The 111,787-nt window shown below is 65.2% G+C and carries 112 protein-coding genes (2 of these 112 cut by a window edge); 58 read left to right on the top strand and 54 right to left on the bottom strand.

Annotation, left to right across the window (positions count from 1 at the left end):
* The 3 genes in view from F8G81_RS01580 to F8G81_RS01570 are tightly spaced (at most 47 nt apart) and all read left to right on the top strand, a layout consistent with a single transcriptional unit that may run on beyond the window.
* On the top strand, positions 1-588 hold the 3' portion of the coding sequence (locus F8G81_RS01580; RefSeq protein WP_267277299.1) for a hypothetical protein. 75 nt of this gene lie to the left of the window's left edge; the window shows 588 of its 663 coding nt (coding positions 76-663); its start codon lies off the left edge, out of view; the stop codon is at positions 586-588.
* A complete protein-coding gene (locus F8G81_RS01575) occupies positions 581-1,297 on the top strand; it encodes a hypothetical protein (RefSeq protein WP_267277298.1) in 717 nt (238 codons plus the stop codon). The genes F8G81_RS01580 and F8G81_RS01575 overlap by 8 nt, the downstream gene beginning before the upstream one ends.
* Positions 1,298-1,344: 47 nt before the next feature.
* On the top strand, positions 1,345-1,944 hold the full coding sequence (locus F8G81_RS01570) for a hypothetical protein (protein ID WP_267277297.1): 600 nt from the start codon (positions 1,345-1,347) through the stop codon (positions 1,942-1,944).
* Positions 1,945-1,965: 21 nt separating this feature from the next.
* Here F8G81_RS01570 and F8G81_RS01565 read toward each other — a convergent pair whose 3' ends face one another.
* Together F8G81_RS01565 and F8G81_RS01560 are read right to left on the bottom strand one after the other, a co-directional pair.
* Positions 1,966-2,358 carry a DUF1761 domain-containing protein gene (locus tag F8G81_RS01565; RefSeq protein WP_267277296.1) on the bottom strand — a complete coding sequence of 131 codons (393 nt, stop codon included), beginning with the start codon at positions 2,356-2,358 and terminating at the stop codon, positions 1,966-1,968.
* A 138-nt stretch (positions 2,359-2,496) separates the two neighbouring features.
* A complete protein-coding gene (locus F8G81_RS01560) occupies positions 2,497-3,327 on the bottom strand; it encodes a helix-turn-helix domain-containing protein (protein ID WP_267277295.1) in 831 nt (276 codons plus the stop codon).
* 243 nt (positions 3,328-3,570) lie between these two features.
* Between F8G81_RS01560 and F8G81_RS01555 the strand changes: the two genes are divergently transcribed.
* Positions 3,571-7,083: a discoidin domain-containing protein gene (locus tag F8G81_RS01555; RefSeq protein WP_267277294.1), complete on the top strand. Its 3,513-nt coding sequence runs from the start codon at positions 3,571-3,573 to the stop codon at positions 7,081-7,083.
* 92 nt (positions 7,084-7,175) lie between these two features.
* Here F8G81_RS01555 and F8G81_RS01550 read toward each other — a convergent pair whose 3' ends face one another.
* The 3 genes from F8G81_RS01550 to F8G81_RS01540 all read right to left on the bottom strand — a co-directional run bounded on the left by F8G81_RS01550 (position 7,176) and on the right by F8G81_RS01540 (position 12,565).
* Positions 7,176-9,176 (bottom strand): DUF2264 domain-containing protein, encoded by a 2,001-nt coding sequence (locus F8G81_RS01550; protein ID WP_267277293.1) that lies wholly within the window; start codon positions 9,174-9,176, stop codon positions 7,176-7,178.
* 81 nt (positions 9,177-9,257) lie between these two features.
* On the bottom strand, positions 9,258-10,409 hold the full coding sequence (locus tag F8G81_RS01545) for a substrate-binding domain-containing protein (protein ID WP_267277292.1): 1,152 nt from the start codon (positions 10,407-10,409) through the stop codon (positions 9,258-9,260).
* The gene (locus F8G81_RS01540; protein ID WP_267277291.1) at positions 10,406-12,565 is read right to left on the bottom strand and encodes a heparinase II/III family protein; all 2,160 of its coding nucleotides are present in this window, start codon (positions 12,563-12,565) and stop codon (positions 10,406-10,408) included. The genes F8G81_RS01545 and F8G81_RS01540 overlap by 4 nt, the downstream gene beginning before the upstream one ends.
* A gap of 173 nt (positions 12,566-12,738) precedes the next feature.
* On the opposite strand from F8G81_RS01540, the gene F8G81_RS01535 reads away from it, so the two are divergent.
* Genes F8G81_RS01535 through F8G81_RS01515 form a run of 5 tightly spaced genes read left to right on the top strand, consistent with a single transcriptional unit; the run spans position 12,739 to position 17,664 of the window.
* The gene (locus F8G81_RS01535) at positions 12,739-13,752 is read left to right on the top strand and encodes a hydroxyacid dehydrogenase (RefSeq protein ID WP_267277290.1); all 1,014 of its coding nucleotides are present in this window, start codon (positions 12,739-12,741) and stop codon (positions 13,750-13,752) included.
* A gap of 56 nt (positions 13,753-13,808) precedes the next feature.
* Positions 13,809-15,092, top strand: coding sequence for an ABC transporter substrate-binding protein (locus F8G81_RS01530; protein ID WP_267277289.1), 1,284 nt, complete (start codon positions 13,809-13,811; stop codon positions 15,090-15,092).
* A gap of 9 nt (positions 15,093-15,101) precedes the next feature.
* Positions 15,102-16,025 carry a carbohydrate ABC transporter permease gene (locus F8G81_RS01525; protein ID WP_267277288.1) on the top strand — a complete coding sequence of 308 codons (924 nt, stop codon included), beginning with the start codon at positions 15,102-15,104 and terminating at the stop codon, positions 16,023-16,025.
* Entirely contained in the window at positions 16,025-16,957 is a 933-nt protein-coding gene (locus F8G81_RS01520) for a carbohydrate ABC transporter permease (protein ID WP_267277287.1), read from the top strand. The genes F8G81_RS01525 and F8G81_RS01520 overlap by 1 nt, the downstream gene beginning before the upstream one ends.
* A gap of 5 nt (positions 16,958-16,962) precedes the next feature.
* Positions 16,963-17,664: a hypothetical protein gene (locus F8G81_RS01515; RefSeq protein ID WP_267277286.1), complete on the top strand. Its 702-nt coding sequence runs from the start codon at positions 16,963-16,965 to the stop codon at positions 17,662-17,664.
* Between the two features lie 48 nt (positions 17,665-17,712).
* Here F8G81_RS01515 and F8G81_RS01510 read toward each other — a convergent pair whose 3' ends face one another.
* Positions 17,713-18,576 (bottom strand): HAD family hydrolase, encoded by an 864-nt coding sequence (locus tag F8G81_RS01510; protein WP_267277285.1) that lies wholly within the window; start codon positions 18,574-18,576, stop codon positions 17,713-17,715.
* Positions 18,577-18,775: 199 nt separating this feature from the next.
* Complete coding sequence (gene serS / locus F8G81_RS01505; protein WP_267277284.1) at positions 18,776-20,056, bottom strand: serine--tRNA ligase; 1,281 nt, start codon at positions 20,054-20,056, stop codon at positions 18,776-18,778.
* Between the two features lie 88 nt (positions 20,057-20,144).
* On the opposite strand from serS, the gene F8G81_RS01500 reads away from it, so the two are divergent.
* Positions 20,145-21,206 carry a diacylglycerol/lipid kinase family protein gene (locus tag F8G81_RS01500; protein WP_267277283.1) on the top strand — a complete coding sequence of 354 codons (1,062 nt, stop codon included), beginning with the start codon at positions 20,145-20,147 and terminating at the stop codon, positions 21,204-21,206.
* 68 nt (positions 21,207-21,274) lie between these two features.
* Here the strand turns inward: F8G81_RS01500 and F8G81_RS01495 are convergent, their stop codons facing one another.
* The 3 genes from F8G81_RS01495 to F8G81_RS01485 form a co-directional block, all read right to left on the bottom strand.
* Positions 21,275-21,484: a hypothetical protein gene (locus F8G81_RS01495; protein WP_267277282.1), complete on the bottom strand. Its 210-nt coding sequence runs from the start codon at positions 21,482-21,484 to the stop codon at positions 21,275-21,277.
* A 95-nt stretch (positions 21,485-21,579) separates the two neighbouring features.
* Positions 21,580-22,560 (bottom strand): prephenate dehydratase, encoded by a 981-nt coding sequence (gene pheA / locus F8G81_RS01490; RefSeq protein WP_267277281.1) that lies wholly within the window; start codon positions 22,558-22,560, stop codon positions 21,580-21,582.
* Positions 22,561-22,599: 39 nt separating this feature from the next.
* Positions 22,600-22,926 carry a rhodanese-like domain-containing protein gene (locus F8G81_RS01485; protein WP_267277280.1) on the bottom strand — a complete coding sequence of 109 codons (327 nt, stop codon included), beginning with the start codon at positions 22,924-22,926 and terminating at the stop codon, positions 22,600-22,602.
* Between the two features lie 110 nt (positions 22,927-23,036).
* Between F8G81_RS01485 and F8G81_RS01480 the strand changes: the two genes are divergently transcribed.
* The 5 genes from F8G81_RS01480 to F8G81_RS01460 all read left to right on the top strand — a co-directional run bounded on the left by F8G81_RS01480 (position 23,037) and on the right by F8G81_RS01460 (position 27,420).
* Positions 23,037-23,780 (top strand): peptidase E, encoded by a 744-nt coding sequence (locus tag F8G81_RS01480; protein WP_267277279.1) that lies wholly within the window; start codon positions 23,037-23,039, stop codon positions 23,778-23,780.
* Complete coding sequence (locus F8G81_RS01475) at positions 23,773-25,227, top strand: amidase (protein WP_267277278.1); 1,455 nt, start codon at positions 23,773-23,775, stop codon at positions 25,225-25,227. Before F8G81_RS01480 ends, F8G81_RS01475 begins: the two co-directional genes overlap by 8 nt.
* 113 nt (positions 25,228-25,340) lie before the next feature.
* A complete protein-coding gene (locus F8G81_RS01470) occupies positions 25,341-25,790 on the top strand; it encodes a hypothetical protein (RefSeq protein ID WP_267277277.1) in 450 nt (149 codons plus the stop codon).
* Positions 25,787-26,539 (top strand): cyclase family protein, encoded by a 753-nt coding sequence (locus tag F8G81_RS01465; protein ID WP_267277276.1) that lies wholly within the window; start codon positions 25,787-25,789, stop codon positions 26,537-26,539. Before F8G81_RS01470 ends, F8G81_RS01465 begins: the two co-directional genes overlap by 4 nt.
* Positions 26,540-26,613: 74 nt before the next feature.
* Positions 26,614-27,420 carry an IclR family transcriptional regulator gene (locus F8G81_RS01460; RefSeq protein ID WP_267277275.1) on the top strand — a complete coding sequence of 269 codons (807 nt, stop codon included), beginning with the start codon at positions 26,614-26,616 and terminating at the stop codon, positions 27,418-27,420.
* A gap of 36 nt (positions 27,421-27,456) precedes the next feature.
* Here F8G81_RS01460 and F8G81_RS01455 read toward each other — a convergent pair whose 3' ends face one another.
* Both F8G81_RS01455 and F8G81_RS01450 read right to left on the bottom strand, forming a co-directional pair.
* Entirely contained in the window at positions 27,457-28,245 is a 789-nt protein-coding gene (locus tag F8G81_RS01455) for an IclR family transcriptional regulator (protein ID WP_267277274.1), read from the bottom strand.
* 490 nt (positions 28,246-28,735) lie between these two features.
* Positions 28,736-30,163: an amino acid permease gene (locus F8G81_RS01450; RefSeq protein ID WP_267277273.1), complete on the bottom strand. Its 1,428-nt coding sequence runs from the start codon at positions 30,161-30,163 to the stop codon at positions 28,736-28,738.
* A gap of 300 nt (positions 30,164-30,463) precedes the next feature.
* On the opposite strand from F8G81_RS01450, the gene F8G81_RS01445 reads away from it, so the two are divergent.
* Together F8G81_RS01445 and F8G81_RS01440 are read left to right on the top strand one after the other, a co-directional pair.
* Entirely contained in the window at positions 30,464-31,555 is a 1,092-nt protein-coding gene (locus F8G81_RS01445) for a homoserine dehydrogenase (RefSeq protein WP_267277272.1), read from the top strand.
* Complete coding sequence (locus F8G81_RS01440) at positions 31,548-32,960, top strand: aldehyde dehydrogenase family protein (RefSeq protein WP_267277271.1); 1,413 nt, start codon at positions 31,548-31,550, stop codon at positions 32,958-32,960. Before F8G81_RS01445 ends, F8G81_RS01440 begins: the two co-directional genes overlap by 8 nt.
* Here F8G81_RS01440 and F8G81_RS01435 read toward each other — a convergent pair.
* Complete coding sequence (locus F8G81_RS01435) at positions 32,950-33,933, bottom strand: family 43 glycosylhydrolase (protein WP_267277270.1); 984 nt, start codon at positions 33,931-33,933, stop codon at positions 32,950-32,952. The two genes, F8G81_RS01440 and F8G81_RS01435, sit on opposite strands and share 11 nt — an antisense overlap.
* Positions 33,934-34,093: 160 nt before the next feature.
* On the opposite strand from F8G81_RS01435, the gene F8G81_RS01430 reads away from it, so the two are divergent.
* From F8G81_RS01430 to F8G81_RS01420, 3 genes are read left to right on the top strand one after another with little or no spacing between them, the layout of a single operon-like run.
* A complete protein-coding gene (locus F8G81_RS01430) occupies positions 34,094-35,362 on the top strand; it encodes a hypothetical protein (RefSeq protein ID WP_267277269.1) in 1,269 nt (422 codons plus the stop codon).
* Positions 35,359-36,072, top strand: a complete 714-nt coding sequence (locus F8G81_RS01425; RefSeq protein WP_267279364.1) for an ABC transporter ATP-binding protein — start codon at positions 35,359-35,361, stop codon at positions 36,070-36,072. Before F8G81_RS01430 ends, F8G81_RS01425 begins: the two co-directional genes overlap by 4 nt.
* Positions 36,069-37,253, top strand: a complete 1,185-nt coding sequence (locus tag F8G81_RS01420; RefSeq protein WP_267277268.1) for an ABC transporter permease — start codon at positions 36,069-36,071, stop codon at positions 37,251-37,253. The genes F8G81_RS01425 and F8G81_RS01420 overlap by 4 nt, the downstream gene beginning before the upstream one ends.
* Here F8G81_RS01420 and F8G81_RS01415 read toward each other — a convergent pair.
* Positions 37,250-37,804, bottom strand: a complete 555-nt coding sequence (locus F8G81_RS01415; RefSeq protein WP_267277267.1) for an Lrp/AsnC family transcriptional regulator — start codon at positions 37,802-37,804, stop codon at positions 37,250-37,252. The genes F8G81_RS01420 and F8G81_RS01415 overlap by 4 nt on opposite strands.
* Before the next feature lie 160 nt (positions 37,805-37,964).
* Here F8G81_RS01415 and F8G81_RS01410 point away from each other — a divergent pair, with 160 nt between their 5' ends.
* From F8G81_RS01410 to F8G81_RS01400, 3 genes are all read left to right on the top strand, one after another.
* Positions 37,965-38,168 (top strand): hypothetical protein, encoded by a 204-nt coding sequence (locus F8G81_RS01410; RefSeq protein ID WP_267277266.1) that lies wholly within the window; start codon positions 37,965-37,967, stop codon positions 38,166-38,168.
* Positions 38,169-38,265: 97 nt separating this feature from the next.
* The gene (locus F8G81_RS01405; RefSeq protein WP_267277265.1) at positions 38,266-38,625 is read left to right on the top strand and encodes a hypothetical protein; all 360 of its coding nucleotides are present in this window, start codon (positions 38,266-38,268) and stop codon (positions 38,623-38,625) included.
* Between the two features lie 167 nt (positions 38,626-38,792).
* Positions 38,793-39,284 (top strand): LapA family protein, encoded by a 492-nt coding sequence (locus tag F8G81_RS01400; protein WP_267277264.1) that lies wholly within the window; start codon positions 38,793-38,795, stop codon positions 39,282-39,284.
* Here the strand turns inward: F8G81_RS01400 and F8G81_RS01395 are convergent.
* The gene (locus F8G81_RS01395; RefSeq protein ID WP_267277263.1) at positions 39,281-42,136 is read right to left on the bottom strand and encodes an aminotransferase class I/II-fold pyridoxal phosphate-dependent enzyme; all 2,856 of its coding nucleotides are present in this window, start codon (positions 42,134-42,136) and stop codon (positions 39,281-39,283) included. The two genes, F8G81_RS01400 and F8G81_RS01395, sit on opposite strands and share 4 nt — an antisense overlap.
* A 4-nt stretch (positions 42,137-42,140) precedes the next feature.
* Positions 42,141-43,592 (bottom strand): amino acid permease, encoded by a 1,452-nt coding sequence (locus F8G81_RS01390; RefSeq protein ID WP_267279363.1) that lies wholly within the window; start codon positions 43,590-43,592, stop codon positions 42,141-42,143.
* Positions 43,593-44,018: 426 nt separating this feature from the next.
* Here F8G81_RS01390 and F8G81_RS01385 point away from each other — a divergent pair, with 426 nt between their 5' ends.
* On the top strand, positions 44,019-45,632 hold the full coding sequence (locus tag F8G81_RS01385; RefSeq protein ID WP_267277262.1) for a PucR family transcriptional regulator: 1,614 nt from the start codon (positions 44,019-44,021) through the stop codon (positions 45,630-45,632).
* 79 nt (positions 45,633-45,711) lie between these two features.
* Entirely contained in the window at positions 45,712-46,623 is a 912-nt protein-coding gene (locus F8G81_RS01380; protein ID WP_267277261.1) for a glutaminase, read from the top strand.
* 35 nt (positions 46,624-46,658) lie between these two features.
* Here the strand turns inward: F8G81_RS01380 and F8G81_RS01375 are convergent, their stop codons facing one another.
* From F8G81_RS01375 to F8G81_RS01350, 6 genes are all read right to left on the bottom strand, one after another.
* Complete coding sequence (locus F8G81_RS01375) at positions 46,659-47,144, bottom strand: universal stress protein (RefSeq protein ID WP_267277260.1); 486 nt, start codon at positions 47,142-47,144, stop codon at positions 46,659-46,661.
* Between the two features lie 32 nt (positions 47,145-47,176).
* The gene (locus tag F8G81_RS01370; protein ID WP_267277259.1) at positions 47,177-47,605 is read right to left on the bottom strand and encodes a low molecular weight phosphatase family protein; all 429 of its coding nucleotides are present in this window, start codon (positions 47,603-47,605) and stop codon (positions 47,177-47,179) included.
* A gap of 46 nt (positions 47,606-47,651) precedes the next feature.
* Positions 47,652-49,034, bottom strand: a complete 1,383-nt coding sequence (locus tag F8G81_RS01365; protein WP_267277258.1) for an FAD-dependent oxidoreductase — start codon at positions 49,032-49,034, stop codon at positions 47,652-47,654.
* Positions 49,035-49,242: 208 nt separating this feature from the next.
* Complete coding sequence (trxB, locus tag F8G81_RS01360; RefSeq protein WP_267277257.1) at positions 49,243-50,220, bottom strand: thioredoxin-disulfide reductase; 978 nt, start codon at positions 50,218-50,220, stop codon at positions 49,243-49,245.
* Between the two features lie 23 nt (positions 50,221-50,243).
* On the bottom strand, positions 50,244-50,666 hold the full coding sequence (locus F8G81_RS01355) for an arsenate reductase ArsC (RefSeq protein WP_267277256.1): 423 nt from the start codon (positions 50,664-50,666) through the stop codon (positions 50,244-50,246).
* 150 nt (positions 50,667-50,816) lie between these two features.
* Positions 50,817-51,491, bottom strand: coding sequence for a helix-turn-helix domain-containing protein (locus F8G81_RS01350; RefSeq protein WP_267277255.1), 675 nt, complete (start codon positions 51,489-51,491; stop codon positions 50,817-50,819).
* Between the two features lie 45 nt (positions 51,492-51,536).
* Between F8G81_RS01350 and F8G81_RS01345 the strand changes: the two genes are divergently transcribed.
* From F8G81_RS01345 to F8G81_RS01335, 3 genes are read left to right on the top strand one after another with little or no spacing between them, the layout of a single operon-like run.
* Entirely contained in the window at positions 51,537-52,277 is a 741-nt protein-coding gene (locus tag F8G81_RS01345) for an aquaporin (protein ID WP_267277254.1), read from the top strand.
* 49 nt (positions 52,278-52,326) lie between these two features.
* Positions 52,327-52,674, top strand: a complete 348-nt coding sequence (locus tag F8G81_RS01340) for an ArsR/SmtB family transcription factor (RefSeq protein WP_267277253.1) — start codon at positions 52,327-52,329, stop codon at positions 52,672-52,674.
* Positions 52,671-53,195 carry a GNAT family N-acetyltransferase gene (locus F8G81_RS01335; protein WP_267277252.1) on the top strand — a complete coding sequence of 175 codons (525 nt, stop codon included), beginning with the start codon at positions 52,671-52,673 and terminating at the stop codon, positions 53,193-53,195. The genes F8G81_RS01340 and F8G81_RS01335 overlap by 4 nt, the downstream gene beginning before the upstream one ends.
* A 75-nt stretch (positions 53,196-53,270) precedes the next feature.
* Here F8G81_RS01335 and F8G81_RS01330 read toward each other — a convergent pair whose 3' ends face one another.
* Positions 53,271-53,495 (bottom strand): hypothetical protein, encoded by a 225-nt coding sequence (locus F8G81_RS01330; protein ID WP_267277251.1) that lies wholly within the window; start codon positions 53,493-53,495, stop codon positions 53,271-53,273.
* A gap of 135 nt (positions 53,496-53,630) precedes the next feature.
* Between F8G81_RS01330 and F8G81_RS01325 the strand changes: the two genes are divergently transcribed.
* Together F8G81_RS01325 and F8G81_RS01320 are read left to right on the top strand one after the other, a co-directional pair.
* Positions 53,631-53,993, top strand: coding sequence for a PadR family transcriptional regulator (locus F8G81_RS01325; protein WP_267277250.1), 363 nt, complete (start codon positions 53,631-53,633; stop codon positions 53,991-53,993).
* Entirely contained in the window at positions 53,993-55,339 is a 1,347-nt protein-coding gene (locus F8G81_RS01320; RefSeq protein WP_267277249.1) for a permease prefix domain 1-containing protein, read from the top strand. The genes F8G81_RS01325 and F8G81_RS01320 overlap by 1 nt, the downstream gene beginning before the upstream one ends.
* Positions 55,340-55,401: 62 nt before the next feature.
* On the opposite strand, the gene F8G81_RS01315 is transcribed toward F8G81_RS01320, so the two are convergent.
* On the bottom strand, positions 55,402-56,034 hold the full coding sequence (locus tag F8G81_RS01315; RefSeq protein ID WP_267277248.1) for a DUF4190 domain-containing protein: 633 nt from the start codon (positions 56,032-56,034) through the stop codon (positions 55,402-55,404).
* Between the two features lie 54 nt (positions 56,035-56,088).
* Positions 56,089-57,006: a nuclease-related domain-containing protein gene (locus tag F8G81_RS01310; RefSeq protein ID WP_267277247.1), complete on the bottom strand. Its 918-nt coding sequence runs from the start codon at positions 57,004-57,006 to the stop codon at positions 56,089-56,091.
* A gap of 236 nt (positions 57,007-57,242) precedes the next feature.
* Between F8G81_RS01310 and pgm the strand changes: the two genes are divergently transcribed.
* Complete coding sequence (gene pgm, locus F8G81_RS01305; protein WP_267277246.1) at positions 57,243-58,907, top strand: phosphoglucomutase (alpha-D-glucose-1,6-bisphosphate-dependent); 1,665 nt, start codon at positions 57,243-57,245, stop codon at positions 58,905-58,907.
* On the opposite strand, the gene F8G81_RS01300 is transcribed toward pgm, so the two are convergent.
* The gene (locus F8G81_RS01300) at positions 58,904-59,509 is read right to left on the bottom strand and encodes a malonic semialdehyde reductase (protein WP_267277245.1); all 606 of its coding nucleotides are present in this window, start codon (positions 59,507-59,509) and stop codon (positions 58,904-58,906) included. The genes pgm and F8G81_RS01300 overlap by 4 nt on opposite strands.
* 188 nt (positions 59,510-59,697) lie before the next feature.
* On the opposite strand from F8G81_RS01300, the gene F8G81_RS01295 reads away from it, so the two are divergent.
* Positions 59,698-61,050 (top strand): uracil-xanthine permease family protein, encoded by a 1,353-nt coding sequence (locus F8G81_RS01295; RefSeq protein WP_267277244.1) that lies wholly within the window; start codon positions 59,698-59,700, stop codon positions 61,048-61,050.
* A gap of 23 nt (positions 61,051-61,073) precedes the next feature.
* Here F8G81_RS01295 and F8G81_RS01290 read toward each other — a convergent pair whose 3' ends face one another.
* From F8G81_RS01290 to F8G81_RS01270, 5 genes are all read right to left on the bottom strand, one after another.
* Entirely contained in the window at positions 61,074-61,988 is a 915-nt protein-coding gene (locus tag F8G81_RS01290; RefSeq protein WP_267277243.1) for an SGNH/GDSL hydrolase family protein, read from the bottom strand.
* Positions 61,985-62,851: a GAF and ANTAR domain-containing protein gene (locus F8G81_RS01285; RefSeq protein WP_267277242.1), complete on the bottom strand. Its 867-nt coding sequence runs from the start codon at positions 62,849-62,851 to the stop codon at positions 61,985-61,987. Before F8G81_RS01285 ends, F8G81_RS01290 begins: the two co-directional genes overlap by 4 nt.
* Before the next feature lie 52 nt (positions 62,852-62,903).
* Complete coding sequence (locus F8G81_RS01280) at positions 62,904-63,821, bottom strand: glycosyltransferase family 2 protein (RefSeq protein ID WP_267277241.1); 918 nt, start codon at positions 63,819-63,821, stop codon at positions 62,904-62,906.
* A gap of 183 nt (positions 63,822-64,004) precedes the next feature.
* Positions 64,005-64,544 (bottom strand): hypothetical protein, encoded by a 540-nt coding sequence (locus F8G81_RS01275; protein ID WP_267277240.1) that lies wholly within the window; start codon positions 64,542-64,544, stop codon positions 64,005-64,007.
* A 53-nt stretch (positions 64,545-64,597) separates the two neighbouring features.
* Positions 64,598-65,497 carry an SDR family oxidoreductase gene (locus tag F8G81_RS01270; protein ID WP_267277239.1) on the bottom strand — a complete coding sequence of 300 codons (900 nt, stop codon included), beginning with the start codon at positions 65,495-65,497 and terminating at the stop codon, positions 64,598-64,600.
* Between the two features lie 219 nt (positions 65,498-65,716).
* Here F8G81_RS01270 and F8G81_RS01265 point away from each other — a divergent pair, with 219 nt between their 5' ends.
* Both F8G81_RS01265 and F8G81_RS01260 read left to right on the top strand, forming a co-directional pair.
* Entirely contained in the window at positions 65,717-66,211 is a 495-nt protein-coding gene (locus F8G81_RS01265; RefSeq protein WP_267277238.1) for a DUF6328 family protein, read from the top strand.
* Positions 66,212-66,241: 30 nt separating this feature from the next.
* Entirely contained in the window at positions 66,242-66,616 is a 375-nt protein-coding gene (locus F8G81_RS01260; RefSeq protein WP_267277237.1) for a LuxR family transcriptional regulator, read from the top strand.
* A 46-nt stretch (positions 66,617-66,662) separates the two neighbouring features.
* Here the strand turns inward: F8G81_RS01260 and F8G81_RS01255 are convergent, their stop codons facing one another.
* The 4 genes from F8G81_RS01255 to F8G81_RS01240 form a co-directional block, all read right to left on the bottom strand.
* On the bottom strand, positions 66,663-67,787 hold the full coding sequence (locus F8G81_RS01255; RefSeq protein ID WP_267277236.1) for a glycerate kinase: 1,125 nt from the start codon (positions 67,785-67,787) through the stop codon (positions 66,663-66,665).
* A gap of 95 nt (positions 67,788-67,882) precedes the next feature.
* Entirely contained in the window at positions 67,883-68,692 is an 810-nt protein-coding gene (locus F8G81_RS01250; RefSeq protein ID WP_267277235.1) for an SDR family oxidoreductase, read from the bottom strand.
* 20 nt (positions 68,693-68,712) lie between these two features.
* Positions 68,713-69,135 (bottom strand): hypothetical protein, encoded by a 423-nt coding sequence (locus tag F8G81_RS01245; RefSeq protein WP_267277234.1) that lies wholly within the window; start codon positions 69,133-69,135, stop codon positions 68,713-68,715.
* A 355-nt stretch (positions 69,136-69,490) separates the two neighbouring features.
* Positions 69,491-70,252, bottom strand: coding sequence for a class I SAM-dependent methyltransferase (locus F8G81_RS01240; RefSeq protein WP_267279362.1), 762 nt, complete (start codon positions 70,250-70,252; stop codon positions 69,491-69,493).
* Positions 70,253-70,414: 162 nt separating this feature from the next.
* Here F8G81_RS01240 and F8G81_RS01235 point away from each other — a divergent pair, with 162 nt between their 5' ends.
* From F8G81_RS01235 to F8G81_RS01225, 3 genes are all read left to right on the top strand, one after another.
* On the top strand, positions 70,415-72,115 hold the full coding sequence (locus F8G81_RS01235; protein ID WP_267277233.1) for an ATP-binding protein: 1,701 nt from the start codon (positions 70,415-70,417) through the stop codon (positions 72,113-72,115).
* A gap of 20 nt (positions 72,116-72,135) precedes the next feature.
* Positions 72,136-73,677: a putative bifunctional diguanylate cyclase/phosphodiesterase gene (locus tag F8G81_RS01230; RefSeq protein WP_267277232.1), complete on the top strand. Its 1,542-nt coding sequence runs from the start codon at positions 72,136-72,138 to the stop codon at positions 73,675-73,677.
* 172 nt (positions 73,678-73,849) lie between these two features.
* Positions 73,850-74,911 carry an EAL domain-containing protein gene (locus F8G81_RS01225; RefSeq protein ID WP_267277231.1) on the top strand — a complete coding sequence of 354 codons (1,062 nt, stop codon included), beginning with the start codon at positions 73,850-73,852 and terminating at the stop codon, positions 74,909-74,911.
* Positions 74,912-74,940: 29 nt separating this feature from the next.
* Here the strand turns inward: F8G81_RS01225 and F8G81_RS01220 are convergent, their stop codons facing one another.
* Both F8G81_RS01220 and F8G81_RS01215 read right to left on the bottom strand, forming a co-directional pair.
* Positions 74,941-75,282, bottom strand: coding sequence for a YciI family protein (locus F8G81_RS01220; protein WP_267277230.1), 342 nt, complete (start codon positions 75,280-75,282; stop codon positions 74,941-74,943).
* A 161-nt stretch (positions 75,283-75,443) separates the two neighbouring features.
* Complete coding sequence (locus F8G81_RS01215; protein WP_267277229.1) at positions 75,444-75,701, bottom strand: DUF6480 family protein; 258 nt, start codon at positions 75,699-75,701, stop codon at positions 75,444-75,446.
* A 143-nt stretch (positions 75,702-75,844) separates the two neighbouring features.
* Between F8G81_RS01215 and F8G81_RS01210 the strand changes: the two genes are divergently transcribed.
* Complete coding sequence (locus F8G81_RS01210) at positions 75,845-76,270, top strand: hypothetical protein (protein ID WP_267277228.1); 426 nt, start codon at positions 75,845-75,847, stop codon at positions 76,268-76,270.
* Positions 76,271-76,304: 34 nt separating this feature from the next.
* Here the strand turns inward: F8G81_RS01210 and F8G81_RS01205 are convergent, their stop codons facing one another.
* The 3 genes from F8G81_RS01205 to F8G81_RS01195 form a co-directional block, all read right to left on the bottom strand.
* Positions 76,305-77,108 (bottom strand): glycerophosphodiester phosphodiesterase, encoded by an 804-nt coding sequence (locus tag F8G81_RS01205; RefSeq protein WP_416377089.1) that lies wholly within the window; start codon positions 77,106-77,108, stop codon positions 76,305-76,307.
* Positions 77,109-77,136: 28 nt separating this feature from the next.
* Entirely contained in the window at positions 77,137-77,385 is a 249-nt protein-coding gene (locus F8G81_RS01200) for a hypothetical protein (protein ID WP_267277227.1), read from the bottom strand.
* 114 nt (positions 77,386-77,499) lie between these two features.
* The gene (locus tag F8G81_RS01195; RefSeq protein ID WP_267277226.1) at positions 77,500-78,318 is read right to left on the bottom strand and encodes an HAD family hydrolase; all 819 of its coding nucleotides are present in this window, start codon (positions 78,316-78,318) and stop codon (positions 77,500-77,502) included.
* Between the two features lie 216 nt (positions 78,319-78,534).
* Here F8G81_RS01195 and F8G81_RS01190 point away from each other — a divergent pair, with 216 nt between their 5' ends.
* Positions 78,535-79,746: an ABC transporter substrate-binding protein gene (locus F8G81_RS01190; RefSeq protein ID WP_267277225.1), complete on the top strand. Its 1,212-nt coding sequence runs from the start codon at positions 78,535-78,537 to the stop codon at positions 79,744-79,746.
* A gap of 7 nt (positions 79,747-79,753) precedes the next feature.
* Here the strand turns inward: F8G81_RS01190 and F8G81_RS01185 are convergent, their stop codons facing one another.
* From F8G81_RS01185 to F8G81_RS01165, 5 genes are all read right to left on the bottom strand, one after another.
* Positions 79,754-80,689, bottom strand: a complete 936-nt coding sequence (locus F8G81_RS01185; protein ID WP_267277224.1) for a glycosyltransferase family 9 protein — start codon at positions 80,687-80,689, stop codon at positions 79,754-79,756.
* A 13-nt stretch (positions 80,690-80,702) separates the two neighbouring features.
* Positions 80,703-81,848 (bottom strand): glycosyltransferase family 9 protein, encoded by a 1,146-nt coding sequence (locus tag F8G81_RS01180; RefSeq protein WP_267277223.1) that lies wholly within the window; start codon positions 81,846-81,848, stop codon positions 80,703-80,705.
* Between the two features lie 140 nt (positions 81,849-81,988).
* Positions 81,989-82,942 (bottom strand): carbohydrate kinase family protein, encoded by a 954-nt coding sequence (locus F8G81_RS01175; protein WP_267277222.1) that lies wholly within the window; start codon positions 82,940-82,942, stop codon positions 81,989-81,991.
* Between the two features lie 57 nt (positions 82,943-82,999).
* Entirely contained in the window at positions 83,000-83,800 is an 801-nt protein-coding gene (locus F8G81_RS01170) for an alpha/beta hydrolase (protein ID WP_267277221.1), read from the bottom strand.
* A 95-nt stretch (positions 83,801-83,895) separates the two neighbouring features.
* Positions 83,896-85,158: an ROK family transcriptional regulator gene (locus tag F8G81_RS01165; RefSeq protein ID WP_267277220.1), complete on the bottom strand. Its 1,263-nt coding sequence runs from the start codon at positions 85,156-85,158 to the stop codon at positions 83,896-83,898.
* 153 nt (positions 85,159-85,311) lie between these two features.
* On the opposite strand from F8G81_RS01165, the gene F8G81_RS01160 reads away from it, so the two are divergent.
* From F8G81_RS01160 to F8G81_RS01130, 7 genes are read left to right on the top strand one after another with little or no spacing between them, the layout of a single operon-like run.
* Positions 85,312-86,667, top strand: coding sequence for an extracellular solute-binding protein (locus F8G81_RS01160; protein WP_267277219.1), 1,356 nt, complete (start codon positions 85,312-85,314; stop codon positions 86,665-86,667).
* A gap of 5 nt (positions 86,668-86,672) precedes the next feature.
* Positions 86,673-87,644, top strand: coding sequence for a carbohydrate ABC transporter permease (locus F8G81_RS01155; protein WP_267277218.1), 972 nt, complete (start codon positions 86,673-86,675; stop codon positions 87,642-87,644).
* Positions 87,641-88,531, top strand: a complete 891-nt coding sequence (locus tag F8G81_RS01150; RefSeq protein WP_267277217.1) for a carbohydrate ABC transporter permease — start codon at positions 87,641-87,643, stop codon at positions 88,529-88,531. The genes F8G81_RS01155 and F8G81_RS01150 overlap by 4 nt, the downstream gene beginning before the upstream one ends.
* Before the next feature lie 12 nt (positions 88,532-88,543).
* Complete coding sequence (locus F8G81_RS01145; protein WP_267277216.1) at positions 88,544-89,674, top strand: mandelate racemase/muconate lactonizing enzyme family protein; 1,131 nt, start codon at positions 88,544-88,546, stop codon at positions 89,672-89,674.
* 11 nt (positions 89,675-89,685) lie between these two features.
* On the top strand, positions 89,686-90,510 hold the full coding sequence (locus F8G81_RS01140; RefSeq protein ID WP_267277215.1) for an NAD-dependent epimerase/dehydratase family protein: 825 nt from the start codon (positions 89,686-89,688) through the stop codon (positions 90,508-90,510).
* A gap of 3 nt (positions 90,511-90,513) precedes the next feature.
* Positions 90,514-91,215 (top strand): bifunctional 4-hydroxy-2-oxoglutarate aldolase/2-dehydro-3-deoxy-phosphogluconate aldolase, encoded by a 702-nt coding sequence (locus F8G81_RS01135; protein ID WP_267277214.1) that lies wholly within the window; start codon positions 90,514-90,516, stop codon positions 91,213-91,215.
* Entirely contained in the window at positions 91,203-92,144 is a 942-nt protein-coding gene (locus F8G81_RS01130) for a sugar kinase (RefSeq protein WP_267277213.1), read from the top strand. Before F8G81_RS01135 ends, F8G81_RS01130 begins: the two co-directional genes overlap by 13 nt.
* Before the next feature lie 382 nt (positions 92,145-92,526).
* Here F8G81_RS01130 and F8G81_RS01125 read toward each other — a convergent pair whose 3' ends face one another.
* Positions 92,527-92,898, bottom strand: a complete 372-nt coding sequence (locus F8G81_RS01125) for a DoxX family protein (RefSeq protein ID WP_267277212.1) — start codon at positions 92,896-92,898, stop codon at positions 92,527-92,529.
* 26 nt (positions 92,899-92,924) lie between these two features.
* On the opposite strand from F8G81_RS01125, the gene F8G81_RS01120 reads away from it, so the two are divergent.
* Positions 92,925-93,491 carry a TetR/AcrR family transcriptional regulator gene (locus F8G81_RS01120; RefSeq protein WP_267277211.1) on the top strand — a complete coding sequence of 189 codons (567 nt, stop codon included), beginning with the start codon at positions 92,925-92,927 and terminating at the stop codon, positions 93,489-93,491.
* Positions 93,492-93,817: 326 nt separating this feature from the next.
* Here the strand turns inward: F8G81_RS01120 and F8G81_RS01115 are convergent, their stop codons facing one another.
* On the bottom strand, positions 93,818-94,810 hold the full coding sequence (locus F8G81_RS01115; protein ID WP_267277210.1) for an AraC family transcriptional regulator: 993 nt from the start codon (positions 94,808-94,810) through the stop codon (positions 93,818-93,820).
* Positions 94,811-95,036: 226 nt separating this feature from the next.
* Here F8G81_RS01115 and F8G81_RS01110 point away from each other — a divergent pair, with 226 nt between their 5' ends.
* From F8G81_RS01110 to F8G81_RS01100, 3 genes are all read left to right on the top strand, one after another.
* Positions 95,037-95,477 (top strand): anthrone oxygenase family protein, encoded by a 441-nt coding sequence (locus F8G81_RS01110; protein ID WP_267277209.1) that lies wholly within the window; start codon positions 95,037-95,039, stop codon positions 95,475-95,477.
* A gap of 175 nt (positions 95,478-95,652) precedes the next feature.
* Positions 95,653-96,237, top strand: coding sequence for an RNA polymerase sigma factor (locus F8G81_RS01105; RefSeq protein WP_267277208.1), 585 nt, complete (start codon positions 95,653-95,655; stop codon positions 96,235-96,237).
* Positions 96,234-97,088 (top strand): peptidase M56 family protein, encoded by an 855-nt coding sequence (locus F8G81_RS01100; protein WP_267277207.1) that lies wholly within the window; start codon positions 96,234-96,236, stop codon positions 97,086-97,088. Before F8G81_RS01105 ends, F8G81_RS01100 begins: the two co-directional genes overlap by 4 nt.
* A 58-nt stretch (positions 97,089-97,146) precedes the next feature.
* Here the strand turns inward: F8G81_RS01100 and F8G81_RS01095 are convergent, their stop codons facing one another.
* Genes F8G81_RS01095 through F8G81_RS01080 form a run of 4 tightly spaced genes read right to left on the bottom strand, consistent with a single transcriptional unit; the run spans position 97,147 to position 101,420 of the window.
* On the bottom strand, positions 97,147-97,824 hold the full coding sequence (locus F8G81_RS01095; protein ID WP_267277206.1) for an alpha/beta fold hydrolase: 678 nt from the start codon (positions 97,822-97,824) through the stop codon (positions 97,147-97,149).
* 60 nt (positions 97,825-97,884) lie between these two features.
* Entirely contained in the window at positions 97,885-98,895 is a 1,011-nt protein-coding gene (locus F8G81_RS01090) for a ribokinase (RefSeq protein WP_267277205.1), read from the bottom strand.
* Positions 98,892-100,319 carry an MFS transporter gene (locus tag F8G81_RS01085; protein ID WP_267277204.1) on the bottom strand — a complete coding sequence of 476 codons (1,428 nt, stop codon included), beginning with the start codon at positions 100,317-100,319 and terminating at the stop codon, positions 98,892-98,894. The genes F8G81_RS01090 and F8G81_RS01085 overlap by 4 nt, the downstream gene beginning before the upstream one ends.
* Entirely contained in the window at positions 100,320-101,420 is a 1,101-nt protein-coding gene (locus tag F8G81_RS01080; RefSeq protein ID WP_267277203.1) for a nucleoside hydrolase, read from the bottom strand. It abuts the gene before it with no gap.
* Positions 101,421-101,578: 158 nt separating this feature from the next.
* On the opposite strand from F8G81_RS01080, the gene F8G81_RS01075 reads away from it, so the two are divergent.
* Both F8G81_RS01075 and F8G81_RS01070 read left to right on the top strand, forming a co-directional pair.
* Entirely contained in the window at positions 101,579-101,863 is a 285-nt protein-coding gene (locus F8G81_RS01075) for an ArsR/SmtB family transcription factor (protein WP_267277202.1), read from the top strand.
* Positions 101,860-102,267, top strand: coding sequence for a VOC family protein (locus F8G81_RS01070; protein ID WP_267277201.1), 408 nt, complete (start codon positions 101,860-101,862; stop codon positions 102,265-102,267). The genes F8G81_RS01075 and F8G81_RS01070 overlap by 4 nt, the downstream gene beginning before the upstream one ends.
* Positions 102,268-102,335: 68 nt before the next feature.
* Here the strand turns inward: F8G81_RS01070 and F8G81_RS01065 are convergent, their stop codons facing one another.
* Positions 102,336-103,181, bottom strand: a complete 846-nt coding sequence (locus tag F8G81_RS01065; protein ID WP_267277200.1) for a hypothetical protein — start codon at positions 103,179-103,181, stop codon at positions 102,336-102,338.
* Between the two features lie 113 nt (positions 103,182-103,294).
* On the opposite strand from F8G81_RS01065, the gene F8G81_RS01060 reads away from it, so the two are divergent.
* The gene (locus tag F8G81_RS01060) at positions 103,295-104,056 is read left to right on the top strand and encodes a phosphotransferase (RefSeq protein WP_267277199.1); all 762 of its coding nucleotides are present in this window, start codon (positions 103,295-103,297) and stop codon (positions 104,054-104,056) included.
* Between the two features lie 32 nt (positions 104,057-104,088).
* Here the strand turns inward: F8G81_RS01060 and F8G81_RS01055 are convergent, their stop codons facing one another.
* A complete protein-coding gene (locus F8G81_RS01055; protein ID WP_267277198.1) occupies positions 104,089-104,676 on the bottom strand; it encodes a polysaccharide deacetylase family protein in 588 nt (195 codons plus the stop codon).
* Positions 104,677-105,167: 491 nt separating this feature from the next.
* Positions 105,168-106,730 carry a polysaccharide deacetylase family protein gene (locus F8G81_RS01050; protein ID WP_267277197.1) on the bottom strand — a complete coding sequence of 521 codons (1,563 nt, stop codon included), beginning with the start codon at positions 106,728-106,730 and terminating at the stop codon, positions 105,168-105,170.
* A gap of 334 nt (positions 106,731-107,064) precedes the next feature.
* Here F8G81_RS01050 and F8G81_RS01045 point away from each other — a divergent pair, with 334 nt between their 5' ends.
* From F8G81_RS01045 to F8G81_RS01025, 5 genes are all read left to right on the top strand, one after another.
* The gene (locus F8G81_RS01045; RefSeq protein ID WP_267277196.1) at positions 107,065-107,754 is read left to right on the top strand and encodes a DNA-binding protein; all 690 of its coding nucleotides are present in this window, start codon (positions 107,065-107,067) and stop codon (positions 107,752-107,754) included.
* Positions 107,747-108,364: a hypothetical protein gene (locus tag F8G81_RS01040; RefSeq protein WP_267277195.1), complete on the top strand. Its 618-nt coding sequence runs from the start codon at positions 107,747-107,749 to the stop codon at positions 108,362-108,364. Before F8G81_RS01045 ends, F8G81_RS01040 begins: the two co-directional genes overlap by 8 nt.
* A gap of 102 nt (positions 108,365-108,466) precedes the next feature.
* Complete coding sequence (locus F8G81_RS01035) at positions 108,467-109,507, top strand: LacI family DNA-binding transcriptional regulator (RefSeq protein ID WP_267277194.1); 1,041 nt, start codon at positions 108,467-108,469, stop codon at positions 109,505-109,507.
* Positions 109,508-109,559: 52 nt separating this feature from the next.
* Positions 109,560-110,666: a GTP pyrophosphokinase gene (locus tag F8G81_RS01030; protein ID WP_267277193.1), complete on the top strand. Its 1,107-nt coding sequence runs from the start codon at positions 109,560-109,562 to the stop codon at positions 110,664-110,666.
* A gap of 5 nt (positions 110,667-110,671) precedes the next feature.
* A protein-coding gene (locus tag F8G81_RS01025; RefSeq protein WP_267277192.1) for a SulP family inorganic anion transporter crosses the window boundary here: on the top strand, positions 110,672-111,787 show its 5' portion. 378 nt of this gene lie beyond the right edge of the window; only the first 1,116 of its 1,494 coding nucleotides appear in the window; the start codon lies at positions 110,672-110,674; the stop codon falls past the right edge of the window.

The following is a 111,787-nucleotide window of genomic DNA, read 5'->3' as shown; positions in this document are numbered from 1 at the left end:
ACAAAATACTTGAGGAACGGCCGGCCGGTGGTGGAAGCGACCGGCTGGCAGGTGTTCGGGGCCTGGGCCGTGGATTTCAGCCTCATCGCCGTCATCGCGGCGGTGGCGTCCGCGGCTGCCGCAACGTCCGTGACGGGAACAGCTGGCAAGACGGCGGCCGCAGCCATCGCCGTCTGGCTGGCGGCGCCGTGGCTGTACGGGTTCAGCTGCGCCCGCGGATTTTCCCTCGGGTCGCTGGCGACAACTACGGTCCTGGTCCGGGTGAATGCCGGTGAACGCCCGGGGTTCTGGCGGGCCGGATGGGTCATGTTTTCCAGGATGGTGCTGTTTCCCATTGTCATCCTGGTCATACTCCTTGCGGCGGCCGGCGGCTCTGGCCCCTCGGGCGACAGTCCCAAAGCCCGCCACCTGACGCTTGACCGGCGGTTTCCCGTACCGCCGCCACCCATCCACCCCGACGTCGCCCGGGCAGCAAACGCAGAAGCCGCGGCCAGGCACTCCCAGCTTCCAGGCCTTTATGAACCCGGCCCATACGAACAAGGCCTAAACCAACCCGGCCCCTACCAACAAGGAGGCCCGCGTGGCTGACACCGGCAGAACCTGGCTGGTCCGCCGGGCCGAGCGGCTCTACGGGGACAGGCTGGGCCGGTTGCGGCACAGCGAACTTTCCTGGCATATCGCCTGGAAGTGGCTGCCTGTCCTCGTGGCGGTCGGATTCATTTACGGCATCATCGCCGAGTTCACCGGTAACCCCTCATCGCAACGGTCCCCTGGCCTCTTCTCCGATGTCCCGCTTTTTGTGACTTCGAGCATCCTCACCGGGCTGGTCCTGTGGTCCCTGACCCTGTTCTGGAGCTTCCGACGCCTGCTGGTCTTCGACCGTGGCCTGGTGTACGGGTACGCCCAGAAGCAAACAGCGCGCGCCATCTTCTGGAACGACATCGACGCAACCTCGCTGCGGACTGTCCAGGCCCCGGCCGGCGTTGAGGCGGATGGCCTGCTCAAAACCCTGGATAAGAAAAGCAAGGTCACGTTGGGCGTCAGCGGACGGTTTGCCGTGGTGTTCCGCGGCAAACCCTCGGCAATTGGGGCAGTAGGAAGTACCGGCCAGGGGCCGGCGGCCGGGGCACCTCAGCCGGGATTCTTCACGTTCAGCATGTCCCGGATTCCGGACAGGCTGGTGGCGGAGATCCAGCAGGCCATGGTGGAATCGGGCCTGCAACCGGCCGGATCGACGGTGCCCAAGGCGTTGCCGCCCGTTCAGATCAGCTCGGCCGTCAGGCTCGACCAGGCCTGAATCCGGGCACTTCCGTGATGGGAATCACCGGGTAGGGTGTACCCAGAATGTTCACGCTGACCATCAATCAAACGGACAGCCGGCGCGATGGTGACCGGGTGCCGCAGTTGCTCAAGGACCTGCGGCACATTCCGGCGCGTCTCGACTTTGACCGGTCCGTGGAGGACGAGGTGCAGGGGATCGTGGACTGCCCGCACCAGGCTGTGGAGGCTGCACTGATCGCCCTGCGCTGCGGCACCTGGTACGTGGGAATCGGTGTGGGACCTGTCAATGAGCCGCTGCCCAACCTGATCAGGGACGCCTCCGGGCACAGCCTGGTCTACGCCCGCCGTGCCGTGGACCGCCTCCGAAACGGCAAGGACCGTATCCCGGTGGCTGTGGAAGGCCCGCTGTCCGATCTGGCCCGCGAGGCCGAGTCCGTGCTCCGGTTGTTGGGCCACATTGTCCGCGGCAGGTCCGGCGCTGAATGGCGCGTCCTGGACCTGATGACCCCCGGGGTCCGGGGCCAGCAGAAGGCCGTCGCCCAGGAATTGGGGATCACCACGCAGGCCGTCAGCAAGGCTGTGGCAAGGTCGCAGTGGAACGAGGAACATGCCGCCCGCCCGGCAGCTGCGAGGCTGCTCGCCCTGATCCTTGAGGTTCGCTGACTCCTGGAGGCAACCAGATTCCTACTGCAAAGCGCCGATAATCGCCCCCATCGCCGTGAACGCCACGATGTTGTAGCTCGCGTTAATGGCAAACAGCGTGAGGCTGCGGCGTTCAAACAGGTAGTTGATGCCCAGGGCGGCCGCCACCCAGCCCACGCCGGCCGCCAGTCCCGCCAGGGTTCCAAAACCTGCCCCGCCCTCGCCTATGAACGCAGCCAGCACCACCGCCATGACCAGGGCGAGCAGGAACGACCCCACAAAAACCCGGACGGTCCCCTGCTTGAGCTGCCCGTCCGTCACGCCGGACTCGCGCTGCCACACCCTGGCAAAAAGCACGGAGTACCAGAGCCCGCCCACCACAAAGGTGGCCAAAGCAGCCAGCAGTACCCCCAACCAGCTGATGTGCAGTTCCATGGCGTTCGCCCCTCCCGCAGACGCACTTGGGCGGCGTCCGTGGCTGGAGCCTACGCCGGCGCCGCTCCAGGGTCTTGTACAAAAGCCGCACCGCGCGGACCGCGGGCAGGCACCTGCCCAGTGTGCCGCCGTCGGGCTTCAGCCCACGCTCCGGAGCGGGATAAACGTGGCGTACTCGGGCCCGTGTTCCCGGACAAGGCGGAGGTATTCCGACGGCGTGAAGCCGCTGAAGCGCCGGAAGGCGCGGATCAGGTGGGGCTGGTCGTAGTAATCGGCCAGTGCCAACAGCTCCCGGCCGCTTGAGCCGTCCTCGGGCAACCGGGCCGCGGCATTGACGAAGCGGTAGAACCGGCACACGTCGGCGTAGCTTTTGGGCGTAATTCCGCAGTCGCGGAGCATGATCCGCTGCAGGGTGGACGGGCTGAGGCCAAGGCGCCGGGCCAGCTCTGCCACGGGGATGTCCTCCTCAGCCAGCAGTGCAACAGCCTCCAGGGTCCGGGGGTCCGCTCCGCCCCCGAACCGGGACGTCAGGAAAGTTTCCAGGGCAGCGAACGCAGGGGCCGGACCGGAGTCCATCAGGCCAGTGCGCAGGGAGGCGAAGCCAGGCAGGAAAACGTCCGTGTCCTGGACTTTTCCCTGCAGTTCCGACGGCGGCACGTCGGTGAGTGCCGCGATGCCGTAGGGCCGCAGTGCGGCGCCGATGTTGAAAAGCTGCGGCGGATTCTCGCTGATGAGGTAGCTGCGCTGGACGCCTGAGTAGAAGCCGACGGCGACTTCCATTGCCCCGCTGCCCGGTGCCGCGGCGAACGGATCGAGGAGGCGGTACGGCGAGGACAGGTTCAGGATCAGGTGGGCCAACGGACCCGGGAGGATCTTTTCGTATCTAGCCGGCGGAGCGCCGCGCACAAACCAGAAGTGACTGACGTAGGGCTGCAGCCGGGCGGGGGCGGGAAACTCCTCGTAGAGCACACGAGCAGTCTACGGGGCGGCAACCAGACGGGAAGCACCAGAACCAGCCAGCCTGAACACCTGTGACCGAGCACGAACGAGCCTGTTCATATCCCTTGTAGGGGTAAGACCCCGAACATAGTCTCGCTGGACCGGCTTTCCCCCGCCCTAATCCCCGGGCCCGAACAACCGCCGGACCAGCTCCGCACCCTGAGACCACGAGGTATAACAATGGCGTTTTATGCACGAAGAATCCGAAGGCCGGTGGCAGCGCTGGCAGCAGCAGCCACTGCCATGGCCGGGCTGGCACTGATGCCCACGGCACCCCCTGCAGCAGCGGACGGAGCCACCCCGGTGACCATCACCCCGAACCCTGCCAGCCGTGGCGAGGCCTTCAAAGGCTGGGGCACCAGCCTTGTCTGGTTTGCCAACGCGACGGCGGGCTACTCCCCCGAACTGCGTGAAGAGCTGTACCAGAAGGTCTTCGGCGAGGACGGACTCAACCTCAACATCGCCCGCTACAACGTGGGCGGCGGGAACGCCTCGGACGTTGCCGGCTACCTCAACGACGGCAGTGCTGTGGAGGGATGGTGGAACCCGGTCGCCGAACCAGCGGCAGGCACCGTCGCGTCAAACCTCTACAACCCCGACGGCTCTGTGGATCCGGCCCAGGCGAACAAACTGGCGTTCCTGAACCAGTGGAACCCGGACGATCCCGCGTCCTACAACCCTGACGCGGACCGGAACCAGCGCTGGTGGGTGGAACGCCTGGCCGCCGACCAGCAGATCAGCCACTGGGAGGCGTTCAGCAATTCCCCGCCCTGGTTCATGACCAAAAGCGGCTACGTGTCCGGACAGGTCAACTCCAACAAGGGTGAAAACCTGCTGCCCCAGGCGGAAGCCAAGTTCGCCGCCTACATGAAGCACGCCGTCGAGCTCCTCGAGGCCGGCAGCGGCATTACCGTGGACACCATCGACCCGTTCAACGAGCCCAACTCCGGCTACTGGGGCACGGCGATCGACCCGGCAACGGGGAAACCGCCCACCAGCTACACCCAGAAGCAGGAGGGCGCGCTGATCTATCCGGCCGCCCAGGACCGCGTCACCAAACTGCTCGCCGCCGAACTGGCCAAGGACAGCACCACCACGGACGCCGTCATCTCCGCGATGGACGAGACCGATCCCACCAAGTTCATGACCAACTGGAACGGCTACAGCCAGGCGGCCAAGGACGCCGCCGCCCAGCTCAATGTCCACACCTACGGCACCAATGACCGCCGCCGTGTCCGCGACCTGGCGAACTCCACGGACAAGCCACTCTGGATGAGCGAGGTGGGCGGCTTTTGGCCGGGCAACCCGGCCCTCGGCGACTCCACCAGCGGCTGGGACCGCTCCAACATCACCAACGGCCTGGGCATCGCCGGCCGCATGGTGAACGACCTCCGCGAACTCGAACCCGATGCCTGGGTGTTCTGGCAGCCTGTGGAGGACACGTACAAGCAGGAGAAGGCCGACAAGGGCTGGGGTTCCATCTACATTGACTTCGACTGCAACTACGAGGGCCGCGAAGGCTTCTCCAACCGCCGGCTCAACGACGGCGCGTCCCAGGACCAGGCCAAATGCAGGGTCCTGACCAACCAGAAGTACAACACCACCCGGAACTTCACGCACTACATCCGGCCCGGCGACTTCCTTATCCAGAACGACAACGCCAAGACAGCGAGCGCACTGGACGCCGACGGCAACGGCGCCACCCTGGTGCACTTCAACGACACCCCGACGGCGGAAAAGGTCACCATCGACCTCAGCCGCTTCGCCGCCATCGCTCCGGGCGCCACCGTCACACCCGTGGTCACCACCAAATCGCCGCTGGATGACATCGAACGGAACGCTCTCGTCAAGGGCGCCCCGGTCGCCGTCGACGCCTCGGCGAAGTCGGCCACCCTTGACGTTCCCGCCGCTTCCGTGGTGACATTCGTCGTCGACGGCGTCAGCGGGGTTGCGGAGGATGCCGCACCGGTTCAGGATGGCCACAGCTACCACCTCGCCGGCGATGCCAGCGGAAAGTACCTCACCGGACGGCAGGACGGATCAGCGTCCATCCAGGAACTGGGCACAACGGCCGCGGAGGTCACCCCGCAGCTGTGGACGTTCCACGCCGTGGACAGCGGCGACCAGTACGCCAACGACCGCCGCTGGGTGGTCACCACCAAGGACGGGCGCGTGCTGACCGGGAACGGCGGCGTGCTCAATGCGAGCCAGTCCGGAACTGCTTCCCTGGCAGCGATCGATCTGGAGCAGGCCAAGGCCACGCCCTCCGCACAGTGGATCGTCACGACTGAAAACGGCAAGCAGTGGTCCCTGATTAATGCCGCCGCGGCCATCGCCCTGCAGGTTGCCGGCAACCAGACCGCGGCCGGAACGGCTGTTGTGCTCGGCTCATCAGCCGGGACCACGGCCACCGCCACCGGCAGCACGCACCAGTCCTGGGGTTTCACTGACCTTGCGGACCTGCTGCTCCTCGGTGCCAAGCCCGTGGAACTGAGCACGCCCATCGGCGTCGTGCCGTCCCTTCCCGCCACCGTCACCCCGCTGTACCCAAAGGGCGAGGGCATGCCGGTGCCGGTCCAGTGGAACGCGGTGGATCCGGCTGTATGGAAGAAGCGCGGTACGGTGACGGTTACCGGTGCCGGGACCGACGTGTACGGCCAGGCCTTCAACGACGCCAAGGTGACAGTGACGGTCGGAAAGTACACGGCCACCGACCCCGTGTCCGTCACGGTGGGCACCGGCACAACACTCGCCGAGGTCCAAGCCTCGGCACCGGCCACCGTGCCAGGGCAGATCGGCACGGGAACCGCACGCAACAGCCTTCCTGTCACCTGGGACTGGAGCGTATTTGATGCAGCCGGCCTGCAGGCGCCCGGAACTGCCACTGTCAGGGGCAAGGCGGTCACCGGCGTCGACGGCGACAAGCCCCTCGACGCCCAGCTGACGGTCCTCGTGGTGGACCGTGTCCCCAGCAGCCACATCTGCCAGGACGATACCACCACCTCCGTAACGGCCAGCTACACCGAAGGCTCCTACCTTGCGAAAAATACCTGCGACGGCAACACCTCAACCCGCTGGTCCAACTGGGTCAGCGGAGGCCGCGGCGGCGACACCTTGAGCTACAGCTTCAGCCGCGACTATACGGTGGACTCCGTGACCGTGACGCTCGCCGAAAAGGCTGCGCAGAGCCTGACGGTCCAGTACCAGGATGCAACCGGCGCCTGGAAGGACACGACGGCGGGAACCGTCACCGGCCTGGGCACGGCCTCCCCGGCCAAGGTGTCCTTCAGTCCCGTCACCACGCGCGGCATCCGGGTTTCGTTTGTCACCACGGGCTCCTACACGAAGGTGGCTGAGGTGGCCATCGCAGGTACCCGCCTGGGTGAAGCCGGAACCGCCGGCCTCGGCCGGCTGCTGGTGGACCAGAAGTCCGTGGCCGGCTTTGCATCCGGCACTACCGGCTACAAGGTTCTGACGGCGTCCACGGCTGTACCAACGGTGGCGGCGTACCCGCTGGATACCAACGCGAAAGTGTCCATCGTCCAGGCAACGGCCGATAAGCCGGCGGCTGTGGCCACCGTGACGGCCCCCAACGGAACCACGAATGAGTACACCGTGGCCTTCGTGACCGGAAAGGAGGCCTGCACCAACGGCGGCTGGGCGACGAACATCGAGCCCGGCTTCGCCTCCGAAGGGGAATGTGTGAGCTTCTTCGCATCTAAATAGCGGGACGTGAGGTAGCCACACCTGGATTCGTTTCAGGCACAGGAACGGCCGTTGCAGCACCGGGCTAGCGGGTGCTGCAACGGCCGTTCCGTCTATCTGGACAAAAACTCCAGGGCGGAGGCGAGGTCAACGCCGGTGCCGTCCGCGAACTCGAACCGTCCGCCGTCCTGGCCTGCTCCATCGGCGACACGAGGTCCGCCGGCGGCACCAGGGCCGCCACCAGAGCCGCCAGCGGCGGCAAACCGGATGGCGGCAGCGGGCTCTGCTGTCCCCTCTGTTGTCCCCTCCCCCGCGAGGACGACGACGGCGGCATAGTCGCCGTCGTCCGCCGCGCCTTGGGTGCCGATCCAGGGAATCGTGAGCCGCTCACCCACCGGGTGCGGTGCATCCCGCTGCCAGGTTCCGGCGTCGTCCAGTGGTGAGCTCCAGCCGGCTAGCGGACGGATGTCACTCACCATCGGGGACGCGGCATCCAGGGGCCAGCCGCCGATCCGCAGGATCGCGGGCTTGCCCTGGGAGGTGCCGCGGACCCGGACCAGTCGCAGCTCCACCGCCCCGCGCGTCAGCGAAACCACGGTGACTTCCGGCCCTGGCGTCGCAGTGCCCTTGGCGCCGCTGCCATGGTCCGGACCGCCCTCGGGATCCGGCTCGATCCAGTTGACGGTGGCCCGGGAGACGCCTATTTGGACGCCGTCGAGGTCTGCCTGGCAAAGGAACTCAAAACCCGTGCGATGCGTCAGCCGGCCCCCGGCATCGACCATCACCACGGCGTTGTCCAGGGATTCGGGAGCAAGGTCCGGGAATGTGTGGGTGGAGTATCCCAGCCGGGCGTAGAGCGGGGAATCGGCAACCGCGGCGCCGGCGTTGGCGTGGTCGGTTCCGTGGTTCCGGATCCGGACGACGCCGTCGGATGCTGTGCCGTCCACCTGCCAGCCGGGAGCAGCGATCAGCCGCCGGGTGTCGCCAGCTTCCACCGGCAGGGGTTCCTCGACGGCGGTCCACACCCGGTGGTCCGCCGGCAGGGCAAGTCCCAAGAAGCCCTTGGCGGCCCAGTATGGCGACCCCGCACCGGAGTAGGACTGCTTCATGCCGGCGAACTCGCCGTGCCAGCCGATGGAAAGCAGCCCGTCATCGGTGATCGATCCATGCCGCGTGAAATAGTCCAGCATGCCGGATGCCGCCCGCCGGCCCACCCCCGGGGACAGCCGGGTGTGGCCGGAAAGTTCGCCCACCCAGAACGGTGCGGCAGCGGCGAAGCGGTAGATGAGGCTTCTTCCCTGGATCAGTGGGGCCCCGTTGCCCCCGACCAAGTGGACGGCATCATCGAGGAAATCGGCGAGCCGTTCGCCGTCGACGGCCTTGCGGGCCTTGACGCGCGGATCCTCAGGGGCCATCAGCGCCCAAAGGTGCGGGTAGACCTGGAATGCCCAGCCCACGTAGTGGTCGTAGGCGCGCTCGGGACCGTCGGCAAACCAGCCGTGGCCGCGGTAGAGCGAGTCGTGAATGGCCAAACCTGCGTCGATGTCCTCGTCGGAGGAGCGGCCGCCGACACTTGCCAGGAAGGTCTCCACCACGATCTGGAACCAGACCCAGTTGATGGGCGGGTACTCCCCGCCGATCACGGTTTCGAACCATGTAATGAGCTGCTCCTGGACCCGCTGCGGGAGTTTGTCCCAGAGCACGTCGCGGGTCAGCGCCAGCCCCACGGCGAGGGAAGCCGCCTCCACTTTGGCCTGGCCAAGCTCGCCGGGCGTCGGCCAGCGGTCCGGGTTCGTCGGATTGGTGCCTGCATCGAGGCCTTGGGCGTACCACTCCGCGATCCAGCCCGTGCCCTGCGGGTCGCCGGCGATCCGGAAGGATGCCAGCAGGAACGTCCTGGCGAAGGCTTCCAGCGAATCGCTGCGCGGTCCGTACGCGCTGCCGGCGCCAGGCAAGTGGATGTTGGCGTGGTCCGCAGTGCCGTAACGGTGGGCCGAGCGGAGCAGGTAGTCCGCGTAGGCGCACCAGTGGGCGCGGGTCAGGCCGGTGTACGGCGACAGCTTGGGGTCCAGGGCTGGAACGGTCAAGGCAGGGGGATTCACTGTGGATGGCATGGGTTCCTCAGGGGGTCAAGGGATTATTCGGCGAGCCAGACGATGGCACGCAGCAGGAGGGAGCCGTCGGTGGTCCCGCCGTCACGGGGATTCCTGGAGCACGCCGGATGCGGGCATCCGCGGCGCGCCGATGGATGATTCGCGGAGGATCAGCTCCGGGTTCAGCTCGATCCGGTGCACCGGCCGCATCCGGCCTTCGGCGAGGCGCGCCGACATGAGCTGGACGGCCACCTTCCCGACGTACTGCTTGGGCGGCCGGACGGCAGAGATGGCGGGCTCAGCAAGGTAGGCCACTTCGTCGTCGTAGCCCACGATCGCCATGTCCCCGGGCACCTGGAGTCCCTTGTCCACGCAGTGCTGGACAAACGCCACCGCCTGCGTATCCGAGTGGACCAGCATCGCCGTGGTCCCCGTCTTTTTGCAGAGTTCAAGGACGTGGTCGAAGTGCGCGGCCCGGTCGCCATTGTCCAGCTTCGCCGAATCCTCGTGGACAGAGCCCTCCACCGGGATCTTCAGTGCCGTGAGGGCCTGCCGCCACCCGCGCGCCACGTGGGGTGTGGTGGGGCTGGAGGAATCGGCGAGGCAGCCGATCCGCCGGTGGCCTTCCTGCCACAGATGCCTGACCGCCATGCCTGCACCGAACGCGTGGTCTGTGGCCACCCATTCGAGGCGGTGGGCAGGGTTTTCCACCGGCGAGCGCCGCTCGGCCAGCACCACCGGAATGGGCAGGGCGTTGAGCCAGCGGATCAGCTCCTGCCCGCGCTCGCCGGTCAGGTCCGGGGCGACGATCAGCCCGTCGATGTTCTGCGTATCCAGCAGGGCCTGGACCTGGCGCCGGTTGTCGGCGGCGTCGTAGGCAGAGCCGCGGACCAGGATCCGCACGTTCCGCTCCTCGGCCTCCGCCCGCGCTCCGCTGATGACCTGAGGCCAGTAGTAGTCCAGCGACGGAACCACCATGCCAATGGAGTAGCTGTGCGGCGCCGGCCGGCCCGCCGAGCCCGACCTGTCCAGCGGACTGGGCAGCGTGGCCCCTCCGTGGACGCGGGACACCAGGCCCTCGTCGGCCAGAAGGTTCACGTCCCGCCGGATGGTCAGTTCGCTGACCCCCAGCTTCACCGCTATGCCGCGCACCGTGATGGCGCCGTGGGCCCTCAGTTCCTCCATCAGCCGCTCACGGCGCTGGAGCGAGAACAGCGATTTCCCGGCGCCTTCGGTTGGTTGTTCGGGGCTCATGGTGTTGCCTCCACTGTGAGGGTAAAGGCGCCTCGGGCGCCTTTAATTTTGGGTACGGGGATCTCAGGCAGGAGTTGTTGGGGCAGGCGGAAGCGCAGCCGGGTCAGCCGCGCGCCCCACACCTCGGACAGCAGGGGGTCATCCAGGGGCCATTCATCCACCAGGACGACGGCGTCGGCGGGCTCCCAGCGCAGCACCGCTCCCCTTCCGTTCCCAGCAGACGGTATGTCCGAAGATGGCACGTTAGCGCACGGTATCCCGATGGGCAGGATGGTGGCGGAACCGTCCCTGCCGACGCTTACGGTGCCTGCCGCGAGGTAGGTGATGCCGACGTCGGACGCTGTTCCCTCCGGCGCATCCGGAAGGTCCCAGTGGTCGGTGACCACCACCTGCCGGGCCTCCCGGTCCAGCGACGATGTCCGGATCCACTGTTCCGCCCGCAGCCCGTAGGCTGCCCCGAGCGCCAGCCGGAGCGTCGGGTCATCGGGGGTTGGCGCCTGCAGCACGTCCGCCGCGAAGTCCTTTCCGGTGCCCTGTTCCAGGCCGAACGGCGCGGGAACGCTGTGCCAGGCGCTTTGCATGGCACGGATGTCATAGCGGTCCGGGCCGAAGGTCTTGGCGGTATAGGTGGGCTGGCCTGCGTCCACCAGCAGCGGAACGCCGTCGACGGCAACCACCACACTGCCGACGTCGCGGTGGTTGTGATGCTCCCCGTTGTGCCCGCCCTTCGCGGCGAGCAACAGGCCTTGGGCAGTCCCGGCGGCTTCCCGGGCCACCATGATCTGCACCGACGGGAGATAGGTGAACGGCACCAGCGGCGCGCGGCCACCCGATTCATCGGCGCCGCCCTTTTCTGTTCCGTGCTTTTCTGTCCTGTCCGCTTCCGTTCCGTGCAGGAGCGAATGCAACACCCGGCCCAGTCCCGCCGTCGCCTCCGGCTGCCCGGAAACGAACGAGGCTGCGTGCCGCGCCGTGTCACTGTCCTCCAGGCGCACCGCCCAGCGGTGCAGCATGTCCCATGGCAGGCCTCTGGCGGCCCGGGCCGGACCGTCGGCGACGTTGAGGAACCAGCTGCCGCCCAGATGCATGCGGTGCGGAAAGGAGACCAGCTGCCGGACCACAGGGAGGTCGACCCCGAGCTCCCCGCGGGTGGCTTCCTCCAGCAGCGCAAGGCCCTCCAGCGCCCTGCCGGCACCGTTCCACCAATAGGCAAAGCCCTCGTCGATGGCCCCGTCCGCAGGGATAGAGGCGAGGAACCGGTCCAGCCCTTCGATGCACCGGGCAACGGTGACTGCCTTGAGCTGGGGGCTGTCTACGAGGAAAAGGGCCGCCGCAATCAGGTTGGTGTGGATCCACGGATTCCAGTTGTGGACGTCCCCGTCCAGCCCGAGCCAGTGCCAGTCGAGACGCTCCAGGAAAGGGGTGATCACGCGTTCGGCTGTTTCCTGCCGGATCCTGCGGCGCAGGCCGGGCGCCCGGACGTCCAGGGAGTCACCGAGGACAAAGTCCGTCCAGGCCAGTTGTGCTGCCACCTCGCCGGCGCCAAGGTCCAGGTAGGGCCGGGACTTGTCCGGCACCACGTCGCCGTTGCGGCTGAACACGTCATCGTGCGCCGCCCAGCTCCAGGAGCTCTGTTCGCAGAGCAGGTAGGCGCCGTCGATCGCCTCGTCAAGCCAGTCATGGGAGCTGGCCCCGGCGGCGCAGGCGCGAGTGTCGCTGGCGGCGCGTCCCCTGTCCCGGCCGGGGCCCGTTCCGGCCTCGCGCCCGGCAGCCATTCCGCCGTCGCGCGTTCCGGCGTCGCGCCCTGACAGGACGGCCATCACTACCGCGCGCGTCAGGCGCTGCTGCCGTGCCCCCACCAGCCCTTCATAAGCAGTGCGGTTGCCGTCCCGAAAGTAGCGGGCATAGTGCGAGACCAGCGGCTGCGGCCAGGCTGTCCCGCACTCCGTCCGCGCCTCGGCCGCCAGACCGGCGTAGGCAGCCTCGCTGACACCGTGCCAGGTGGCGTCATCCACCGGACGGATGCGCAGCCCGGACAGGCCGCCGGTCAGCAGGTCCGCAAGGCTGGAAGGAGAAGTGTGCGTTCCCCAGGCCTGGACGAGAGGCCCTCCGGCCAGGGCCAGAGTCGGCGTGCCTGCGGTAGGCAGTGCATTCATGGAAAACTCTTCTCGCTTGTTCGAGTTCGATCGTTTTAGGTCGAAAGTGAACGATGTGATTGATCCGTCTTGTTTATGAGTATCTACTGATTGTTAGATGTGATGCAAGACATGAAACGCCCAAAGAGCATTGCACCAAGGGCAGCACAAGAAGTGAAAGGAGGATCCCCCTGATGTCAGCCAAACCCAAGGCGCTGCTGGTGATGAATAGCGGAACCTTTGAAGACCAATTCGACTCCGCGCGCCTGCAGCGTCTCGCCGGACTCGTCGACCTGGATGAACGGGCGTGGACGGATTCCCTGGATTCGCCGGGCCTCGCCGAACGGCTGGCCGACGTCGAAATCCTTGTTACCAGCTGGGGGGTCCCGCTGCTCACGTCCGAGCGGCTCGGGCGGATGCCCAAACTGCGCGCAGTCTTCCACTGCGCCGGGACGGTGCGAAGCTTCGCCAGCGAGGAACTGTGGGAACGCGGCATCCTGGTCACCAACGGAGCGGACGCAAACGCCATCCCGGTGGCCGAGTTCACCTTCGCCTCCATCGTCCTGGCCGGGAAGAAGGCCCACGTCCTGGCCAACGACGCCCGGACTCATCGGGAAGACTGGAGCTACATCGCGCAGCGCGGCGAGCTCGGCAACATCGGGCGGGTCATCGGCGTGATCGGTTACTCACGGATCGGACGCCGTGTGGTCCAGCTAGCCCAGCAACTGCAGGATGTCACCGTCCTCGTGAGCGATCCGCACGCCGATCCACTCGCCGTCAAGGCAGCCGGCGGACGGCTGGTCCCGCTGGAAGAGCTCCTGCCGGCGTCGGACATCGTGACCGTCCACGCGCCCGCACTGCCCGAGACCCGGCACATGATCGGCGCACCGGAGCTGCGGGCCATGAAGGACCACGCAACCCTGATTAACACGGCCCGCGGATCACTGGTGGACACCAGGGCACTAGAGGTTGAGTGCGCCACCGGCCGGATCCACGCCCTCCTCGACGTCACCGAACCCGAGCCGCTGCCGGCGGACTCCGTGCTCTATGACCTCCCCAATGTGATCATCACCCCGCACATCGCCGGTTCTCTGGGAACGGAAACCCGCAGGATGTCCGACGCCGCACTGGATGACCTGGAACGGTACCTGACCGGACAGGAACTCCTCGCCCAGGTGGTTCACGAAGACCTTTCCCTCAGCGCCTGACCCACATCAACACGCCGCAGATGCGGCAGACTTAACACTCACCTAAGGAGAACGCAATGAAGCGCACAACCCTCGCCGCGATCGCGCTGGCCGTAACGGCCGGGCTTGGCATGACCGGTTGCGCAGGAGCCGCCGGCCCGGCGGAGCCCCAGGCCCAGGAGGGCAAGACCCGCCTGACTGTGTCCGTCTGGAACTATGAAGGAACCCCGGAATTCAAGGCCCTGTTCGACGGCTATGAGGCCGCCAACCCCAAAGTGGACATCGAGCCTGTGGACATCCTGGCCGATGACTACCCCCAGAAGGTCACCACCATGCTGGCCGGCGGCGACACCACCGACGTCCTGACCATGAAGAACGTCATCGACTACTCGCGGTACGCCAGCAACGGCCAGCTCCAGGAGATCAACAGCGTGGTTGACACGCTGGACAAGGACAACCTCGCGGGACTGGACGCGTTTAACGTGGACGGAAAGTACTTCGCCGCCCCGTACCGCCAGGACTTCTGGCTCCTGTACTACAACAAGGACCTCCTGAAGGCCGCCGGGGTGGAGGATCCCGCAGACCTCACGTGGGACGAATACGCAGCCCTCGCCAAGAAGCTCACCACCACGGGCGCCGACGGCAAGGCCGTCTACGGCACCTACCACCACGTCTGGCGCTCCGTTATCCAGGCCATCGCCGCCGCCCAGAACGACGGTGACCAGATTGGCGGTGACTATGGCTTCTTCGAGGACCAGTACAACACCGCCCTGGACCTGCAGAAGAGCGGCGCCACCCTGGACTTCGGCACTGCCAAGAGCCAGAAGACCAGCTACCGCACCATGTTCGAAACCGGCCAGGCGGCCATGATGCCCATGGGTACCTGGTACATCGCCGGCATCCTCCAGGCGAAGAAGGACGGCAAGACCAACGTCAACTGGGGCCTGGCGCCGATGCCGCAGAAGAAGTCCGGCGGCGATGTCACCACCTTCGGCTCCCCCACGGCCTTCGCCGTCAACAAGAACGCCGCACACTCCGAGGAAGCCAAGAAGTTCATCGAGTGGGCCGCCGGTGAAGAGGGTGCCAAGGTTATCTCCAAGATCGGTGTTGTACCTGCGCTGCAGAACGATGCGGTGACGGACGCCTACTTCACGCTTGATGGCCTCCCCACGGACGATCTGTCGAAGAAGGCCTTCACCCCTGACAAGACCGCGCTGGAAATGCCCGTCAGCGACAAGTCCGCGGCCACCGACAAGATCCTTAACCAGGAGCACGACCTGATCATGGTGGGCGAGCGTTCCGTGGCTGACGGAATCACGGAAATGGGCAAGCGCGTCAAGAGCGAAGTCCTGGGCAAGTAACAGGCCATCATGTCAACCGAAACAATCACTCCGGCCCCGGCTGTCACCAGCCGGGGCAACCGGAAGCAGGCCAGGCGCAACACGTTGATCGGCTGGACGTTCATCCTTCCGAACTTCCTGGGGTTCCTGGCCTTCACCCTCATTCCCGTCATCGCAGCCTTCGCCCTGTCGTTTATGGAGTGGACCTCGTTCAGCGCCCCGCGCTGGGTGGGCCTGGCAAACTTCCAGCGGATGGTCCAGAGCGACACCTTCTGGGTGGCGCTGCGCAACACGGTGGTCTACGCCCTGGGGCACGTCCCGCTGACCATGGCCCTTGCCCTGGTCCTGGCGTTGCTCCTGAACCGCAAGCTCAAAGGCATCGGCTTCTTCCGGGTGGCCATCTTCTTCCCGTACATCACCTCCCTGGTGGCGGTCGCCGTCGTCTGGAACATGCTCTTCAGCCCGGACAGCGGACCCATCAACCAATTCCTGCATGCCGTTGGCATCGCCGAGGCTCCGGGCTGGACTTCCAGCTCCGACTGGGCGATGCCGGCGGTGATTATCACCAGTGTCTGGCGGGACATGGGCTATTACATGATCCTGTACTTAGCCGGGCTCCAGGCCATCCCCACCGAACTGTATGAGGCAGCGGAAGTGGACGGCGCCAGCCCGTGGCAGCGCTTCTGGAACGTCACCTTGCCGTCGCTGCGGCCCACCACGTTCTTTGTGGTGGTCATGCTGACTGTGTCCAGCTTCAAGGTCTTTGACCTGATCGTGGTGATGACCAACGGCGGGCCGGGCCGCTCCACAACGGTGCTGTCCCAGCTCATCTACCAGGAAGGAATCGGCGAAGGGAAGTTCGGCTACTCGTCCGCCATCTCCCTGGTGCTCTTCGTCATCGTCCTGACGGTCACCGTCCTGCAATTCAAGCTCCAACAGCGGAGGGAACGCTGATGACCAACATGGCCGAAGACCTCAAGGCCGAGGCACCCTTCCTGGCCGGCCTCGCCCTCGCGGCGCCGGAAGACCGCCGTCGTATGCAGCGAAGCCGCTCACCGCGGGAACGGAAGGCGCGGACCACCGACGCCATCATCTACGGCGTCCTGGCGGTGCTGGTGGTAGCGCTGATGGTGCCGTTCATCTGGATGGTTTCCTCTTCCCTGAAGGAGAACAACCAGGTCCTCACCGTTCCCATCCAGTGGATCCCGTCAGAGTTCGTGTGGAGCAACTACACCGACATCTGGACCCGCATCCCCATGATGGGGTACCTGCAGAACTCGCTCTACCTCTCCGTGATCATCACCTGCCTGCAGGTGCTCACCGGGTCCCTGGCAGCGTACGGCTTTTCAAAAGTGCGTTTTCCGGGCAGGGACGTGCTGTTTCTGGCCTACATAGGCACCATCGCCGTGCCCTGGCAGGCCTATATGGTGCCGCAGTACATCATGATGCAGCAGCTGGGGCTGACCAACAGCTTCAACGCCCTGATCCTGCTCCAGGCCTTCGGCGCGTTCGGCGTGTTCCTGATGCGCCAGTACTACATGACCATCCCCGATGAACTGTGCGAGGCCGCCCGCATCGATGGCCTGAGCGAGTACGGCATCTGGGCCCGGGTGATCCTGCCTCTGTCCAAGCCGGCCCTTGCCAGCCTGGCCCTGCTGACGTTCGTCAACACGTGGAACGACTACATGGGCCCGTTCATCTACCTCACGTCCAATCGCCTCTGGACTGTCCAGCTGGGCCTGCGGTCCTTTGTGGGCCAGTTCGACGCCGAATTCGCCATGATCATGACCGGCTCCGTCATCTCGGTGGTCCCGATCCTCATCATCTTCCTGGTGGGCCAGCGCTACTTCATCCAGGGCATCGCGACGAGCGGCATGAAGGGATGATTCCTATGGGCCAGCACGCCACACTGCAGAAGCCGCGCCGGTGGGCCGGGCCGGGGTTCGAAACCTTCGGCAGCATCTTCGGTTTCGTCTACACGTTCCTGGCGGGGAATGTGATGCTGGCCCTGGCCAACGCCCCGCTGGTGCTCTGCCTTGCCCTGGTGGCCGACCCCGTGGCTTCATGGCCGTTCTTCCTGGCACTTTCGGTCACGGTGCCGCCGTCGCTGGGCGGCCTGTTCGCCGCGTTCCAGGCACTGAACGACGACGGCGGTGCGGTCAAGCCGTTTGCCTCATTCCTCCGGGGCTATGTGCGCGGCTTCCGGCGCACCGCGCCGTTGGGGCTGGCGGCCATCGCGCTGCTGCTGTTCCTCGGTGTTGACCTCGTTGCAGTGCAGTCGCTGCCGGCGGCAGCGGTGCTAATTCCCATCATCGCGGTGGCCGCAGCGGCCACGGTGAGCGTGGCCGTGCTGGTGATTGCCGGCGTCGTACTTCTTCCCGACGCCCGGCTCAAGAGCCTGGCCAAGGCATCGCTCTACCTGTGCGTCCAGCGCTGGTACCTTAGCGTTGCCATGCTGGTGCTGCTCGGAATCATCGCCTCGGCTGCGCTGCTCCAGCCGGTGCTGGGCGTGGCCCTGGCACCGGCTCCGCTGCTGTTTGTGGTCTGGAGCAACGCAGCGTTCGCGTTCCACGCAGTCCTGCGCGGGGACTGACAGCGCCTCCCGGCCACCCGTCCCAGGCCAAGGCGGGCGGGAGCAGCCCTAGGAGAGGAGGCTGCGGAGGACGTGGGCGGCGCCGTCGTCGTACACGGAGTGCGTCACTTCGTCGGCCGCGGCGATGACTTCCTCGGGCGCCTGGCCCATTGCCACGCCCCGGCCGGCCCAGGCAAGCATCTCGATATCGTTCCGGCCGTCGCCGATGGCCACTGTCCGGTGGGTTTCTATGTTCAGACGGGTCCGCAGGCGCTCCAGGGCGCTGGCTTTTGTCACTCCGGCGGCAGCGATATCAAGCCAGGCTGTCCATCCCACCGAGTAGGTGACTCCCGCCAGGCCCACGTGCTTAATGGCCTGGTTGAATTCTTCGGGGGTGTTCTCCGTGCTGAACACCACCACACGGACGGCCGTGGACTCCAGCATGGTGTGGAAGTCCACGCCGACGGCCTCGACGCCAAAACTTGGGTCCTGGAACCGTTCGGTGGAGAGGAAGTTGCCGTCCTCGTCCTCCAGGGCGTACTTGGCGGATGGAAGCTGTTCGCGCAGCGCCCGCAGGGCCGGGGCGGGATCGAAGGTTGCCTTGTGGATGACCTTGTAGCCGTCAGGCAGGGCCGGATCGAGGCGGAGAGTCACACCCCCGTTGCAGCAGACTGCGTAGCCGCGGTCGATGCCGATCTGCTCAATGATGGGCAGGGCCGCGTTCAGTGAGCGGCCCGTGGCGATCATGACCTCGTGTCCTGCCCCCACCACAGCCTGTGCGGCCTCACGGACGCCTGCGGACATGTGGCCGTCGTGGTCAACGAGTGTCCCGTCAACGTCCAGGGCGATCATGAGCGCGTTGGATGTCTTTGTATTTTTGTTCTCTCGCCGGTCATCGTTGCCGGCGACTGAGGTTTCAGTCAGTGTCGTCATTTATCTAGTAGAGCAGACAGCCGCCGACCTCGCTAGGACGCGCGCCACAGGCCAAATGAACTCGCGGTAAATACTCACAGGGTTATCCCCGGTGTGAGTGTTAACCTTTGGCCGCTGATTCGGCTTGTCCTGGGCTTGTTCGCGGATCCGAGCCATCAAGGTCCGGATCCGCGAACAAGCCCAGGATTCGTGCGGGAAACTACAGGACCGGGAGGACTTCCAGGCCGCCCAAGTACTTCTGCAGGGCTGCGGGGACGTTGACGGAGCCGTCCGGATTCTGGTGGTGCTCCAGGATGGCAACGATCCATCTGGTGGTGGCCAGGGTGCCGTTGAGCGTAGCGACGGCGCGGGTGCCCTTGGTAACGCCTTCGTCATTCACCACACGCTCCCGGATGTTCAGACGGCGGGCCTGGAACGTGGTGCAGTTGGAGGTGGAGGTCAGCTCGCGGTAGGCGCCCTGGGTGGGGACCCAGGCTTCACAGTCGAATTTACGGGCTGCGGACATGCCCAGGTCACCGGCGGCGGTGTCGATCACCCGGTAGGGAATTTCGCACTTGGCAAGCATCTCTTCCTCCCAGGCCAGGAGGCGCTGGTGCTCCGCAGCGGCTTCTTCAACGGTGGTGTAGATGAACATTTCCACTTTGTTGAACTGGTGGACCCGGATGATGCCCCGGGTGTCCTTTCCGTGGGATCCGGCTTCGCGGCGGTAGCAGGAACTCTGCCCGGCGAACCGGATGGGGCCTGCGGACAGATCCAGGATCTCATCCGCGTGGTAGCCGGCCAGGGCCACCTCGGAGGTTCCCACCAGGTAAAGGTCGTCCTCGGCGAGCCGGTAGATCTCGGCGTCGTGCTTAACGTCAAAGCCGGTGCCCTGCATGGTTTCCGGGCGCACCAGAGTGGGCGTGATCATCGGGATAAAGCCTGCCGCGATGGCCTGGTCCATCGCCATCTGCAGCAACGCCATCTCCAGCCTGGCCCCCACTCCGCGGAGGAAATAGAAGCGTGAGCCCGAGACCTTGGCGCCGCGTTCCATGTCGATGGCGCCGATCAGCTCACCGATCTGCAGGTGGTCCTTCGGTTCGAAGTCGGGGAAGTCGCGGGGCGTTCCAACGGTCTTGAGCACAACGTAGTCATCCTCGCCGCCTTCCGGCACGCCCTCCTCGATGAGGTTGGGGATGGCACGCAGCAGTTCGTCCTGCTTAACCTGAGCAGCGTCAGCCTCCGCCGAGGCCGCTTTCACCGTGTTGGCGAGCTCCTTGACCTCGGCCAAGAGGGCCTTCTTCTCGTCTCCCTTGGCCTGGGCCACCTTCTTGCCAAAGACGTTCTGCTCGGCCCGGAGGTTCTCAAACCGGATCAGGGCTGCACGGCGGGCTGAGGCTGCGGAGATGATCGCGTCCACCACTGATTCGTCCGCGCCGCGGGCGCGCTGGCTTGCACGGAACTTGTCCGGGTTTTCGCTGAGGTCTTTTACGTCGATCACCTGACAAGAGTAACCAATCCGGCGGCAGCAAGTCGGCCAGCAGGAGCCGGAAACGCGGGCATCGCCGCCGGGATAGTGTTGAAGGACCATGAGCGACCTGCTGCTGTACCTCCTCAGTGCCGTGGCACTGGCCTTCGCCGTGTCCAGCTGGTGGGGTGTGCGCAAGCTCAAGGCCCTGCACGTCAGGAGTGCCGTCGGCGAGGACGCCCATGAGTCGGGCCTGGGCCAACAGCGCGTGGCCGTGGTCCTGAATCCCATCAAGGCCCGGTCCTCGGAGGCCAAAGCCGCGATTGAGCGAGCCTGCTTCGCGGCAGGCTGGGATCCGCCGCTTTTTTTCGAGACCACCATCCAGGATCCGGGATTCTCGCAGGTCCAGTCAGCGTTGGACTGCAAGCCCGACGTCGTCCTGGTGGGCGGCGGGGACGGCACTGTACGCGTGGTGGCTGAATCCCTCGCGCATACGGATGTGGCTATGGGCCTCATCCCGCTGGGAACCGGAAACCTGCTGGCCAGGAACGTGGACCTGGACGTCAACGACCTCCACGCGAACGTCCAGACTGCCTTGTTTGGCCGGCAGCGCTATATCGATACCGCCAGGATGGGGATTGAGAACTCGCGGACCGGCCACTCCTCCGAGCACGCCTTTCTGGTGATTGCCGGCATCGGGATGGACGCGGAAGTGCTCGCCGACACGAACGATGGCCTCAAGAAGGCGGTGGGGTGGCTCGCCTACACCGAGGCCGGGATGCGGCATTTGCCGGGCCGGCGCAAGAAAGTTTCCATTTCCCTGGATGACAGCGCCGAGCAGGTCAGGAATATCCGCAGTGTCCTGTTTGCCAACTGCGGGCTGGTTCCCGGCGGCATCGATTTCATTCCCCAGGCCATGATCGACGACGGGATGCTGGACGTGGTGGTCATGAGCCCGCGCAGCGCCATCGGCTGGTTGGCCATGTACGGCAAGATCCTTTTCAAACACAAGGGGAACCTGCCGATCATGACCATGTACCGCTCCGGCAAAATCGTCATCAAATGCCCGGAGCCGATGCCCACCCAGCTCGACGGCGATACTTCCGGGGAAGCCACGAAGCTCACCGTTCGGGTGGAACCCAGATCGCTCCTGGTCAGGGTCAAAGGGCACCAGCTGCCGTAAGTGAGCCGGCGCATGGGCATCGGTTGCTTGAAACAACCTGCTATAGAAACAGAACGATTGGCAAAGGGTTAGGCGCTGGCCTTCTTCGCGGCGGCTTCAGCTGCGGCTTTGGCGGCGGCCCGGGCTTCGGACTGCTCGCGGATCATGGCCTGCTCCTCTTCGAAGCGCAGGCGGTCAGCGCGGTCTGCTTCGTCGCCGTCCCAGTCCTGGTTGTCGGCGGTGGGCTTGGGATTAACAATCATTCCCTGGCCGTCGTTGTCAGTGCTGCCGGTAGTCATGACCCGCTCCCTTCGTTAGGGGCCATCCCCCAAGGTGGATCAAGCAAGCATACGCACAGTAGGGGGCTCACGGAAGTACCGGGGAGGGCATTTATCTACGCTGTGGGCGAAGCTCCGGAAACGCTTTCGGGGGCGACCGATTCCCCTTGGAGAATTGCTCCCACCCATTCATGTGCTGCCCGGAATGCATCGTCGGAGGTGTGCGGGGCCACGAACGCGCTCTGGGCATCAGCCCGCCCGTAGGAGCCGAGAAAGCGGGTGGCCGGGCTGATCCGGTGGAGGCCCGCCAGGGCGTCAGCCACCCGGGCATCGCCGATGTGGCCGTCGGCATCGATGCTGAAGAAGTAGTGGCCCAGGTACTGTCCGGTGGGCCGTGATTCGATCCGGCTAAGGTTCACGCCGCGGGTGGCGAACTGGTCGAGGATTTCCATCAGGGCACCCGGACGGTCCTCCGGCAGCGGGACCACCACCGTTGTTTTGTCTGCCCCGGTGCGATCGGGCAGGACCCCGGGCCGGCTGACCAGGACGAAGCGGGTGACGGCGCCCGGGTTGTCTCCGATGTTCTCGGCCAGGACGTTGAGTCCGGGCTGTTCCTGCGCCACGATGGGGGCACAAATGGCGGCCTCGTAGTGTGGATCATTCTCCAGCAGGCCCATTGCAGACGCCGCGGTGGACGAGCCGGGAACGTATTCTGCGCCGGGGATGTTTTGGTCCACCCACAGCCGGCACTGTGCCCAGGCATGCCCATGAGTGGAAATCCGGCGGATCTCGGAGATGGCAACGCCGGGCCTGGCAACCAGCACAAAGCTGATGGGCACCAGCACTTCCCGCATGATGCGGAGTTCCTGCCCGCTGGCGATGGCGTCGAGGGTGGCTGTTACCCCGCCCTCCACTGAATTCTCAATGGGTACCATGGCGGCATCCGCGGATCCTTCACGCACCTTATCCAATGCGGCGTTTACGTTCGATGCCGGAATCCGGGTTGCCTCTGCTGCGCCCGGCACCTGCATGAGTGCCGCCTCGGTGAAGGTGCCTTCCGGCCCAAGGAAGGTGTAGGTGACAGGGGAGGCCTGCATTAAGTATTCCTTTGTAGTAATGGACTAACTGCGAAGGGATTAAAGGACCAGGGGCTTGAGTCCGTTGTCGGACACGAGGGGTTTCCCCGATTCGAGCCACTGATCCATGCCGCCGGACACGTTGATGGCCGTGTAGCCCTGCCCAGTCAGCCACTGGGCTGCCCGGAAGGAGCGCCCGCCGGTACGGCAGATGACGTACAGGTCTTGGTCAGGATCCAGTTCCTCCAGCCGGGCCGGAAGCTGCTCCAGCGGGATGTGGACGGCGCCGTCGGCATGTCCGGCCACCCATTCATAGTCTTCGCGGACATCCAGGATCACGGCGTCGGCGGGCACGTCGTTGACTGGCACAGTATCGAAATCGCTCACGGGAGTCCCTCTTTCGGAAAAATCATGATCTTCTCCCAGCCTAGCGCCAGCCGCTGACGGGCCCGGGAAAAGCAGGACACGTTACGCTTTTCCTGACCCCAGGAGGACCCATGACCGCCGACCAACCGACCATTCTGGCCACGTCCGGGGGCTATCAGCCCGGATCCCGCACGCGGCTTGAGTTCAACGCCCTGGTGCATCACGCCGTCGAGCTTTCGGGAGTCAGCGGCCGGGCGCCGCGGGTGACCCACCTCGGCACAGCATCCGGGGACCAGCGCTGGCTTAGTGCGGAGCTGGATGAGGCGGCACGGCTGGCCGGCTTCGACTTCAGCCACCTGAACCTTTTTTCGATGCCGAATCAGGCGGATCCGGAGGCCCACCTCCTTGAGCAGGACGTGGTGTGGGTTAACGGCGGATCCGTGGTGAACCTGCTGGCTGTGTGGCGTGCCCATGAACTGGACCGGATCCTCCACCGGGCCTGGCAGCAGGGAGTGGTGCTGGCAGGAATCTCGGCGGGATCCATCTGCTGGTTCCAGGGCGGCACCACGGATTCGTTCGGGCCTGAGCTGCGTGCGGTGAACAACGGCCTGGCATTCCTCCCCTATGCCAACGGCGTCCACTACGATTCCGAGGAACGCCGGCGCCCCCTGGTGCACCGGCTCGTGGCCGACGGCACACTGGGGGAAACCCATTGCACGGACGACGGCGTGGGCCTGGTTTACCACGGCACTGAACTGGTGGAAGCGGTAACGGAAGTCCGGGGCAAGGGAGCCTACATCGTCACGGCACAGGACGCGGACGGCCGCGGGCCTGCCGCCTCGGAGCTGCGACTGGAACCGCGCTTCCTTGGCTGAGATCCATGAACTTTCCGCGGTCCGGTTGAGCGTGGCGCTGCGTGGCGGAGACCTTTCCGCCAGGGAAGCCGCAGCCCACTTCCTGGCACGGATTGAGTCCAAGAACAGGCTCCTGGGCGCCTTTGTCACGGTCACGGCCGAACAGGCCATGGCCGAGGCCGCCGCTGCTGACGCCCGCTACGCCCGGCTCCGAAGGCAGCCCGGGAGAGGGACGGAGCCGCTCAGCGGCCGGGACGGCACAGACCTTCCGCTGCTCCACGGAATGCCCTTGGCTTTTAAGGACCTGACGGATGTGGCGGGTGTGGTGACAACCCACGGCAGTGCCGCCCTGGACCACAAACCCGCCCTCACCGATGGCGCCCTGGTGAGCGTCCTGAAATCGGCGGGAGTCATCTCGCTGGGTAAAACCCAGGTTCCCGAGTTCGGGCTCACTGCCTACAGCGAAAACCGGATCGCGCCGCCGTCGCGCAATCCCCACGCCCCGAGCCGGAGTTCCGGCGGTTCGTCAGGCGGCAGTGCTGCGGCGGTCGCAGCCGGCCTCCTCCCGTTTGCGCCCGGGACCGACGGCGGCGGCTCGGTGCGCATCCCGGCGGCCGCCTGCGGGCTGGTAGGACTGAAGCCGGGCCGCGGGGTGGTGGCGTCCGGCGAGAGTTCGGGCGATCCGGCGCGGCTGGTGGTGGCAGGCCCCCTGGCCAGGAGTGCGGAGGATGCCGCGCTCCTGCTGGACGCGCTGGCACCGCAACAGGGGACCAGTTACCTCGAAGAGGTCCGCCAGGAACCCGCCCGGCTGCGGATCGGCGTGACCTTGGACAGTCCGTGGTCCACCACTTTCCCGTTCACGGTGGAGGAGGAAGCGCTCGATGCGTTGCAGGCTGGCACCGATCTCCTGGAAAAGGCCGGCCACAGCGTGATGGAGGCCTCCGTCCGGTACGACAACCGGTATCCGGACGCCTTCACGACGGCTTGGACGGCCGCCGTCGGGACTGCGAGGATCAGCCCGCACCGCGAGGCGCTGCTGGCGCCCCTCACCCGGGCCTTCAGGCGGCGGGCGCAGCAGCGCAGCGCCGCCAAGCTCAACGAATCCCTGGCATTCCTGCGCCAGTTCCAGCGGGACACGGTGGCACAGTACGGGCAATGGGACCTGATGCTGATGCCGGCGCTGGCCCAAACGCCGCGCCCGGTGGGCTGGTTTACCGGCGCTGCCCACGGCGACGATCGGTGGCCGGCAGCGGAGTGGGCAGGGGATGCCGACGGCGACTACAGGAAGCAGTGCGAATTCGCGCCCTGGTCTTCCCTGGTGAACGTGTGCGGGCTGCCCGCGATCACCATCCCGGTGCACTGGACGGATGGCCGCCCCGGGCAGGGCCTGCCGATGGGCATTCAACTGGTGGGACCCATGGGATCCGAAGGCCTGCTGCTTCAGGTGGCTGTGCAGCTCGGATTCTAACTATGTGTGCATAATCAGCATATTGATGTGCTTGTAATGCTCAGTGACCTCTGTCACGATAGGAGGACGAACGACAGTCCCGCCTGCCTGCAGCGGGTCACAGAGGAGCAACAATGGATATTTTTGGCATGAAGCGTGTGCGGAAGCTGCGGGTGCACTGGCCAGTCAACGGGGCCACCCTGGCCCGCCTCACCGCCGGCGACGTCCGGGTCTTTGAAGAGGATCCCAGCCTCGCCATGCTGCTGGCCGCACTGGCGGAAAAGCCGGAGCTTGGCGACTTTGGCATCTACCGCCACGTCTTCGAATCGAGCTTCGGCTTCGAAGGCTTCACCGTTGCTCCCGGCGCGAACCCCACACTCGGTTCCGTCGGGGGCAGCTCCGTATCCCCCACCTTTGTACTCACGAGCTATTTTGATGCCGGAATGCCGGCCGCCGCCGTAGAAAACCTGCTTCAGACCATCATGGACATCCACCCCTGGGAGGTCCCTGTCCTGGAGATTTCGGATCCGGTGAGCATCTCCACCGGACGCACCGCTGACCGGCAGGAAAAGGTGATGGCATGAGCAAGCAGCTCGAACTCAGTCTCTGGAGCGGACTCAGCGGGCTTTTGGCTGACCGCACTTTTGTGGACCTCACGCACGCGTTCCATCCCGGCCAGCCACACTTTCCCGCATTCCCCGACGAGGTCCGGGAACCGCTGTTCGATATGGCACGCGGTGACGGCTTTACGGTCCACCGGTACTCCCTAGTGGGCCAGTGGGGCACCCACGTGGACCCGCCGTCGCACTTCGTTGCCGCTGGCACCACGCTGGACAACATTCCTGTCGAGGAGATGCTGCTCCCCCTCGTGGTGCTGGACATCAGCGCACGCGTCCGCGAGAACCCGGACGCCACCCCCTGCCTGGACGATGTCGCCGCCTGGGAAAGCCGGAACGGCCGGATCCCCGCCAATGCGTTTGTGGCCCTGCGCACCGGGTGGTCGGACCGGTGGCCTGACGTGGATGCCATGGCCAACCGCGACGCCGACGGCGTGAGCCACGCGCCAGGGTGGTCCAGGGAGGTCCTGGAATTTCTGGTGGAGGACCGAGCGGTCCGGGCCATCGGCCACGAGCAGACGGACACCGATCCCGGCCAGTCCACCTCCCGGCAGGACTTCAGCCTCGAAACCTACATCCTGGCGCAGGGCCGGTGGCAGATCGAGCTGATGGCCAGTTTGGCGGGGCTGCCTGAGGCTGGCGCCGTCGTGGTGGCCACCTGGCCCAAGCCCCAGGGCGGCAGCGGCTTTCCTGCCCGGGTCTTCGCCATCTTCTAGGCGGCAGAAGGCGACGGCGGCTGATGCCTGGTCGTGTCAGCGGTTGGCGCCGGCGGTTGACTAGACTCGGGGGCATGCCAAAAAACTCCAGCATGGGCCGCGGAATGAAGGTTGTGTTCGCTGTGGCTGCACGGCAGGAGGCCGGAGAACCGGGCGCAACTGTGGCGGACGTGGCGGCGGACCTGGGCAGGGACCGCAGCCAGGTTTCCCGCGGGCTCAAGGTGGCGGACCAGGAGGGCTTCCTCATCCGCGGCGAGCGCCGGGCCTACGCACTGCATTGGGGACTCTACGCGGACGCCCAGGCCATCACCGAGCAGCGGCTGCGGACGGACGGGTTGACGGCCCTGGAGGGCCTTGTTGCCGCAACCAACGAGGGGTGCTTCCTGGGCGTCCTGCAGGGCGATTCGACTGTCACGATCGGCGAGCGCGTTCCGGCGGCCAGCCGGATGATCGGCTCCTGGATCGGCCGGCCTTATCCGGCGTACTGCAGTGACGCCGGCCAGGCCCTGCTGTGGGACGCCTCAGAGCAGGAGGTCCGCACGGTCTTTGCCAACACCGAGTTTGTCAGGCATGGGCCCAACACCCCTGCAAGTGTTGACGACTTTATCGGACGGCTGGAGCAGGCGCGGTCCCGCGGGTACTCGGTGGTCGACGAGGAAGCCGAGCCGGGACTGTTCTCCATCGCTGTCCCGGTTCGCGATTTCCGCGGCGAGGTGGTGGCCGCACTGCAGGTGGTGGGGCCGAAAACCCGCCTGGCGGGCCGGCGCACCGAGTGCGCGGCAGCCGCCGTCGAGTGGGGGCGTTGGCTGGAAGCCGCCCTGCGCGGCGAATCAAACAACAACGAAGCGGACCAGCCCGTCACGGAAAACACAGGCAGCTAACGCCCGCTGCCGCTCCGGCGCCTGCCGGCCGAGGGTCTAGGTCCCGGAGGACGACGGCGGCCCTTGGGCTGGTGAGGCGGCGGACAATGTCCGGGCAGACTCTTCCAGCTCGGTCCGGATCTCCTCCAGCCGCCCCTCGAACCCGTCGCGGCCGCCGTAGACGCACAGCGACGCAACGATCCGCCCTTCCGGGTTCCGGATGGGGACGGCAATTTCATGGACCCCGTGTTCGAACTCCTCCACGGCGTAGACGCAGCCACGGGTGTGGTCCCGTTCCATCAGGGCTGACACTTCGGCTGCGGAGTGTGCCGCCTGGGGTCCTCCCACACCGATGAACTCGACGTCGTCCAGTACCTCGGTGATGCCCTGGGCAGTGTGGTCCCACAGCAGCGCCCGCCCTGAACCCGTACACCAGACGGGGGTCACCATGCCCGGGTGGATGGACCCGGCCAGTGCCCCGTGCCCGGCGGAGGAACGGACCAGGATGACCCGGGCGCCGTCCAGCACGGAGAGCTTTCCCGGCAGCCCCAGCGACGCCTCGATCCGCTGGAGTTCCGCCCTGGATTCGTGGGCCCATCCGGTGTTAAGGGAAGCCGCCAACGTAAAAAAGGCGGCGCCCGGCCGGAAGGGCCCGCGTTCCACCCTTTCCAGCAGCCGGAGATCGCACAGCTCCTGGGTGAGCCGGGAAACGCGGCTCCGGTCCAGGCCGAGATCTGCAGCTATCTGGGTGACGCCGTACAGCGGCCGGCCCCACTTTTCCCGGTCGGCAACCACCCGTACGATCCGAAGGCCCTGGGCCAGGGATGAGGCTTCGGAGGATTCCATGGGTGCTGCTCCTGACGGCGGGACTGCATCCCGATTCTTTCGAGGCCCCAATTCTTGAGGCGCCACCAATTCTTGCACAACGGTTCCGGCGGAAAGGCAGCCGGAGGCGGCCAGCAAATCCATCAAAGTTTTTAACCCATTCGTAACGAGCGGGGAGCAAAATTAAAGAGCTGTATGTCATGAGAAAAGCATCCATCGAAAGCAAACGCTCAAAGAGGAGCCCCAATGACAGCTGAGCATCCATCCGCATCCCCCTGGTCCCCACAGGGTGAACCCTCGCGCCGGGCAAATACAGGCCCAGGGGTGCTCCGGTCAGATCTGAGCAACACGAATGTCCGTGAAGACGTGGCACGGGCAGGGCGGTGTGCCAACGTCCACCTGGCCACCGGGAGGACCTGCCTCCTCCCCCTGCGGCACCATGGTCCTTGTGAGTTCCACGGGCCGCAGGAAGCGGATGACATAGCCCGGCAGTAGCAGGCACGAAGGCGGCTTAGCGCAGGGCCGTCCGTGAACGCCCGTACTTGAAGTGGAAGAACAGGTAGCATCCGGCCACAAAGGGAACCCCGAAGTAAAGCGCCGCCACCTGGTTGGGATCAAACGCGATGCCCACCAGCGAGACGAGGCACAGGGTGAAGGCAAGGATGGGCACCAGCGGGAAGAACGGCGCCTTGTAGGCCAGGGCGGCAACATCGCCGCCGGCCCTGACGAATGCGCGCCGGTGGAAGAAATGGGATGCCGTAATTGACATCCAGACTCCCACCACGGCGAACCCGGCCACTGACACCAGCGCCAGGTACACGGTTTCGGGTGCCACAACGCTGCAGATCAGCGAGGCAAGCCCGCCCACCATGCTGACGCTGAGCGCCAGCATGGGAATGCCCCGCTTGGTGAGTTTCCGGAACGCCTTGGGCGCATGTCCCTCTTCGGCGAGGGAGAAGAGCATCCTGGCGCAGGAGAACAGTCCACTGTTGCCCGCGGACAGCAGTGCCGTGATGATCACAAAGTTCATGATGTCTGCGGCGAACGGGATGCCAATGGCGGAAAAGACAGTGACAAACGGGCTTTCATCCAGGCCCACCTGGTCGTAGGGAATGGTGGCGGCGATAACGGCGATGGCGCCGACAAAGAAGATCAGCAGCCGGATGACGGTGGTCCGCATGGCCTTGGGGATGTTCTTTTCCGGATCGGCCGTCTCGCCGGCGGCTACACCGATCAGTTCAGACCCGGAGAACGCGTAAAACACGGCGAGGGCGGTGACCAGGACGCCGGTGAAGCCGTTGGGGAAGAGGCCGGCGGACGTGGCGAAGTTGCTGAACAGTACTGGATGGTCACCGCCGGCCAGGGGATGGAAGCCAAACAGGGCAGCGCCGCCCAACACAATCAGGACAAGAATGGCCCCCACCTTGATGATGGAAAACCAGAATTCGGATTCGCCGAAAACCCGCGACGAGATGGCGTTGAGCGAGAAGAGTATCAGCGCGAAAACGACGCACCACACCCAGACATCCACGCCCGGGAACCAGCGCTGCATCAGCAGCCCCGAGGCCGTGAATTCTGATCCGATGGCCACGGCCCAGCACAGCCAGTATAGCCAGGCCGTGGTGAAGCCCGTGGCCGGGCCGATGGATCGGGCTGCATAGATGTGGAAGGCGCCGGACACCGGGTAGGCGATGGCAAGCTCGCCGAGGCAGGCCATCACCAGGTAGACCACAAAGGCGCCCACAAGGTAAGCCAGGACGGCGCCCAGCGGGCCAGCCTGCGAGATGGTGTATCCGGAGCTGAGGAACAGGCCCGAGCCAATGACGCCCCCCATGGCGATCATGACCAGGTGGCGTGAGCCCATGGACCGGCGGAGGCCGGTGGCCGGTTCCGCGGCCGGGGCGCTTGTTCCCAGTTCGGTAGGTGAAGAGAGTGACATGAGGTCTCCCGGGATGGTGAGGATGCAGCAATCTGCTGCACGTGGCCCTTGCGTTTGGTGCGGTGACGAGGCTGCAAGGAGCTGGCCGCCGGCGTCGCAAGAGGTGATGAAAGTAACACAAATGAGGGTCAGTAGTCATCAAGAACATCTAAAAATGCTTATATTGCACGCCTTATGGTCAATTCGCCCGTCACATGGTCACTTTGCGCAGCAGTTAGGGCGGAATCACATGGCTGAACGGACAGGCTGCCGGGACACGATTGAAGTCCCACCACAGCAGCACTCCTGAAAGAGGGATCCATGACCACCTACAACCTCGCGCTCATCGGTTTCGGCGGCGTGAACCGCACCCTGGCTGAACTGATCCAGTCCCGCGGATCACAGCTGCAGGCAGACCTGGGATTCGGCCTGCGCGTCACGGCCATCACGGACCTGCGCCTCGGTTCGCTGGTGGACGCCGGCGGGATCGATCTGGCCGCCGTCCTCGCCCTCGGACCCGGGGCCACCTTTGAACAGTTCGGCGGGTCTGCCGAGACGGACAACGAGGCGGTCATCCGCAACTGCCCGGCGGACATTGTGGTGGAGGCAACCTTCACCAACCCTGACGACGGCGAGCCGGCGGTTTCGCACGTCCGCTGGGCCATCGAAGCAGGCAAGAGCGTTTGCACCACCAATAAGGGCCCGGTGGCCCTGCGCGGACGGGAGCTTGCAGCCCTTGCCGCGGAGCACGGCGTCGCCTTCGAGTTCGAAGGTTCCGTTATGAGCGGCACACCGGTCATCCGGCTGGCGAAGCAGATGTTCGGCGGCTTACGGCTGGGCGGCTTCGAGGGGATCATGAACGGCACCAGCAACTACGTCCTGGGGCGGATGGAATCCGGCCTCAGCCTCCAGGAGGCGGTGCGTGAGGCCCAGGACCTGGGATACGCGGAGGCAAACCCCAGCGCGGACATCGACGGTTACGACGTCCAGCTCAAAGTGCTGATCCTGGCCAACGAACTGCTGGGTGCCAGCCTTGAACTCAGTGACATCAGCCGGGAAGGCATCTCCTCGGTGACTGTGCAGGACGTCAGGCAGGCCTCACTTGAAGGCAAGCGCTGGAAACTGGTGGGATCAGCGCAGCGGAACCCTGACGGATCGGTGACAGCCGGCGTCGCCCCGCAGGCCCTCCCCCTTGAGCATGGACTGGCCGGAGTTTCCGGCGCCACCAACGCCGTGGCCTTCAGTACCGACCTTCTGGGCCAGGTGACGGTGTCCGGCCCCGGGGCCGGAAGGATCGAAACTGCGTACGCGCTGCTGTCGGACATCATCGCCATCCACGCCAGGAACAGTTCATCCGCCCAGGCAGGGGCACCAGCAGTGGCACCGGCACCGATCGAGGCCGCTCGTGCATAAGCTTGCCGATCCCCTGACCGGCGTGGACGCCCCGAAATACGCTGAGGTTTTCAGTCCGTACGACGGCGGATGCGTCGGCCGAGTGCCCATCACCCCCGCAGCCTCCATCGACGCTGTCCTGGCCACGGCCCGTGAAGGCGCCCGGCTGGCAGGTGCCCTGTCCCGCAGCGACCGCGCCGACATCCTGGCGGGCGCCGCCCGGCTCCTGGAACTGCGAAGCGACGAGTTTGCGCGGACCATCACGGCCGAAGCGGGCAAGACCATCCGCCAGGCGCGCAAGGAAGTGGTCCGGGCCATCAACACCCTCTCCCTCTCAGCGGCCGAGGCCAAAAGCAACGCCGGAGAAGTCATCCCGTTTGATGCCTACCGCGGATCGGAGAACCGGACGGGATGGTTCAGCCGGGAACCGCTGGGCATCGTGGCGGCCATTACGCCGTTCAACGATCCCCTCAACCTGGTGGCGCACAAGATCGGCCCCGCCATTGCCGGCGGAAACGCCGTCATCCTGAAGCCCTCAGCCTTGACTCCGCTGTCCGCGCAGCTGCTGGTGGATGCCTTGCGGGAATCAGGGCTGCCGCCTGAGGCCATCACGGTGGTGCACGGCGGGCGCGAACTGGCTGCCGCCGTCGTGCGTTCACGGGACGTCAGGATGGTGTCCTTTACCGGCGGCTTTTCCACTGGAGAATCCATTGCGCGGGAAGCCGGCCTCAAGAAGCTGTCCATGGACCTGGGCGGCAACGCCCCCAACCTGGTGCTGGCCGACGCCGATATTGCGGCAGCAGTGGAAGCCTGCGTTTCCGGTGCCTTCTGGGCCGCAGGCCAGAACTGCGTGGGCGTGCAGCGGATCCTGGTGGACGAGAGCGTTCTTGCCGAATTCAGGAGCCGTTTCCTGGCCGCCACGGCGGCCCTGGTGGCCGGTGACCCGGCCGCAGAAGGCACTGACGTGGGGCCGATGATCACCGCAGCTGCCGTTGGCGAGGCAACGGCGAAGATCAGTGAAGCGCTCGACGCCGGCGCCACCCTTTTGGCGGGCGGTTCCAGTTCCGGAAACGTCCTGGAGCCCACTGTCCTGGAAAACGTGCCGCTCAACGGCAGGCTCTGGCGCGAGGAGGTCTTCGCCCCGGTGGTCATGCTCCAGCCGTTCACCGGCTTCGACGAGGCCATTGAGCTTGCCAACTCCATTGAGTTCAGCCTGCACGCCGGCATCTTCACCGCATCCCTCGCGTCGGCCATGGAAGCTGGCAGGCGGCTGGAGGCGGGCGGGGTGATGATCAATGACTCCTCGGACTACCGTTTTGATGGCATGCCCTTCGGCGGCTCCAAATACGGCAGCATGGGCCGGGAGGGTGTGCGCTTCGCCTATGAGGAGATGACCCAGCCAAAAGTGGTCTGCATCAGCAGCTGACGGAGGGCCGGCCGTCGGCAGACCAGTGGATGCGCCTGATCCGGGTGTGGCGGTTCGGGTCCCGGAGCGGATCTCCCATAACGTCGCGGTAGGAACGGGAATGATAAACGATCAGATCGTTTCCGGCCTCGTCCAGGGTGAAGGAGTTGTGCCCGGGCCCGAACTCCCCGGAGCGGTCCGAGGTTGCCATCCACGGAAGCGGATCCTTGGTCCAGGAGGACGGATCCAGCAGGTCAGCACCGGCGTCCGCCGTCAGCAGGCCCATGCAGTAGTTCGCGTCGGTGGCGCTGGCAGAGAAGGTCAGGAAGATCCGCCCGTTGCGCTGAATGACCGCCGGGCCCTCGTTCACCCGGTGGCCGATTATCTCCCAGCCCAGCGTGGGATCGGCGATGCGCACCGGCGGCCCGGCCAGTGTTGAAGGTGAGGACAGAGGAGCGATGAACAGGCTGGAATCGGGGTCCATCTGTGCCCACACAAGAAACCTGGTGCCGCCGTGCTCAAAGGTGGTGGCGTCAAGCGAGAAGCTCTCTTTGTGGGTGTGGATGCGCACCGGCGGACCCCAGGCTGGCGCTGCAGGGTCCGTCTCCGGGTTGGACATCACATACATCCGGATCCTGAAGGGATCATCGCTGTCGCCGGCGGCGAAATACAGGTGCCATCCGCCGTCGAAGTGGTGCAGTTCCGGCGCCCAGATATGGCCGCCCAGCGGTCCCGATGCAGGCCGCTGCCAGATGGTCGCTTCAGGTGCGGAACCAAGACCTGCAAGGCTGGGCGCCTGCCGGATCACCAGGCGGTCGTACTCCGGGACTGAGGCGGTGAAATAGTAGCGGCCCTGATGCCTGGTCATCCAGGGATCGGCCCGCTGAAGGATGAAGGGATCCGGAAGCCCCGGGTCCGTGTTGTCCGGGGCTGTGATGTCCGGGTCCGGGCTGGCCGGGCTGGCCGGGCCGGCAGCGGTTTCGAGGCGGGGCATGATGACCTTTCAGCGGATTTACATCGTTGTAGATAATCATCGGCCAACCCTCCTTGGGCAGTCAACTGTGAGATATGTCCCGTTCTGGAGCGGGCTGACTATATGCTGAGTATGCATCCCGTGGAGAGGTGCTCCGGGGGAAGTACTGATGGGGGCAGGAATGAGAGTTTTCAGGCGTATTGTGTTGCCGGCAGCGTGGCTGGCAGTGTTCGCGGTCATTGCGGTGACGTTGGTCAAAATCGCTTTTGTGGATGGCATGGAACCGGAACCTGCGGTGGCAGGCCCAGGGGCGCAAGTGGCCGTTCCTGTGGTGCAGGCGGTCCGGGCGACGGTCACCAACAAGGTGGAGATCAAGGCAACTGTCCAGAATGATGCGGCGGTGGGCGTGCGGAACACCGCTGCCGGCGTGGTGACGCACATCTTCCTGGAACCAGGCGTGAAGGTGGTAGCCGGGGATCCCCTGTACCAGGTCCGGAGCGAGGTCCAGCCTGCGCGGACGGGCACTGAAGCCGGCACCGAGGGGGCAACCGGACCGGGAGGGCAGGGGTCCGAAAGCCAGCCGGCAGCCCGCACTGCAGCCCTTCCCACCTATACATATACCGATGTGCTGGCGCCCGCAGGCGGTGCCCTTAAAACCCTGGACGTCCTGATCGACCAGCAGGTCAGCGTGGGACAGGCTGCCGGAACAATCGACCCAGGAACCTACACCGTCAGCGGCTCCGTGAACGCTGCCCAGCAGTACCGGCTCCTGGCCAAGCCGGGATCGGCGCAAATCTCGCTGGTGGGTGGCCCCGCTCCATTCACCTGCCCGTCCGTGGACCTGAAGAGTGTGGCCAGCGGAGCCGCGGAGGCTTCGGTCAGCGGCGGGATGGGCGGAAGTACGGGCGGCGGCGCCAGCCGCTCGGTTCCCATGGCCGTCGCGGGTCCCGGTTCTGCCGGCGGGGCGCCGGAGCAGGGCGGCTCGCCCACCGGGACGCTGAGCTGCGCTGTCCCCACCAACGTTGAAGTTTTTGCGGGACTCGGCGCCACCATGACCGTCACCGCCGGCGAAGCCGTTAACGTCCTCACCGTGCCGCTCACGGCTGTGGAGGGCAGCGTCAAGGAAGGCATCGTCTGGATCGCGGCGGATGGCATGGCGCCCCCCGCCGGCGTCCCCGGAGCCGGCGGGCCTGCCGGCACGGCTGTGGCCGGAGATGCCCCCGCCGGGGGAACTGCTGCTGGAGCTCCGGTGGGCGGACTCCCGCCCGGCGGTCCCGTGGCTGAGCCCGAGCAGCGCAAGGTCCAGCTGGGCCTCAACGATGGTTCCGTGGTGGAGGTGGTCTCGGGCCTGGCTGAGGGCGAAGCGGTCCTTGAGTTCATTCCGGGCGCACTCGCCCAAGCGCCCGCCGGACCGCAGTTCGGCGGACCCGGCATGCCGATGGGCGGCTGACGGTGGAGGAACTTGTAGCCCTCAAAGGGGTCACCCGGACAGTCCTGCTGCCTGATGACCAGGAACTGCATATTCTTCGCGGCGTTGACCTTGCCGTTCACAGCGGCGACCACACAGCAGTGGTGGGACGGTCCGGGTGCGGCAAGTCCACGCTGCTGAACCTGCTCGGTCTCCTTGACCTGCCCAGCAGCGGGGAACTGAGCTTCATGGGAACTCCTGTGCAGCAACTGAAAGGCGGTGCCAGGGCAAAGCTCCGCGGGGAGGCCGTGGGATTTGTGTTCCAGCAGTTCAACCTGCTGCCCGGCCGCACCGCACTGGACAACGTCATCACACCGCTCCTGTATGCCCGCGGTGCCCAGTTTTGGCGGCGGCGGGAGATAGCGATGGACATCCTGGACCGGGTGGGCCTGGCCCACAGGGCCCAGACGCTGCCCAACATGCTCTCCGGCGGTGAACAGCAACGGGTTGCCATTGCGCGGGCGCTGGTCCGCCGCCCCCGCCTGATCCTGGCAGATGAGCCTACGGGCGCCCTCGATGTGGATACCGGACAGGCCGTGATGGCGCTGCTGGACACTGTGGCCACCGAATCCGGCGCCGCACTGGTCACCATCACCCACGACGTCAATGTGGCCTCACTCGCCCGGGCCTGCTACCGGCTGGAAACAGGTGTCCTGTCCGCTGCGGACGTCCCGGCGGGAGTGAGCGCATGACCGGCATCATTTCTGCCCTCCTGGAAGCCTGGCAGGAACTGAGGATCAACAAGACCCGGATTCTGCTGGCGCTCGTGGGGGTGGCACTTTCCGTGGCTGCCCTGACCTCCGTCGTGGGTTTAGGGAACCTGGCACGAGAAGGTTTCAAGGCAAGCTCAGAACAGTACGGCGGGCGTGCGGCCACCCTGGGCATCGGCGTCTTCGGGCCAACCCAGCCGGATCAGCAGAAACTCGAGGACGCCTACCAGGGCGTGATCGACCGCTATGGGATCACCTACTACTCACATTCAGAACAGGCACAGCATTCCTTCCAGTCCCCGTACGGCGTGCAGCAGCTGAACCTCCAGCTCGTGGATCCCGGTTACGGAATGATCCACCGCCTGGACGTCCGCCAGGGCGGATGGTTCGCCGCCGACGACGAAAACCGGCTTGCCCCGGCACTGGTTGTCTCAGAGGGCTTTTACAACGCCGCAGGCCGGCCAAACCTGACCACCAATCCAAAGGTCCAGCTTCTCGGAACGCAGGAAACGACGGCGGTGATCATCGGGGTGGTTCCCGACCAGTTCCCGCAGGCACCGCCGTCGGCCTTTATGCTGACCGGGGCAGCGGACCGCGCGGACATCTCTTCGGGAGGATTCGGGCAGTTCAAACTCTGGGTGGGGGACGATCAGGCCGAAGTACTCAAATTTGCCATTACCTCGGACCTGCAGCGGCAGTTCCCCGGCATGCAGGTGCAGGTGGACCGGACGGACTATGCCAGCAACGGGGATCCGTTCGCGACTGTCCAGCTTGCCGTTGGCGGTATCGCCGGGCTTGTGCTCCTCCTGGGCGCGGTGGGCATGCTGAACATTTCCATGGTGACGGTGCGGTACCGGGTACGGGAAATCGGCATCCGCCGCAGTTTTGGAGCCACGTCGCAGCGGATTTTCCTCGGTGTCATGATGGAATCCGTGGTTGCCACTGCGGTGGCCGGAATCGTTGGCGTCATGCTGTCCGTGGCGGTGGTGAAGCACCCGTGGATCCAGGCCAACATCGCGCCCGGGCTAACGGAGTATCCGGGGTTTCCGGTTGAGGCCGCGATGCTTGGGCTGGGCTCCGCCGTGTTGGTGGGCGCGCTGGCCGGCGCCATCCCCGCCCTGGTGGCCGTGCGAATCAAGGTGATCGACGCCATCCGCTTCTAGCTTCCCTCCGGACGGTCCCCGTGGTCTTGGCTCTTGTCCTGGCTGTTGTTCTGGCTGTTGTCCTGCCCGTTGTCATAGCCCTTGTCTTGCCTGTTGTCATACCCGGGGGTCTCGCGGCGGATAACGGTGGAAAGGGTCAGCGCCGTCACGGTGTCATGCACGCCGGGGAGGCCCGCGATCTGTTCCCAGATGTCCTGGATCCGCTCCAGGGAGCGGGCTTCCAGACGCACCAGAAGATCGAAGTCGCCGCTGAGCACATCGCAGAGGACCACTTCCGGAATGTTCCGAAGCGCCGCCAGCACATCGGAACCGCGCATCCGGTCCTTGCGGTACACCAGCAGCATGGCGGACACCATCCGCTGGCCCGGGCTGCCGGCAATAATGGTGTAGCCCTCGATATGCCCGCGGCGCTCCATCCGGGTGATCCTCTGGCGTACGGCATTCCGGGACAGCATCACGCGCTGGGCGAGCTCGGCATGGGGAATCCTGGCGTTCCTGGTGAGCTCGGCAAGGATCGCCTCGTCAATATGATCGAGACCGCTGGACTCCATACTTGCCTTTCATCGCCGCTGCCGTGACCGCAACGGCTTGCCAGCCGAGGCGAAAAACCCGTGGCCCGCGGCAGTCACGACTTACATGATACGGCCGGGGTGTCGACTCAGAGGCAGTAACGGAGGACGATTAAAGGGCAATCACTATTAGGAGGTTGTGATGTGCTATTCATCGAGTAAGGACTTCGGGTGGGGCATCCGCAAGGAAGCCGAACGCGAACCTGAGAAAAAACAGGACACGCAGCCGGCCCGTTCAGAGCCGGACCTGACGGAGCCTGAATTCAAGTTCTGGGCATTCGTTCCCCGCCGGAAGGCACCAAAGGTCCAGGAGCCTGCTGCTGACCGCAATTTTGAGAAGGTCTGACAAGCCGGCATGACCCACTGTCCGAGGAGGGCCCCGTTCAGGTATGAGCGGGGCCCTTCGGCTGCGCCAAGGCGGTGGGATGCCGGAGAATGGGGCCATGCGCGGACTTTATGCACAGAACGCCACCCTGCTGATGGACGCAGGAGCCGATGTCCGTGCGCCGGGCGCGGCCATCACGCTTGCCCTCTGCGGGAGTTTTGAGCACCCGCCGCCTTGCCCGCTTGCCGCGCACCACACCAGCGCCGAGCGCACTGGCGGGACGGTGCGCCTGAAGATTATCTTCGCCACCGAGCCGGAGCGGCTGGCCAAGGTCCGCCGCCGGATGCAAGAAGCCCTCAGCGCCGGATCCGTCGCCGGTCCGGGCGGCGCGGTGACGGCCTGGGTCCTGCAGGCCAGCGGGGCCGGCGAATTGACGGCGGCAGAACGGGAGCATGCCCGCCGGCTGGCCGACGGCTGACTCTCCTGCTTTTCTCCGCCAACGTCAGCACGGGCCGGGCCTGACCGGAGGACTCGGCGAAACCCTGCAGCTTTACACCGCGGCGCTAAACACGTCTCCAGCTATACACCGCCGCCGGACGGCCACTATGGTGGAACTGTAAGTATGCTTACTAAAGAGGCGGCAAAATGAGTACAGGACAGTCCATGCCTGCGGGCGGCGCGGAGCGTCGGCCGCAACCCGGCGAGGAGTATGTGGGGCAGCCGGTGCCGGAGTCCCGCCCCGTCAGTCCGCCCGCGTCCGCCAGTCCTCCCGCGTCTCAAGATGCAGCAGCCAGCGGGGCCCTGCCCGCCGCAGCGGCCACCCCCGCCGCTCCCCCGGCAGCGCCCTCAGCAGGCCCGCAACGGGTGACCCGCGCCGGAATGGTGTGGGCCGCCGTCGTGGCCGCCCTGGTGCTCCTGATCCTGCTGATTATCTTCATCATGCAGAACCAGGACCAGGTGGCCGTCAGGTATCTGGGAATGGAAGGAGTTGTCCCGCTGGGCATGGCCCTGTTTATAGCCAGCGTCACCGGCGGCGTCCTGGTGGCCATCGCGGGCGCCGCCCGCATCCTGCAGCTCAGGGCCACCGCGCACCGCGCCCGGCTCAAGGAGACCCGGGGCAGCGGTGCCCGGCGCTAGCTGGCCGAGGTGAGCCATTCTTCCGTGAACACCCGGTAACCGAGGGCGGGATCGAACCCGTGGACTTCGCGGGTGTCCAGTGCCGCCATAAAGGCCAGGGCATTGCCCGTGATCACCTGGCCCGGCACCAGAATGGGAAACCCTGGTGGGTACGGTGTCACAAAGCCGGCAGACACCACCTCATGCCCGGCCTCCACCCTCGCGGCCAGCTCGGCAGGTTCCACGTACTCCGTGGCTCCGTCCTTGTACGTCTCAAAGTAGGCGGCCCGGAGATTGCCGTCCGGCGACGTGGCATCAGTGCGGAACCGGCGGGCGAAACTGCTGAAATCCGGAAGCGCCGGCGGGGCGCTGCTCAGCGCCGAAACGCGGGCTTCCAATGCCCTGAGGCCCCGCGGCCCCAGCGTCCGTTTTTCCGTTTCGAAGGACTCGGCCAGCTTCACCAGCACCTCCACCAGGTAGGCCACCGCGCTGCGCGACGTGCCGATGTTTGTCATGAACAGCACGCTGTTCCGAGACGTCTTATTGACCTGGATGCCGTACTTGTCCATAAGGTGGTCGTGCTTAAAGGTGTCGCCGTCAATTCCGGTCAGCCCGATGTCCAGCGTGAGCCTGCTGGGATCCACCACAAACTCGTCCCGCCGCCAGGCTTCGTCAAAGGCGGACAGTCCCTGGCTCAGCGGCATGGAGCAGTCCGTCTCACGGAACTCCTCCGGCACCAGTTCCTTGGCGCCCAGGATGCGGAAGTACTTCTTCAGCAGCGGGTTGCGCGCCACCGCCTGGGCTATGCTCACCGCGAGGTCCGCCTGCTTCTGCACCAGGGCAAAACCTTCCAGCTCCGCCTGCCGCCGGCCGATGTCCAGCGACGCCAGGATCTGGTAGTTGGGCGAGGTGGAGGTATGCGTCATGTAGGCCTCACGAAACGCCTCGCCGTTGAGCTGTTCGAAGTCCTGGTCGAACACGTGGATCATGGACCCCTGGCGCAGGGAGGTCAAGGTTTTGTGCGTGGACTGGGTGGCATAGACCCGCAGCCTGGCCTTTGCCGGATCCGGGATGAGCCGGGTCCGGAGCCAGGCGTCGTCCGCTTCGGGGCCGCCGCTTTCTGCGTCCGGCAGCTCCGCCGCCTGCTTTGCGTGCCGGACGCTGAAACCGGGGTCCCGGAACTGCGCCTCCAGCTTGGCGGCAGCCGCCATGGCCGTCCGACGGCGGTACACCGGATGGAACCCGGCGAAGGCGAACCAGGCCTCATCCCAGAGGAACACCAGGTCCGGCTTGATGGCCAGGCATTCCTCCATGACCCTTTCGGGATCGTACACAATGCCGTCGAAGGTGCAGTTGGTCAGCGTGATCATCTTGACCCGGTCCAGCCGGCCGGCGCGGCGGTAGTCCAGCAGCATCTTCTTGATGCTCTCCAGCGGCACGGCCCCGTAGAACGAGTACTGGTCCAGGGGGTAGGCGTCCAGGTACGCCACCTGGGCGCCGGAGAGCATCAGGGCATAGTGGTGGGACTTGTGGCAGTTGCGGTCCACCAGCACAATGTCCCCCGGCGCCACGATGGCCTGGTGCACCACCTTGTTGGCAGTGGAGGTGCCGTTGGTGACAAAGAACGTCTTCTCCGCCCCGAAAGCCCTCGCCGCCAGGGTTTGTGCCTTCTTGATGGAGCCATGCGGATCCAGCAGCGAATCAAGGCCGCCGGACGTGGCGGAGGTCTCGGCCAGGAGCAGGTTCTGGCCGTAGAAATCAGCCATGTCCCTGATCCACGGGGAGTTCCCCACCGAGCCGCCGCGGGATATCGGCAGGGCATGGAAGACACTGGCAGGCCTGCGGCTGTATTCCTGCAGCGCCGTGAAGAAGGGTGTTTCATAGCGTCCGGCCACCCCGGCGAGCAGCGACAGGTGCAGGTCCAGCCTGTCCTCCCGCCGGAAGATCCGCGCAAACCGGCGCGTCAGCGAACCGGCCAGGCCCTCGATGGCAACACCTGCCACAAGGTAGACGTCCAGCTCCGGGCGGAGTTCAGCGATCCGTTCAGCCAGCCGAAGGATCCGGTCGATGGGACGGAGCCGTTCGAGGTCATCCTCGACGTGGCGGGAGACAACCCTTTTCAGGTCCGATCCGAGGGGCCGGGAAGCCCGGATGCCGAATCCCGGCCGGAGGACACACGCCTGGATGTCAGGGTTGAGCAACAAAGCCACCAGCGCGTCCTCGTAGGAGGAGACCACATTGACGTCGTAACTGAAGGCGTCGGCCGGGCGGCGCTGGGCGAGCATGTCGTTCCTGAGCGCCTCTGCGTCCTGCACCGGGATATCGTCAACCACCAGCACTTCAAACCGCGGACGCTCCGCAGTCAGGTCCGTGTCGTGCGTGGGTTCGGCAGCTTCTGAGTGGCCCGTAGTGGGCTGTTCCGCTGGGGGCCTGGCCCGTCCCATCCTTGCCCTGATCCCGTCCACCAGGTCAACCGCGTCCTGGTACTGCCCGGCAGCGATGATGCTGTTCAGACGGTCCATGCTGGCACGTCCGGGGAACGCCCAGTAGGGCTCCACCGAGTCCAGGAGCGCCAGGGCCCTCCTGATCTGGCCCAGCAGTCCGGACTGGCCGTTGCTGCCTGAACCGTTGGCCAGTTGCCTGAGGGCATAACCCAGGAACTCCCACGAGTCGGCCCGGATCCGCCAGGCACGGCTGGGCGTTCCGATCTCAGGCTGGGCGGATGTTGGCGACGTTGCCACCCGCCCCGTCGAAAGTGGGTGCGAAAGCACCGGCGAATGTGCCGGCTGAACCTGCAGGGCCGGGGACGCGGCGTCGTACGTCATGAAGCTTTTTCCGTTGTTCGTGGGGATGTTCTGTTTTTGATTCGTCACTGGGCTAGTTCGCGTGGTTCGCGGCCGCCAGGGCAGCCTCAGCGCGGCGGCGGCGCGTCGCGTACCAGCCAAGGCTGAGCAGCGGGACCAGTGCCAGCGAGGACAGCAGGACCCAGCGGCCCATCTCGGAAAACGCCATGGTGACCAGCACAAAAGCGAGGAATGCCAGCGTCAGGTAGGACGTATAGGGCGCGCCGAACAGCCTGAATGAGGGGCGCACGGCCTTGCCCTGCCGGACCCACTTCTGGAGTTTGATGTGGCAGAGCATGATGGTGGCCCAGCCGCCGATGATGCCCACTGCGGAGATTTCCAGGACGATTTCAAACACATGCGAAGGCACCAGCGCGTTGAGGCCAACTCCCAGCAGGGTGACGACGGCGGTGAGCAGGATCCCGCCGTAGGGCACCCCGCTGCGGCTCATCCGCGCCGTGAAAGCAGGTGCGGATCCATTGACTGCCATGGACCGCAGGATGCGCCCGGTGGAGTAAAGGCCCGCGTTGAGGCTGGACAGGGCGGCCGTGAGCACCACGAAGTTCATCACGGACGCGGACACCGCCGCCGATTCCGGCGAACCCAGGTGCGAGAAGAACGTGACAAACGGGGACTCCCCCGCCTTGTAGGCAGTGAAGGGAAGGAGCAGGGAGAGCAGCAGCACCGAACCGATGTAGAACACGGCGATGCGGGCCACGACCGTATTCACCGCCTTGGGCATCACCTTCTCGGGGTGGGCCGTCTCACCGGCCGCCGTGCCAACGAGCTCGATCGCGGCATAGGCGAAGACCACGCCGCTGATGGCCAGCAGCGGCGCCACCGCGCCGGTGGGAAAGGCGCCGCCGGTCTCCAGGATGATGCCGATCCCCGGCGTTCCCAGGTCCGTCTTGCCGCCGAAGACGATAAAGCAGACACCCACAATGAGGAACAGGACCAGCGCCGTCACCTTTGTCAGCGCGAACCAGAACTCCATCTCGCCGAACACCTTCACGGAGACGAGGTTCAGGCCGAGGACCACCACAAGGGCCAGCAGTGCAATGGCCCACTGCGGCATGTCACGCACCGGCTCCCAGTAGGGGGCCCAGAACTTCACGTACAGGGCGACGGCGGTGACGTCCACAATGGAGGTCATGGCCCAGTTCAGGAAATAGAGCCAGCCGGCGGTATGTGCCATCCGTTCGCCATAGAACTCACGGGCGTAGGAAACAAAGGAGCCCGACGACGGCCGGTACAGCACCAGCTCGCCCAGCGCGCGCAGGATGAGGAAGGCGAACAGGCCGCAGACGGCGTACACCAGCACCAGGGCAGGGCCGGAGCCGTTCAGCCTGCCGCCGGCGCCCATAAAAAGGCCCGTGCCAATGGCGCCGCCGATGGCGATCATCTGGATCTGGCGGGGTGTCAGGGTCTTGTGGTAGCCGGCCTCTTCACTGGAAAAGTCCTGCGCTGCCGCTGCCCTGTCCCCCATCAGCTCGCGGCTGTTCTCCAGGGCGTCGGCCGGATCCAGTTGGGCGGTGCCTGGAGTACTTGTCTGGCTGTCCGGGGCCGGTTGCGTGTCATGTTGTTTCCCTGCGGATGGGGCTTTCATGGCAGTTCCCGGGCGCTGGTGAGGCAGGTCATTCGAGGGGTCTCCTTTGACTCCTGGGCCGCGGAAGGCGGCGAAAATCAGGTGCGTGCTGAGGCCCGGGCGTCTTTGCCGGGAGGGCCGGTATCCAACTTTAGGGTTCCGGGACTAGCTTTGTTTTGGGATGGCCAACAGTTTCGGTGCGGCTCAATTGTGCCGGGAGCCAATTTTGGCCCGTGCCAACGCGAGTAAGGTACATGGCTGTGGCAGTCGCCGCCGGCTACGGCAGCATCAAACTTGATAAGCACCAGAAAGGGTCTGAACAACGACGTGAGGCCTGAAGAGCAAGCCGGGGACGCCGTCCGGGTCACGCTGAGCGACATCCTGGAGGACATCGGCGTCGACAATGCCAGGCTGTTGATGGCCCCGGAAGCGGACAACGAACAGGTCCGTGAAACGGTGATTGTCGATCCGGAGGACGGGGCGGCCGTCCAGCCCGGTTGCCTCGTGTTCCTGGTGGGGGCCCGCGGAAGGGCTGCCCTGCCCAAAGTGCGGACCCTGCTTGCGGACCGTCCCGTGGCCATCGCCATCAAGGGTTCCGAGGCGGACCTGGCGGCTGTCGGTGAGGTCATGAACGGTACCGGGACGGGGCTCATCGCTGTGGGCGCGGAGGCGCGGTGGGACCAGCTCGAAGGCATCGCCGTCGACCGCATCCGCGAATCGCTCCCCTCCGGCGACACTTCCACCCTCATGCAGCGGGACCTCTTTGGCATCGCGCAGACCACGGCAACCCTCACCCGCGGACACGTGGTCATTGAGGACACGGCCAACCGGGTCCTGGCGTATTCCCCCGCCTCCAACGATGTGGACGAACTCCGGCGGCTGTCCATCTTGGCGCGCCGGGGGCCGGAGCGGTACCAGAAGCTGCTGAAGGAATCCGGTGTGTACAAGCGCCTGCAGGCAGGCGAAGTGCCTATCCATATCCCGGCCAATCCGGAGGAAGGGCTGCGCGAGCGGGTGGCCATTGCCATCTTCGCCGGACGCCGGATCCTGGGTTACATCTGGCTGCAGGAAGGAACCGAACAGCTGGCCTCCAACGCCGACAGGATCATGGTTGGTTCCGCGCGGCACGCCGCCATCGAGCTGGTGCGGCACCGCAATGAACAGTCGCAGTCCATGCGCCGGGACCGGGTTTCCAGCCTGCTCAGCGGCACGGCCCAGATCCACTCCCAGGCGCAGTCCGCCGGGCTGGACCCGTCACGGCCGGCCGCGCTGGTGCTGGTTTCATCGGGCAGCCTGCACCAGTCGGCGCCCGGTCTCCAGCTCCAACGGGGGGAGCTTGCCAACCTGGTCTCCATCCATGCGGCGGCATACCGGCCCGGAGCCGTGGTGGGCTCACTGGGACTGGAGACGGCCATCATCCTGCCGGACCTGGATCCGGTGAAGTCCCCGGCCGCCATCAGCAGGCTGGTGAACGTTATTGTCCGCGACGCCGGAGCGCACCTGGACCTGCAGGTGCAGGCGGCCATCGGGCCGGTGGTGGACCGGCTGGACCGGCTCCATACGTCGCTGGAGCATGTCCGGAATGTGCTGACGGTGCTCAGCACGGACCCGTCGCTGAAGGTGGCCTCCTTCAGCGACGTGGAAACCACGGTGCTGGTCAATGAGCTGCTGGACCTGGTGGAATCCCGCCAGGAGCTCCGGCACAAGGGCATCACAGAACTTTGCGGGCGCTACCCGGAATTCGCCACAACATTGCTCGCCTACCTGGAGTCCTTTGGCGACGTCAACAGCTGCGCCGAAGACCTGGGAATCCACCGCAACACCGTGCACTACCGCCTGCGCCGGTCCTGCGAGGTCTCGGGCATAGACCTCCAGGATCCCGGCCAGCGGCTGCTGGCGCACCTGCAGATCAGGCTCTGGACCCGTTCCGGAAAACACTGATCCGCGCCTGCTTTTGCCAACATCCTCGACTTTTGACAACACTCCCCTAACGAATTCAACAGAACAGAACACCTGATCCATGGACATCCAAAACCTTCTCGACGACATCGTCGGATCCATCAAGCCGCAACTGGGACAAGGCCAGGTGGCGAGCTATATACCGCAGCTGGGCGCCGTGGACGCCGCCCAGTTTGGCATTTCCGTGGCCACCGGGGACGGCCAGGTGTATGCCTCCGGCGATGCTGCAGTCCCGTTCTCGATCCAGAGCATCTCCAAAGTGTTCGCACTGGCCCTGGTCCTGGCGGCGGATGGGGACGGCATCTGGAAACGTGTCTTCCGTGAGCCCTCCGGCAACCCGTTCAACTCGCTGGTGCAGCTGGAGCATGAGGACGGAATTCCGCGGAACCCCTTTATCAACGCGGGCGCCCTGGTGGTGACGGACAGGCTCCTGAGCGTCACAGGCGACGCTTCCGGCGCGGTGTTGGACCTGCTCCGGCAGGAAAGCGGAAACAGCGGGATCGGCGTTGACCCGGTGGTGGCCGAATCCGAAGGCGCCAACAGCAACCGCAATGCCGCGCTGGCCCACTTCCTGGCCAGCTGCGGCAACCTCGAGAACCCTGTGCAGGAGGTGCTGGACAACTACATCCTCCAGTGCTCGCTGGAGATGAGCTGCACGGACCTGGCCCTGGCCAGCCGGTTCCTGGCCAGCAACGGAGTGCGGGTGGACGGCACAGCCCTGCTCTCCTCGCCGCAGACAAAGCGGATCAACGCCGTGATGCTGACCTGCGGAACCTATGACGCGGCCGGGGAATTCGCGTACCGGGTGGGGCTTCCCGGCAAGAGCGGGGTGGGCGGCGGAATCATTGCCGTGGTGCCGAACAACTGCACCGTGTGTGTCTGGAGCCCGGGGCTGGGCAAGTCAGGAAACTCCATGGCGGGGATCGCGGCGCTTGACGAGTTCACCACCAGGACCGGGCTGTCCATCTTCTGATCTTCCGGTGCCCCTGATATCAGGGGCGACTGATATCACGGGCGGCTGCGGCCTTCGGGGACAACCAGGACAGGACGGTGCTGCCGGCGGAGCAGGGCAGCGGATACTGACCCTTCGAGGACCCGGTCCAGCCGCGCCATAGGCCCTGGCCGGCCAGTGCCGACCACAAGCAGCGATGCGCCGGCGTTGTCGGCGAGCCGGCTGAGGGCCTTGGCGACGTCGCCGTTGAGCACCCGGAAAGACCAGGCCTCTCCCGGCTTCCCGAGGATCTCCTCCAGCCTCAGCTGCAGCTGCTCGGAGGGGAATTCGGCTTCTTCGTTGATGGTCGGGTCCAGGGACAGGGCTGTCCGCTGGTTCACGGGCGCCCACTCGGTCAGGTAGCCGGCGGGGTCAACGAATCCGCAGATCAGGTGCTCTTCCAGAGCAACGGCCAGCGCTGCAGCGGTCCGGATCAGGGGCTCTGAGAAGTCCCATTCGACGCCGATCAGGACTGGCCCGGCGGGCCAGTCCTCACTGTGCATGCAGAGTCCTTGTCGGCGCCGAAGCGGGCATGCTACTTCCCGGTGAGCTCCGTGTAGAGCGTCTGCACCCGGGCTTTGATATCGTCCCGGACCAGGCGCATCCGCTCCATGCCTTCGATGCCGCGTTCGGAGGGCTCGTCCGTTTCCCAGACCTCAAAGCGGGTCCCTTCCCGAGCCTGAAGCTTGGCTTCGGTGCCCAGCACGACGACGGCGTCCACGGTGTCCAGGACCTCGTCGGTGACCGGCTTGGGGTATTCCCCGGCGACGTCGATGCCCAGTTCGGTCAGCGACTCCACCGCCTGCGGGTTCAGGTCCTTGGCCGGCTTGGTGCCCGCGGAATAGACGGCAATGGCGTCACCGGCGAGGTCACGCATCAATCCAGCGGCGAGCTGGGACTTGCCGCCGTTTTTGCTGCAGACGAACAGCACGGACGGGGTCTTCGACGTGGGTTCCTGGGTCATGAGTGCGCTGTTTCCTTTGCGATGGAGGCGGTGGCCGTTTGAGCGGTTAGTTGTTGGTGCCGGAGCGGCCGTGAGTCAGACCCGTGGGGAAGCCGACCAGCACGGGTTCGGGTGCGGCGCAGCAACCAGACTCGGCAGCGGCCGGGTCCTGTGCCGTGGCGGGGACGTCGCAGCTCGTGCCGGCATCCGTGGAGCAGACCCCGGTTTCGGGGAGCTCAAGGTGCACGGTGTCGGCCGATTCCTGGTCGCCGGCAAGGGCGGCGGCAACGGACCGGACCTGCTCGTACCCGGTGGCCAGCAGGAAGGTGGGGGCGCGGCCATAGGACTTCATGCCGACGATGTAGAAGTCCATATCCGGGTGGGCCAGGAGCTTGGCGCCGTGCGGAGGAACGGTGCCGCAGGAGTGGAATTCGGGGTCGATCAGAGGGCCCAGCTCCATCGGCGCTTCGATGGCGGGGTCCAGGTTGAGGCGGAGCTCGCGCAGGATTGCCAGGTCCGGGCGGAAGCCGGTGCAGGGAATGACGACGTCGGCGTCGAGGGTGCGGCCGTCAACCGAGCCCACAGTGACAGAAGAGTCCAGGGCTTTGATCGAGGCGATACCGAAGCCCGTGTGCAGTTCGATCTTGCCGGCCTCCACGAGCCGGCGGACCCGTCCGCCGAGCTGGCCGCGTGCGGGCAGCCCGTCGAGGTCGCCCCCGCCGTAGACTTTGTCCGCCGTTGCGCCCCGGACGGCCCACAGGATCCGGGTGTCCGGCTCGTCCTTGGCGAGGTCTGCGAGGTTGATCAGCGTGTTGGCGGCGGAGTGCCCGGCACCGACCACCAGGACCCGGCGGCCCGCAAACGAGGCACGGTCGCGGCCGGTGACGTCGGGCAGCGGTGCAGAAATTCGCTTCTCCGCTGCTTCTTCCCCGACGGCGGGGAGGCCCGAGGTGCCCAGCGGGTTGCGCGTGGACCAGGTGCCTGAGGCGTCGATGACTGCTGCCACGGTGTGGTCCCGGGTTTCGCCGTCGGCGTGTTCGACCCGGAGCACGAAGGGTGTGTTGTCCCGGCCTTTGATGTGAGTCTTGTCCAGGCCCTGCCGGGTGACGGCGGTGACGCGGGCACCCGTCTCCAGGCGCGACGAGATCTGGGGAAGTGCGGCCAGCGGCGCCAGGTAGTTGTCGATCAGCTCCCCGCCGTAGGGCAGGGCGGTGGGCCGGGGCGCTTCCCAGCCGGCGGCCTCCAGGAGGCGGACGGCAGCGGCGTCAGTGTTGAACCGCCAGGGTGAGAACAACCGGATGTGACGCCATTGCCCAACGGCAGCACCCGCCGTCGGGCCCGCCTCAAAGATCAGCGGCTCCAAGCCCCGCTCGAGCAGGTGGGCTGCGGCGGCCAAGCCAACAGGCCCGGCGCCGATCACAGCGACGGGAAGGCTCTGTGCGGAATCCATGGGTCCTCTTTCAGCGGTGCGTGTGGGAACAAGCGTTCGGGGACCCAACTAGGTAGCGCTAAGTGTCGTTTTGAGGCTCCAAAACGACACTTAGTGCGACCTAGTTGGGCCGGGCGGGAGCGGGTCAGCAGCAGTCTTCGTCGTCACAGCAACCCGAGTCGCCGCAGCATCCGTTCGTCATTAAGCTCACCCCCTCCCTGTTCCCGGTTCAGGCGTGGGTAGGTTCTTCCACCAGCGCCGTGGCGATGCTGTCTGCATCGTCCAGGGCAGCGAGGTAGCGTTCGGCATCGAGGGCTGCAGCACAGCCCGTGCCGGCGGCCGTGATGGCCTGCCGGTAGCGGTGGTCCACGGCGTCGCCGCACGCGAACACACCGGTCAGGTTGGTCACGGTGGTGGGCGAGTCCACCTTGATGTAGCCCTCGGCGTCCAGGTCCACCTGCCCGGCCACGAGTTCGGTCCGCGGTAGGTGGCCGATGGCCACGAAAATCCCGGTGGCGGCCTGCTGGCGGGTTTCGCCGGAGCGCGTGTCCGTCAGGGTCACGCCGGTGACCTTGCCGTCGCCCTGGATTGCCGTCACGGCCGAGTTCCAGGCGAAGCTGATCTTCGGATTGTCTTTGGCACGCTGCGCCATGATGCGGGAGGCCCGCAGTTCACCCTTGCGGACGACGACGGTGACGGACTTCGCGAACCGGGTCAGGAACGTCGCTTCCTCCATCGCCGAATCACCGCCGCCGACGACGATGATGTCCTGCTCGCGGAAGAAGAACCCGTCGCAGGTGGCACACCAGGAGACGCCGTGGCCGCTGAGCTTTTTTTCCTCGGGCAGGCCAAGTTCCTTGTAGGCCGAGCCGGTGGCCAGGATGACCGCCGGGGACTGGTGCGTTTCGCCGGCTCCGGTGACCACGGTCTTCAGGTGACCCTTCAGGTCAACTGATGTGACGTCGTCGAACACCACCTTGGCGCCGAAGCGCTCCGCCTGCTGCTGCAGGCCGTCCATCAGCTCCGGGCCCTGGATTCCACCCGGGAAACCGGGAAAGTTTTCCACCTCGGTGGTGTTCATCAACGCACCGCCGGCGGTGACCGAACCGGCCAGTACCAGCGGCTCCAGGCCGGCACGGGCAGCGTAGATCGCCGCCGTGTATCCCGCCGGGCCGGAACCGATAATTATCAGCTGTTTGTTGCTCATGGCGTGCTCCTCAGGGGTCCGGTCTACTTGGCGGCAGGGGTCAGGGACGCGATCAGGCCCTCAATGCGGGTCCTGATTTCATCGCGGATGGGGCGCACGGATTCTACGCCCTTCCCGGCGGGGTCTTCCAGGACCCAGTCCTCGTAGCGCTTGCCCGGGAAGTAAGGGCACTCGTCGCCGCAGCCCATGGTGATCACTACGTCGGACTCCTTGACGGCCTCGGTGGTGAGGACCTTGGGAACCTCAGTGGACATGTCGATGCCCACTTCAGCCATGGCTTCAACGGCTGACGGGTTGATCTTGTCGGCAGGCTGGGATCCGGCGGAGCGGACCTCGATCTGGCCCTTGCCGAGGCTGGTGAGGAATGCGGCGGCCATCTGGGAGCGGCCCGCGTTGTGGACGCAGACGAAGAGGACGGAGGGCTTCCTGGCTGTTTCGGTGGTCACGCTGTTCTCCTGGAATCGGTTGGTGAATGGTCTGGGCTATGCCGGCCAAACGGGGCCTCCAACCGAACATTGATGATGATCGATATAGAGAGTATCTGGCCGTTCATTGATGAATGTCAATATTTGGTTTTTAGAAGTCTGCCCCGCGCATCAGGCAGCGGTAATGCGCGGCGCCAGCTCGGTAATTCGCCGGGCGATGTCCTCAAAAGCCTGGTCGAAGGCGTCCTTGGTGCCCAGGCGCAGCGGATCGGGGATGGACCAGTGGATGCCCCCCAAGCGGGCCAGCTCCTCGTGTGCGGCGTCGCAAACGGTGACGATGAAGTCCGTAGCCCCTGCGACCTCACCGAGGGAGCGGGGCGCAAGATGGGGCAGGTCCAGGCCATGGCGCCGGGCGGCCTCGATGGCGCCGGGGGCAATGTGCTCGGCCGGGTGCGTTCCGGCAGAGGTTGAGGGTATGGCGCTGACCTGGCGCCAGAGGGCTGCGGCCAGTTGGGACCGGGCGCTGTTCCGCGTGCAGACGAACAGGATCCGGTCGGCGCCGTGGACTGCCCCGGGGACCAGTCCGTCCAGGGCCCCCGCGGCGAGCCTTAGGTAGCTGCGCCGCCTGTCCGCTTCGGAGCGGTGCCGGGTTGCCAGCCCGGCGTCTTCGAGTGTCCGCAGGTGGTGTGCAAGCAGGTTCGAGGACATGCCCAGCTCCGCCTGCAGCTCGGTCGGAGAAAAGTCCCCCAGGGTCAGGAGGTCAACGATGCGCAGGCGCGCCGGATCGGCCAGGGCCGCGTGCCGGGCGACCCGGGCCTGAAACGTGTCAGCTGCCTCAATGTTCATTGATTCAATTTTGACTGAGGTACTTCGGTGCGTCAAGCTGGTGGCATGACTTCACCTCAGCCGCCCCTCTGGCGCCGCGCCGTGGCCGAACTGCTGGGCACCGCATTGCTCGTTGCCGTCGTTGTGGGTTCCGGGATCGCCGCGCAGCAGCTTTCACCCAATGATGTGGGCCTGCAGCTGCTCCAGAACAGCACCGCCACCGTCCTGGGCCTGACGGTGCTGATCCTGGTTTTTGGCCCGGTCAGCGGCGCGCATTTCAACCCCATCGTTTCCCTGGCCGACTGGCTCCTGGGCCGGCGCAGCGGATCCGGCCTCACCCTGGCCGATGTTGGCGCCTATGCGGCAGCCCAGACTGCCGGGGCGATCGGTGGCAGCGTGCTCGCCAACGCGATGTTCGACGTCGGAACTTCCATCTCCGTCAAGGAACGGACATCCGCGGGGCACCTGCTGGCTGAGGTGGTGGCCACCGCCGGGCTCGTGCTGCTGATCTTCGCCCTCGCTGCCACCAATCGGGGCGCCCTCGCCGCGCCCGCAGTGGGTGCCTACATCGGGGCGGCGTACTGGTTCACCTCCTCAACCGCTTTCGCCAACCCTGCGGTGACAGTCGGCAGGATCTTCAGCGACACGTTCTCGGGCATCGCACCCGGTTCCGTTCCCCCCTTCGTCATCGCCCAGCTGCTGGGCGCCGCCATCGGCCTGGGCCTGCTGCTCCTGCTGTTCCCGGCGGCTGGACGGGCCGCGGACGATGTGGTGATCCCGCACCACTCCCGGACAACCAAGTCCTAGGCGAAGAGCGCTATATTGATGGACGTCAATATTTTGGCATAATGGGTAGATGACTTCGCTGCCCCTGCTTGAACCAGCCACGGACACTGCCTGCTGCCCGCCGGCCGCGCCCGCCCTGGGCTCTGCCGAAGCGCACAGCACCGCGGCAGTGTTCAAGGCCCTGGCGGACCCCAACCGGCTGCGGCTGCTGTCCATCGTCAAAGCGGCAGAGGGCGGAGAGTCCTGCGTTTGTGATCTCACCGAACCGCTGGACCTTGGCCAGCCCACGGTGTCCCACCATCTGAAGATCCTCGTCGACGCCGGGCTGCTGCACCGTGAAAAACGCGGAACCTGGGCCTACTACTCGCTGGTCCCCGGCGCGCTGGAGCGCACCGCCGGACTGCTGGAAAGCCTGTGACCACTGCAGCGGCGGCAACCATAACCGTCCGCTCCCTGCACCGGGAGGATTGGCCGGCCGTTCGGAGCATCTACCAGGAAGGCATCGAGACCGGCCACGCCACGTTCGAGTCCGAAGCGCCCGACTGGGACAGGTTTGACGCTTCCCGGCTCCCCGGCCATCGGCTTGTCGCCGAAACCCTGGAGGGAAGGATCGTTGGCTGGGCCGCCGTCTCCCCCGTGTCCGCTCGTCCCGTCTACTCCGGAGTGGTGGAACATTCGGTGTACGTCGCGGGAGATACTCGCGGCCTTGGTGTTGGCGCAGCACTCCTGCGGGCCCTTTCCGAATCCACCGAAGCCGCCGGGATTTGGACTATCCAGGCCAGCGTCTTTCCGGAGAACGAAGCAAGCCTCAAACTCCATCTCGCCAACGGCTACGTGGTGGTGGGACGCCGCCAGCGCATAGCCCAAATGGCCCATGGACCGCTGAACGGAACATGGCGCGACACCATCCTGATCGAGCGCCGCTCCCCTGCCTTCTAGGGGTTAACCTCTTCGGTTGACGCCGGCTGCCACGTCGCGAAGCTGTCATCGGTTCAACGTAACAGGGCGATCCCGTCAGTTCTGGTTTCGTTCGCGCAGCCTTTGGACGTGTTCCTTCCTGGCTGCCGCGTTGAGGGGCCCGATCAGCGCCAGGTACAGACCAAGGGCGATGAAGAATGATGTCCAGAACTCAAGGAAAGTCATCAGGATGAGGGCCAGCGCCACCGCCCCGAGGAATCCCAGCGCGGCCCATTTCACCAGCCGCCGGGCCTTCGGCGGCAACGCATCGAGCGCCTTCATCTGTCACTCCCCCCGCTTGAGCGAAACGTCAGGCAATTTTAGGTTCGCCCCTGAAGGGAGGCAAGACAAGCCGCCCTTGCTATACCTAGAACTCCTATGCTTGAATGCCTTGTACATCTAGGTATAGGAGGCGCCGTGCGCATCGATAAGGACCTCGTCGCAGCCTCAGCCACTCCCCTCGTTCTGGGGATCCTGTCCGACGGCGATCTTTACGGCTACGCCATCCTCAAACGGGTGGGCGAATTGTCCGGAGGTTCCATGCAGTGGACGGACGGCATGCTGTACCCGCTGCTGCACAGGCTGGAACGGCTCGGCTATGTGTCGTCGTCGTGGGGTACTTCAGAGGCGGGGCGGCGGCGCAAGCATTACGCCATCACGCCGGCGGGACGGGCTGCCCTGGCAGACAGGCAGGAGCAGTGGACTGTTGTTGCCGATGCGCTGCGGCACGTCTGGCGGACCGGGCAGCGGCCCCCGGCACCGGCTGTGGGGTTGGCGTGATGGAGCAGCACGCTGAGCTGGAGGCCCAGATTGACCGCTGGCGCGGATACGTCCAGCGGCGCCAGGCAATCTCTGCCGCCGACATCGAAGAGCTGGAGGACCACCTGCGTGAGCAGATCGCGGACCGGCAGGCAACCGGCCTTGACGATGAGGAGGCCTTCCTCGTCGCCATCAAGCGCCTGGGCAACCTCGACGCCGTCTCCCGCGAGTACGCCCGGGAGCACTCGGACCGGCTGTGGAAACAGCTTGCGCTGGTCCCTGGGGACTCCGACGGCGGAGCGCCGCCGTACCGTGAGCTGGCCGTGGTGCTCACGCTCGCCGTCGGCGCCGGGGTGGCGGTCAAGGCCGGGCTCACCTGGATGGACGACGGCGGCATCCTGGCCCGCAATCTTGGCCTGCTCGTCTTCCCGTTCCTCGCGGCGTACTTCGCGTGGAAGCGCCGCTTCTCCTGGACAGTGGCAGTTGCGCTGCTTGTGCCATTCGCCGCCCTGGCCGTGCTGCTCAACGCCTACCCGTTTGCTTCCGGCGGCTCCACCGAGGTGCTTGCCGTCCTGCACGCCCCGGTAATTCTGTGGCTGCTTGCGGGAGTGGCGTACTCCGGCGGGAAGTGGCGGTCCGACAAACGGCGCATGGACTTTGTCCGGTTCACCGGCGAGCTGGCGATCTACTACACGCTCCTGGCCTTAGGCGGTGCGGTCCTGATCGCCCTCACGCTCGCCACCCTCCAAGTGGTGGGGGTCGACTTCGAGCCCGTTCTGGAGGACTGGATCCTCCCCTTTGCGGTGCCCGGCGCACTGGTGGTGGCCACGTGGCTGGTCGAAGCCAAGCAGCAGGTGGTCGAAAATATCGCCCCGGTCCTCACCCGGGTCTTTACACCCCTGACTATTGCCATGCTGCTGGTTCTGCTGGCCGTGCTGGCCACGGCTGGCGGCCTGGTGGACGTGGACCGCAACCTGTTGATCCTTTTGGACGCGATCCTGGTTCTTGTCCTCTGCCTGCTGCTCTACTCGATTTCGGCACGGGACCCACTGGCACCCACGGGACTGGCCGACGCGCTGCAGCTCGTCCTGGTACTCGCCGCCCTTGCAGTGGACGCTGTCATGCTGACGGCGATGCTGACCCGGATTGCCGAATTCGGATTCAGTCCCAACAAAATCGCGGCGCTGGGCCTGAACCTCCTGCTGCTGGTGCACTTGGTCCGGGCAGCCTGGCTGACGCTGGGGTTCCTGCGCGGGCGGACCAGCTTCGATGCGCTCGAGCGGTGGCAGACACAGTACTTGCCGGTCTACAGCGCCTGGGCGGCCGTGGTTGTGGTGGTTTTCCCGCTGGTCTTCGGCTTCGCCTGACCAGCGGCGGATTCTGCCGGCTAAACCTGCCTGGTCATTAGACCTTCTAGCCATCAAAGGCGTTAGTAGGAATAGCTTCCGCTTGATGCTGCCAGGACGATGATCAGCAGCCAGAAGCCACCGTAGCCGAGCAGGCACAGGTATCCCAGGACCAGGCCGGTGATGGACATACCCTTCCCTGAGGGTTCGCGCCGAAGCGCGAGGTGCCCGGTGATGATCGCCGCAATCTGCGGAAGCAGGAACCAGCCGAGAATGACTGAGACCAGGCCGCACACCATGCTGGTAATGCTCAAGCCCTTGGGCTCCACGGGCATGCCATAGTAGGCAGGCTGGCCGTAGGGGCTGGGCGGCTGGCCGTAAGCGCCTGGAGCCTGGCCGTAAACGCCGTAGGGGCTGGGCGGCTGGCCATAAGGGTTGCCAGCATGGCCATAGGGGCTGTCCGGCTGGGCAGAGGGTGCACCATATTGCTCAGAGGGCTGACCGTACGTGTTGGAGGCCTGGCCAAACTGGTTCTGGTACTGCTGCTGCCCGTACTCCTGCTGCCCGAACTGGCCCTGATCGTAGGCGGGCGGAGCAGGGGTCCCGGAACCCTGCGGCGGCACAAACTGCGGCGGCTGGTAGCCCGCCGGCGAATTGCCTGGGCCCTGCTCACCGTATCCCTGGGAATCCGGCCGGTGGGTTGGCTGGTCAGTCATGGTTTTCCCCTCGAAGTCTTTGCTTCCCAGCCTACCGTCGCCCGTATCCACGGCCTACCGTCCCCAGTAGGGCAATACGTACACGGCGAACGTGACAAAGGCCGCGAGAATCAGGAGCCCGGCCATGCCTCCCGTTCCGTGGTGGTGGGCGTTCGACTTCGATTTCCTGCCTATCCCCGCCCCACCATCCGGGCTCTTGTTAGGGGCCACTCCAGATGCAACTCCGGGGGCCGCCCCTGGTGCAACGCCACGAACAGCATGTCGTGGTCCGCGGCGTCCTCCCATGCGCCCGCGCCGCAGAGGATCTGCTTCAGCTCGCGCTCCGGACCGTACGCCTGACGGAGCAGCAGCAGGCTCCCCTTTCCGCATGACCACTGCAACTCCAGGAGGCTGCTGCCGTGCCAGCAGCTCACCCAGCTGGGCATACAGCGTCACAATGGCCTGCTGGTCCAGTACAGCGGGGAGAGCCTGGATTGCCTCAACAACCCTGTCTGTTCCAGCAACGGCCACATCTGAGCTGGTAATACCGAAGAAGTCCGGCTGCCGGGACATGCAGATCAGCGGCCGGACATACCGCCTGTGCTGCGGCACCATCACCGAAGCCACTGCGGCGCACTGTGCCAGCGCACCTTCCACCGACTGTGTCCTGGCGTAACGCCCCTGCCAGAGCACTCCTGAGGACATACGGACTTCACCGGTCCAATTCTTGGTATCCACCACCACCACACCCCCCGGCCCCACCAGAACATGGTCCAGGATGGCCTCGGGTCTTCCCGGCCATTGGACATCATGCAACAGGTGCCAGCCGCTGGAGACGAGCCCGCCAAGGCTCTCCGCAACGGCTTTCTCACCCTCGGCGTCCACATTCCGCGCTTTTGTGGCCCGCTCCGCCTGGTCGAGCTGGCGTTTCAGCCGTGCAACCCGCTCGGCAGCAAGCCTGGACTGTTCGGCTGCCCCGTCGCCTGCGCCCATGGCCGGTCCCCCTTCTCCTGCCGATTCGGCGGTGGCTGCAGTGCCGCCGTCGCCCGTTGATTCCGGTTTTTGCCGGAGTTTTTTCGAAAGTAACAGCGGCCGGAGCAGGCGGTATATAGGTACTTTCGGTGCCAAGTACTCAGGTGGGATACCTGCTTGATGACGTTCTTCCGTCACAGGGGCACCATTTTCGACGCTTCGTTTTGCCACCGGCCAGCGTCTGGCATGCTGGTGCCATGGCTAGCCGCGCGGGCACAGTTGCCCAACTCCATGACCTTGTTGACATCACTGCGCTCCTTGACGCGTACTACGACATCACGCCGGATCTCGCTGATCCGGGCCAGCGGGTGGCTTTTGGTACCTCGGGGCACCGCGGTTCCAGCCTGAAGGCATCGTTCAACGAAAAACATATCGTTGCGATCACGCAGGCCATCGTGGAATACCGCGCTGGTCAGGGCATCACCGGCCCGCTGTTCCTGGCGAAGGACACCCACGCGCTCAGCGAACCGGCACAAAACTCTGCCCTTGAGGTGCTGGCTGCCAATGGCGTCCAGGTGCTCATCGATGCCCGCCATGGCTACACGCCCACACCTGCCCTGAGCCACGCCATCCTGACGTACAACAACAACGCCACCGCAGGGGCACCGCAGGCAGACGGCATTGTGGTCACGCCGAGCCACAACCCGCCCGCCGACGGCGGTTTCAAGTACAACCCTCCGCACGGCGGCCCCGCAGACTCCGATGCCACCGGCTGGATCGCCAACCGCGCCAACGAACTGCTGGAGAACGGCCTGCGCGGCGTGAAGCGTATTCCGCTTGCGGATGCCCTCAACGCCGACACCACAGGCAAGTTCGATTTCCTCAGCAGCTACGTTGACGACCTCCCCTCAGTCCTGAACCTGAATGCAATCCGCGACGCCGGTGTCCGCATCGGCGCGGATCCCATGGGCGGCGCCGCGGTTGACTACTGGGGCGAGATCGGCGAGCGCCACCACCTGAACCTGACAGTTGTAAACCCCACCGTGGATCCGCAGTGGGCATTTATGACCCTGGACTGGGACGAAAAGATCCGGATGGACTGCTCGTCGCCGGCGGCAATGGCCTCCCTGATCAAGCGGATGTCCGACGCCGCATCATCGGGCCAGCAGGCCTTCGACGTTGCCACCGGCAATGACGCCGACGCGGACCGGCACGGCATCGTTACCCCAGACGGCGGGCTGATGAACCCGAACCACTACCTCGCCGTCGCCATTGACTACCTGTACCGCAACCGCAGCGGCTGGAACCCCGCCTCCGTGGTGGGAAAAACCCTGGTGTCCTCCTCCATCATTGACCGCGTGGCCGAGAACCTGGGCCGCAAACTCGTTGAAGTTCCCGTAGGTTTCAAATGGTTTGTACCTGGCCTGCTCTCCGGCGAAGGTGCTTTCGGCGGCGAGGAATCAGCCGGCGCCTCCTTCAACAAGCTGGACGGCAGCGTCTGGACCACAGACAAGGACGGCATCCTGCTGGCCCTGCTGGCGTCGGAAATCACTGCGGTCACTGGCAAATCCCCGTCGCAGCTGTACAAGGGCCTGACTGACCAGTTCGGTTCCCCGGTCTATGCGCGGATTGATGCCGCAGCCACCCGGGAGCAGAAGGCGGCGCTGGGCAAGCTGTCGCCGTCGGACGTCACTGCCACCGAACTGGCCGGCGAGACGATCATGGCCAAGCTGACCAGGGCGCCCGGAAACGACGCCCCCATTGGCGGCCTCAAGGTGGTCACGGAGAACGCCTGGTTCGCGGCGCGCCCGTCCGGAACTGAGGACGTGTACAAGATCTACGCCGAGTCCTTCAAGGGCGAGGAACACCTCAAGCAGGTCCAGGCCGAAGCCAAAGCACTGGTGGACGGCGTGATCGCCTAGACGGTGCGGACGACGTCCTGGTAGGAGAACTTGGGCTTGGCTTCGCCCCACGCGTCCTCTGCGGGCTGGCCGATGTTGACCACCAGAAAGCTCTTCTGGTCGCCGGCGGGGAAGAAGGCCTCGTCGATAGCACCGAAGTCGGCGCCGGTCATGGGTCCGGCTGCGAATCCGAGCGAGCGGACCGCCAGGATGAAGTAGCCGGCCTGCAGGTGGGCGTTGTTGTTGCCCGTGGCGGCGGCGAGTTCAGGGTTTGCGTCGTACATGGCCTTGGGGGCGTTGTAACCGGGCAGGAAGTTGTCCCACTGCTCAGCCCAGTCGGTGTCGTAGCTGAGGATGGCAACGAGTGGGGCGGACGCGGTCTTGGCCTTGTTCCCGTTGGCGAGGGCGTCAACGAGCTTGGTACGGGCTTCAGCGGAGCGGACATAGGTCACACGCAGCGGCTGCGAGTTGAAGGCGGTGGGGCCATATTTGGTGAGTTCGTAGATGGCCTGCGCCTGCTCCTCAGTCACCTCTCCGGTGAAGGAGTTGGCGGTGCGGGCCTGGGCGAAAATGGCGTCGATTGCGGCCGAATCGATAACCGCTTCTTCGTGGGCAATGGTCATTGGCTTACCTTTCGCTGCGCCACCCCGCCTGTGGGGGTGGCCTCTTCGCTTTCCCTAGTTGCAACTTCAACCACTCCCGGCGGCTTCCCGTGACGGTACGTGACCTTCGGCACAGCGTGGCCGAGCTGTATTCTGGGTGCCACATGATCTTCGCCCCTTGGGGCAACCCCCTTGAAAGGCCTCCGCCCATGAGCATGCTCGGAACCAAATGGAAGCTGCACGGCACCGGCAAGTCGATCCGGCCCGGACACGTGGTGGCCCCGGATGAACGGCTCGCATGGCCGCTGACCATCGGCGTCGGCATGCAGCATGTGGTTGCCATGTTCGGCGCCACGTTCCTGGTCCCCATCATCACCGGAATGCCGCCAGCCACCACCCTCTTCTTCTCCGGCATTGGCACCCTGCTGTTCCTGGTGATCACCCGCGGCCGGGTGCCCAGCTACCTTGGTTCAAGCTTCGCGTTCATCGCACCCATCATGGCGTCCCAACAGCAGTTCGGCGTTCCCGGGGCGCTGGGCGGAGTGGTGCTTGCCGGCGTCGCCCTGGCCCTGATCGGCGCCGTCGTGCAGAAATTCGGCGCCGGCTGGATCAACCGGCTCATGCCGCCCATCGTCACCGGCGCCATTGTGGCGCTGATCGGACTGAACCTGGCGCCGGCGGCCAAGATGAATTTCGACGCCGCACCGGTCACCGCCGTGATCACTTTGGCCACTATCATCCTGGTCAGCGTGCTGTTCCGCGGGATCATCGGCCGGCTGAGCATCCTGGTGGGCGTCGTGGCGGGCTACCTCGTGGCCATGATCCGCGGTGAAGTGAACTACGAAAAAATGGACGCGGCCGCATGGATAGGCCTGCCGCAGTTCCAGACCCCCGAGTTCCACGTCGGCGTCCTGGGCCTCTTTGTGCCGGTGGTGCTGGTTTTGGTGGCCGAGAACATCGGGCACGTGAAGTCCGTGGCGGCCATGACGGGCCAGAACCTCGACGGCGTCTCCGGACGCGCGCTGATGGCCGACGGCGCGGCAACTGTCCTGGCCGGCATCGGCGGCGGATCCGGTACCACCACATATGCGGAGAATATTGGCGTCATGGCAGCCACGAAGGTCTATTCCACGGCGGCGTACTGGGTGGCGGGCATTTTCGCGATTGTGCTCAGCTTTTCCCCAAAGTTCGGGGAACTGATTGCCACGGTTCCGCCCGGGGTGCTCGGCGGGGCAGCCACCATGCTTTACGGCATGATCGGCATCCTGGGCGTGAAGATCTGGGTCCAGAACAAGGTGAACTTTTCCAACCCGGTCAACCTGATCACGGCCGCCGTCGCGCTGATTATTGGCATTGCGGACTACACCTGGACCATCGGCGACCTCAAGTTCACGGGTATCGCGCTGGGCTCGGCCGCCGCACTGGTGATCTACCACGGCATGAAGGCAGTGGCGAAGGCCCGGGGCTCGGTGGCTGAGCCGGAAAGTGAACAGGCCGGCCTGCCGCCTGCGGTGAAGGCCGCGGTTAATGCCGCAGCCAAGCGCGCGCCAAAAAAGCGCTAGGGCGGCCGGCCACAGGACCGGACTTAGGCGGCGGATCCCCGGGAGAACTGGCCGGGAAGACGTCCGACTCCGAAAACCGGCCCCGCCTGGGGACGTTTAGCTGCCAGCCCCTCCTCCGAACGTAGCTGCAAACGGCGGATTACCCACGGCACCAGATACTCCCGGGCCCAAACGAGGTCTTCGGAACGGGCTTCCTTCCAGCTCCGCGCGGGGAGTTGCTTGGGCTCCAGCGGCTTCAGGGTATGGGGCACGCCCAACGCAGTGAGCACGGCGGCGGCTATGGTGTGATGCCCCAGCGGAGAAAAATGCAGCCGGTCGGGGTCCCACATGCCGGGGTCCGCCAACTCACGGAGGGACCAGAGGTCAACGATCAGGGCGTCGTGGCGGGCAGCCACCGTATGCAGGTTCTCGTTGAAAATGGCCACCTTGCCCCGGACCTGGCCCAGAACAGGCGTAGCACCCCAGTCCGGCCCTGCAAACAGGACCACAGTGGCCCCCGTCGCGGTCAGCAGGCCCACATTGTCGTCCATTTTTTCGGCCAGCTTGTCCGGGTCGCTGCGGCGGAAGACAATGTCGTTGCCGCCCGCGGACAGTGTGATGAGATCGGGTTTCAGCGCCAGCGCAGGGCCAATCTGCCGGTCCAGTATCTGCTGCATCCGCAGGCCACGGATGGCAAGGTTGGCGTAGGAGAAGTCGGGCTGGCCCTCGCTCAGCTCCTCGGCGACGCGGTCCGCCCAGCCCCTCAGTCCGCCTTCGCTGCCGGGTTCGGGATCGCCCACTCCTTCGGTGAAGGAATCACCGAGGGCCACGAAGCGATGCCAGGGGTGGGATCCCGCCTCTGGCTGGGTGGCTTCTGACTCGGTGGCCTCTGGCTGGATGGCCGCCGGGTCGGTGACCGCCAATACCAGCTCTGTCCGATCGGGATGCTGGCTGTTCATGATGGACTCCCTCCGCCGTATGGAGATTCGCCCGAGCGCGGGGACTCCGCCCCGATCAGGCTCCGGACATCAATGTTGTCCTGACCTGGTTCTTCCAGGTTCTGTTTCTCCAGATTTCGCTCCCCCAGGTCTCCTTCTCCTGTGTCCAGGTGTGAACCGGACGCCAGGACGCTCAGGGCTGCCTCCCGCAGCCCCAGGTTGTTATGCCGTGCCAGGGTCCTCAGGTACTGGAAGGCACCCTCATGGCTGAGCCCGTACTCCACCATCAGGGTCCGCACAGCAAGGTCCATGAGGGCCAACGACGTCTGCGCGACCGCCAGTTCCGCGCTGGCTTCGGCTCTTTCCGCCACGCGCAGGATCACACGGAGGGCCCTGGCAACCTGCCGGGCGTAGCTTCGGGTCTTCACAAGGTCTTCGCTGGTGAAGGCATGTGGCGACGGTGCGTAAAGGTTGATGGCAGCAACGGACCCGGCCGCGGACACAATGGGCATGGACAGCAGCGACCGGACACCGTGGCTTGCGGCGGCGGCGGCATACCCGGGCCAGCGCCGCTCCTGGGCTACATCGGGGACATGGACGAACTCGCCTGTCCGCATGGCCAACAGGACCGGCCCGTCGCCGAAGGACCACTGTTCCTGGTCCGCTGCCCGGGCCTTGGCGCTTCCCGCGGCTATGGTGTGCGCTTCCCCCCGCCGGAACAGGGTGGCGGCCCAGCTGATTCCCCGGGGGGCGCCTTGAATGTCCTGCATGAACTCATGGGTCACATCGCTGAGGAAGTTTTCGACGTCGTTGCTTTCGAAAACAACGTCCTGGGGGGCGGCCAGCGGCTCCCAGCCTGCGCCCCCTGAGGTCTCCACGGCCATGGTCCACGCCTAGGTTCGAAACGCACGGCCCACTGCAGAGCCTTTCTTTAGTTTACTTCCGCATCTGGCCCGGTGGGCCGGGGTTGTCCTCATCATTCCCGGATGCCGACTTTCTGTTGAGCACCACCTCAAACGCCTCAACCCTGCGCTCGGTCACAGTAGTGGGAGATTCCAGATGCACGGCCCCGGACGGAAGGATCCCTGCTCCGCCAAATTCCTCCATGACGTTCCACTGGGCAACGACGTCCTCGCCCGCATGGTCGCTCGGCAGGCTGGGCCAGAAGGTGAAACCTCCGGCGCGGTTCAGGGCCTTGCGGCGGAACATGGTGCAGCCACCCACCCACGCCACGCGGTACGGCACCCATTGGCCGGCCTCCAGCGAAAGATCTGCGCTCACATGGCTCAGATTGGCCGCGTTATGAAGCGGCCAGCGGAGGAATTCCGGGCGATCGGGTGTGATCCGCTCCGCCGTCACCGGCCCGTTCCAGGTTTCGAACACCTCGGTCTGCTCGGGGCGCCTGTCATGCAGATAAGAAAGCCCTTGCGGCGCCATGCCCACAAACCCGCATTGCAGTTCATCCAAGGCGGTGCTGAGCCGCTCCAGGGATCCTGGCTCCAGCCAGACATCGTCATCCAGGAACAAGCACTTATCCGCGGTGGCCTGCTCCAGCAGGAACTGGCGCTGTTCGGCCAGCCCACGCCGGGGCAGGTGGCGCAGCAGGCTGACACGGCGCCCCTGGGCACCGAGGACCCGCACCATGGCCGCCGCGGCTGGATGTTCCCAGTCGGGGCTGGCGGCGGACTGGTCGCTGACCACCACGGCGAACGCCGGCTCTGCCTGGCCGGCAAGGCCTGCCAGGGTGACCGCCAGCTCCGCGGGGCGGTCACAGGTGGGAATCAGGACATCCAGTGGAACCTCGTCCGGCGCCTGGACGCGCCGGCCCCACTGTTCAGAGGATCTTCTGCTCACGATGCACCTCCGGACTGCATCCGTGGACCATAAACGCCGATTCCCTTGAGAGTTACCCACCCGGCGAAGTGATATGCCCGCCGGCCATGCGAAAGGGTCCCCTAAAAAACCCCACAAATGCCCCCTCCACGCTCGGCGCGGAGGGGGCACTCAGGTTAGGGGAGGCTGTGCAGCTCCGGGCGGTCAGCCGGCGCTGAAGCTCTCGTCATCGTCGTCGTTGGGCGACTTTTCCCGGGGGAGGTTATTGCCGCTCCCGTCAGGCAGTCCCGCCGCATCCTGTCCGGGTTCGGAGGAAAACTGCGGCGATCCCTGGTCATCGGAATTTGACTCGTCGATCTCCGCGTCAACCGACGGGGCCACCGTGTCATCATCCATGAAACCCACATCACCTGCATCGCCGGCATCAGAGCGCCCGGCCGGTTCGAAGCCCGGATCACTGGAGTCACTCTCTGCATGGAGCTGGTCGTCAATGCCACCGAAGCGGCCCGCACCGGGCTCACCGGCGCTGTCCTTGTCTTCCTCCTCAAAGTGGCTGAGGTTGGGTGCATCGGTGGCGAACGTTTCCCCTGTGGGGCTGTCCTGGTTCAGGCCCGCGGCGTCAAAATCCTCTTCCTCGCGGGGCTGGGCGAACTGTTTGCCTCCGCCCATCTCCTGCTCCGCCGTCGGGGTGCCGTACCCGCCAACTTCTTCTTCGGGCGCGCTGTGCTGGTTGTCCTGACTCATGGTTCCTCCTGTTGGATGTGGATGAATCTGACGTGCAAACTCCTACTGAACGCTCAAAGTCCCTTGCCTCCGGTCACGGGAAGGACAGCTCCTGAGATGTATGACCCTTGCTCGGACGCCAGCAGTACGTAGGCCGCGGCGAGCTCAGCCGGCTGGCCTGCCCTTTGGAGCGGGGTGTCCTGCCCAAAGCTGGGAAGTTTGTCCGGCCATTCGGTGGCAGGGATCAGCGGGGTCCAAATGGGGCCGGGCGCAACGGCGTTGACCCTGATGCCCTTCGGGCCCAATTCCTGCGCCAGTGCTTTGGTGAAGGCCACCTGCGCCGCCTTGGTCATGGCGTAATCGATCAGCCCCGGTGAGGGGTTGAAGGCCTGGATGGAGGCAGTGGTGATGATCGAAGAACCGGCCTTTAGGTGCGGAACCGCGGCCCTGGCAGTCCAGATCAGGGAGTACAGGTTGGTCCTGAACACCCTGTCGAACTCTTCGGTGGGCAGGGATTCAAAGCTTTCGCGGTTCTTTTGGTAGGCGGCGTTGAGCACCACAACGTCCAGGCGGCCGAACTCCGAAACCGTGTCCCGGACAATGCGGGTGCTGAATTCCTCCTCGCGGCCGTCCCCTGCCAGCAGGAGGGCCCGCCGGCCGGCCTTCCGGATCCAGTCAGCAGTATCCTGGGCGTCTTCCTCTTCTTCAGGAAGGTAGGAAATTGCGACGTCGGCGCCCTCGCGGGCGAAGGCGATGGCGGCGGCCTTGCCGATTCCGGAGTCCCCGCCGGTGATCAGCGCGGCCTTGCCCTGGAGGGCGCCATGCCCTTCGTAGCTGTGCTCACCGTGGTCCGGTTTCGGATCCATGGGAGCCGTCAGGCCCGGCTGTTTTTGTTCCTGTTCCGGGAAGGGGCCGGAATGGTAGCCGCCACGGGGATCGGTGGGCGGGTCGGTCTGTTTCTGCGTATCGCTCATAGTCCACCTACTCACGTCGTCGGTTTCCGAAGGGCTCCCGTTGCGGCCGGCCCTTCGAAACTATCCCGTCCGGCGGCGCAAAGTCCACCAACCCAACGGATAATAAGTAAACTTACCAAACGTTGAAGTTGGCGCAACTTCGGCATAGCTTTGAAGCACCCGCCCCGGCGGGACGTAGACAAGACCGCAGGTCAGCGCCGGGGGCAGCGAGGAGCAGCAATGTCAGACGTGGAGGACTACACCGGAAGCACCGGCCGCAACGAGACCCGGGAAGAACAGCTGGACCGCAACTGGGCTGAGCTCCTGCAGGAACTGAGGGTACTGCAGACCGGCGTCCAGATCCTGGCCGGCTTCCTCCTGACGCTGCCCTTCCAGGACAGGTTCGACGAACTGGATGAATTCCAGGTTGTCCTGTACCTGGTCAACGTGGTGATCGCCACCCTGACCACGGCGTTTATCCTGCTTCCCGTCAGCGTCCACCGCCGCCTGTTCCGCCAGCGGCTCAAGGCAACGCTGGTGTCCAGCGCAGACACGATCACCAAGATCGCCCTGGCGGGAGTGGGCACGCTCAGCGTGGGAACCGCAGCGCTCGTCTTTGACGTGACCGCAGGCCGCCCGGCCGGGCTGACCGCCGGGGGCCTCCTGCTGGCTGTCCTCCTGGTGTTGCTCGTCTACGTTCCGCTGCACCTGAATAAACGCGCCAAGGGAAGATAACCGCCCTCATACCAAGCAGGAGGAATGGCTATGCGAAAGATCCTGGAATCCGTGATTATCGCAATGGCGCTGTTTGCCTTGTCGCCGCTGTTGGCCCACGCCGCCCACGCCGCTCCGGCGGCCCCGGCAGCCAGCATTGAGCGGGCCATGGCGGTGCAGGCTGAGGGGGCGCAGGCTGTGGCGGCACAGGCTGCCGGAGTCCAGGCAGCCGTGGCCGCCACCAACACGCCGCCTCCACCCACGGATCCGGCATCCACGGGTCCGGCCAACCCGGGAACGGGTGAAACCGGCGAGGCAGAAGCTACCCGGCTGGACTTCGCGCCGCTGGTGATTGGCGCGGTGGCTGTGGTCACCCTGGTGGTGATCCTGATCTGGCGGCGCCGCCGCAACACCACCATCGTCTAGGGGCGCTGTTTACTGGCTCGGCTGAGTCACTGCCCGCCAGCAGCTTTTATGCCCCTTCCAGAACCTGGGTGGTGGCCCACGTGAGGTACTTTGCCGCGTGTGCAATGGCGTCCTGGGGACTGGGGGCCACGTCAAGCAGTTGCGCCGCGGCTACAACGCCGTGCTGCGCCAGATCCTCAGGCGTCACCAGGATCCGCCCGGCCACCACAATCACGGGGATGCCCCGTTCCCGTGCCGCATCGGCGAGCGCGATGGGGGCCTTGCCCGTGAGGGACTGTGTATCCATGGACCCTTCACCGGTGATCACCAGGTCCGCGTCCGCCAGCTGTCCGGCCAGCCCCGTCAGGCCTGCCACCAAGGCGAACCCGCCTTCCAGCGTGGCATTGGTGAAGGCAAGGAACGACGCCGGGAAGCCGCCTGCTGCGCCTGCCCCCTGGATGTTGACGTCCCGGCCAGTCTCCTGGCGGAGGATGGACGCCCAGTTGCGGAGGCCGGCGTCGAGCAGCTCAACTGCAGCCTCGTCGGCGCCTTTCTGCGGACTGAAGACGTGGGCGGCTCCTGTCGGGCCATATAAGGGGTTCTGTACATCCACGGCAATCCGAAAGGAAACGGACGACAGCCTGGGGTCCAGCCCTGAGGTATCAAGGGCAACAACGTCGGCCAGCGATCCCCCGCCCAGCGGAACAACGTTGCCCGCGGAGTCCAGTGGCTTGAGGCCCAGCGCACGAAGGGCGCCGCTGCCGCCGTCGGTCATGGCCGAACCGCCGAGGCCCAGAACAATCTCCGTGGCGCCTGCGTCCAGGGCGGCAGCGATCAGCTGCCCGCAGCCGTAACTGTGGGCACGGAGCGCGTTCGCGGGAGTGGGCTCCATGTCGGCAAGGCCAGACGCCTGGGCCGTCTCAATGACCGCGGTAGCGCCGGCGTCGGGCAATTTATGGAAAGCCCAGGCGGCACCAACAGGTGCCAGGATTGGCCCCACCACAGCGTTCAGGCGCTCCTCGTAGCCAGCCGAAACCGCGGCCTCCAAGGTGCCTTCGCCGCCGTCGGCGATGGGGAACTGGTTGGCCACGGCGTCCGGATAAACGCGGAGCGCGCCCTCAGCGATGGCGGCTGCTGCTTCAGCGGCGGTAAGCGAGCCCTTGAACTTGTCCGGAGCAATAAGAATGCGCATGCCACCATCATGCCAGCCTGCACTTGGGAAAGCGCTTGCCCGCCCGGCATTTGGACACCCGGCATCGGAGCATTCCAACGGTTTGCAGGGCGAAGTCAGCCTTCCCGCCAGTCGTGTGCGGTGATGTGCGAGCCGCCTTGCGGACCCATCTGCAGCATGCCCCCGTCCACAACCCAGGAGGCCCCCGTGACGTAGCTCGATTCAGGCGAAGCCAGGAAAGCGATGACTGCGGCCACCTCCCGGGCGTCACCCGGCCTGCCCAGGGGAACTCCGGGGCGGTCCTTCGACGTGGGATCCTCGTCCGTCTGGCCGGTCATGGGGGTGGCAATCTCCCCTGGCGCAACGCTGTTGGCGGTGATGCCAAACTGCGCAAGCTCCAGCGCCATGGTCTTGATCAATCCGCCCAGGCCGTGCTTGGAAGCGTCGTATGCCGAGGAGCCCACCCGGGGCTGGAATTCATGGACGCTGGTTACCGCCACAATGCGCCCGCCCCGGCCTGCCTTGACCATCCGGCGCGGGGCGGCCTGCATGCACACGAAAGCGCCGTTGAGGTTCGTGTCCAGTGTGCCCATCCAGGTTTTCACGTCGAGGTCAAGGAACTTGGTCTGGTCGCCAGTGCCAGCGTTGTTGATGAAAACGTCCACACCGCCGAGTTCGTCAGCCAGGGAATCAATGACGGCGGCGGAACCACGGAGGTCAGTGGTGTCCAACTGCCGGACGGCAGCTTTTTGCCCAAGACTGCGCACTTCGTCTGCGGTTTCTTCAGCGCCGGCCTGGTCAGTGTGCCACGTGATGCCGACATCAAGTCCGGACCTGGCCAAGGCCACGGCGGCGGCCCTGCCGATGCCCGAATCGGATCCGGTGACGATCGCCGTCGTCGGGGAAAAGCCGGTGGCGTCTTCCATTGCGGCAACCTTTCAGCCCATTAGGCCGGGCGGCGCAGCCGGTATGGCGGCGACAGGAGGTCAATATCTGAGGGCTCGTCATCTTCCACCAGGCGGACCGGCGGGACGGCGAACGTCACCACCGGGCGGGCGTCATCCTCCTCGGTGGACCTGATGGTCAGGCTTCTGGTTCCAGGCGGCACGGTGGGCGTAAAAGTCTGCAGGTTCCGGGATCCGACCGTGACGGAGTCCCGCAATGAATATTCCGTGCCCTGGTGATCCTCAACGGCAATGTCCGGCGCCGGCCTTCCATTGGCGGAGGCCACATGAATGTTGACCACCAGGCCCGTTGACCAGACTTCGACGGAGAGCACGGTGAACTCGGCACTTTGCGTCAGATGGGACCCGAAGGTGGGGGGCAACAGCATCTGCTGAAGGGAGCCGATGGGGATTGGATTACGCATTGTTATTCCCGAGAGTTAAATAAAGCTTCTGTTGGAAGGCAGTGGCGGCCAGTGCCAAAACCCGGCCGTCACCACCAAAACGTTTACGCGTCTTCCCGGCCGGGATTCTCAGGGCGGAAGAAGAAGTTGGAGTCCTTGTTTTCGCTTCGCTGCTCCTGGGAGATGGAGTTCAATCCGCAGCACGCCGGAGTCAGGCTGGTCCTTGGTCCGGTTGCCTTTATCCTGTGCCACGGTACTGATCCTCTCTCCTGATAGGCCAGTTAGTAAGGGTGCTTATTAAGTACCCCGCGATCCTGGCGATGTGTCAAGAGCCGGTTTGGCGTGATGGAAACAGCCTGCAGCAGGGGTCGGGTGGCTAGCTGCGGGCCCGCAGCACGGCGAAGTAGCCCGGTACCAGGCTCGCGCCCGTCACCGCAGTCATGGGGTTCGTCTCGATCGTCACCGGGCCATCTTCCAGCAGTTCCCAGACATCTGCCGGCATGGCCCTGGCCCGCTCAACCGGCCCGAAATGGCCGGGCATGGGCAGTTCCCGGATGGCGCGCTCCAGCGGGGCGGGAATGGCGCGGGAAGTCGCGCCCAGGTGCGAGACATACTCCACCGGGTTGCCCTGGAAGTTTGTTTCGGCCAGGAACACGGCCCCCGTGGTTCCAACAATTTCCCGGAGGTTCTCCACCAGCGCTGCCTGATCAGAAGGATTCAGCACGTGGAGGACTCCGCGGATGAAGACGTTCGCGTCGGTTGCCCCGGCCAGCCCTTTCCCGGCCCCTGCCGCGGTCATGTCCCGCACCAGATAACTGACGTTGTCCAGCTCCGCCGATTCCCTGGTGGCACGCGCCACCGCATGGGCGGAGACATCCACTCCAATAGCCTGCGGGAACAAGGCTGCCAGGTCGCGGGTAAAACTGCCGTGGCCACACCCAATGTCAACCACCGGCAGTCCGGGATCCAGGTGCCGTTGCAGGATGTCGCGGTAACCCAGCAGCTCGTGGTCGCTCCCGGAGTCCCACAGCACCTCTCCCTGCGGCCCAGTCCTGGCAATTCCGGCCCAGTATCGGTCCCACGCGACGTGCCTGTCCTTGGGCGCGGACCGGGACAGCCGGATGAGGGTGGGGATCATCAGGTACTTCTGCAGGGCAGAGCGCACGAGTTTCAGGACGGAAGACACCGTCCAAATATAAGTCCCGGGCCTCCCGTTGGCCTGTATCGCCGGCTCCGATGTTTCGTCACGATCAGCCTCTGCCCAACGCATACGGGACCAGCAGCGGCGCATCCCCCTAGAATGAAGTCAATCAGTAGCGAAGGGGGCAGGGTGGGGGCTGGCACACCATTCGTCGAGACTGCATCTGTCGCGACTGCGCTGCGAACTGCCGTCGTGGCAGACCCCGACGCCGGGCGCCGGGACTTCATCGAGGCAACACTTCTGGCCGCAGGCTACACAGTCCGTGGGGCCGGCGATGCCGGCGCAGCCACAGCGGCCCTCGACGCCGGGGGCGCGTCAGTCCTGGTGGTGGACAGTTCGCTGTCCATGGTGGAGGCAGACATTCCGGTCCTGGTCCTGGTGGACCTGGACAACCCTGCAGAGGTGGCCGCTACTGAGCGCCCGGGCATCCGGGACTGCATTGCAAAACCTCCTGCAGCGCGTGAACTCGTCCACCGGACCACGGCGCTGATCAATCTTGTGGCGCGGCGGGCAGACGCACGGGCAGAGGCTGAGGCCCTGCGCGAACAGCTGCGGCTCGTTTCGGCCGCTGTCCGCGGCACCAACGATCCTCAGGAGATCGCGGACTACGTGGTTGCGGGATTTGGCAGGACATTCAGCGCGGACCGCGTCTGGCTGACCACTTTTGAAGATGACAGGGTGCCGCGAATTACCGCCCAGTGGAGGAGGGCGGGGCTGAAGCCTCTCCCGGCCGGCCTGCTGACGGACGAGGAATCGGCGCTTCGGACGGCTGATCTGCTCTGGTCACAAGCGGAGTCACTGACTTTTGACGGAGGGGAGCAGCCTGATGGCGCCGCACGGAGCCGGCTGCCGGGGTCCCTCCAGAAACTGAACGCCACGGCCTCGGTCCTGGTTCCCATGGGGGAAGGCGACTCGTCCCTTGGCCTCATCTGGATCGCTCTGATGGACAAGCCCCGGAGCTGGTCACGCGCCGAGCTCGGGCTGATCCAGCACGTTGCCGGAAACGCCGCGCATGGGCTGATCCAAAGCCACCTGATCAGCAGCCAGCAGCAAGTGGTCAAACAGCTTCAGCACCTGGACAAGGCCAAGACCGACTTTCTTGCCACCGTCAACCATGAACTGCGCACCCCGCTGACATCGATCATGGCCTATCTGGACATGATCCAGGAGAGCACTGCCGATCCAGTGTCCAGTGAGGTCCACCAAATGCTGGACATCGTGGTCCGGAACACCGAGCGGCTGCGGCTGCTGATCGAGGACATGCTGAGTGTGTCGCGGGACGGGCATACGGAGAGCCCGCTTCACCTGACGCCCGTGAGGCTGGGGCGGACCCTGGACATCGTCGCCGGAGCGCTCAGGCCGCTGGCTAAGCTCCAAAACGTCACCATCGCGGTGGAACCTGTCCGGGAGGACCCGGAAATCATGGGTGACGAGGTCCAGCTGCAGCAGGTCTTCACCAACCTTGTCTCCAATGCCATCAAATTCACGCCAAGCGGCGGGAAGATCCAGGTGGGCAGCGTGTCAGATACTGCCCCTGACGGTACGCGGTGGGCCACAGTGAGTGTGGCCGACACCGGAATCGGCATTTCCACCGACGAGCTCGCCCATGTTTTTACGCGCTTCTACCGGGCGTCCAACGCCATGGCCGGGGCGGTTCCGGGGACGGGGCTTGGGCTGGCCATCACCCAGGACATCGTGAACCGGCACGGCGGCAGAATTCATGTCGCTTCAGAACTCGGTACAGGCACAACCGTCACTGTCAGCCTCCCCCTGGACGCCGGCGGGAACCACGCCAACTGATCCCGGAAGGAGGAAACCAGATGTTCGCTGACAATGATCCCAGGCTCGCCAAGCTGCTGGATGGCATTGTCCGCCTTGCCTCTGGCGACCTCCAGTCACGCATCGAGGTTTCACCTGCACGGGACGAGCTCGATGCCATCATCATGGGCACCAACCTGCTGGCCGAGGACCTGCAGATCATCTACGAGGAACTTGAGCAGCGCGTCGAGGTCCGCACCCAACTGCTCCATGAAGCCCATCTGGAAATGCAGAAAATGGCCATGCAGGACCCCCTCACGGGCCTGGCCAACCGCTCGGCCCTGCTCGCAGCCCTGAAGTCGGCGCAGGGCGACGAGGCGTCGGAGGCTGAACCACCGGTCATTTTGCTGCTGGACCTGGATGCCTTCAAGTCCATTAACGACACGCTGGGGCACACGGCGGGCGACCAGGTCCTGATCACCGTGGGGGAACGCATCCGGGAGGCTGTGCGCGTCACGGATGTAGTGGCCAGGCTGGGTGGAGACGAGTTCGCCATCGTGATGCCCGCAACAGACCCGGACCAGGCATCAATCGTCGGCCGTCGCGTCCTGGCTGCCCTGAACCGGCCCATCGAGTTGCCGGACCGAAGCATCCGCTGCGGGGCAAGCCTGGGATTGAGTGTCGGCGGCAGGGGGCAGCGGCCGGAGGATATCCTCATGCAGGCCGATGTTGCCATGTACGCCTCCAAAGCCGAGGGACAGAACAGGCTCCACATCTTCGAACCGGGACTTCTGCTGGTCCGCCGGCTCCGCAGCCAACTGCTGGATGACCTCCGCGCCGCCATCCGGGGCGAGGGCCTGATGCTCTACTACCAGCCGGTGGTTGAGCTTGCCACCGGGCAGATCGAGGGAGTCGAAGCCCTGGTCCGCTGGAAGCATCCCACCCGCGGCCTCATCATGCCGGACGAATTTATCCCGCTCGCGGAAGAGGCGGGGCTCATCTCTGAGCTCGGGGTCTGGGTGCTGAAGGAAGCCGTAGGCCAGCTCCGTCGCTGGATCTCCGACGCCGCTGTGGACAGCAGGTTCTCGGTCAGGATCAACATTTCCGCCAGCGACCTCCAGAGCCTTCAGTTCATTGAGGACGTCCGTACCGTGCTCAAAGAAACCGGGGTCCGTGCCGAGCAGGTTGTCCTGGAGCTGACGGAAATGGCAATCGTGAAGGGAAATGACCTGGACCGCTACTCACTGGCCGGTTTGCGCGGGCTGGGTGTGGGCATTGAGATCGACGATTTCGGCACCGGCTATTCGTCGATCAGCTACCTCCGAAAGCTGCCGGTGGACCGGGTCAAAGTGGACCGCTCACTAATTGTGGGCCTGGGATCTGACCCCAGCCAGCCCGAACTGGTTGCTGCTGTTCTCCAGCTGATCAGGGCCTGCGGCCTGGAGGCCGTCTGGGAAGGCGTGGAAACAGCCGAACAGGCTGAGCACCTGCGGCGTCTTGGCTGCCTGAGCGCACAGGGCTATTTCTTCAGCCGGCCGGTGCCGGCCGAGCAGATTCCAGCCTTGGTGGCCGCCGCATCCTCCGCGGGTAATACCAGTCCATAATCCTGTAATTGCTGCGCTTTCCGCCGTGCCGATATACGATCAGCATGCGGTGTCCGGTTTCCAAGCCAAAGGGAATCGGGCTTAATCAAGAAGTAACGTATTCCGAAGGCATCTGAAATTGAACAATGAAGCGGCCAACGGGCCATTACTTCGTCAACTGGGGGCGTAGCTAATGTCGGTTCGGGTACAAGCGTGGGGAATTATTGCTGCGGTGCTGGCGGATTCCGATCCTGCCGGGGCGGCAACACGTCAGCGTCTCAGCAACCGGCTGGACGAAAACCCGGGAGTCCCCGAAAGGGCCCTCCTGGAACATCTTCTTGAATCCAGGCAGCAGGATGCCCTGAAGGAGGGCAGCTCCGACGCCGTCCGCACACCATTGCCGCTGGAGGGCATGCCGCCGCGGCTGGTTGAGCAGCTGGATACCCTGATGAGTCAGTCCCGGATCAGTTCATTGCTTGAGAACCAGATGCTGATGACCGCCTTCCAGCCCATCTACGGCCTGGCGGACCAGAGTGTTGTGGGAGCTGAAGCCCTCTCCCGGTTCGTCAGTGACGACGGCGCCAGCGCCGAGCTGTGGTTCGCGGAAGCAGCGGCAGTAGGCCTGGGAGCCAATCTGGAATTCTCGGCACTGGGCTCGGCCGCTGCAGCAGCAGCCAAACTTCCCCCGCACCTTTACGTATCCCTGAACATCTCGCCGTCGTCCTGCATTGACCCCCGGCTGCCTGAATTGTTTGACCACATTGAGTTGCCCATCAACCGAATTGTGCTGGAATTGACCGATGGAATTCCGGACGAAGAATACCTGCATTTCATTTCTGCAATTACACCCCTGCGTGAACGCGGGCTTCGGATTGCCATCGACGATTCCCAGTCCGGCGCGGGGATCCTGAGCCGGATGCTGCACCTCCGTCCCGATTTCATCAAGCTGGGCAGGAACATCATCGGCGGGGTGGACCACGATGCCTCGCAATACGCCCTGGCAGCCTGCATGGTGGACTTTGCTGAGCAGATCGGCTCGGTGCTGGTGGCCGAAGGCGTTGAAACCCCGGATGAGCTCCGTATCCTGACCGAGCTCGGGATCAGCGCAGGCCAGGGATACCTGCTGGGGCGCCCCTCCGTCCGGCCGAAGGACTGGGCGGCCTGGAATACACCACTGGACCCGGACGGGCTGGCACAGCACGCCCGCAAGGCAGGCCGCCTGGCGGAAGGCTCCGGGGCAAAAGACAAGCACTAACCAGGCCGGCTGGGACCTTCCAGCGGGTCCTAGCTGGCAGGGTCGTAATGGAAAGCGCGCACCTCCTGGGCGCAACGGCAGGCGGCCGCCAACTTCGCGGCCCACTCCAGGGCTGCATCGTAGGAGGGCAGTTCCAGCACTGAGTAGCCGCCGTCGAGCTGCGCCGCCTGCGGATAGGTGCCCTCGCGCACCGTCCCATCGCCGTCCACCATGACAGGTGGGACGCTCTCATCGATGCCACCGCCGAACACCCAGACACCGGCGTCCTTCGCCTCCTGAACCACCGCGCGCGACGCGACCGAAGCGGCCTGCAGGACTTCGTCAGGGAAGTCCATGGCGGCGCTCGGAAACGAGATCAGATACTTGGTCATCGCGTCGATTCCTTCTTCGCAGTCCCGGGGTCGTATTCATCCTTGCCGGTGCCAAGGTGCCGCGCAACGATATCGGCCGCACAACCGATCATGGGGCCTTGGATGCCGGGGCCGCCCTCGTATCGGTTTTGCAGGTGCACGGAACCAGGCGGGGACAACGGCTACTCGTCGTGACCCTGGTCCCCGCTCATCTGGTCCTCCGCCGGCGGCGTCTCCCCCGGCGGGACTCCGCCGCCAGGCTCCAGGCCCGTGACGTTGCCCTCCAACGGATCGGGATTGGCGGAATCGGCCGAGTCCTTCCCCGGCCCATCCTGTCCGCGCTCCTGCTGGCCGGCGCCCTGCTGTCCGGCTCGCTGCTGTCCGGCTGCGCCGGGCTGATCAGGGTTGGCTGGATCGTTCTCCGGATGGTAGCTGCTCATGGTGCTGTTCCTTCCTGCGACGGGCTGCGGTTCCTTCCCCAGCTCTGGACTAATTGTAAGCATGCTGATAATTCTGGAAGAGTAACGCACGGCCGGTCCCGCACATGGCCAGCCGGCTCACAACGTCCGGAAGGAGCAGCCAGATGGGTATCGGCGACAGCATCGGCAAGGCAGCGGAAAACGCCATGGAGGACCTGGCAGGGACATCCACGCCCACGGAAAACGCGAAGGTCCCGGAGCCCACGGACCCCAACAGCGACGTTGAAGTGCATTCGTCCATCAGCGAGGGCTCGAACGCCATGGAGGCGGAGAAGGAGAAGGCCCCGGGGTTAAAGACAGGCTCTGCCACCGGACCGGTTTCCAGCAATCCGGCCACCCCAGCCGGAAGCGACTCCGCCATGAACGACAATGCACCGGCAGGTACTCGCTCAGGTGAGGACAGCGGCCCCACTGAGCCTCCCCGCGATGTCCCCGGGCCTGCAGGCCTGCCGGAAGGCGATCCGGATTCCTTGCGCGCAGATCCAAGCGAAGGCGACCAGGATCCGTCCACCGGCATGGGACGCGGCTGAAGAGCTAACACCGAAGAGGAATGGGCCCGGACCGTCAGGTGCCGGGCCACTCGCCGCGTTCCTGCAGGACCTGTTTGAGCAGATCCGCACGGTCGGTCACGATGCCGTCCACTCCGAGGTCGAGCAGCCGCCGCATTTCCTGCGGATCGTTAATGGTCCACACATGGACCACCAGGCCCAAGTGATGAGCCCGCCGGACGTAGGCCTTGGTGACCACCCGGACCATGCCGTACCTGACCGGAACCTGCAGTGCCTGCACGTCGCGCAGGACCCCCCGGAGCACCCGCCCCAGCCAACTGGCCGGCATGAGGGGTCCAAGTGCCACAAACAGTGCATTGGTGATGACCCCGGCGGAGGAGGCTATGGGGCGGCTGAGGAGTTTCAGCACTGCCCGGCGCCGGCGGTCGGAGAAGCTGGCAACCAGCACACGGTGGTGGGCCTGGTGGCGCTCGATTCCCGCGGCCAGGCTCCTTACGGATGCCCAGTCCTTAACGTCCACGTTCAGCCGGACCTCGGGGAAGGCCGTCACCAGCTCGTCAAACAGCGGCACCGCCTCCCGCCCGGCGATGCGGGCTGCCGCCACCTCAGCAGCCGTGAGTTCGGCGATCTTTCCGCTGCCGTCTGTTACCCGGTCCAGGCTGTCGTCATGGAAGACGAGCAGGACGCCGTCTGCGGTGGTGTGGACGTCCGCTTCCAGGTAGAGGTATCCAAGCTCGACGGCGGCGCGGAACGCGGCCATGGAGTTCTCCAGCCCGTCGCGTGAAAAGCCGCGGTGGGCCATGGCCACCGGCCCGGAGCCCCCCGCACCGCGGGAGGCAGAAAAAAACGGCTCAGTCACGTTGGAAGCGTACCGGAGCCGCGGACGCCTATTGCTCCTGCAACGCCACTTCGACGCCGTCGCTGCAGTGGACCAGGACGCGTCCGCCTCCGCCGTCGAGCTCTATCCAGAGTGCGGTATGGTCCCAGGTGATGGCGTCCACCTGGCCCAGGGTGACAAAAGCGGGCGAGAGCCGGACGCTGACGCGGTCACCCTGCTTCAGCGTTTTCCAGTGTGCGGCCGGTTCAGCAGGGCGCAGCGTTGCCTCGGCCACACGTTGACTGACTTTCCTTGCCATGATTCCCCCTCAAGCCACGGAGCGTTTTGTCCATGGCCCACGTTAGGGAGCAAAGATGAACGCCCGGTGAGCGTTAGCTGTGAAATCGGGCGGCGAAAACCCAACTTTTGGGAGTCAGGGAAGCTTGACACCCAGGGCGGCGAGCCTGGCTTCGAGAACCTGGGCCACGCCGTCGTCGTCGAAATGGGGCGCCTGCTGGCCGGCGGCGCGGATGGCTTCCGGATGACCACTGGCCATGGCGTAGCCGTGGCCGGCCCACCGCAGCATTTCGATGTCATTGGGCATGTCACCGAAGGCCACAACGTCCGCGGCGTCGATGCCAAGCGACGCCGCGTATTCGGCCAGCGTGACGGCTTTGTTGACGCCGGGAAGCGATAGCTCCAGCATCGAGGCCCCGGGTGAGGAGTGCGTGGCTGCCGCAAGATGGGCCACCGCGGGGGCCACCTCGGCCAGGAATTCGTCCGGCGTTCCCTCATGCACGATCGCCAGGAATTTGACCACTTCATCATCCTGGGCAAGCGTTTCGGCCAGCGCCGCGGGCGTGTATTCGGAGAGGAGTTCGCTGGAGGCATTTTGAATGAAGCCCGGCTCAAGGTGAAATCCGGTGAGGGTCTCGGCGGCGAACTTCGCTGTGGGGCGCAGCTCCTTGATGATCCGCCGGACCTCCATCACGGACTCGATGCCCAGCGTCCGCGCGGACACCAGCTGGTCCGCCTCAAGGTCCCAGACCACGGCACCGTTGGAACAGATCACGGTGCCCGTGTGGCCCAGCTGTTCTTCCAGCGGGTGCAGCCAGCGGGGCGGGCGGCCGGTGACAAAAACGAGTTCGACGCCGGCGTTTCGGCAGGCGTGGAAGGCCCGGACGGTGCGGTCACTGATTTTTCCGTCGTGCCCAAGGATCGTTCCGTCAATGTCACTTGCTACCAGCCGCATCCTGCCAGTCTACGTGGGTGGCGGTGGCACTGTTTCCGCGTTGCCTGGTTCAGTCAGGCGGCTTCTATGTGTACCCCCGAGACGTTTTTTGACGCCCTGCTACCCCGTGTTGAGCTTTCACGACGCCCGGTTAACGCAGGCGACACGCTCCGTTGTGGCACCGCTGGGACGCTCCGTAGTCTCATCTCCACTGACCGCCCCAGCAAAGGAATTCCGGTGTCAACACCACAAGACAAGAACCCCCACAGCCAGTCCCCGCAGGAACAGCAAGGATCCACCCGCATCGTGGCGGGCCAGTCCACCGCCCCCAAGCGCCCTCTCGGCGTCAAGATCGGCGTCCTGGCCGGCATCCTCGCCTTGGTGGGCGGCGGAGTGGCCGTCGCTTCCGCCGTCGCCGGCAACAACGGCGCCCCGGCCGCGCAGACCGCTGGCTCCGAAGATCCCGCCGCTTCCGGGAATCCTGCCGCTGAGCTGCGGCTGGGCTACTTCGGAAACGTCACCCATGCCCCTGCCCTGGTGGGCCTCAGCAAGGGCTTTATCGCCGGGGAACTCGGCGGCACCAAGCTCAGCACCCAGGTATTCAATGCCGGTCCTGCCGCCATCGAAGCCCTGAACGCGGGCGCCATCGACGCCACCTACATCGGGCCCAACCCCGCCATCAATTCCTTTGTCAAGAGCCAGGGACAATCCATCAGCATCGTTGCCGGCGCTGCTGCTGGTGGTGCCCAGCTGGTGGTGCGGCCCGAGATCACTTCAGCTGCGGACCTCAAGGGCAAAACCCTGGCGTCACCGCAGCTCGGCGGCACCCAGGATGTGGCGCTGCGTGCCTGGCTCGGGACGCAGGGCTATAAGACCAACGTGGACGGCAGCGGCGACGTGGCCATCAACCCCACCGAAAACGCCCAGACCCTGAAGCTGTTCCAGGACGGAAAGCTCGACGGCGCGTGGCTGCCTGAGCCGTGGGCGTCCCGGCTGGTGCTCCAGGCCGGAGCCAAGGTCCTGGTGGACGAAAAAGACCTGTGGGACGGCTCCCTCTCCGGCAAGGCCGGGGAATTCCCCACCACCATCCTGATCGTTAACAAAACGTTCGCCGCGGAACACCCGGACACCGTCAAGGCATTGATCAAGGGCCACGCCAAGTCCGTGGAATGGCTGAACAATGCCCCGGCCGACGAAAAGGCCAGCACGATCAATGCCGCGCTCAAGGACGCAGCCGGCGCCGAGCTCAAGCCTGACGTGATTGAACGGTCCCTGAAGAACATTGTGTTCACCGTTGATCCGCTGGCCGGAACCTACAAGAAGCTCCTCCAGGACGGCGTGGACGCCGGCACCACCAAGCAGGCCGACATCAACGGCATCTTCAACCTCACGGCCCTCAACGAGGTCACCGGAGCGAAGGCCTCCGCGGCCGGGTTGGGGACGGAGTAGCTTCCGCTTAGAGCACCCCGAGGTCCCGGACGGCGGCAAGGACGTCCTGGACCGAAACCGCCAGCAGGGCGGGATCGGGATCTGCGGCGAAAGTATCACCGCGGCGCAGGTCGGCCCGGGTCAGCACCACGTGCGGCCCGGGCGGCGGCCCCCAGATCTCGGGGGGCGCCGGCCCAAAAAGCACCACCGAAGGGGTGCTGTACGCGGAGGCCAGGTGGGCCGCCCCGGTGTCAGCCGAAACCACCAGCCTGGCGGCAGCGATCGTGGCCGCAAATTCTCCCAGGCTCAGGTTTCCGGCCAGGACGGCGGTGGCAGGCAAGCCGGATCGGATGCATACCTCCAGTGCCCGTTCCCGTTCGCCTGCACTGCCGGTGAAGATGACGCTGTGCCCGGCCTCGGCAAGCCGGGAGGCGACGGCGGCGAAGCGGTCCGCCGGCCACAAGCGGCTCCCGTAGGCGGCGCCAACATGAAGCACTGTGGCCGCCGGAACCGGACTCGCAACGGGCGGAACATCCAGGCGGAAGTCCAGCGGGTCCGCCTCAATCCCGTGCCACTCCAGAAGCCGGACCCATCTTTCCCGCTCGTGCAGGTCCGGCCGCCAGCGCGGCCCGCTCCGGTGGTCCGTGCCGTGGGCAATGGTCCGGCGCGCGCGGACAGCATCGATTCTCGCCTGGCTCTCCGGCCCGCTGCCGTGAAGGTTGACGGCCACGTCCACGCTGCCCGGCTCTACCGCCAGCGGCACGTCGAGTCCATGTGTGGGGAGCAGCTCGAAACCGCCCACCAGGCCCAGCGCCTCTGCCAGCCACCCCTGTGCCGCATACCGCAGCCTGTGCCCCGGATAGGCGCGGCGGAGTGCATGGAGCGCAGGCACCGCTACCAGCAGATCCCCAAGTTTGAGTGCCCGCAACACCAGCACATCCGGTTTGCCGTTCTCCACCGGCATTCCCACCAGCCTCCTATCCGCCGGGGGCGTAACGTTCGGTGGCAACCAGGCTGCGAACGTCCTCGTGGACTTCCCGCACTCCTATGTCGGCCACTACCGACTCATCGTGCGGACAGCGCGGCGCCGTCCAGCCAACCTGCGTGACATCTATCCCGCAAACAGGGCAGGTGGTCACCCAGGATGGATGGATGCGGTGGAGGCTCCGGCCCAGGGCCCCGGCGTTGATCACGTTTCCCGCCCAGAAAATGCCCACGGTGGGTACCCCCAGCGCCTGGGCGAGATGCCTGGGGCCGCTGTCGTTGCCCACCACCACGTCACTGCGGGCAAGCAGTGCCACCAGGCCGGCCATGTCCAGTTCACCCGCCACGGAGCGGATGGACGCAGGGGCAGCAAGCTGAACGATCCGCTCCGCGAGCGGCTGTTCGCTCCTGTCGCCAACAACCACCACGTGGCAGCCGTCGGCAGCGCAGGCTGCGGCCAGTTCCGCAAACCGGTCCGGCGGCCACCTTCGGCGGGGATCGGTGGCACCCGGATGAAGTACCACCAGGGGCCGGAAATTGTCGTCGGCCAGCCCGTGGGGCAAGGCATCGGCACCTGCGGCAGCAGAGAGCCTTGCTTCCAAATCCACCGGGAAGGCTCCGGCAAATCCCGCCACCTCCAGGGCCCGCAGCGGCTCGTGCTGATAGTAGATGTACGGGACCGTCCGCTCCAGGCTGGCCGCGTCAGCCGTGCGTGTGCCGACGGTATGGCGGGCTCCCAGCCGCAGCACGAACGGGTTGGAGTACCGCCCGCCGCCGTGAAGCTGCACGGCAAGGTCAAAGCGCCGCTCGCGCATGCGCGCAAAGAACCTCTCAAGTTCGTCGGCATCCTCGTCACCGGGGCGGACCCCTTCCGAGAATGGGAGAACCAGCACTTCATCCACCGGGCTTTGCGTCGCGGCGATGAGTGCCTCGTGAACAGGCGTCCCCAGCAGGGTAATCGTGGCTCCGGGATAGGCCGCCTTCAGCGCGGCCATGGCGGGGACAGCGAAAATCAGGTCCCCCAGTCCGCCGCCACGCAAAACAGCGATGCGGGAGACGCCGTCGAACTTTTCCAGGACGGGACCCACGCCCATGCCCACGCGGCCCGATCCACCGAACTCTGCCGTCAACTGCTCCATGGCGCCCCTCCTCGGATCAGGCGGCCACGCGCTTCTCCTCCACAGCCTGGGCCGCTGCTCGTGCAGCCACAATACGGTGTTTTAGCCGGCCATGCGAGAAGAACCGGCCCGGCTTTTGCCTGCCCATTCTCCGGGACGGCCTATTCTCCGGGGACGTCTCCCGGGACGGCGTTCAGTTCCTCGCGGCTGGGCGGGTTGGCGCCCGGCCGGGACACGGTGACGGCCGCCGCCCGGGACGCGTGGGCCAGGATCTCCGCCAGGCCCTCGGCCGGGAGTTCCCGGAGCTCCTTCCGGTTCTGCGCACCGTCCAGGTGCCTGTCCACCAGGCCGGAGAGCAGCGCGGCCATAAAGGAATCGCCGGCACCAACGGTATCGGCCACCTCCACCCGGGGTGCGGCACACTCCGCCTCTCCGGCAGCTGTGACGCCCCACGGCCCGGCGGCTCCCCTCGTGACCACCACCATGGCCGGCCCTTCCGAACCTCCCAGTGACAGCCACTGGCGGGCCGAGTCCAGCACGTCGCGGCCGGGATAGAGCCATTGAAGGTCTTCATCGGACGCCTTGACCACGTCCGCGAGCGTGACGAACTTTTCGGCCTGCCTGCGCGCGTAGTCGACGTCCGTGATGATGCTGGGCCGGCAGTTGGGGTCAAAGCTGATGGTGGCGGAAGGGTGGGCATATTCGACGGCGGCCAGGACGTCGGCGGCGCCCGGCGCCAGCATGGTGGCAATGGACCCGGTGTGCAGCAGGGTGGTGCCCTGAAGCATAAAACCCAGCCGGTCCGCGAGGCCGGGAAGCTCCCAGGTGAGGTCGAACGTGTAGGTGGCGGCGCCGTCGTCGTCGTCGATCAGGGCAGTGGCCACGCTGGTGGGCTGCTCGTCCGGGCCCCACGGGAGCATGACGGAACTGGAGCGCAGGTGAGCGGCCACCGCATCCCCGTAGGCGTCCCGGCCATAGCGGCCGATGAACTGCACGGGATGGTCAAGCCTGGCCAGTCCCACCGCAACGTTGAGGGGGCTGCCGCCAACATGGGCCTGGATTCCGGAGGCGCGCTGGACTACGTCAACCAGGCCCTCACCGATAACAGTAAGCATGCTCATACTCTGCCAGAGAAGCGCCCGCCCGGCCCGAACGCCAGGTACCTTTTGGGGCTAGGCCATCAGCCCCTGCACCAGCTCCCGGCATTTTTTGTAGGCGGCGGACTTCGGATCGATGAGCGAGAAGTGGTCGCCCGGGACCTTGACCAGCTGCGGAGCTCGTGGCGGCCGGCCGGCGGCCGCATATGCCTCGGACTGGCTCAGCGGAACATCCCCGTCCGCCAGGGCGTGGACTGCAAAGACCGGAAGGTCCAGCGGGATGGTGCTCATGGGATCCGCGTACTTGTGCCGCACGGGATACTTCGACGAGGACCCGCCCAGCAGGTTGCTGACCGCACCGCTGCTCAGGTCCAGTTTCTCGGCCTCGGCGAGGTTCAGCAGCCCCGACTGGCTCACCACGCCGGTCAGCAGGACAGCGTCCCCGTTCTCCTTCCGCTTGACCTGGCGGTCGGCGTCGGGCATTCCCAGCTGCTCCAGCTTGCTCCGGCCGGCGGCCCAGGCGGCGAGGTGGCCGCCGGCTGAATGGCCCAGCGCCACCACGGGGCCAAGTTCCAGGGAATGGGCAGCGGCGACGTCCCGCAGTTTGTCGATTCCGGCAAGCACGTCTTCAAAGGTGTGGGGCCAGCCGCCACCGTTGCCGGCGCGGCGGTATTCCAGGTTCCAGGCGGCCATGCCGTGGGCAGCCAGGTCCTTGGCCAGCGGCTCCCCCAGTTCGGCGCCGTAGTGCGAGCGCCAGTAACCTCCATGGATCACCACCACCACACCCCGCAGCTGGTGTCCGGGCCGTGCCTCGGGCAGGAAAAGCTCGCCCCACTGGCTGGGATCCTGGCCGTACTGATACTTGTGCCGCCTCACTGCCTTCTCCCCAAAGCAGTCCCCCATGTTCGACGTCGTCCATCAGCCATGTGCCGAGCCTACCGTGAGAAGCCAAGCGGACGGCTGCAGGTCCGCTAGTTCGCCACCTGTGCCCGGCGCCGGGCGGACCCCGAAGGGGTTGCTGCCCCGTCCAGGAGCCGGCTCAGCATTTCAGGTGAGGTGGTCAGCTTTGACAGTGCAAGTGCGGCACCTCCGGCGGCACCTGCCTCGGGACCGCCGCCAAGATCCGAGGCAACCACTTCCAGGGCTGCCGACGGGGTGAGCGCATAGCGCGTAATGCCGTCACGCAGCGGGTCAAGGACCACCGCTCCGGCGAGGGACGTCTGGCCGCCCACCACAATGCGGGTGGGGTTCAGGAGGTTGCACATGTTGGCCAGGAGACGGCCCACCATGGTTCCGGCCTCGGCCAGGACGTTCTGGGCGGATCTGTCTCCGGCGGCGTTGGCGGCCAGCACGTCATCCATGGTTGCCGCTTCGCCCAGCGTGGGAGCCAGCCGGCCCAGGATGGCCGGGGTGCCAGCCACCAGGACAAGGCAGCCGCGGTTTCCGCACCGGCAGGCCGGGCCGTTGACGTCTATGGAAACGTGGCCCAACTCCCCGGCGCCGCCAACAGAGCCCCGGTAGAGCTCCCCTCCGAAGAGGAACCCGGCGGCGATTCCGCTGGAGATGTTGACGTACATCAGGTCCTGGATTCCCTGCCCGGCACCCCATTTCGCCTCGGCTATCGTCTCAAGGCGCACGTTGTTGTCGATAAACACCGGAACGCCCAGGCGGCGCCCCAGTTCCTCCCGCGCGTTGATGCCGTGCCAGGGCTGATCCGCGAGCGCGCCATGCACGATGCCATCCACGGGGTTAATCTGCCCAGGCAGGCCAATGCCGACGCCGAGAAGGTCCTCACGCTCTCCTCCGGCCTCCTTGAGTGCCTTGTCCAGGAGGTGGACGGCGGCTTCCGCGCGGATACGCCAATCATCCTTGGCGCCGATGGGCACATCAGCTGACGCCACTTCCTGCCCCATCAGGTCTGTGATCCGGACGCAGATCCGGTCCAGGACCTGGCTCATGCCCGCGATCCAGCCGGCTTCCGGGCTGAAGGCCAGCTGGTCACCGGCGCGGCCGTCGACGTCATCCCCGCCCTCGGCCCGCTCGGTGAGCTCCACCAGGACGCCGCGCTCCATCAGGTCCCGGGTGATGGTGGTGACGGTGGTGCGTGAGATGTTAGCCCGCCTGGCCATCTCCGCCCTGTGCATGGGTCCTTGGCTGGCCAACAGATCCAGCACATGGAAAGAGTTCGATTGCCGGAGATTGCGGAGGGATCCACCGCTTCTGGAGGAGTTCACCTTCCCATTATGTATGAATTTGCAGGCCATTGAAATAGTTTGTGTAAAGAGTCTTGACACACTTGCGTGATAACGCTCACAATGAGTCGGGGATTTGTCCAGCACATTACAAACACCGGCCTCGCGGGGCCCGTAGCGATGAAGGTACGTCCAATGAATGCACTAAATAACGTTTCCCGCCGGAGCCTCCTCAGCGGCGCCGCCCTGTTTGCCGGCTTCGCAGCAGCCGGCGGCCTGACCGGATGCTCGGCGAGCGGGGCAGGAGGGGCCGCTAAAAAGTCAGGCGGCCTGACGATTATGGGCAATCCTGGTGAGATCACCCAGGAAGTCATCGACGCCTGGGTCAAGGACCACCCCGAGGTGCCCATCACGCTGATCAAGGACGATCCCACCCGGCTGAACGCCATGATGGCTGCCGGAACTCCGCCGGACCTGGCCAGGAGCCTTGGGGCCATCAGCACTGCCAACCTGGCGAGCCGCGGGCTGGCTCTGGACCTGGACCCGTATCTGGCGAAGTCAAGCACGCTTAAGGAAGCTGACCTGGCCAAGATCAACGACGTCTGGCGCTGGGACGGAAACAAGCAGGGCAGCGGGCCGCGTTATGGATTCGTCAAGGACTGGTCCCAGGATTCCATGTTCTGGTACAACACCGAAGCCTTTGCTGCAGCCGGCATTCCGCTTCCCACTGCGGACAAGCCGCTCACCTATGACCAGCTGCTCGAATATGCCGAGCCCATGACAAAGCGCGGCGGCGGGAAGGTTGAACAGTATGGCCTGTTCGCCACTGCGCCCTCCATAGAGAACCTCTCGGCCATGGTGGCCACCACCAACGGGCGCATTTTTAATGACGACCTGACCAAGGCGGACTTCACCAGCCCCGAGGCCAGGCAGGCACTGCAGTGGCACATCGACGTGGCCAAGAAGCAGGTTGGATACACCCTGGTTGATCCCAACCCGGATGGCTGGGACTGGCCGCCGTTTGATGCCAAGAGGACTGCCATGGCACTGGCCGGCTACTGGTTCGGCGGCATGGTGTCCACCAATCCCAAAACCGCCGAGTTCGCCCGGCTGGCGCCCGCCCCCATGATGGGCTCCAAGCGCGTCAGCCCCACCACGTCGGCCACAGGCTACTGGATCTCCTCCAAGACCGAGATGAAGGATGAGGCCTACGCGTTCCTTGAGTGGTACTGCTGCACCGGCCCCAACGCCAAGGTAAGGGCACAGACGGGAGTGGGCATGCCCTCCGTTACTACTCTGACCTCCGAACTCCCGCAGGCCCTCCCGTACCAATCCGAAGCCATGAAGGTCCAGAAGAATGAAGAGCAGTACCTTCAGGTCCTCCCGTTCAGCCCTTACGCCCAAGCGGTTGCTGTTAGCGCTGCCATCGCCGAGCTCTTCCCCCGCGCAGCGACCGGCGAGCTGTCCGTCGGCCAGTTCGCGGACCAGGCTACCACTGCCGTCAACGAGCTCCTCAAGCAGGGCATGGAACTTGCCGGCAAGAAGGGCTGAGGCAGTTGAGTACACAGTCGCTGGCTAAGTACGTCCGCTCCAGGAACCGGCCGGGAGCCAGCGGTTTCAGGGGTTCGGGCGCCTTCTACGCCTTTATCTCCCCGTGGCTGATCGGGACTGTACTCCTGACGCTGTTTCCGCTGGGCTACGCACTGTGGATCAGCTTCACCAACTGGGATGGAATAGCGCCGAACCAAAACTGGATCGGCCTGAAGAACTACACCGATGCGTTGAGCGATCCCCGAATGTGGGCCAGCCTTCAGCGCACCGGACTGCTCGCTCTCGCCGTTGTGCCAGTCACCATCTGCGGAGGACTGGCACTGGCGCTGCTGCTGAACGAAAAGGTCCATTGGCGGTCAGGTCTGCGGATGCTCGTCTATCTCCCGGCCATCGTGCCTCCCGTCGCAGCGACGCTGACCTGGAAGCTGCTGTTCGACCGCGACAGCGGCGCCATCAACGGTGTCACTGCCATCTTTGGTGCGGATGCGGTGAGCTGGATGAGCGGAAACACGGTGTTCGTGGTCCTGTTGGTGGTCATGCTTTGGGGCATCGGCGCCGGTGTGCTGATCAACCTCGCCGCCCTGCAGGACGTTCCGGCAGAGCTTCATGAGGCCGCGCGGCTGGACGGGGCAAACGCCTTCACGGCATTCTGGCACGTCACGCTGCCGAGCATCTCGCCGGTGCTTCTTTTCCAAGTGATCACTACCACCATCGGCGTCCTGCAGACGTTCGTCCCGGCGCTCCTGCTGTCACCGGCCAACGGGCCGGCGGCGATCACGGCCGTGCCTGAGGCCAACAGGGTCTTTATGGTGGACGTTTACGCCCAGTACTTCGCGTACTCCAAGTACGGGTACGCGTCGGCGATGCTTTGGCTCTTCTTCCTGGTCATCCTGGTGGTCACCATCATTACGTTCAAGATCGGCGGACGCACAGTGTTCTACGCCGTCGACCCCTCCAAAGAAGGGAAAGAGGGATGACGCTCACCAGTCACCGCCCGCAAACAGAGTCCCAGGCCGCACTGCCGGAGCCGCCAATCCGGCAAAGCCGGGAACGCAAGAACCCGGTGGCTTTCGTGATCCTGCTGGTGGTCTGCGCCATTCTGTTCCTTCCCGTCCTCTGGCTCCTCCTGACGGCACTGAAGTCTCCGCAGCAGTTGGCCTCCGATCCCATCACCTGGATCCCCACTCAGCCGCAGGTGCAGAACTTCATCGATGCCACGATGATCCTGCCCTTCTGGGCGTATGCCGCCAACTCCCTCTTCCTGTCCACAGTGACCGGCGTCCTGACCACAGTCAGCTCCGCGCTTGTGGGCTACGGGTTCGCCCGGCTTAACGGCAAGGGAAAAAAGGTGCTCTTCGGGATCCTTATCGCCATGATGATGACGCCGCCCATCATCACCCTCATACCGACGTACCTGCTGTTTGCGAAGGTTGGACTGGTGGGAACCTATTGGCCGTGGGTGTTGTGGGGAATGGCGGGCGCTCCGTACCTCATTTTCCTCTACCGCCAGTTCTTCGCGCAGCTGCCACGGGAACTTGAGGAGGCCGCCATCCTCGACGGCTGCGGCCGGCTGCGCATCTTTGTGCAGATCTTCCTCCCGCTGTCCAAGCCGGTCATCATCACCGCCTTTGTCCTGTCCTTCAACGGCGTGTGGGGCGACTTCATCGCCCCCCAGCTCCTGCTCAACCAGGACAACACCACCCTCGCTGTGGCCATCACCACCGGCTATGTGAACTCCCAGGGGTTCCCGGTCAACAACCTGCTGGCGGCCGGCGCGGTGCTTTATGTCCTTCCTGTGCTCATCATGTTCTTCTTCGTCCAGCGGTCCTATGTCCGCGGCTTTGCCACCTCAGGCATGAAATAGAAAGGCCTGACAGTGAAAATAACGGACCTCGAAGTCCTCACCATCGACGACGGCGGTGCCCTGATGATGGTGGTTGTCCACACCGATGAGGGGATCTTCGGTGTGGGAGAGGTGGGGCTCCGCTCGCGCCAGCTGGCCGTCCGGGGAGCGCTGGAACACTTCAAGCCCCTGCTCATTGGCAATGATCCCTTCCGCACCGAACACCTTTGGCAGGTGATGTCCCGGTCAGGGTTCTACCCCGCGGACCGAGTCCTCGCCTCTGCCATCTCCGCGGTGGACATTGCCCTCTGGGACCTGAAGGGCAAGGCGCTGGACGTCCCGGTTTATGAACTGCTCGGCGGCGCGGTCCGTGACCGGGTGAAGTGCTACCGCCACATCGGCGGCGCCGATTATGCCGAGCTCGTGGACAACGCGCGGCAGGCCTTTGAGCAGGGGTGGACTGTTGGGCGGCTCTCTGTGCCCTCGGAAGGCGACCTGCTGGAACCCCGTGCCGCCGCCCGGCACGCCCTGGCGGAAGTGGCTGCCGTCCGGGATGAGCTCGGCACGGAATTCGAGCTCATCCTCGATGTCCATACACGGCTGGAACTTCCCGAGGCCACCACCCTTTGCCGTGAGCTGGAGGGGGCCAACATGTACTTCGTGGAGGATCCGCTGCGGTGGGAGAACCCTGACATCTACGGCGCCCTTCGCCAGCGCACCTCTGTGCCGCTGGCAGCAGGCGAGCAGGCCGCGTCCAAGTGGGAGATGCGGCCACTGATTGAACGGGACCTGATCGACTACGCCCGTTTTGATATTTGCATTGTGGGCGGCTTCACCGAGGCCAAGAAGATAGCCGGCTGGTGCGAGTCCCACCACATCCGCACGGCTACCCACAACCCGCTGGGTCCCATCGCGACGGCAGCGTCCCTGCACCTGAACATGACGCTGCCAACGTTCGGCATCCAGGAGCAGTACCAGTTGCCGGGCACCCAGGTGACTGACGTGTTCCCGGTCCAGGCCACCATGGACGGGGAATGGATGCGCCGGCCCGAAGCCCCGGGCCTTGGCCTGGAGGTTGACCTTGAGGCTGCCCGTGCCCATCAGATGGAACCGCCGCTGATGCCGCAGCTGCGCCGACTCGATGGATCATTCACTAACTGGTGAAACAATCAGCCATGACCTTAGGTGCAGACGAAGGAACGCAGCCTCCCCTCGTTGTTGTCACGGGCGCCGCCGGGCACGTCGGACGCCTCACCTCGGCGGCCCTCGCGGGGCACTACAGGCTCCGGCTGATCGATCTGGAATGGGCCGCCCAAGGGCCCCGGGAAACGCTGGACGGGATTGAGCGCATGGCGCTGGATCTGAGCCACCGCAGTGCCTGGGACGTGGCGATCGAGTCCGCCGACGCCGTCGTCCATCTGGCCGGGCATCCTTATCCGGGAATCGACGCGCGGACAGCCGTGGAAAGCGGAGCCATGCTGACCTCGCATCTCGCGGCAGCGGCTGCCGGCTCGGACGTTCGAAGGATTGTCTTCGCGAGTTCCATCCACACGATGGGTCTCCACCACAGGCATGGGCACTACCCCATCAGCCAGAAGTGGGCACCCCGCCCCTGCTGTGTATACGGGGCTGCCAAGGTGTTCTCGGAAAATCTTCTGGAAATCCTGGCGGAACAGACGCCGATCTCCGTGATCTGCCTGCGGCTTGGCCTGACCGGCTTTCCGCCCGGAACAGCTGCCCACGCCACCCAGTGGCTGGGGCCCAATGACTACGCCCAGCTGCTCCACGCCTCGCTGACGGTGCCCCTGCATTTCGGGACGTATCTGGGTATGTCAGCGGCAGCGGGTGAAAGGTGGGACCTGACCGACACCATCAGGGACCTTGGGTTCGATCCCGTTGACCCCACCCCTGTTCCCGACAATCCGGAGGAGCCCGAAGCATCTCCCTGCCTGATGTTCCCCGCCACCCTGACGCCCCCAACCGACCCCGTGGAGCCCTAACCAATGGAAGACGCTTCCCATGTACTCCTCGCCGGCCTGAGGAACAACCGGCTGCTCGCCATCATCCGCGGCAACAGTCCGGATGCGTGCTTCAACACGGCCATGACACTGATCGATGCGGGGATCACCATCGTTGAAGTCTCGCTCACGACGGCGGGGGCTTTTGACGTAATCGGCCGCATCGCCGAAGCCTCCAGCGGCCGCGCCCTGCTGGGCGCCGGTACCGTTCTGACCTCCGGCCAGGTCCGTGAAGCGCACGACGCCGGCGCGCAATTTATCGTGACGCCCTGCCTTGCGCCCAGCACCGGGGAGGCCCGCAGCCTGGGGCTTCCCGTGCTGGTGGGGGCCCTCACGCCCGCCGAGGTGTACGCCGCCTGGCGTGAAGGCGCCACCGCTGTGAAGCTGTTTCCCGCGAGTGTGGGCGGCCCGGCGTACCTTAAAGCACTGCGGGACCCGTTCCCGGAGATTCCTTTTGTGCCCGTTGGGGGCGTCAGCGCCGATTCGGTGACGGGTTATCTGCAGGCAGGGGCACTTGCCGTGGGCGCAGGCAGTCCCCTGACCGGAGACGCGCCCCGCGGCGGCAGCCTCGCCGCACTTGCTGAACGTGCCCGCAATCTTATTGCGCTCGCACAGGAGGGGCGCGCATTGGCTGTCTCCCTGGACAGCAGCCAGCACGCGGAAGGCCGGCATCAATGGACGTCCTGACCTTCGGCGAAACCATGATCGCGTTCAGGGCAGACCGCCCGCTGGCCTTGAACCCGAACATCAGCGCAACGATAGCCGGCGCTGAGTCGAATGTGGCCATAGCATTGGCGCGGCTTGGACACAGCGTGCAATGGGCCGGCCGTGTTGGCAACGACGCCGGCGGCGCACTCATCCGACGCACGCTCAGGGCCGAGTCAGTGGGACAGGACCATGTCACCACCGACCCCTTCCGACAGACCGGCATCCTGATTTTCGAGAAGCGGCTGCCGGACGTTACCAGCGTTGACTACTACCGCCAGAACTCGGCAGGTTCTGCGCTCAGCAGCGACGATGTGGTCCCGGCGCTCGCTGGACGCCCGCACATCCTGCACATCACCGGAATCACCCCGGCCTTGAGCGACAGCGCTGCAGAGGCAGTCCTCCGTGCAGCATCGGCGGCACAGCAGGAAGGGGCAACAGTCACGTTGGACGTGAACTACCGGTCAAAGCTCTGGACGCGGGAGGAGGCTTCCGCCGCCCTCAGTGCACTGGTCCCCCACGTGGACGTTGTCATCGGCTCAGCAGACGAACTGGACCTCCTCATCGCAGATCCGGATTCGGAAGCTGACGCGGTGTCGGCCCTCCTTAGCCTCGGCGTGCGGGAAGTCGTGCTCAAACGTGGTGCCGGTGGAGCCACACTGTCCAGCAGGCACGGGACTGTCCACTCCCCCGCCCGCCCCGTCACCGCCGTCGACAGCGTTGGTGCCGGTGACGCCTTCACTGCCGGCTACATTTCCGGGCTGCTCACAGGGCTCACAGCGGAAGGGCGGCTCCGCCTGGCCAACACGCTCGGGGCGTTCGCCGTCACCACAAAGGGCGACTGGGAAGGCCTGCCCACCCTGGACGAACTGGCCTTGCTGGATGCCGGGAACGGCACCGTCCTCCGTTGAGCCCGGAGCGATGAGCGCGGCATTTTCGCGGCGCTAAATGTCGCCCCTGGCGCCCGTAAGCCCAACCCTCAACGGGACAGTTCCAACATTCCTCCGCCGGGGGCCAACATCTCGATTAACGCCAAATTGACCAGGGCTTTGCTTCTAGCGAGGCAATCGGCGAGGAAAATATGCCGTGGTCGTTTCTGGCTAAATGGCCACAAGACGTCATCCTAGGCCGTGGAAAAGCTTGGCTGCCCCGTCCGGCATCAGAAGTAGGGGGCTATTTTCTTCAAAGGCTTCGGAACGCAAGAGATTGCCAGGCCTTTAGACCTGCTTGGCGCGTCAAGTTTGTCGCTCGTTCGCTCTCGTCCTGATGAACGCCCACCAGTCCCGGACAGCTTTACAGGATGAAGCTGTACAGGCCGGTCGTTATGCAGATCGCCAGCATTCCGAATGCGTTGAGGAAGAGGTTGCGGCCGAAGTCGCGGGCGCGGATATGCATGCCGATTGCGATGAGGAAGTAGAGGATCAGACAGGCGGTAGTCAGTGCTCCCAGGCCGGGGATCCAAAGTCCTGCAATGAGTCCTGCGGCCGCCGCGAACTTGATCGGCGTCATGAGCCACCAGTGTCTTTGCGGCCAGTGGACGTCTTCGAAGCACTTGGCGATGAACGGTGCCGGCTTGATGCAGAGGAACCCGTCAACCAGCGAAATGCCTGCCAGGACCAGGATGGGCCAGCTCGGATCGGGGAAGAGGACCATGCTTTCATACATACCATACGGTTTGGTATGCTGCCTAGATGACCAGGCAAAGATGGGTGGATGAAGGCCTCCGGGTTCTTGCGGAAGAAGGAGCTCCGGGCGTCCGGATCGACCGGGTTGCAGCGCGCCTGGGCCTAAGTAAGGGGTCCTTCTTCCATCACTTCGATGGCATCGCCGGTTACCGTCGCGCGCTCCTTGAGCACTGGGAAAACACGGCAGTCCGCGAGCTCGGTGATGGAGCACCGCAGCCCCTTCTGGAAGATCTTGCTGCACGGGTTGGCGCTCTCGTGGATCTGCGCATGGAGGCGGCCGTTCGCGCTTGGGCATTTCAGGACGCTGAAGCAGCTGCAGCCCAAGAACGTGTGGACCTCGCCCGGCTGGCGGCGCTTGAGTCCGTCTGGTCGCAGATCATCGACGACCCCTCGCGGGCACATACCGCGGCGCTGCTCCCTCATCTGCTCATGATCGGAGCCTGTGTGGCGCTGCCGGCAACGAGCCGAGCGGATCTGGAGTCAGTGTTCAGCCTGCTGGCCGAACTCATCCCGGCTGTACCGCCCACTCAGGTAGCGGATCCCCCACCGTCCAGTGGTTCAGCCCGGGGCTAGGCTGTTGTGCTTTCACTTTGCCGGAACGATCCGGGGCCCGCTGTAGCTGGTGGGCATCCGCAGAGCCCCCTCCCGCAAAACGTCCCGTAAGCCGGCCCTCCAAAGACGCAGCAGGAAACATGCTGAACTCTTTCAAAAGTGCGGGCTTCCGGACCTGGCACATTCCCGTAAGACCCGCCCGTAAATTGCCCGGTGAAGGTGCCCATTCGCTACGGTCAAAAACGACCGCTTTTGACGTGCAACTCGGCGAGCCTCCGCGAACCCCGGAATAGCCCCTTCTACTGCTGGTGTGACTTTCGGCGATAAATGGCGGCTTTTTCACGGCGCTAAATGTCGCCCCTGGCGCTCGTAAGCCGAACCTCTAGTGGAACAATTTTGTCGGGCCCTAGTCCGGCCTGCGCGGGGCGGCGCAGGCGATATTCTGTCGGTGTTGTTCCTACTTGGCGTTTGAAAGCTGTGCTGAACGCATAAGCGTTCTGGTAGCCGACCTGGCGGGCGACGCGTGACACCGTGGCGTCCGGAGCTTGCAGCAGGTCGCGGGCTAATGTAAGCCGCCAGCGCGTGAGGTAGGTCATCGGTGGCTCTCCCACGCTTGTTCGGAAACGTGCGGCGAGTGAGGCGCGGGAAGTGTTTACTCGGCGGGCAAGGCTCTCCACTGTCCAGGGCACTGCGGGGTCTGCATGGAGGCACTCAAGGGCGCGCACGACCAATGGATCATTGCAGGCGAGCCAGCTGGCTTCGGTGGGTCGGTCAGGAGCATTGGCCCAGTGGCGGATGGTGTTGACGACGAGCACGTCAAGCAGGCGGTCGACGACTACCTGGGCAGCGGGGTCATCGTGGGCGAGCTCCCGGGTGAGGAGACTGACAAGCGCGCCGTCGGCACGCTCGCGAGGCACTATGGTCAATCGGGGCAGGGCGCGCACGACGAGGCCACCCGCCTCGTCAGGGCGTTCGTACGTGCCGATGAGCAGCGCCGTTTCTCCTTCCGCGGTGTTGCCCCAGCAGCGGATGCCGTGGCGGAGCTCGTCGCGGAGGTCCCGGCCATCAAGGGTGGTGCAGTGCTGGCCAGGGCCGATTTCGATCGCAGGCGCGCTGCCGGCAGCATCAGTCACAGCGTAGGGTTCAGGGCCACGTATGAGGGCCACGTCGCCGGCTTCGAGCAGGGAACCGTCCACCCGGGCTGCCCCGCGGGTAACGGCGAGAACCGTTAGAGCAGCGTTATCGCGAACATTAATTCCCCACGGCGTATTCATCTGCACTATCAGAGCAAAAGCACCGACCGCCCTGGGACCGTCAAGGAAGTGCGTCAGCGGATCCATGCTTAGAGGGTAGACGATAACAAAGGTTTCAAGGACCTTGACCTATTCTGCGTCTACGCCTCGCAGGGTTTACTAAAGGCATGAATACTCTTATCCTCGGCGGCGCCGGCCGCTCCGGGGCCGGCATACTTGACAGCCTGGCCGCCGAAGTTAATCAACTCCCTGGCCGACCCGCATCATCACTCAACGCATACGCGCGACGCAATGCAAACTCCGGGGCCTGGTCATGATCCACGTGGCCGCCGTTATTGGGGCGGGGCTGGTAGGTGGCGTCTACGCGGCGTTTTCAACAATGGTGATGCCGGCGCTCGGACGCCTCAATGAACAGGATGCCACCGCCGCTATGGTCAGCATCAACAGAGCGGCCGAACGCGGCCCATTTATCCTGATCTTCGGATCCGCCGCCGCAGCAGCCATCGGACTAGCCGTAACAGCAGCACCGCGGGAATCCGGCGTCGACCTGGTGGTCGCAGGAGCATCCTTGGCCAGCACGATAGTGACCCTGGGAGTCAACGTTCCACTCAACCGGCGGCTCGAACGAGAAGGCGCAGCTTTCTGGGCGGTTTACCGTCGCCGCTGGACGGCTTCAAACACAGTGCGCGCCGCGCTAGCCACCACGGCAGTGCTCGTTGCAGGCACACATTGGGTTGGGGACACGATCCCCTAAAGGGACTTTTGCTGGCGGCCGCGTCCGGACGATCAGCCGTTCAAACCCCCGAGAACCGAGCGCTTCTGTTTCCTTAAATTGAACGGCCGGCCGCATAGCATTTCCCAGATCAAAAACTATTGAGAAAATCTCCTGCTTTGTGAAACCTTTTGGGAGTTCCCGGACAATACAGGGCATGGGGAACGTTGAGGCCGACGACGGCAGGCTGTGGGAACGGAGCCTTCAGGGCGAGGGCGACGCTTTCGGTTTGCTGTTTGACCGGCACCGAGACCGTGTCTTCCGTCACGCCTATAGGTTGTCCGGGCAACGGCACGATGCTGAAGACATTCTGTCTATGGCGTTCTTGGAATTGTGGCGCCGCCGGCTGAAGGTTCGGCTTGTCGATGGGTCTGTTCTTCCGTGGCTGCTCGTCACAACAACCAATGTGGCCCGCAACAGCAAGCGTTCGGCGCTCCGCTACCGCAGGCTCCTCGACTCCCTCCCCCGCGGGGAAGGGATCGCAAATGCCAACGATGACGTCTTCCTACAGTCTGAGATGGACAGGGATGCTGCTAGAGCACTTGCGACACTCGGCACCGAGGACCTGCAGTTGGTGAGCCTGGTCGTGTTTGAGGAGTACACGGTCGCCGCAGCTGCGGCCGTCCTGGGCCTGTCGCCTGCAGCTGCCAAGTCCCGCGTTCACCGCGCACGGAAGCGAATGAAAACAGCCATTAACGGCGCTCTCCAGCCTCCACCCGTTTTGGAAGGAGACCGGCTATGAACCAGCTCCAGGTCGACGAACAATTCAGCACGGCCCTGCGGGCCGAGCTGGTTTCGAAGGTCCAGCAAAAGTCCCCGGCCCGCAGGCACACACGGTTGTGGCTGGGCGCAGGCGTCCTGGCCGGAACTGGAATCCTAGGCGGAGTCGGAGCGACCGCTGCCGGGCTCTTTGTGGTCCCGGGGTCGCCCCAGGTCTCGACGCTGTCCACACCCGTCCCCGAAGCAACATATCAGGGTCCCGCCACGATAGAACTTGGTGAGCCGCCTGAGGGCACCACGGGTATCCAGATGGACTTCACCTGCTTAACGCCCGGGCTTTTCCAGTACCAGGATGGCTCGCGCAGCATATGTTCACCGGAAGATGTTGGCACGCCCCAGGCCTGGTCCGGCTACTTGGTCCAGCTCGCTCCGGGCCAACACAGCGTGACCTTTAGAACTGAGCCGGAAAACCGATGGAAGGTGACCGCCAAGTACGTCAGCGTGGAAATAGGGGACTGGGAAACCAACGCTGACGGTGACACCTACGGCGCGGAAAATGAAAACGGGATACCTGACCTAATCGCCGTCATCGCTACCAACGGTACCCCTGGCTACGTTTACCGAACCGAGCTGGAGGAAGCCAACGGGACGGCGGCCATGAAGACGTTCAAAAGCCCCGAGGAAGCGGTGGCCTGGCAAGAGGCCCGAGGGGACAAGGACAGCTTGATCCCCGTTTATGACACAACCGGAAAGACCGTTGTTGGGGAGTTCGCCATAGCCGGCGGTAACGGAAGTGTGGGAACGGCCCCTCCAGTGAAGAACTACTTTCCCGAAGCCCCGCAGAAGACGGCGATACCTGTCGCACCGAACTGATAGGTATAAATCCACCAACGATAGTTCCGGCACGCCTGGAAATGAGGGTCAGACAAGCTCACCAGTCTGGGGAGGGCCGCATCTGAGTGATCTCTTGGGCGAAGTCTTCCAGCGCAGCAGCTACAGCGTCTGGATGGCTCAACGTGGCGTAGTGCCCGCCTGGAATTTCCAACGGCTCAATTCCAAGCCGCTGCTGTATTTGGCGTCTCATGAATGACGGCGGAAAGAACCGATCGTCGCGGCACAGTAGTGCTCTCGTGGGGACGGCCGGATGCCTGGGACCCGGCCAGGGCCGGGCCATCCATGCACCTTGCTGGTCGCGCTCCCTATCAAGTGCCTGGCGCACCAAATCTTCGGGAACATCGTTGAAAAACGCCGACTGGGGGTCCTGATCTATCGTCAGGCGGTCGTAACCCGTGTTCGTCCACCAGTCGCCAAATGTCTCACCCGGCAGCGGGATCATTCCAGCAAGATACATAAGACCGTCCGCCTGGAGCTCGTCGCAGACCAAAGGCGCCGTAAAGCCTCCCAGCGAGTGGCCCACCACGATGGTGCGCTGAGCGTCGCCAACCGCTGCAGTGACTACACGGACGTAGTCCTCAAGCCCTGCGTTGTCGTCTTCGATGGGTAGATCGACAGCGATGACGTCATGCCCCGATGCCTCCAGCAGTGGTCTGACAAGATGCCAGTCCCAGGCGGTGGAACCGCCACCGTGAATCAGTACGAAAACCGCCAAAATGCCACCCCCGGATCCAAACTTTGGATGATTCATACCCGTTGTCACTGAATGTCGTTGCTACTGCACGGCACCCAGCAACCGCCCGACGTCGGCCGCGTCCGGGTAGGCCGCCTGCGTCCCCTTCCGGGTGGTAGCGAGCGCCGCGGCAACCGATGCGAACCCCGCGGCATCAGCCAGGGAACCGCCTGCAGCCAGGCAGGCCGCAACGGCTCCGGTGAAGGCATCGCCGGCACCAGTCGTATCCACGGCCTTGACCTGAGTGGGCCTTATTCGGGTGACCTGCTGGCCGGGGCTGGCCAGCGAATCCAGCACGACGGAACCTTCGGAACCCAAGGTGACCACCACCCGCTGAAGCCCCCGCTGAGCGAAACGCTGGCGCACTTGGTCCCAGTCGCCGTCGTCGCTCGCGACATCCGGCATCTCCGCGCCAAGCGAGTCTGCGCTGTCGGACGAGCCGAGGAACAGCGCTGCCTCGTGGGCATTGACCAGCAGGATGTCCGTGAGATCTGCGAGCTCCTGCGGGATGTCCGCGTAAGGCGAGAGGTTGAGCAAAACTGTGGCGCCGGCGTCGTGCCCCAATTCCGCGGCCGCCAGAACAGTTTCAAGGCTGACCTCAAGGCAAAGGCTGACCACGGAGGCGCCGTCGAATTCCTCCGCAGACGCGGCGACGTCCGCGGGAGTCAGCGTTCCGTTCGCCCCCGCGGAGATGATGATGTTGTTCTCCCCCTGGGCGTCGACGGAGATGACGGCGACGCCGGTGGGAGCGGCGGTGGACGTGCGGACATGGGAGATGTCCACTCCGGCGCCCGCGGCCGAGGAGAGGAGCATCTCGCCGTTGGCGTCGTCCCCCACCGCGCCGATAAGGCTCACGGCCCCGCCAAGGAGGCTGGCGGCGGCAGCCTGGTTGGCACTCTTGCCGCCCGGGTTGACGGCAAACCCGGTGCCGTGGACCGTCTCGCCCGGGAGCGGAAGCCGCTCACAGTAGATGGTCAGGTCAGCGTTCAGAGACCCGACGACGACGATCCGGCCGCTTTTTCCGTCTGAGGGTCCGGCGGCTGCCGCGCTCATTCGGCCACCTCAGCCTCAACGGGTTTGGGGATCAGCAGCGACGCCGCGAAGGCCGCAACGGTTATGGCCAGGCCAACCACCACCACGGTGAGGTAGGACGCCTTGGCGTCGCCCAGAGCTGACGTGGCCACCAGAACGGCCGGCAGCACCAGGAAGCTCAGGCCGGCGCCCAGATTAAAGGCACCGGCGTTCATGCCCGGCAGGAAGCCAGGGTTTCCTGCCGGCGAGAGGACAACTCCGAGTCCATTCAGCATGATGTTGACCGTACCGGCGTACATGATGCCCAGCAAGACCGTTCCGGCGATCATCATCGGCAGGCTGCTCAGGCCGAAGAACGCGATGATGGCCAGGGCGGCGATGCTGCCCAGCATGCCGATGCGCAGAACCTTGGTGTAGCCCAGCACGGGCGCCAGCTTGCCGCTGAGCGGACCCACCACCCAGCCCAGCAGGGCGTACGGAGTGAGGATGATGAGCGACATTTCCGTGGGACCGACGCCGAACCCCGGGCCGGCTGCCTGTACATAGGCGGGGACGATGCCGTTGATCACGGCGAAGATGCCCGTCATGGTCAGCGTGGTGGTCAGCAGCGGCGCCCACGTGGAACGCTGGCGAAGGTGCACCGTTTCCACCATGGGCTCTTTGGCGCGTTTCTCGGTCCGCCAGAAAGCAAGGAACGCGACGGCGGCAACGGCCACCAGTCCGAGGGCCAGCATCAGTGTTCCGGCCGAGAAAGCGCCCACCAGTTTGGAGCCTTCGTTGAGGGCGGTGAGGAGCGCACCCACGGCAACAACGATGAAGAACACACCCAGCCAGTCCATGCTGGTTCCGGCCGCTGGCTTGCTCTCACCAGCCAGGAGGGCGATCAGGGCGGTGGCCACGAGCGCCAGCACCACCATCAGCCAGAAGATGCTGCGGAAGCCGAAGTGTTCGGCAAAGTAGCCGCCCACGAATGAGTCAACGCCGGCCACGCCGCCATTGACGGCGGTGATGAGGCCCATCAGCGTGCCGTACTTGCGCGGGCTGCTGACGGCGGAGCGCAGCATGATCAGGCAGAGCGGCACGGTGGGGCCGCTGACACCCTGGATGATCCGGCCCACAAAGAGCCAGGTGACGTCCGGGGCCATAGCTGCGATGACGGAGCCAACGGCCATCAGCAGCATCATGCCGAGCAGGATCTTCTTCCGGCCGATGATGTCGCTCAGGCGCGGCAGGAAGAGGGAGAACAGGGCGGCCGCGGTGAAGAACCAGGTCTGGGACAGGCCAATAACAGCCTGGTCCGTGTTCAGCTCCTTGCCCATGGTGACCAGGGCAGGGCTCAGCATGGAGGCGTTGAGCTGGAACGCCACGCATGCGGCGAGCAGGGCGATCATGAGCGCGGTGACGTTGCCGCGGCTTGTCTTGACGGCTGTAAGGGTGGCAGTCATTTACTTGATCCCTCCGGCAGTGAGGGCAACGCCTTCGGGACGGGCAGTCTCCGGTTCCGGTTGCCCCGGCTCGCCGATGCGGACCAGCGCATCGGTGACCAGGTCCCAGAACTTTTTGTGGTCAAGGTCAACGGCAACACTGGTGTGGCAGTCAGCCGGCGCCGGGGCACGGAAGTCAGCCACGGTCATGCCCAGGGTCAGGGTTCCCTGCAGCTCGATGTTCACGGGCACTTTGCGGGTGCTGACGATGCTGGGATCAATCACGTAGGCCACGGCGCACGGATCATGCACCGGCGGGTGGTCAAAGCCCTGGGCATCCCTGTAAGTGTGGGCGAAGAAGTCCATCAGCTCCGTGACGAACTGCGCGGGTTTGGTGCCGATGGCCGCGATCCTTTCCACGACATCGGGGGTGGCCAGCGCCTGGTGGGTCAGGTCCAGGCCCACCATGACCACGGGCCACTTTTCGTTGAAGACGATGTGCGCGGCCTCGGGGTCGATGATGATGTTGAACTCGGCCACGGCGCTCCAGTTGCCCACGTGGTAGCCGCCGCCCATAAGGACAACTTCCTTCACGCGTTCCACAATGCGCGGTTCCTTGCGCGCGGCCAGGGCAATGTTGGTGAGCCCGGCGGTGGGCACCAGGGTGACGGTGCCCGGCTCGTGTGCCATCACGGTGTCAATGATGAGGTCGACGGCGTGGCGCGGGTCCAGCTCGATGGTGGACTCGGGAAGGGCGGGGCCGTCCATGCCGGACTCGCCGTGGATGTCCGGGGCGGTTTCGATGCTGCGGACCAGGGGGCGGGCGCATCCGGCGGCAAAGGGGACGCCGGTGATGCCGGCGATGGTGCCGACGGCCAGGGCATTTTTGGTGACCTTGTCCAGCGTCTGGTTGCCCACCACTGTGGTGACGGCCAGCAGCTCGATCTCAGGGCTGCCGTGCGCCAGGAGGAGCGCCACGGCGTCGTCGTGCCCAGGGTCGCAGTCGAGAATAATTTTCCGGGGTTCAGGTGTCAGGCGGTTGGGGTCCACATCAATCTCCACGTCATTGGGGCTGCCGGAGGGAAGTGCCGGGCAGGGCGGTAAGCAATCAAGGGAGATCATGACATCTTCTGCAGGATAACGTCAAGCGCTTAACGTTGGCCCACGTCAAGCGGTTAACGTAATTGACTTGGAAGGTTCCGCAGCGGGACGTCCCGCCAGGGAAGCACTTTCCCGTCAGGCCTTGATATGCAAGCTGCCACTTGCCTATCATGGCTTTCATGGTCGATGTGTTCCGAGCCCTGGACGATGAGACGAGGCGCTTGGTCCTGGACGAATTGTCGGTGCGCGACGGCCAGACGCTCTTCGAGCTCTGTTCCGTGCTCGCGATGCGCCATGGCCTCAGCCTCACCCGCCAGGCAATCTCCCAGCACCTTGGCGTGCTCGAGTCAGCCGGCCTGCTGACGACGGAGCGGCGCGGACGCTCCAAATTCCACTACTTCAACCCAGAGCCCCTCGCCCAGATCACCGGACGATGGCCCACCAGAAAGAGGACCGAACCATGAAGATTGCCCTGACAAGCCTTTTCGTCGATGACCAGCGGGCAGCCCTCGCCTTCTACACCGAGGTGCTCGGCTTCCAGAAGCGGCATGACATCCCCCTCGGTGAGGACTCTTGGCTCACCGTTGTCTCGCCCGAATCGCCCCACGGCCCGGAGCTCCTGCTGGAGCCTGCGCGCCACCCTGCCGTGAAGCCGTACCGGGATGCCCTTGCCGAAGACGGCATCCCCCTCGCGCAATTCGCGGTCGACAACATTGAGGCCGAGCACGCCAGGCTGACCGGCCTGGGCGTGGTGTTCACCCAGCCACCCACGGACATCGGCACAGCTTTCGTGGCCGTCTTTGATGACACCTGCGGCAACCTCATCCAGCTCATCGAAATGAAGCCGGACGCGGACAACACGCCCTAGTGACGGGTGAATCAATCACGGCTCGGGCGCGAAGGACGCGTAGGCCGGACCTGGCGGCGACCGGCAGATCAGCCCTGGGCGACCGGCAGCACCAGCAGGTAGCCGGTGGGCAGGTCGCCGCTCCAGCGCCGCGGCTCGCGGACCACAAACTGCGTGGCCAGCTGCTCTGGGCTGAGCAGGCTGTTGGGCGCGGGCGACGGGCCCCACTGGCCGCTGCCGTGCGGGTGGAGCGGATCCAGGACGCGGACGCCTGTGACCGAGAACTCCGGGAACTGGTGGGGATCGCCAAGCGATTCAAACCCGCTCATCACCCATGCGTGGCGGCCGCGCCACATCACCAGCCCCACCGGGCGGCCCGTGTCTGCGATGGCGCGCGCCGCTGTCCGCAGCGCCTCCTGGTAATCGGCAATGCTGACCACGGTGTACGGCCCCATTCCCACTTCAGTCAGCACCTGCGCCCAGCCCAACGGGTTGGCGCCGTTGAACGAGTTGGACGACCTTGCCCGTGCCATCTCCCACAGGTCGCCCTGCTGGACGGGATCGGTCCACGTGCCGCCGCCAGTGTCATCGATCAGGTTGTGCGCCATCTGGATGCTCGCCGCAACACACCAGTCGAAGGTGTACTGCGGGACGAAGTCCCCCTCCTGGTACAGATTGAGGGCGAACGCCTGGGGCATCGGGGCCGGCGCGGGAACAGGGGCCGGCTCCGGAACCGGCGGCGGGGTGGGAACCTGCGTCGGGATCTGTGCTGCCTGAGGGGCGAGGGCAGCATCGCCCGTGGGCGGCGGGGCCGAGGAAGCCGGGATGGGCGGGGCGGTGGCGGTTTCGTCGAGGCCGATCGAGGGCGCGCACGCCCCGAGGAACGTCGCCAGGACGACGAGCCAAGCCAGAAGGCGGATACGGGCACCGACCATGATTCAGTTTAGCGCGGCGCGTTTGGAGCGCGGCTTGCCGTTTCCAAGCGATCTCGTAGGCAGCTGCAACACAGGCCTTTGGACATCAGCCTTGTGCCCAGTAGCCTGCTGGGATGGTCCCTGAGGAGCAAGAACTGGCAGGCGGTAATGCGTCCGAAAGTGTTGTCCGCATCGGTCACACCGTCCGGAAGCCCTGGGTGGAAAACTCGTCCGCTGTACAGAGCTATCTTGCTGCGCTTCGGTCCGCCGGGTTGGATGTTCCCCAGCCCCTGGGCCGCGACGAAAAAGGTCGGCAGGTGGTGGAGTATGTCGAAGGCGAACCCGCGATCAATCTGTTGCCACTTGGCCAGGACGAATTACGTCGCGTTGGCCGGATGATCCGCCACATCCACGATGCCAGCGAAACCCTTGGTGTTCCCCGTCAGTGCGACTGGAAGATGCTGCTGCCGGCAGAGAATCCAAATCTGATGTGCCATAACGACCTCGCGCCCTGGAACCTCATCCTTGGTGACCGCTGGGTGTTCATTGACTGGGACGGCGCCGGCCCCAGCACCCGGCTGTGGGACCTGGCCTACGCGGCACAGTCATTCGGTGTGCTGTTCGACGGGCAGCCCGTGGAGGAGGCGTCCTTAAGGTTGCGCGCCGTCGTGGACGGATACGACGCCGATGACAGCCTGCGCAGGGCGCTGCCGGCCGCAATGGCGAAACGGACAGCAGCGATGTTCAATCTACTGAAGTCCGCCAACGCCACCGGGTTCCAGCCATGGGCCGGCATGTACCTCAATGGACACGGTGACCACTGGCGGGCCGCCGCTGACTACGTCGAACGCCATCAGGCTGCCTGGGAACTGGCCCTCGCGTCCAAGGACTCTTGATATCCGGCGGACAGTAGCCCTTGGTTGCGAACTCAGGATAGGGCTGCGCCGAGGGTGGTGAAGGCGTAGCCCTTCTCCAGGAGGGCCGGGATAGCCGCCGCGAGGCCGGCCGCCGTGCCGGAGCCGGGGCGGTTGCCGTGGGAAATGATGATGTCACCGGGCCGGGCTTTGGCCGTTTCGGCGGCGACAACTGACGCTGAGTATGTTGCCCCGGCGTCGGCATTGATGCTGAAGCCGGTGGGGATCACGCCGAGGGCCAGACAGATTTCGGCTGCAACGTCGTCCAGGTAAGCGGTGCCGGGACGGAAAAAGCGCGGGCGCTTACCAGTGATTTTCCTCAGGAGGTTGTCGTTGGACATGATCTCCTCGTAAACCTCATGCCTGTTTCGCGTTCCGGGGATCCCGTAGGCGGATTTACCCTCCACACTCAGCGGGGCGTGGCGGGTTCCGTGGTTGGCGAGTTCAAAGAGGGGTTCGGCGGCGAGTTCCTGTACCAGGTTCTGGTTGTGGTGGATCCATCGGGTGTTCAGGAAGAGCGTTGCCGGGACCCCGTGGCGTTTCAGCATGTTTAGGACTGACTGGTCAGTTCTGCTGCCTCCCGGGCCGCCGCAAAAATCCACGGTCAGTGCGATCCCTGCGGCGGGTTGTGGCAGGGATTGGACGACGTTTGGCGCCTGGAGGCCCCAATAGGAAGGACGGTGCTCAGAGAACCCGGCGTGTATCTGATCCTGCGACTGGACTGCCGGCTCGGGCGCGGCATCCCGTATGAGTGGTTTCGGACCGGGAGCGATGTCAGGAGCCGGTGCATCGGCCGAAGCTGCAGGCGCCGCGGCTACAGTCGGTTTGGGCGCTGACGGTAACTCTCCGGGTTTGCAACCGGAGAGCAGCAAAGCTGTGGCCGAGAGAAGAAACGCCCGACGCCGCGGGCTACTGACCTTTTGATGCATGGCTACGTTGTCCCCCTGCTTGTTAGCCAGGCAAAGTGGTCGTGCCGCCGTGCCGATACCCAGCGTACATTTGGTACCGAAAGTTACGCCGTAACACCGATTGTGGCGCGAGCTTGGAGCGGGCAGTCCCACTCCAGCGTACCTATGGCATCAGGGCAGAGCATTCACCTGTGCTGGGCCGATGCAGGTGGCAGGTTCGGGCGTCCGCTGACACAGCCGGGTGTTGCGCCGCGGCATTTATAGGATCCGCCCGGCGCCAGCTTTATCCCGGCGAAAAGCTGTGGCAAAGTCACCAGGTAGTAGCCCCGGTTCTTGAGTTGCGTAATGAGCTCGTCCTGGCCATCCACAGTGGCGGCATGGACGTCATGCTGAAGAATGATAGATCCGGGTTTGACCAGGCTCATGATCCGCGGGATGAAGACGGCCTTGTTTCGGGACTGCCAATCCAAAGCATCAACATCCCACAGGACCTGGGGTAGCCTCACCGAAGAGGCGACACTGGCATTCGTTGCACCGTACGGTGGCCGCAGGTAGGCCGGCACAACACCGGCCGCCTTTTCTATGGCCGCCTGCGCACCTTGGACCTCCCGTGCAATACCGGCTGGTGAGAGTTTGGTCAGGTAGGGGTGGCTCATCGTGTGGTTCGCTATCGTATGCCCCCCGTCCGCTACCGACCTGGCAACCTGCGGGTGGGAATTGACGTACGCGCCCTGCTGGAAGAATGTTGCTTTCACGTTGTGCTTTTCAAGGATCTCCAGGAGCCGGGCGGTTTGGGCGTTCGGCCCGTCATCGTAGGTCAGTGCAGCGCAGGCAACTATGTCGCAGTTGATGCGTTCAACACCCGAAGAACCAGGCCTTTCGAACGGCGTTCCGGCGATGACCTGGCGGCGAAGTGCCTGGCCGGCAGGTGACAGGACGTCGCTGGTGGCTACCGCGCTGAGGACGACGGTGACGGGATCCGTCAGTGCGGAGCCGGTATCAGGAACCCGACTTAGAGTGATGCTGACTTCCCCGGCGGGAGTGAACGTCACGGCGGAGAGCAGCTCGCCATCAGGAATGGGCGCCGTGCCCGTCGCCGGGTCTGCCGCTGACGTGTTGCCGCGTTCGGCAGCCGGTCTTGGCGCCGGTTCCTGCTCCGAGCCGGCCGGGGCGGAAAGTGCGGGCACGTCCCGGAGCATTCTGCGGAGCGTGCTGATTTCTTCGGGGTCGATCAGGGCGGCGCTGCCGGTGACTGCCCCGGTACCCAGGTCCTCGTACGTAATCTCCACGGTATAGCCGGTCCGGACGCCTCCGTCCATGGATTCCTGCACGAACCTCGAACCTGCGATGCTTCCGGTAGCCAGCACCACCTCATGGGTGACGGACTCTCCATCCCTGATTGGTACCCCGGCAACGCTGTCCTGCACTGAAGGCTCATGACGGCCACCGGCGTGGGCGTCCAAGATCCCCAAGAGGCGTGCGTCCAGTCTGGTATTAAAAGCCTCTGCGCCGTTAATGTACTGCCACCTGGCCACGATGGGGACCGACCCTGCACCGCGGACACGCATGTCCACGAATGCAGGCGCGTCCACGACAACCTTTTCCGGCGCCGGCCCGGGAAGTGCACTGATGACTTGGGGTGAGCGTGTCAGCTGGACAGGTACAGCGACTGAAGCGGTCAGGACCAGGCTGGCCACTACCGCAAGGGAGATCCCGAGCGGTAGGTGTATTTTGTTGGGCTTTTCCACGCTTCCTCCGGCGGGACGTGCGGCCCTTACATCGAGGTCGCGACGGATGATGGCCCAAAGCTAAACTTTGGCGCTTCTCCATCCGTGGCAGCGACCTCCCCATTTTTGACCGTGTCGTTAGGGGATTTGGTTAGGTAGTAGCCCCGGCAGAGGATCTACGATCGCAAAAGGGTGGCCCGTACGGTAGACAGTCCAGGCAGCTCCGAGCAGGAACGAGCAAAGAATAAAGCGACGGCAGCAGCCTCCTGCCGCAGGACGCACGATTGACACTAATACTGCCTCAAGAGACTATTAGTGTGTTGACACATATGCTGCGATGAGAAAGCATTAGTGTATGAGTTCAATGGAAGCAGTGACCACCCGAGAGGCCGGGCAACGCCTCGGCATTACTCAAGCTTCCGTCCGTCAGCTCGTTGGCTCCGGCCAGCTGACGGTTATGGGCAAGGCTGGTAGGGTTCTGCTGCTGAATCGCTCGTCGGTGGAACGACAGGCAGCTGCAGGCACTCGACGGGGCCGCGCCTGGACCCCCAAGGTTGCTTGGGCGGCACTGACTATGCTCTCCGGTGGCAACCCGGGTTGGATTTCATCGTCTGAGAAGTCACGCCTGAAAAGCAGGCTCCGCGGCCGAACCGCCGAGGACGTTGCCCTCCTGGCACGCCACAAGGACCGGGTCCGCCGCTACCGGGTGACGCAGGATGGAATGCCTATCCTTCAGGATCACCTTATTCCCGGTGGCGTCTCGGCCCTGCGCAGTGAAGCAGTAGCAGCCAGGTTCGGCTTGACTGGCGGCAGCGGCATCGTCGAGGGCTATGTGATGCTGGGCGACGCCGAACAGCTCGCCGCAGCCCTCGGGATGGTCGAAGACCCGGACGGGAACGCCATCGTCCGGGAGGTGGCATTCACTGAGCCCTTCGTTGACTGCCGTGCACCCCTGGCTGCGATCGCAGTAGACCTGATGGGCAGCCTCTCAACCCGTGAACGAACTGCTGGGCAACGCGTCATCAACGAGCTCCTCCATGTCTGAGCCGACGACGGAAATACCAGTCGAACCCGCTGACGACCGCGAGGTCTGGGCCGTCCCTGTGCCGCCGGGCGGCTGGGGAACTCCCTGGCGGCAGTGTGTTGAGCTCGCGCGGGAACTGCCATCAACCCAGTGGACACTCGTTGGCGGACTCATGGTCCAGCTGCATGCGGCCACCGCCGGCCTGGCCGTCTCCCGGCCAACAGCAGACGTCGACATCGTTCTGCACATCGAAACCGGGGCGACGACGTCGTCGGTGGCCGGGGTTCTGAACAGGCTGGGATACACCCTGCAGAAATCCATCGACAAGGATGCCCCGGCCCACCGTTTCGTGCGGGACAAGCAGCAAATCGATGTGTTGGTCGCTGACCACCTGCCTCCAGCCAAGCTACCGACACTTGGTGGTCGTAAACCCTTCAAGGTTGCCGGGGGCACTCAGGCGCTGCAGCGCACGGTCAATTGCCGCCTTAACGTCGACGGCGAGCTTTCAAATCCGGGGCACCGCTCTTGGCGACTGCTGGAATCGGCCGACAGGACGCCGGCCATGGACGCCCTTCGAATCCTTGCCACCAACCACAACCTGCCCCCGGTCAACCGCCTCAAGCCCCGCTAGCAGCACCAATATCGCTGCTTGGTCCATGCCTTCCTGCGTACCTACTGCCACGAGCAGGTCACCCGGAGGCGTGGCCGGCGGAGGGCGCATTACCATCGAGGTATGAAATCCGCGGAACAGGTGAACCAGCAGTCCGGGCGTGCGCCGCGGGTCACGGCGGCCATGGTGGCTGCCCGCGCCGGCGTTTCGACGGCGACTGTCTCCCTGGTGGCCAACGGCAAGACCGCGGGACGCGTCTCAGAAGACAACATTTCCCGGGTCCGGGAAGCAATCTCCGAGCTCGGCTACGTGGTGGACGGCATCGGCAGCTCCCTCGCCAAGGGTGTGAGCTCCATCGTCCTGCTGGTGGCACCGGACATCTCCAACCCGTTCTTCGCCAAGGTGATTGCCGGCGTCCGGGAATCCCTCGGCGCCGATTACCAGCTGCTGTTGTCAGTGACCGACGCCGGTGAATTTCCGCAGGCGGACGACGTCAGGAAACTGATGGCACTCCGTCCGGCCGGCCTGCTGGTGGACGCCCCAAACGCGGACTTCCTCGAAGAGCTTTCGGCAGCCGGACCCCTTGTGCTGCTGGACGCACCGGGCCTGGAGGCCTACGCCCCTTCGGTCAATCTGGATGTAGCCCATGGTGCCCGTGAACTGGCGGCGCACCTGGCCGCCGTCGGGCATTCAGAGGTGGCGTACCTGGACAGCCTGACCGGCACGGCAACCTTCGACGTCCGCCGTGCAGCCTTCCTTGCCGAAGCCCAGGCACGCGGTATTTCGGTGAAGCCGGGCAGCATCATCAGCACCACCATCGACGTCGGCGCCGCTGCCCAGGCGTTCGCGGCCGTATGGCCGCGGTGGCAGGAAGCGGGGATCACCGCCGTCGTCTGCGCTACGGACACCCACGCGTACGGCGTGCTGCAGGAAGCCCGCGTTGCCGGGGTCCAGATCCCGGCGGAGCTGGCCGTGGCCGGGTTCGATGACCTGCCGTACTCCGCCACCAGCAATCCCAGCCTGACCAGTGTCCATCTGCCCGCAACCCCACTGGGGGCCAAGGCCGGAGAACAGCTGCGGCGCCTGATGGAAGGCCTGCCCTTGGAGCAGCCGCAACTGACGCTCGAAAGCTCGCTGGTGGTCCGAAACTCCACCTCGGCTTAACCCGGGCGGAGCGTGACAACGCGGTGTCAGTGGCCCGCCGTAAGCTGGGACCATGCCGAGTAACTGGGACAGCCTGGACGTCAGCCTCCGCGAATCCGTGCAGGAGAACGTGGAGCTTTACGAGCGCGTCCGCCCTGCCCTGAAGCTGGTCACCAAGGACGTACTGCACATCCTGCGGGACATGCTCAAGGACACCGAGGTCACCCCGCTCTTTGTTACCGGCCGCACCAAGTCGGTGGAGTCGTTCCGGGAGAAGATTTCCCGGATCGAGGAGCCGCTGGAGCCAGGCGGCCCTCCGGTGCTGAAGTTCCCCGATCCGTTCAGGACCCTCAATGACATGGTGGGCGTGCGGGTCATCACCAAACTGCCGGCCGAGAATGCCCTGGTGGCCAACCTGATTAAACGCCAACGCCAGGTCTTTGACTGCCGCGGGGACCGGGAGAAGGACATCGGCTCCATCGAGTCCGGCACGTACGGCTACTCCAGCCGCCACCTCATCCTGCGCAGCATCCAGAACGAGGCCGTCAAGGAGTACCAGCACGCCTTCAACCCGGACATCCAGCCCAACGGCAGCTACTTCTTCGAATGCCAGATCCGCACTGTCTTTGCCCACGCGTGGAGCGAGATTGAGCATGACATCCGCTTCAAGGCCGAGGATCCGCGCGCCTGGACACCCCACTTCGACCGTCAGTTCACCGCCACCGCCGCCATGCTGGAGACGGTGGAAGGCGCCTTCGCCGATCTGCACGAGCGCTATGAGGAAGTCCGCAGCTACTGGGACATGGACGGGGAGGGCGCCGCGCAACTGACGCCCAACAGGATCCGTGACGTCTGGCGTACACTGCTGCCGCACGTGGACCGTAAAGTGGATGATGACTGGGGCTGGGCCGCCGAACTCATGGCGGCGCACGGCCTCAAGCAGACCGTCCAGCTGGCCGGGCTGCTCAGCGCCAACCGGATCACCGAGGTCCGCAAGGCGCTGGACCACCGCTACTCCCCCGGCCCGGACCGCCTGCTGGATGACCTCCTGCTGTGGCAGTACGGGCCCAAACACATTGACCTCACCGCCGAGGCGCCCGACGCCGTTCCGCACCCCCGGCGCGACAGCCTCCTCCGGCGGCTGAAACAGATCGAGCGTTACCGCCAAACCAAGAAATAGGATCCATGCAGCCCCTGCAGCTCCAGTCCGTCCGGGCCACCCTCCGCTCTCCCCGCCGGCTCAAGACCGAGGCTCTTGCAGGACTGGTAGTGGCGCTGGCGCTGATCCCGGAAGCCATAGCGTTCTCGGTGATTGCAGGCGTTGACCCACGGATCGGCCTCTTCGCTTCCTTCACCATGGCCGTCACCATCTCCTTCGTGGGCGGACGGCCCGCCATGATCTCCGCGGCCACCGGCGCAGTGGCCCTGGTCATTGCCCCGCTGATGCGCAGCCACGGCCTGGACCATCTGATCGCGGCCGTGATCCTGGCGGGGGTCTTCCAGATCCTGCTGGCCGTGCTGGGCGTCACCAGGCTGATGCGCTTCATCCCCCGCTCAGTCATGGTGGGCTTCGTCAACGCCCTGGCGCTCCTGGTCTTCATGGCCCAAATTCCCGAGCTGATCGGCGTGCCGTGGATGGTTTATCCGCTGGTTGCCGCGGGCCTGGCCATCGTGGTCTTCCTGCCCAGAATCACGACGGCGGTTCCCTCGCCGCTGGTTGCCATCGTGGTGCTCACCCTGTTTGCCGTGCTGGCGGGGGTTGACGTGGCCACCGTCCACGACAAGGGCCAGCTGCCCGAGAGCCTGCCCTCGCTGTTCTTCCCCAGCGTCCCGCTGACCTGGGAGACCTTCCAGGTCCTGGCTCCCTTCTCGCTCTCGATGGCTTTGGTGGGGCTGCTGGAATCACTGATGACCGCCAAGCTCGTGGACGACATCACGGACACACGGTCCAACAAAACCCGTGAATCCTGGGGCCAGGGCGTGGCCAACATCGTGACCGGCTTCTTTGGCGGCATGGGCGGCTGCGCCGTGATCGGCCAGACCATGATCAACGTCAAGGGATCGGGAGCCCGGAGCCGGGTGTCCACATTCCTGGCAGGCGTCTTCCTGCTGATCCTGGTGGTGGCGCTGGGCGATGTAGTGGGCCTCATTCCCATGGCTGCGCTGGTGGCCGTGATGATCTTCGTTTCCGCCATCACTTTCGACTGGCACTCCATTGCTCCGCGCACACTGCGCCGGATGCCCAAGTCCGAAACCGCTGTCATGCTCATCACCGTGGCGGTGGTGTCGGTGACGCACAAC

Origin of the sequence: Arthrobacter sp. CDRTa11 (assembly GCF_026427775.1) — a bacterium.
Taxonomy (GTDB): Bacteria; Actinomycetota; Actinomycetes; order Actinomycetales; family Micrococcaceae; genus Arthrobacter.
The sequence above is the reverse complement of the archived record's forward strand: the minus strand, read 5'-3'. Positions and strand labels throughout refer to the sequence as shown.

Excerpts from the sequence above, each read along its gene's own strand:
- F8G81_RS01115 (WP_267277210.1), bottom strand. The coding sequence starts at position 94,810 with ATGGATCCGCTGACGCACTTCCTTGACGGTCCCAGGGCGGTCGGTGCT.
- F8G81_RS01100 (WP_267277207.1), top strand. The coding sequence starts at position 96,234 with ATGAACCAGCTCCAGGTCGACGAACAATTCAGCACGGCCCTGCGGGCC.
- F8G81_RS01245 (WP_267277234.1), bottom strand. The coding sequence starts at position 69,135 with ATGCGTAATCCAATCCCCATCGGCTCCCTTCAGCAGATGCTGTTGCCC.
- F8G81_RS01500 (WP_267277283.1), top strand. The coding sequence starts at position 20,145 with ATGAGCGACCTGCTGCTGTACCTCCTCAGTGCCGTGGCACTGGCCTTC.
- F8G81_RS01565 (WP_267277296.1), bottom strand. The coding sequence starts at position 2,358 with ATGGAACTGCACATCAGCTGGTTGGGGGTACTGCTGGCTGCTTTGGCC.
- F8G81_RS01070 (WP_267277201.1), top strand. The coding sequence starts at position 101,860 with ATGAAGATTGCCCTGACAAGCCTTTTCGTCGATGACCAGCGGGCAGCC.
- pgm (WP_267277246.1), top strand. The coding sequence starts at position 57,243 with ATGGCTAGCCGCGCGGGCACAGTTGCCCAACTCCATGACCTTGTTGAC.
- F8G81_RS01540 (WP_267277291.1), bottom strand. The coding sequence starts at position 12,565 with ATGAATGCACTGCCTACCGCAGGCACGCCGACTCTGGCCCTGGCCGGA.
- F8G81_RS01235 (WP_267277233.1), top strand. The coding sequence starts at position 70,415 with ATGAAGTCAATCAGTAGCGAAGGGGGCAGGGTGGGGGCTGGCACACCA.
- F8G81_RS01465 (WP_267277276.1), top strand. The coding sequence starts at position 25,787 with ATGAGCAAGCAGCTCGAACTCAGTCTCTGGAGCGGACTCAGCGGGCTT.
- F8G81_RS01480 (WP_267277279.1), top strand. The coding sequence starts at position 23,037 with ATGACCGCCGACCAACCGACCATTCTGGCCACGTCCGGGGGCTATCAG.
- F8G81_RS01295 (WP_267277244.1), top strand. The coding sequence starts at position 59,698 with ATGAGCATGCTCGGAACCAAATGGAAGCTGCACGGCACCGGCAAGTCG.
- F8G81_RS01415 (WP_267277267.1), bottom strand. The coding sequence starts at position 37,804 with ATGGAGTCCAGCGGTCTCGATCATATTGACGAGGCGATCCTTGCCGAG.
- F8G81_RS01350 (WP_267277255.1), bottom strand. The coding sequence starts at position 51,491 with ATGAACATTGAGGCAGCTGACACGTTTCAGGCCCGGGTCGCCCGGCAC.
- F8G81_RS01040 (WP_267277195.1), top strand. The coding sequence starts at position 107,747 with ATGTCTGAGCCGACGACGGAAATACCAGTCGAACCCGCTGACGACCGC.
- F8G81_RS01495 (WP_267277282.1), bottom strand. The coding sequence starts at position 21,484 with ATGACTACCGGCAGCACTGACAACGACGGCCAGGGAATGATTGTTAAT.
- F8G81_RS01390 (WP_267279363.1), bottom strand. The coding sequence starts at position 43,592 with ATGGGGGACAGGGCAGCGGCAGCGCAGGACTTTTCCAGTGAAGAGGCC.
- F8G81_RS01210 (WP_267277228.1), top strand. The coding sequence starts at position 75,845 with ATGGGTATCGGCGACAGCATCGGCAAGGCAGCGGAAAACGCCATGGAG.
- F8G81_RS01290 (WP_267277243.1), bottom strand. The coding sequence starts at position 61,988 with ATGAACAGCCAGCATCCCGATCGGACAGAGCTGGTATTGGCGGTCACC.
- trxB (WP_267277257.1), bottom strand. The coding sequence starts at position 50,220 with ATGAGCAACAAACAGCTGATAATTATCGGTTCCGGCCCGGCGGGATAC.
- F8G81_RS01140 (WP_267277215.1), top strand. The coding sequence starts at position 89,686 with ATGACCTTAGGTGCAGACGAAGGAACGCAGCCTCCCCTCGTTGTTGTC.
- F8G81_RS01405 (WP_267277265.1), top strand. The coding sequence starts at position 38,266 with ATGCGCGGACTTTATGCACAGAACGCCACCCTGCTGATGGACGCAGGA.
- F8G81_RS01215 (WP_267277229.1), bottom strand. The coding sequence starts at position 75,701 with ATGAGCAGCTACCATCCGGAGAACGATCCAGCCAACCCTGATCAGCCC.
- F8G81_RS01525 (WP_267277288.1), top strand. The coding sequence starts at position 15,102 with ATGTCAACCGAAACAATCACTCCGGCCCCGGCTGTCACCAGCCGGGGC.
- F8G81_RS01285 (WP_267277242.1), bottom strand. The coding sequence starts at position 62,851 with ATGGCCGTGGAGACCTCAGGGGGCGCAGGCTGGGAGCCGCTGGCCGCC.
- F8G81_RS01060 (WP_267277199.1), top strand. The coding sequence starts at position 103,295 with ATGGTCCCTGAGGAGCAAGAACTGGCAGGCGGTAATGCGTCCGAAAGT.
- F8G81_RS01150 (WP_267277217.1), top strand. The coding sequence starts at position 87,641 with ATGACGCTCACCAGTCACCGCCCGCAAACAGAGTCCCAGGCCGCACTG.
- F8G81_RS01125 (WP_267277212.1), bottom strand. The coding sequence starts at position 92,898 with ATGTATGAAAGCATGGTCCTCTTCCCCGATCCGAGCTGGCCCATCCTG.
- F8G81_RS01435 (WP_267277270.1), bottom strand. The coding sequence starts at position 33,933 with ATGCCCCGCCTCGAAACCGCTGCCGGCCCGGCCAGCCCGGCCAGCCCG.
- F8G81_RS01545 (WP_267277292.1), bottom strand. The coding sequence starts at position 10,409 with ATGAGCCCCGAACAACCAACCGAAGGCGCCGGGAAATCGCTGTTCTCG.
- F8G81_RS01450 (WP_267277273.1), bottom strand. The coding sequence starts at position 30,163 with ATGTCACTCTCTTCACCTACCGAACTGGGAACAAGCGCCCCGGCCGCG.
- F8G81_RS01175 (WP_267277222.1), bottom strand. The coding sequence starts at position 82,942 with ATGCTTACTGTTATCGGTGAGGGCCTGGTTGACGTAGTCCAGCGCGCC.
- F8G81_RS01270 (WP_267277239.1), bottom strand. The coding sequence starts at position 65,497 with ATGAGCGATACGCAGAAACAGACCGACCCGCCCACCGATCCCCGTGGC.
- F8G81_RS01515 (WP_267277286.1), top strand. The coding sequence starts at position 16,963 with ATGGGCCAGCACGCCACACTGCAGAAGCCGCGCCGGTGGGCCGGGCCG.
- F8G81_RS01030 (WP_267277193.1), top strand. The coding sequence starts at position 109,560 with ATGCCGAGTAACTGGGACAGCCTGGACGTCAGCCTCCGCGAATCCGTG.
- F8G81_RS01135 (WP_267277214.1), top strand. The coding sequence starts at position 90,514 with ATGGAAGACGCTTCCCATGTACTCCTCGCCGGCCTGAGGAACAACCGG.
- F8G81_RS01550 (WP_267277293.1), bottom strand. The coding sequence starts at position 9,176 with ATGCCATCCACAGTGAATCCCCCTGCCTTGACCGTTCCAGCCCTGGAC.
- F8G81_RS01315 (WP_267277248.1), bottom strand. The coding sequence starts at position 56,034 with ATGACTGACCAGCCAACCCACCGGCCGGATTCCCAGGGATACGGTGAG.
- F8G81_RS01085 (WP_267277204.1), bottom strand. The coding sequence starts at position 100,319 with ATGACTGCCACCCTTACAGCCGTCAAGACAAGCCGCGGCAACGTCACC.
- F8G81_RS01200 (WP_267277227.1), bottom strand. The coding sequence starts at position 77,385 with ATGGCAAGGAAAGTCAGTCAACGTGTGGCCGAGGCAACGCTGCGCCCT.
- F8G81_RS01370 (WP_267277259.1), bottom strand. The coding sequence starts at position 47,605 with ATGACCCAGGAACCCACGTCGAAGACCCCGTCCGTGCTGTTCGTCTGC.
- F8G81_RS01240 (WP_267279362.1), bottom strand. The coding sequence starts at position 70,252 with ATGATCCCCACCCTCATCCGGCTGTCCCGGTCCGCGCCCAAGGACAGG.
- F8G81_RS01220 (WP_267277230.1), bottom strand. The coding sequence starts at position 75,282 with ATGACCAAGTATCTGATCTCGTTTCCGAGCGCCGCCATGGACTTCCCT.
- F8G81_RS01520 (WP_267277287.1), top strand. The coding sequence starts at position 16,025 with ATGACCAACATGGCCGAAGACCTCAAGGCCGAGGCACCCTTCCTGGCC.
- F8G81_RS01470 (WP_267277277.1), top strand. The coding sequence starts at position 25,341 with ATGGATATTTTTGGCATGAAGCGTGTGCGGAAGCTGCGGGTGCACTGG.
- F8G81_RS01120 (WP_267277211.1), top strand. The coding sequence starts at position 92,925 with ATGACCAGGCAAAGATGGGTGGATGAAGGCCTCCGGGTTCTTGCGGAA.
- F8G81_RS01410 (WP_267277266.1), top strand. The coding sequence starts at position 37,965 with ATGTGCTATTCATCGAGTAAGGACTTCGGGTGGGGCATCCGCAAGGAA.
- F8G81_RS01340 (WP_267277253.1), top strand. The coding sequence starts at position 52,327 with ATGACTTCGCTGCCCCTGCTTGAACCAGCCACGGACACTGCCTGCTGC.
- F8G81_RS01045 (WP_267277196.1), top strand. The coding sequence starts at position 107,065 with ATGAGTTCAATGGAAGCAGTGACCACCCGAGAGGCCGGGCAACGCCTC.
- F8G81_RS01255 (WP_267277236.1), bottom strand. The coding sequence starts at position 67,787 with ATGCGCATTCTTATTGCTCCGGACAAGTTCAAGGGCTCGCTTACCGCC.
- F8G81_RS01375 (WP_267277260.1), bottom strand. The coding sequence starts at position 47,144 with ATGCACAGTGAGGACTGGCCCGCCGGGCCAGTCCTGATCGGCGTCGAA.
- F8G81_RS01250 (WP_267277235.1), bottom strand. The coding sequence starts at position 68,692 with ATGGAAGACGCCACCGGCTTTTCCCCGACGACGGCGATCGTCACCGGA.
- F8G81_RS01035 (WP_267277194.1), top strand. The coding sequence starts at position 108,467 with ATGAAATCCGCGGAACAGGTGAACCAGCAGTCCGGGCGTGCGCCGCGG.
- F8G81_RS01090 (WP_267277205.1), bottom strand. The coding sequence starts at position 98,895 with ATGAGCGCGGCAGCCGCCGGACCCTCAGACGGAAAAAGCGGCCGGATC.
- F8G81_RS01365 (WP_267277258.1), bottom strand. The coding sequence starts at position 49,034 with ATGGATTCCGCACAGAGCCTTCCCGTCGCTGTGATCGGCGCCGGGCCT.
- F8G81_RS01420 (WP_267277268.1), top strand. The coding sequence starts at position 36,069 with ATGACCGGCATCATTTCTGCCCTCCTGGAAGCCTGGCAGGAACTGAGG.
- F8G81_RS01330 (WP_267277251.1), bottom strand. The coding sequence starts at position 53,495 with ATGAAGGCGCTCGATGCGTTGCCGCCGAAGGCCCGGCGGCTGGTGAAA.
- F8G81_RS01320 (WP_267277249.1), top strand. The coding sequence starts at position 53,993 with ATGGAGCAGCACGCTGAGCTGGAGGCCCAGATTGACCGCTGGCGCGGA.
- pheA (WP_267277281.1), bottom strand. The coding sequence starts at position 22,560 with ATGCAGGCCTCCCCTGTCACCTACACCTTCCTTGGGCCGGAAGGCACC.
- F8G81_RS01345 (WP_267277254.1), top strand. The coding sequence starts at position 51,537 with ATGACTTCACCTCAGCCGCCCCTCTGGCGCCGCGCCGTGGCCGAACTG.
- F8G81_RS01455 (WP_267277274.1), bottom strand. The coding sequence starts at position 28,245 with ATGGAATCCTCCGAAGCCTCATCCCTGGCCCAGGGCCTTCGGATCGTA.
- F8G81_RS01260 (WP_267277237.1), top strand. The coding sequence starts at position 66,242 with ATGCGAAAGATCCTGGAATCCGTGATTATCGCAATGGCGCTGTTTGCC.
- F8G81_RS01075 (WP_267277202.1), top strand. The coding sequence starts at position 101,579 with ATGGTCGATGTGTTCCGAGCCCTGGACGATGAGACGAGGCGCTTGGTC.
- F8G81_RS01275 (WP_267277240.1), bottom strand. The coding sequence starts at position 64,544 with ATGAGTCAGGACAACCAGCACAGCGCGCCCGAAGAAGAAGTTGGCGGG.
- F8G81_RS01185 (WP_267277224.1), bottom strand. The coding sequence starts at position 80,689 with ATGCCGGTGGAGAACGGCAAACCGGATGTGCTGGTGTTGCGGGCACTC.
- F8G81_RS01230 (WP_267277232.1), top strand. The coding sequence starts at position 72,136 with ATGTTCGCTGACAATGATCCCAGGCTCGCCAAGCTGCTGGATGGCATT.
- F8G81_RS01310 (WP_267277247.1), bottom strand. The coding sequence starts at position 57,006 with ATGGGCGCAGGCGACGGGGCAGCCGAACAGTCCAGGCTTGCTGCCGAG.
- F8G81_RS01160 (WP_267277219.1), top strand. The coding sequence starts at position 85,312 with ATGAATGCACTAAATAACGTTTCCCGCCGGAGCCTCCTCAGCGGCGCC.
- F8G81_RS01265 (WP_267277238.1), top strand. The coding sequence starts at position 65,717 with ATGTCAGACGTGGAGGACTACACCGGAAGCACCGGCCGCAACGAGACC.
- F8G81_RS01110 (WP_267277209.1), top strand. The coding sequence starts at position 95,037 with ATGATCCACGTGGCCGCCGTTATTGGGGCGGGGCTGGTAGGTGGCGTC.
- F8G81_RS01195 (WP_267277226.1), bottom strand. The coding sequence starts at position 78,318 with ATGCGGCTGGTAGCAAGTGACATTGACGGAACGATCCTTGGGCACGAC.
- F8G81_RS01430 (WP_267277269.1), top strand. The coding sequence starts at position 34,094 with ATGAGAGTTTTCAGGCGTATTGTGTTGCCGGCAGCGTGGCTGGCAGTG.
- F8G81_RS01535 (WP_267277290.1), top strand. The coding sequence starts at position 12,739 with ATGTCAGCCAAACCCAAGGCGCTGCTGGTGATGAATAGCGGAACCTTT.
- F8G81_RS01105 (WP_267277208.1), top strand. The coding sequence starts at position 95,653 with ATGGGGAACGTTGAGGCCGACGACGGCAGGCTGTGGGAACGGAGCCTT.
- F8G81_RS01445 (WP_267277272.1), top strand. The coding sequence starts at position 30,464 with ATGACCACCTACAACCTCGCGCTCATCGGTTTCGGCGGCGTGAACCGC.
- F8G81_RS01130 (WP_267277213.1), top strand. The coding sequence starts at position 91,203 with ATGGACGTCCTGACCTTCGGCGAAACCATGATCGCGTTCAGGGCAGAC.
- F8G81_RS01400 (WP_267277264.1), top strand. The coding sequence starts at position 38,793 with ATGAGTACAGGACAGTCCATGCCTGCGGGCGGCGCGGAGCGTCGGCCG.
- F8G81_RS01380 (WP_267277261.1), top strand. The coding sequence starts at position 45,712 with ATGGACATCCAAAACCTTCTCGACGACATCGTCGGATCCATCAAGCCG.
- F8G81_RS01460 (WP_267277275.1), top strand. The coding sequence starts at position 26,614 with ATGCCAAAAAACTCCAGCATGGGCCGCGGAATGAAGGTTGTGTTCGCT.
- F8G81_RS01180 (WP_267277223.1), bottom strand. The coding sequence starts at position 81,848 with ATGGAGCAGTTGACGGCAGAGTTCGGTGGATCGGGCCGCGTGGGCATG.
- F8G81_RS01080 (WP_267277203.1), bottom strand. The coding sequence starts at position 101,420 with ATGATCTCCCTTGATTGCTTACCGCCCTGCCCGGCACTTCCCTCCGGC.
- F8G81_RS01225 (WP_267277231.1), top strand. The coding sequence starts at position 73,850 with ATGTCGGTTCGGGTACAAGCGTGGGGAATTATTGCTGCGGTGCTGGCG.
- F8G81_RS01570 (WP_267277297.1), top strand. The coding sequence starts at position 1,345 with ATGTTCACGCTGACCATCAATCAAACGGACAGCCGGCGCGATGGTGAC.
- F8G81_RS01530 (WP_267277289.1), top strand. The coding sequence starts at position 13,809 with ATGAAGCGCACAACCCTCGCCGCGATCGCGCTGGCCGTAACGGCCGGG.
- F8G81_RS01300 (WP_267277245.1), bottom strand. The coding sequence starts at position 59,509 with ATGACCATTGCCCACGAAGAAGCGGTTATCGATTCGGCCGCAATCGAC.
- F8G81_RS01510 (WP_267277285.1), bottom strand. The coding sequence starts at position 18,576 with ATGACGACACTGACTGAAACCTCAGTCGCCGGCAACGATGACCGGCGA.
- F8G81_RS01065 (WP_267277200.1), bottom strand. The coding sequence starts at position 103,181 with ATGGTCGGTGCCCGTATCCGCCTTCTGGCTTGGCTCGTCGTCCTGGCG.